The following is a 115,343-nucleotide window of genomic DNA, read 5'->3' on the forward strand; positions in this document are numbered from 1 at the left end:
CGATATTTCAGGGAACGCTCAAGCGGGGTTGGGCGGTCAAGTTGTGATTAATGCGGATGCCGTTTTTGGGACTCAATTCCGTACTCAACAAACCAATTCTAGCGATATTACAGCCACCTCAGAACTTGGTGCAGAATTTAGCGGAACGGTTGAATTAAACAACGAAATTGACCCCGCTCAAGGATTAGTAGAACTTCCTCAAACTGTTGTCGATCCGGCGGTATTAATTGCTCAAGATCCCTGTAAAAAAGGAGAAGAAAGCGAATTTGTGATTACAGGTCGGGGGGGATTACCGCCCAGTCCTCAGGAAAGTGTACGCAGTGAAGAAACTTTTGTTTCTCTAATAGAATTACCTCCAAAAGTTGAGTCTCGCCACAATAATTTACGCTCTCACAATCACTCAAATTATTCCCCAACCCCCAATCAACCCGTTTCTAGTTTAGATATTATTCCCGCTAGGGGATGGATTCGTAATCAAAAAGGAGAGGTCATTCTTGTTAGTTACGATCCCCATAAAATAGGGATTCAACGTCAGCAACACCGTTTAATTCAATGTCAGTTTTAAATCCTATTTTATCTCCTGATGAAATCGGGTAAAATCTAGGGTAAGCTACGTTTTCCCCCCGGACTTCATGCACTCGAAAGGAAAGAGTGCGATAGATGTACGCCAATTAACTGATTATATCTCCCTTAAAAATTGTTGGACAACCTCGCAGCAATTAAGGCAATTAGCCCGAGTAAACCTAGCGACCGACGAAAATAGTTAACGCCATCAAATAACTCCTGCCACGCCCAAGTAAACAAAGATCCAAAAGCGATCGCATTCAGACCCGTATGTAGATAGCCACTGGGAACAATGAATTGAAGTACAGTTGTGATAATTCCCACTATAATGGGCAAATTTGGGGGTTGGGCAATAACAATGTTGCCCTCGCTATCACGGAAAGTTTTATCGAATAAGTTATTGTCCATGAATCGTCCCATCAACTCTTTTTTCCACATCCAAGTCTACTTGGCTTTGTCGGGTTTTACCCTCCCTCTTTAGTCGTAACTGGGGGTTGAGGGGAAGGCGATGAATTTATTAATTGTCGATTATTCTAGCAATACTTACACCGGAAATGACGCGGGAATTACCAGTCAGGGTAATGATAGCCTTGCTATAGTTTTAAAACATCTTGATGATATTTTAGTAAAGTCATGCTATGACTGACACTAATATAGGTGATATTAAACGCTTGCAGTTCTTGATAGACTAACTCTTCATTCTTTAGATCTAAAGCGCTGGTTGCTTCGTCTAAAACTGCGTAATCAGGTTGATACAGAAATAAACGCGCAAAAGCCAAACGCTGTTGTTCTCCCGTAGATAATATTTTACTCCAATCTGCAATTTTATTCAATCCTTCCCATTCTTCTATTAAGTTTGAAAGATTGACTTTTTGCAAAAGATGATATAACTTTTCATCGGCAATTTCTCGTTCAGTTTGAGGATAAAGTAATTGATGACGCAAAGAACTTGAAAACACATAAGGACGTTGAGGTAAGAATAAAATATCTGAGCGTTTGGGTCTAAAAATAACTCCCGATCCGGATTTCCATAAACCAGAAATTGCTCGTAAAAGAGAACTTTTCCCCACTCCACTCGCTCCAATAATCAGCAGATTTTCGCCAGAAGAAACAGAAAAAGATAAATTTTTGATAATTGTTCTTTGATGATCGGGGGTTTGTAAAGTCAGGTTTTCACAAGCAATGCGATCGCTTTCAATAATTTCAATTGTTGTCTTCTCGAAGTTGAAAGTATTGGCTTTTATTATCGTTTGTTTTAATTGGTATAAACGGTTAATTGTCGCCCCTAAAACGCTGAGTTTATCCAGTTGAGCGATCATTAACGTTAAAGCAATTAAAATGGTTTTAAATGCAGTTCCTGCTTGGGTCACAACTCCAACTTCTAGTTCTCCAGAAACGATTTTAGGAGCTAAAATTAAACCCGGAACGATAAAGGTTAAATATTGATAGCTGTTTTGAAAAAGGTTCAGATAAAGTTGCCATTTAATTAATTTTTTAAAGTTGGTAAAAACCAGCTTAAATCGATTCAAAACTTGATTAAATTCTTGGTTTTGACCTTGATAAAAAGCAATCGATTCTGCTTGTTCTCGAATATGAATCAATCCGTAACGTAAGTCCGCTTCTCTTTGCAGTTGCTCAAGGTTTATCCCGACTAAAATTCTGCCAAAAAATAACGTTGCAAATAGAGTACCGATCAGCGAATAACTCACCAAGAAAGTCATCAAAAACTGCGAAATTGTCCAGAGTGTTCCTGTAAAGGCGATGAGTTGGAGAACAGAATCAAGTAAAATCGAGAAGAAAATTATTGACTGTTGAGTGAAGGTTTTAATATCTTCTGATATTCTTTGATCGGGATTATCAATCTCCGAATATTCGCTAATGTAATAAAATGTCGAGTTTTCCAGATAGGAATTAAGAAAGTAATGGGTTAGCCATCGTCGCCAATAAAGGCTTAATTTGGCTTGACAATATACTTTGAATGAACCGCAAAGGGTACCGATAACGATCACCCCGACAAAAATGAGCAGTGCTTGTTGAAAACGTTGGGTATCTTGGGCGACCAGCGCCGATGTAATTTCTCCTAAAAAAATGGCGACAGCAACCAACAAACCCGAGACAATTATCGATAAAATTATAATCACAACCAAAAGGAAGATAGCACCCCATTTTTCTGAGGATAACCAGTATAGATGAGCCACCGACCACAATTTTTTTAAGAGTTTTAAGTTGATTTTTTTCATATTTAATGTTAAAATTTAGAGCCGGAAGAATAATATTTATCGGAATCGATTAAACGCCAATTGAAGTTTTCTGATAGTTCTAACACTTGTTGATGATATTTTAAAAGGGTAGAACGATGACCGACACTGATTAAGTTGATAGTCGTTTTTTGCAAATATTGATAGAGTAATTCTTCGTTTTCTTCGTCTAATGCACTGGTGGCTTCATCTAAGATAGCAAATTGAGGTTTATGTAATAGTAACCTCGCAAAAGCTAGGCGTTGTTGTTCTCCGAGTGAAAGCACCTGTGACCATTTTATAACGGAGTCTAACCCGCCAAATTGATCGGAAATATTTGGTAAGTTAACCTGTTTGAGAACATCAAGTAATTGTTTATCGTTATAGTGAGTTTCTGAATGAGGATAGAGAAGTTGTTGACGCAAAGACCCTAAAATCATATAGGGACGTTGGGGAAGAAAAAACATTTGTTCTCGTTGGGGTCGGGTGATTTTTCCTTCTCCTGAAGTCCATAAACCAGCGATCGCACGCAATAAAGAACTTTTTCCGACTCCACTCGCTCCGGTAATTAATAAAGATTGGTTTGATTGAATAATTAGGGATAAGTTTTGAATTAAAATCTTTTGATGATCTGGAGTTTTTAAGATAATATTTTCGAGTTTAAACTGTTGACTTTCTTGGACTTGTATGGTTGTCTGTGTGGGAAGTTTATCGGAAGTATTGAGCGCTTGGTGTAAAATAAATAAACGGGTCGTTGAAGCGGCTAAAGCGCTTAATTGTTGTAATTCATTAATAATCAGACTGAGTGCAAACCAAATCCGACCAAATGCAGATTCAGACTGAGCAATTACCCCAATTTCTAATTGTCCTGATAAAATACTCGGCGCTAAAATAATCGCGGGTAAAATAAAAGTGATATATTGTAGGCTATTTTGAAATAAGCTGAGATTAAATTCCCATTTAATTAATCGACTAAAATTTTGATAAACTTGTAAGAATCGATCATGTAATCCTTGGGATGCTTGAGATTGACCTTGATACAGTGCGATCGCTTCAGCATGATCTTGAAGATGTACTAAACCATAGCGGAGTTCGGCTTCTTTTTGAAGTTGAACGTAATTAATTTTGGCTAAACTCCGAGCAAAAACAACGGTAGCAATTAACGTCCCGACCAAAGCATACAAAACTAAAAATAGAGTTAAAAAATGAGAGATTGACCACAACAAGCCGATAAAGAAAATCAGTTGTATGACCGCATTAAAGATTAAAACAAAAAAATAGAGTGATTGTTGAGTAAAAGCGCGAATATCTTCCGAAATTCGTTGGTCGGGGTTGTCAATTTCCGAGTTGCTATTCAGATGATAAAAGGCTTGATGGTCTAAATATCGTTCTAAAAAGTTGCGGGTCATCCAACGGCGCCAATGTAGGCTTAAATTGCTTTGAATGTAGTTGTTGAATGCGAGACTGGGAACGCCGATTAAAATTAAACCTAAAAACAGTAAGGTTGCTTGTAAAAATCGACTGTAATTTTGCTCCGCAAGACCCGATAAAATTTCCCCTCTTTGTAAGGTTTCTAAAACCAGAAAACCACTGCTTATAATAGATAAAAAAATGAGCAGTAACAGCCAAAGTCTGGCTTTTCTTTTCTCTCTAGAAAACCAATAGGGTTTGGCAATTAACCCGAATTGCTGCCAAAATTGAGTGTTGAACTGATAATTCATCTAAAAAGTAACTCGGTAATTAAAACTAAGGGTTCGACCCCGACCCGGACGACGGTTATCATTACTGGTTCCTCCTAAAACTTGCGACTCAACGGGGAAATAAAAGTTATCAAAAATATTTTCAACTCCGATATTCAGTGACCCGGGGCCAATTTTAATACTGCTAATAAAATCGACAACGGTATAACTCTCGACGGGAGAGGAATCGATATCATCATCAAAGGCTCTTTCGCGATCGCCAACCACGATTAATTGCAAGCGATTAAACCAACCTTGTATAAATTCACTTTCCACATAAGCCGTGACTTTTAAAGGTGAAATTTCTGTGCTGGTAATTGCCAAATAATTTCCGTCATCTTCCACATCAACTTCCCCTTCTTGCCAACTCACCGTTCCCCCCAAACTGAACCGATTAAAAGGTTGCCAATCAACGGTTGCTTCCACCCCATAAATGCGTCTGGGAGCGCGTACAGGTAAGAATAAACCATCACCCCGGTCAACAGAAACGACCCCAAATTGTGAATCATTATAAAAACCCGCGATTGAAAAATCAAACCTTGACCAAGTTCCTCGCACTCCGAGTTCATAATTGCTCACTTTCTGAGGTTGGAGTTGGTCAACGTCTTCAGAAATTGAAAATCCTTCTTCTGGAAAAGTCAGTAAGTCGCTAAATCGCTGCAAGGAAAATCCTTGAGAAAAGTTAACAAAAATATTAAATTGATCGGTGATTTTATAAACTGTACCCACGTTAAAAACAACGTTATTAAAGTTTAAATCGCCGCCTTCAACGTCCACCTCCTCAAAGCTGGTATAATCGGGAATACTCACGTCAAAACTTGAATAACGCGCACCGCCATTAATCACCCAATCATCGCCGAGTTCCCACTTAAATTGACCAAAAATCCCTAATTCTCCAATGGTGTATTCCGGGATAAATGTTCGCTCCTCAATTTTGCGAATCACTCGACCGCCACTTTCGTCAAACTCGTCTGCATCGATAATATCATAGGTATTACTGGGTCTATCGTGTTTATAATCTGCTCCCCAAAATAAACTTGCTCCGGTAAATAAAGGGGTATTAATTTGTAGACGTCCGCCCCAATTTTCTACATCAATTTGACTGACATAAACCTCTTGCAACAAGACCCGACCATCTTGAACCCCCTGGGATTCGGGTTTAGATGTGTAGTAAGCTTGAGCCTGAACTTGACTGCCAAAAAATAAGTTATCGTGGCTGTAAACAAGGTTCAATAAAGTATTGCGATTAAACGCCGGATTCGTACCAATAAAATCTTGATCGCCGACTTCTATCGCTCTGGCTTTGCTGGTTCCTGCTGGAAGATCGTTAACGCTTTGATCGAGAATTAAATTATTCTCTACTCGTTCATTATCGTAATAGTTAAAGGTAAAAGTCAGCCGCTGCTGTTCGGTGAAATATACTCCCAAACTGGCTAAAACGTTAAAGGCTTCGCTTAGGTCGAGGGGACGAAAATTAAAAATCGGATCTCCTTCGCCATCATAATAGGTTTCTGTTCGCTCCCGGGAAAAATTCACCCGAAAACCGACCTTTGGCGAAATGGCTCCCGATAGTGAATATTCCATCACATTTCCGTCACTATCTCCCTCAAAAAACGAATTATCCGCCCCGGAAAGATCGACTCCAAGCCTGATATTTGTAACTGGTTCTTCTGTGGGTTGTCGGGTAATAAAGTTAATGGTTCCGCCGGTTGCTTCCGAACCGTAAACGGCGTTTGGTCCGCGTATAACTTCTATCCGTTCAATCGCATCGGGGGAAATATTTAAAAACGAACCTCGAATTCCGTTAGAATCAATCGGTACACCATCAATTAAATAAGAAGGCGGACGTCCTCGCAAGGTTCCATTTTGGTTTCGCTGTAAATCGGGGGGCGAAAATCCGGGAACTTCCCGAGCGAGAATTTCTCTTAAATTAATCGATAAATTTCGTTGCTGTTCGATTTCTTCTCGTTCAATAATGGTAATAGATCGGGAAATATCATCGGGGTTTTCTTCGGTTCGGGTGGCGGTAACGGTAATTTGAATAACTTCTTCGGGAGTAACGCTTAAAACTAAACCCGCATCGCTCGGATTAACGTTGACAACCGGAATGGCATCTTGTCCAACAATAATCACTTGAACCCGATTGTTAGCGATTTGTTGGACTCGCACGGAAATAATTCCTGTAGCCGGATTTTCGGCTTGAAAATCTCCCCCACTGGGCAAAGCTAAAACGGCGTTTGAAACTTCGGTTGTTAAGGTATTTCCGTCAATAGAAGTTGAGGTTTGCAGTGGTGCTGGATTGGCTGTTTGTAAAACAATATCTACGCCTCCGGGTTTGGGATTTAAACTCACTCCGGTAATTTCTACAACTTCTGATTCGGCTTGGGTAACTTCAACACTTTCAGGGGGAGGGGGAGAGAATTCGGAAAACAAATATTTGGCTTCTGTTAAAGGTTCTTCTATCTCTTGCAGGGTTGAAATTTCTGAGATTTCTGGTTCATATAAACTAATTGTTACCGGGGAATTTTGTGTTGATGAGATGATAGGTTGTTCTGAGACTTGTTGAGGTTGGGATTGGCAGTCATTTGTTGTTTCCTCAGTTGAAACATCGCTTTCTTCTAGTAAACAAGTGGACTCAGCAATAGCAACGGGTGTGACTCCCATAGTCATCAAGATAGTCAAGACCAATGACAGGTAATTTTCATCGAATTTCATTAGAAAAACTTGAGGCTGCTAAGTCCACAAAACTAACGCTAACAATGGATTTGAAGAAAAAGTTTGGAGAGAAAATAGAGTTTTATTTGCTCGGAAAATTCTATATCTCCCAAGGAAAAGATTTAAAGTTTAGAACTGTACGGTAATGATACGACTGGATAAAGATTCGGGGGTTTGATTGACCACTGCGGCTAATACCTCGCCGCCGGCTGTTGAAATTTCTGTGTATCTTATCGTACCTGCGGCATTAAATAGAGAAGGGAGACTAAACACACCTTGTTCTGCTAAATCAGCCAAACCTAAATCAAAAGGTAACCTCTCTAAGGTGTCTTCAATATTAATACTTTCCTCACTAAAGGTCAGGTTTCCTGCGGTTAATCCTCCGGCTAATCCAATCGAATCTGTGTTGTCAAAATCCAGAATAAAATCTCCAAATTCATTGGATGCTCCCGCCCCTTCTGAACTCAAAACAAACACATCTGCACCTTCATTTCCGATTAAATAATCTTCCCCTTTATCACCAGAAAGGGTATCATTTCCGATGCCACCAACTAAAGCATCTTCCTCTTGACCTCCGAATAATAAATCATTGCCATCGCCGCCATCGAGGTTATCCAACCCTTTGTTCCCATACAGGGTGTCATTGGCTTGCTGTCCAAACAGTTCATCTTCCCCTTGGCCTCCAAACAGGGTGTCATTCCCCCCACTGCCGGATAGGGTGTCCCGGTCTTCATTTCCATTCATCAAGTCGTTACCCGTTGACCCCGTTACGCTGTCATTCCCTGCCAAAGCCACCAAACCTCCAGGCGAGTTGGCAAGCTGTCCGGGAAAGACGGTGAAAATATCGGGGCCTGTCGTCAGTTGGAAAACGTTGCTGGATGGATCAAAGCTACTGCTCATGGGTAAGAATTTTTCTCAATTAACAAAACAGGTTAGATTATAGCGGACTCGATTGGATTAGCCATAAAAAGGGATTTATGGTTGGTTGCGGCATGACTGGAGTAATGATTATCCTTGAGTATAGATAAGATTTAATCTTTTTAACAGAATTGACCGGGCGGGACTTTCTCCGAATCCTGAGCAACTATTCTCAAATGATCTGAAAAGCTAATTGCTGTTCAGTCTCATCTAGCAAGAGGAGTTTTGATCAACATAGGAGTCGGTCAGAATTGATGGAGAGTCGCTCTTAACCCAACAGTTCGGTTTCGGGTCAATGGCGATCGACCGTTAAAATTCAGTCCAAGCTTGAATTTGAGCCGCTTTTCGCCAGTCAGAGAAAACCCGGAACGGTTGACTTGACTCAGCAAGGATAGAGTTTAGCGATTCTTGCGGATCTTGTCAACTGCTAGTAAATCTTAAATTCTTATTGATAAGACTTTTCATCTATTGGAGATCGTGGTATAACGTTAGGCATCTGTTAGCAGTTTCATTGTCTACCTCAAAAACCGAATTCCATGCAAGTTAGTCGTTTTGTACAAGACGCAGGCATTGTGGCTTGGCCGTTGCTGGTGTTTTCAGTGGTGGCGATCGCCCTGGTGATCGAGCGGGGTTTTTTTTGGTTTCGCATTTGGCAGCGCCAGAGTCAAGTCGTGCGAGAAGCCCTCAAACTCTACAAGTCCTTTCCCCAACAGGCGATCGACCTTTTGCAACTCAATGCCGATCTTCCGATCGCGAGAATTTTTCTCGAAGCCCTCGAACTTGAAGATCCCAACCCCGAAGAATTTCGGATCGCGATCGAAAGTGCAGCCCAAGCCGAAATTCCCGTTTTGCGGCGCTTTAATACAGTATTTGACACCATTATTGCCGTTTCTCCGTTGTTAGGATTACTCGGAACCGTGTTAGGACTAATTACCGCCTTTTCTTCGCTGCGAATTGGCGATATTGGAGGCAGCAGCAGCACGGGCGTAACGGGAGGGATTAGCGAAGCTTTGGCATCTACAGTAATCGGGTTGGTCGTAGCTATTTTTACGGTATTATTTGCGAATACCTTTAGAGGCTTTTATAAACGACAAATTGCCCTGATTCAAGAATACGGAGGTCAACTCGAACTGTTGTATCGTCGCAAATATGAATATGATAAACTGCGAGATAATGCCCTGGTTCATAAAGCCTAATTTAGACAAATTAAAAATGTTGTCCGTCTGAATAATAAGCGAAATTATGATTAATCTCATCGATGAAGACCTAGATACTCCGGCAGAAATTAACATCGTGCCAATGATTGATGTCATTTTCTCAATTTTGGCATTTTTTATCATTTCCACCCTGTTTTTAACCCGTTCCGAAGGATTACCCGTTAACCTGCCGAAAGCCTCAACTTCTCAACAACAAAAAACCGAGCAAATCGCCATCACCATTGACAGCGAGGGAGAAGTTGCCCTCAATCGCGAAAGCATAGAAATAGAACAACTCGAAAATTCATTGCGACAACTCATCCCCAACAATGACAGTCGAATTGTAATTTTAAATGCCGATGAAGCGGTTAATCACGGAACCGTTGTAGAAGTCATGGATCAAATTCGGCGAGTCGAAGGGGCAAAACTCGCGATCGCCACCAAAAAACCCGATTCCGAATAAAATCCGGGTTAAAAATTACAAGTTCCTCTGAATCGTTTGGGAAATTTTTCAGTTATGAGTCTCTCAGAAACCTGCCTAGAACAGCGAGATAAAGACGAGCAAAAAGTCAAACTCTGGATCGTCGGAGGTCTAGTGGCATCGGCTGTAATTCACGGCGGAATTTTTGCTTTGGCGTTGAACGGTTTTCTGGATAGAGAAATTGAAATAGCTGAAGAAGATGCTATCGAATTTATCGTCATAGAAGAAGAGGTTATCGAAGAAGAAGAAATTGAACCCGAACCCGAAGAAATCGTTGAAGAACCCGAACCCATTCCCGAAGAAATTCCCGAAGAAATCGTTGAAGAACCCGAACCCATTCCCGAAGAAATTCCCGAAGAAATTGTTGAAGAATTCGCCCCGGTAGAACCTCCCCTCGAACAGGCGGAAACCGAATCGCTGCAACCCGCCCCGCCTGCGCCCCAGAGTCTTCCCGAACCCATTGCCGAACCCATTGCAGAACAACCGCCCCCCGAACCCGCACCCCTCGCACCGCCCGAACCGGAACCGATCGCCGAAGAACCGCCCCCCGAACCCGCACCCGCAGCGGAACCCGCCCCCGACCCTTTGGCGGCAACGTCCGAGGAACCTGTGAGCGAACCGGAACCCTTGCCGGAAGACTTGCCCCCCGAGCCGATGGCACCCCCCGAACCCCTGGCGGACTCGGCACCCCCGGAACCCCTGGCTTCGGCGGATATTGCCCCGGATGCCCCCATGACCAATCCTCTGGGTGAGTTAGAAGTGGAAACTGGGGCAGCCAACACCCCCGCAGAAACGCCAGACACCAATGATACTGCGGCTTTGGGGGCGGCGGGGGCCGAGCGTTCCCAACCGACTCAAGGCGCCGTCCCTCAGCCCGGAACCTCGGGTTCTCCCACCGGTTTGGAAGGCTCTTTTGCGGGGATTGGTAGCGGTGAAAGTCCCACAGGGGGGCAAACTCCCGGTATTGGAGATCAAGCCTTTGGGGGTTCCCCGTTAGATGGCCGAGGGGGTGAGGCTCCTGGACGCCCCGACGGGGTTGAGGGGGGAACCGGCAACGACACCGGAAATGAGACGGACACGGCTTATGCAGGCGGCGGACGTCTGAGTTGTGTCGATAACTGTCAACCCCGATATCCCAACAGTCTGCGAAATCAAGGTATTGAAGGGACGGTGATTGTCCGAGGTTTGGTAGGGACAGATGGCCGGGTCACTGAACCGGAGATTGTCCAGTCCAGTGGCAACAGCGATCTTGACGAAGCCGCTCTCCAAGCCGCTTCTCAGATGCGGTTTTTGCCTCCCGAAGTCGCAAGACCTTTTCAGCACCAAATTGACTATAAACTTAACTAAAAATTTGCAGTTTATCAAGTTTTTTTTAGCCATGTTTCATTTAATTTACTTATTAACAATTGCACTTTTAGTGGGGGTGTTTCCGGTTAATGCCGCAGAAATTACCACCCCGGATGGAACCCGTTGCGAAGGGGAAGTTAGCAATGGTAAATTAAACGGTAAAGGCGTCTGTGAATATCCCAATGGCGCGAAATATGAGGGGATGTTTGTAGATGGAAAACCCGAAGGGGAAGGGGTTTATACCTTTGCCGATGGGGGACGTTATCAAGGGGATTTTAAAGCGGGTGAATTTGACGGAAAAGGCGTCTGGGAATTTGCCAACGGCGATCGCTATGAAGGGGAAGTTGTAGCGGGTGATTTTCAAGGTCAAGGGGTGTTTATTTCTGCCAATGGTGCGCGTTATGAGGGGGGATTTAACGCCGGAACTCCGAGCGGACAAGGGGTTTATATTACTCCCAATGGCGATCGCTGTGAAGGGGAGGTAAAAGAGGGTCAGCTAAACGGTCAAGGGGTTTGTGAATATGGGACGGGAAACCGTTACGAAGGCGAGTTGGTTAACGGTCGCCGTCAGGGTGAGGGGGTTTATACTTTGGCGAATGGCGATCGCTATGAAGGCGGATTTAATAACGGACAATTTCAGGGAGAAGGCGTTTATATTTATGCGGATGGCGGACGCTATGAAGGCGGATTTAATAACGGACAATTTCACGGTCAGGGCGTGCGAGAATATTCTAATGGGAATCGCTATCAAGGAGAATTTAATAATGGAACACCTGAAGGTCAAGGGGTGTTAACTTTTGCCAATGGAAATCGTTATGAGGGGGAGTTTCAAGACGGTCAAATTAGCGGGGAAGGCGTGTATGTTTTTGCCAACGGCGATCGCTGCGAAGGAGAACTTCAAGCGGGCAATTTTAACGGTCAAGCTGTTTGTAAATATGCCGATGGCGATCAATATCAGGGCGAGTTTAAAGACGGGAAAAAACACGGTAAAGGAACCTATGTTTATGCAGACGGTACCCGTGTAGAGGGAACCTGGGAAAATGGCGAATTTCAGCCATAAGCAATAATTTTGTTGAGTTGATTTTTTAGGGTTTGATTAGATCTCGTCAAATGAATCAATTTTCCTTGCTTAAACAAAAAGACTGTGGTAGACTTACTTAAGAATTTTTCGCAAGAAGCGATCTGTAGGGGCGGGTTCCTCCAAAATTCATGTCTTCCCACAGACAACCTCTATAAACCCGCCCCCTCCCTGCCCAACCCCCCCTGTTTTGCGTTCTGTGTGCCGGCAAGCGAGGACGCTTGCACTACTGTAATTCATCCAATGGCATCGTGCTGTATGTAAACCTTTGACCGTTTCTTAATGACATTTAATTCTAGTTATGAAATCTATCGATGAATTTTTATCAGACCTGTATCGTTTGGATGTCAAACTGTGGGTCGAGGGTGCAGACCAAAAAAGCAATACAGACAAACGGTTGCGCTTCAGTGCGCCAGAAGAAGTATTAACCGATGATTTTATTGCGGAACTAAAGCAACGGAAAAGCGAAATTATCAGCTTTATTAGCGAAGTTCAGCAGTCCGTTCAAAGTCCGTTAGAAGCCATTCAACCCGTCTCGCGCCAGCAAGATTTACCCCTTTCTTTCGCCCAACAGCGACTTTGGTTTTTAGAACAACTTCAACCCGATACAGCAACATTTAATATTCCAACCGCAGTCCGTTTAAGCGGAGAATTAAATATTGGGGTATTTGAACAAACCCTCAATGAAATTATCCGAAGACATGAAATCTTACGCACCAACTTTATTTTAAAAGACGGTCAACCCGTTCAGGTGATTTCCGCCGATACTATTTTAAAATTAGAACAGCTTGACTTACAACACCCAGACAAAAGCGAACGGGAAGCCGAAGTCATTCGTTTAATGACTGAAGAATCACAAAAACCCTTTAATTTAGCCAAAGATTTATTATTAAGAGTTACTTTATTAAAACTGGATAAAGCCGAATTTGTGGTGTTCCTAACCCTACACCATATTATTTCTGATGGCTGGTCAATGGAAATTTTTATCCGCGAACTGGTTAGCATCTATACCGCATTTTGCGAGAAGAAACCCTCACCCTTACCCGAATTATCGATTCAATATGCAGACTTTGCAACTTGGCAACGTCAACGGTTACAGGGAGAATTTTTAGAGAAACAACTCTCCTATTGGAAACAACAATTACCGGGAACATTACCCGTTTTACAACTTCCTACCGATTTTCCTCGCAGCCGAATTCAAAGCTTTCGAGGAGCCAATCAAACCTTTACAATCTCCGATGATTTAACCCAGAAAATCAGAACCATCAGCCAAGCCGAAGGCGCGACACTATTTGTATTCTTATTGGCGGTATATAAAGTCTTACTTTATCGTTATACAGGTTTAGAAAATATTATCGTTGGTTCTCCCGTTGCGAATCGTAACCGCAAAGAAATAGAAGGATTAATCGGCTTTTTTGTCAATACCTTAGTCTTGCGAAGTTCATTAAAAGGAAACCCAACATTTCAAGAATTTTTGCAGCAGGTTAAAAAGAAAACCTGGGAAGCCTACGACCATCAAGACTTACCCTTTGAAAAACTGGTTGAACATCTCCACCCCGAACGAGATCTCAGTTATAATCCCTTATTTCAAGTTAAATTTAGACTCGAAAATGCTCCCCAAACCGATTTTAAATTACCCGGTTTAACCCTAAGCTCTCTCAAACAAACCAACCCAACAGCCAAGCTAGATTTAAGCCTAGATATCTACGAAACCCCATCGGGATTAGTTGGAGGGTTTGAATACAACCGAGATTTATTTAAACCCGAAACAATCTCGCGACTGGTTGAACATTTTCAAACCTTATTAGAAGAAATCGTTAACAACCCAGATAAACGCATTGGCGAGTTATCCCTTTTAACCTCAAAAGAACAGCATCAAATTTTAAAAACCTGGAACAAAACCCAGAAAAACTATACAGACAATTTGTGCTTTCATCATCTGTTTGAAGCACAAGTCGAGAAAACCCCCGATGCTGTTGCTTTAATTTTCCAAGACGAACAATTAACCTATCAAGAACTGAACCGACGCAGCAACCAACTCGCCCATTATTTAATCAAAAAAGGAGTTAAACCCGAAGTAAAAGTCGGGATTTGTGTTGAGCGTTCCTTTGAGATGATTATCGCCCTTTTGGGCGTATTTAAAGCGGGGGGCGCTTACCTTCCCCTCGACTCCAACTATCCACCCGAACGACTCGCTTTTATGGTGGAAGACTCGCAAATTTCAGTTTTATTAACTCAATCTAATTTATCTATTTCTAAAACCTCGGGTTCGGAAGTTATTTGTTTGGATAAAAACTGGAATTCAATCGCTCAAGAACCCGCAGAAAATCCCCAAATTAAAGTTACACCCGACAACCTCGCCTATCTAATTTATACTTCCGGTTCCACAGGGATTCCCAAAGGTGTTTTAATCCCTCACAACGGGTTAGTCAACCTCACAGAAGACAAAATTCGCGTCTGTAAAGTTCGTTCGGATAGCTGCGTTCTTCAGTTCTTTTCCTTTAGCTTTGATGCGTCCATTCCCGAAATTATCATGGCGTTAGCAAGCGGTGGAAAACTTTGTTTGGCGCCCGTAGAAACCTTACTCCCCGGATGGGATTTGTTAACACTTTTACGAGAAAAAAATATTACCCACATTACCATTACCCCCTCCGCATTAGCCGCCACCCCTTTGGAAAATTTACCCGCTTTAGAAATGGTGTTGGTGGGAGGGGAAGCGCCGGGAGTTGATTTGATTAATAATTGGTCAAAAAATCGCCGTTTTATTAACGCTTACGGACCAACAGAAGTAACGGTAAATGCGAGTATGGTTGAGTGTGGAAATGGCTATTCAAATCAACCCACAATTCTCCCGAGTACGAACAAACAGCTTTATGTTTTAGATGCTAATTTACAACCCGTTCCCATTGGGGTTTTAGGTGAACTTTATATCGCGGGTGTGGGTTTGGCGCGAGGCTATTTGAACCAACCCGAAAAAACAGCCCAGACGTTTATTCCCAACCCTTTTTATACTCCACTAGATAACAATAATTCTTCAAATCGTTTGTATAAAACGGGAGATTTAGCCTGTTATTTACCCGATGGGAGTATTAAGTTATTTGGACGGATAGACCATCAAGTTAAAATTCGAGGGTTTCGCATCGAACCCGGAGAGATAGAAGTTCTATTAAATCAGCATCCAAAAGTTAGAAACAGCGTGGTTATCGTTCAAGAAGAACCCGGAAAAGATAAAAGATTGGCGGCTTACTTTGTTTGTGAATCAGAAGTCAATTTAACCTCAAAAGAACTGCGAAATTTCCTCAAAGAAAAGTTGCCAGAATACATGATTCCGAGCAGTTTTGTTGAGTTGGAAACTATCCCCCTAACTCCCAACGGAAAAGTCGATCATCAAGCCCTATCTAAACTCAATCAAGAACCGTTTACCTCGGAAGAATTTGTTCCACCTCGCACCGCAACAGAAGAAATATTAGCTGATATTTTTGCAGAAGTTCTTGAAATTGAACGGGTCGGAATTTATGATGATTTCTTTGAGTTGGGAGGACATTCTTTGCTGGCGACCAAATTAATTGCTCAGTTATTACCTAAATTTCCGGTGAATATAACCGTTGTAGACTTGTTTGAGGCTCCCAACGTTGCGAGTTTGGCGGAACTTTTGCAGAAAAAACAAACCATATCTGAGTTACAAACCCCGATAAAAGTTGAAGATGAGCGAGAAGAAATCGAGTTTTAACCATGATGATATCAAAGCCAGTCTATCTCAAACCCAATGTGATTATAGAACCACTTTTTAATCAGTGGTACGCTTGGTCTTATCTCATTCCACCCGCAACAGCATCCCTGTATGCGGCTAATTCTCATCTAAAAATTCTAGAGTCATTTATTGCGGCGCCTCAAGTTCATTTGGATGCTTTAAAAAATCCCGCAATGCGAGGGGGACCCTTTATTAACTACGATGAAAGTCGGTTAGATGAAATTAAAACGTTACGGGAGAAAACCAAAGATAATTTAGGTTTACTGTTACAGTTAGAACGGGCGATTAAAGATTTAGAAAACCTGTTAAAAGAAGAAGCAACGGGTTATTCTTTAGAACCGCTTTATCAAAAAGTCCCCGAAGCTTTAAAGGGATATGTTGAGTTGGTTTATGATGTTCAAAATAACCCCTCAATTCGATTGATAGAAGGACTGTTATATAAAAGTCAATATTATAATTCTGCTTTGCAAACCGTCGCGCTATCTTTGGGAAATATCGATCAGCGTTCTTTTGTACTCAGTACCCCCCGTTTACCCGATGATAACACTCTACATTTAAACCTATCTTTTGCGGATAAACGACTCGATAAACTGGTTGAAATGAGAGAAAAGCCCCAAGCTGATCAAGAGATTTTGGAGTTGTTAGAAATTCAACCCAAAAATGAACCGTTATTCGCTTCTTTGTTAACAGAGAATCCTCCAAACATTCAACCCCAATATCGGGGAAATGATGTGAGAGTGCGTTACTTTGGTCATGCGTGTGTTTTAATTGAAACCAAAGATATTAGTATTTTATGTGATCCTCTTATTAGTTATCAATTTAGCGATCAATCTCTCGATGGAATAGCCCGTTACAGTTATGCAGATTTACCCCCAACAATTGACTACGCTTTAATCACTCACAATCATCAAGATCATGTGATGTTTGAAACCTTGTTACAGTTGCGATATAAAATTAAAAATGTTATCGTTCCGAAAAGTAATAAAGGTGTGTTAATCGATCCGTCTTTAAAGTTAATCTTACAACAAATTGGCTTTGCAAACGTTCGAGAAGTCGATGAATTAGAAGTGATAGACATTCCCCAAGGTGAGATAGTCAGTTTACCCGTTTTGGGCGAACATGGTGACTTAAATATTGCAGCTAAAACCGCTTATTTAATCCAGGTTAAAAATCGTTCTATTTTGTGCGCTGCGGATTCCAATAATATCGAACCACAACTGTATAAACATCTTTCAAATTTAGTCAAAAGGCTAGATATTTTGTTTGTGGGGATGGAATGCGAAGGCGCACCGTTTACTTGGGCTTACGGTTCGTTATTAACTCAATCTATCCCCCGAAAAATTGCCCAAACTCGCCGACTCGACGGTTCAGATAGTCACAAAGCCATCCAACTTATTAATCAGTTAAACCCTCAGCAGGTTTATATTTATGCGATGGGACAGGAACCCTGGCTGACTTTTATTACTTCGATTCAATATACCCCGGATTCTAAACCCATCTTAGAATCAAACCGAGTAATTGAATATTGCCAAAGTCAAAATATTATCGGTCAACGTTTGTTTGGTTGTCAAGAAATAATTTTAGAATCGAGTTCAGAAACAGCAATTAACGTTAACTTTTCCGTGAGTCACCCCGAACCAAAACTCAGTTTAAACCAACCCGAAAACTATCAGCCGATTTCCGAGTTTTTATCGCAACTCAATCAATTAGATATTAAAATTTTAACAGAAAATGATCGAATTCGCTGTAACGCGCCGAAAGGAGCGCTGACATCGGATATCAAAGCACAACTCAAAGAACGTAAACCCGAAATTATTCAGTATCTTAATTCTCAAAATCGGCATAAAATTACATTAGATTATCTCAAAGCAGAAGCGACATTAGATGAAAGCATTTTTCCTCAAACTCAACCCATTTCATCGACTCAACCCCACAACATTCTGTTAACGGGTGCAACAGGTTTTTTAGGAAGCTTTTTGCTCAACCAACTGTTGCTAAAAACCGAAGCAAAAATCTACTGTTTGGTTAGAGGCGAACAACCGGAAACCATAGAAAATAGACTGAAAAATGTTCTCAAGTCGGCTTCTCTCTGGGATGACTCATTTCAACCTAGAATTATCCCCATTCAAGGAGATTTATCAAAACCGCTTTTGGGTTTGTCTTCCGAAAAATTTCAGCAATTAGCAGATGAGATTGATGTAATTTATCATAACGGCGCTTGGGTACACCACGCCTCCCCCTATTCGCTTTTGAAGTCAACGAACGTTTTAGGAACTCAAGAAATACTGCGATTTGCTTGTCAATCTCACCCCAAACCCGTACATTTTATTTCAACGGTTAGCGTGTTTAACTTTAACGAATTTTCTCAAGTTAAAGTGATTCGCGAACAAGATGATTTAGAAAGCGGTGAAGTTCCCAACGGTGGCTATGCTCAAAGTAAATGGGTGGCGGAAAAATTAGTGAAAATTGCAGCACAGCGAGGACTTCCAACCTATATTTATCGAGTCGGACCAATTTCTGGAAGCAGCCAAACCGGTTTTTTCAATACCAACGATTTTCTCTATCGATTAATGTTAGGTTATATCGAACTGGGTAGCGCACCGCAAGGGGAAATGTTGCTCGATATAATTCCCGTTGACTATGTGAGTGAAGCCATTGTTCACCTCTCACAAAAACAGGAATTAGTCGGAGAAGCGTTTCATCTCATTCACCCCAAACCTGTTTCTTCAAATCTACTGTTTGAACAACTGGGTTTAATGGGTTATTCCATCCAAAGAATACCCTACGAACGGTGGTACAGCCAACTTTTAGAGATAGCGAAAGGTTCGCCCGGACACGCACTTTATCCGTTGGTTTCGCTGTTCTCATCAACGTCCTCTCAAAAAGCAAAGGAAAAATCAATGAATCTCAAATTTGACTGTCAAAATACAATCGAAGGTTTAGCGGAAACGTCTATTACTTGTCCGCCTATTGATGCTAACTTGCTAAAAACTTACATCTCCCAATTAATTCAAAAAGCCAATTTTCAACAAGCCTAAACAACAATCTACTCGGAGTGAAAATTAAAACAATGGTTTCTGATATGAATCTTCAAGAACGCTACAACGAATATGACAATTGGGCATGGTTATACAATACCACAATGGGGCCGGAATATTGTCAAAACCAACTTCAACCCCTAGAAAAAATGCTGCTTCCTCACCTGTCTGAAAATGCAGAAATTCTAGATTTGTGTTGCGGGACGGGACATTTAATGAAAAAATTGTGCGAGAGAGGTTATCAAATTACGGGGTTTGATGGCTCGGAAGAAATGTTAGAATATGCTCGTCAAAATGCTCCCCAAGCTCAAATTATTCTGGGTGACGCTCGCAGTTTTGAACTTCCAGAACGTTTTGATGCGGTTTTCTCAACCAGCGCTTCTCTGAACCATATATTAGAGTTAGAAGAACTGAAAAGCGTTTTTCAAAATGTTTACTCATCTCTCAAACAAAATGGTATATTCTTGTTTGATATCAACCATCAAGGACAAATGGAAAAATGGTGGAAAGGTCGCTTAGTTGAGGGTGAAATTGAAAACCATTTTGCTTGGGAAATTACGCCACATTATAATAAAGATGATAAACGGGGCTATTTTAAAGTAACAATTTATCAGGCTCCCACTCAGAAACGCTATTCAACCTTCGCTCTCATTCAAAAACAGTTTAAAACTTTACTGTATAAACTGGTAAGTTTAAGGAGATTAACCCGATTTAGACTAAAAATCCTCAATCAATTTTCATCCTGGGAAAAAGATTGGAAACGTTCAGAAATTATCTACAAAGTTAGAGGTCATTCGGCGACAGAAGTCAAACAAATATTAGAAGAAGTCGGCTTTACCGATGTTGAAGTGAGAACAATTGAAGGAAATTTACAACTTGATAACAATCATTCTGCTTACTTCATCGCCCGCAAAAACTAGAGATTTGTAAAATTGTAAAATTTATCCCCATTCATAAGCCATGCAACTTCAAACTAAAGACACCAACAATTTAGAACAATCCCATATCGACTCACTGATTCAAGATTATATTCAACGCACGCCAAAATCAAAAAAATATGCTCAAGATTATCGTTCGGTTCTCGCGGATAAAAGCTCTTTGGGATTGAGTTTTGAACCCCAACTCAAAGAAGCTTGCTACTCAATTGTCGCGGAACGTTCCCTCGGTTCTCGCCTTTGGGATATCGACGGAAACGAATATCTTGACATTTTAATGGGATTGGGAATTAACCTGTTTGGTCACAATCCCCCGTTTATAAAAGCCGCCATTCAAGAACAGCTAGAAAAAGGAATTCAAATCGGTTCGCAAGCAGAATTAGCGGGTGAAGTCGCCCAACTGGTGAGCGAATTAACCGGGATGGAACGGGTGACATTTAGCAACACCGGAACCGAAGCAATAATGACCGCAATTCGGATAGCGAGAACCGCAACAAAACGCAAAAAAATAGTTGTGTTTACCAACTCCTATCACGGTCATAATGACCAAACTATTGTGCGAGCAAAACTCACAGAATACGCTAAAAAAGCCGTTAGAAGAAAAATCGATCAAAAATCCCAATCCAACGGATTTTTAAAAGCGATTACCCGTCCGATTGAATTCGGATTAAAATCAACAATCGACCCCCAAGCCGTTCCCGCAGCCTTGGGAATTCCGGGGAGTTTGGCCAAAGATGTTTTAGTGCTGGAATATGGTAATCCTTACTCCTTAAATGTGATAAAATCTAATTCTAAAAACATTGCAGCCGTGTTGGTTGAACCCGTTCAAAGTCGCTGTCCAGAATTGCAGCCCAAAGACTTTATTCAACAGTTGAGAACTCTCACCGAAGAACGGGGAATCGCCCTAATTTTTGATGAAATGGTGACGGGATTTCGGATACATCCCGGCGGCGCCGGTGCCTGGTTTGGAGTGCAAGCGGATATCGCAACTTATAGTAAAATAGTCGGGGGCGGTTTACCGATGTCAATTCTGGCTGGAAACGCCAAATATCTTGATAAAATAGATGGCGGAATGTGGAACTTTGGGGATGATTCCGCTCCCGAAGAAAAGACAACGTTTTTCGCCGGAACCTTCTGCAAACATCCGCTTTCCTTAGCCGCAGCCAAAGCCGCACTTTTGCATTTAAAAACCCAAGGTTCAACTCTGCAAGAACAGCTAAACCAACGGACTTTAAAACTGGTTAATCGCTTGAATACGGCGATGAAATCTGAAAATATACCCGTTCATTTTACCCATTTTGGCTCTTTTTTTGCAATCGCAATGTCACAAAGTTCGATTTCTCCCTTGGCGATTAACTTGCTATCCTATCATCTGCTGACAAAAGGAATTCATCTGCGTCGGGGTGATAAAGGAGGTTTTTTATCAACCGCTCACACCGATGAGGATATTAACACCATTTTTCAGACCTTTAAACAGGGTTTAGTTGAACTCAAAGAAGCTGGTATTCTTCAAACTTAAAAACCCGGTTTCTGAATTGAATCTCAAACGGGATTTCTAATAACATCACAAGAAACTGGGTTGTTGTATACAATATTCAGGAGGAAACAAAACCCGAAAAACCCGGTTTCTGAATTGAATCTCAAACGGGATTTCTAATAACATCACAAGAAACTGGGTTGTTGTATACAATATTCAGGAGGAAACAAAACCCGAAAAACCCGGTTTCTGAATTGAATCTCAAACGGGATTTCTAATAACATCACAAGAAACCGGATTTTTGTATAGAATCTTTAGGAGGAAACAAAATGGCAACAATGGGAAAATATTGCAAAGCTTATCCGATTGAAAAATTGCGTCAATTTGGTCAGTGGACGGAAAACAAAGAAAACACCCGCAAAGAAACTAAAACCGTCGGGGGTGAAGAAATAGAAGTCAACCGAGAACTTACAGAAGATGACTTTTTGTATTTGCAAGAAAATTATGTTGTCACCGATGGAATATTCAAAGATGAAAACATCATTTTTGACAGCGTAACCCCCGAATGGAAAGAATTCTGTGATAAGGTTTTAAAATTTGAAGTTCCGGTTTATGAACCTGTAACCGTAACAGCAACACCCTCGGAAACCGAGAAAACAGAATCTTAGTTGTTTTACTCGTAGTTTTTGACCCGTAGTTTTTGACTCAAACCATCAAGGACAAATATGGACGAATTAGTACAACGATTATCGGAAGGAAAACATCCCGTAGAAGTCGGTTTAAGACCCGAAAAAACAGTAACAGCCTTTAAAGAAAGCATCGATAGAGGCTATGTCTACATCAAATTTACTCAAACCCGAGGCGGAACTGAACTCGGCGTTAGACTCGATGAAAAAGCTTGTAACTTTCAAACCGCAAACTTTGAACAAGCAACAGGAACCGCTCACATTGAAGGAGATTTAACGCTAAATTATGTTAAAGTTCGATGTATCGCCGATATCAACTTACCAACCCTAACAGGCGAAGGAAATCTCGAACCCGTCACCGAAGTAACCGTAGCCTAACTGAGTTTAATTGACTTCAATCACCCAAATTTAACAGAGGAATTCTAACCATGAACTCAGAAGAAGATACTACAATTTATCGAGTTGTTGTCAACGAAGAAGAACAATATTCAATTTGGCCAGACTATAGAGAAATCCCCTTTGGATGGCGAGATGTCGGAAAAAGTGGACCCAAACAAGAGTGTTTGGACTATATCAAAGAAGTCTGGACAGATATGCGCCCTCTCAGTTTGCGTCGAAAAATGGAGGAATCACAAACATCCTAAATTTCTTCAACCCGAAGAGAGGTTTATAGAAACCTCTTTTCTTGTCACTGAGAGGGGCGGGATATTTTTCAGCAAACTAATTAATATTGACGTTCTTTTGAATGTCTCTCCTCAAACATGAGTGAAACGAATCCCACCCCTCACCTTGATTTACTTTTACCTTGGGATTTACTCACAGAATACTCCTTAAACGAAGGCGAAAAAGTGAAAATTACCCAAGCGATAAATTATTTTCTAAGCGCACTGAAACAAACCTCTGTTGAAACCGCTTTGACTCTCACCGATGAAGCTTTAGAAACCTTAGAAGCTGTGGATAATTTTCCCGCAAAATTATCCACAACAAAAGCATCGCTAAAAACCTGGGAAGTCGAAGATTACGACCGCTATTTTCAGGTGAATCACGTTCAAACCGAACAACCCGCTTTCTGTCTGCTAAAAAGTGTTATTGTTGCGAGTCAACAATTTTTAATTCTGTGTTTGAACAGTCAAAATCAACCCGATTCCAACTTCCCCAAATTAGACTCAAATCAAATTGAACAGCAGAAACAAGGATTTATCAGTTACGCTCACCTATTAGCAAGACTTTTTGATGTTCAGCTAGAGGATAACCCATGACTCAACAAAATTCCTATCAAATTTGGAAAGGATTTCACTGGTCGTTTTTTGTGAATATCCAAGGTTTAATAATCTGCCTGAGTCGGTTTGAAAAACATCTCACTTCCGGCAATCTTTCCCAAGCACAAATCGAACTCAAAACCGCCACCGATTTAATGTTAGCATCCGGCGCCGCCATGTCTCTGGCGGGAAGTTTTAGTCGGGATGAATACGAAGAATATATCCGCCCAACCATGGCACCGCCTCACGTTAAATCTACGGATTTTAGCGGATTAATGTCTTGGGATCACGCTTGGTTAATGCAAATTTGGAAGCGTTTGCGCCCCCTTTTTCAACAGCTACCCACCCCATTACAACCCGAACATAAACGCTTTGTTCAAGCCTATTTTGAACTCGCAACCGCACACAAAGCCGTCTGTGAAAAGTTTGGCGGAGAAGAAACCGGAAGCTTGCGTTTCGATCGCGGAAATGCCCTCAAAACCCTTGATAAATTTGCCCTCAGCCGTTCCCAACAGCTTGATCCCGCCCATAAGACTCAAGGATGTCCCTTCCATCACCCCCAGTCTCCAGGCTGAAATCTCTCTCAAGATAGTTGAAATGTTATCTCAAATAAGTAGGTAAATTTTCACTTCCCCGCTCTGAATCGTAGAAAAGTTACAATTTCTCTAACGCTTGATTTTACGGGGTTTTTCCCTCCGTACACGGGTTAAATTTTCGGCTATCACCTTTACACAAGCTTTACATAATTCCCCCCCAACTTTACAAAACCCCCTAGACTTCCCCAAAAATTACCCCTTATGATGAACCCGTTCTTGAAATTAATTCTCAAAAAGCTAGGACTGTACAAACAGTTCAAGAACCGTTGTTTTACGATTAACTGAAATATCCAATGAGAAAACGCATCTACCCGAATTTTGTCTTAGCAACTGCGGGTGCTACCTTACTGAGTTTTGCTGCTTTTCTTGCTAAACCGACACAAGCCAGTTCTTTAGTTGGAGAATCCTTTCAAAATTTCTACTCCTCCGAAAGTCTCGGTTTCGTTCCCGGAGTTCCCTATCCTTACGGCGGCTTAACCTTCCTACCCGACGACCCAAATACAATATACATTACTGGAAACGCCGATTTTCCCGATGCCAAAGTTTACTCTATCGGCGTCACCCGCGACAGCAACAACCGCATTACCGGATTTTCTGGGGAAGCCAGCTTCGTTTCCGAGGCTGTAGGTCTTGGCGTTGACGAATTTCCGGGGGCAGATGGGGGCCTGGTCTTCGGCCCGGATAACGTCCTATTCTTCACCACCTTCGATAACACCCTCGGTCAGATTCTACCCGGTAGCACCACCCCAGATAAACTGGTTTCTCTGACTGACCTGGGGGTTGAACCCTCGACAGGGGCTTTAAACTTCGTTCCTGTAGGCTTTCCCGGTGAAGGCACCCTAAAAATTGGTTCCTATTCCGCCAGTACCCTCTACACCACCACCATTTCTCCCGATGGTACGGGAACCTTTGATATTGCAGCCCCAACCAGCAGCATCCACTTGGGAGGTGCAGAAGAAGCCTTCGTAGGGCCGGAAGCTTTTGTTTATGTTAACGACAACAATTCCGGATTTGACGTTCCCAGCCTTTTAATTAACCAATGGAATGATGAGGGTGTTGTTGCTTACGAAGTCGATGAAAATGGAGATCCCATCCTCGAAACTGGGCGACAATTCCTCGATTTTCCGAAGAAAAATGCTGGCCCACAAGGACTGGTTGTTGATCCCTTAACAGGTGATTTCCTCGTCACAACTTATGTTGAAGCCGAGTTGGGAACTCAAGTTTTATTAGTTCCCTCCCAACCCTCCGAACCGACTACCCCCGATAACGATCCCTTTGATTCTGCCACACCCATTGACCTGTCTGCGGGGTCGGGTTCCGCTTCCGGGGCTGTCAGTACGGGTAATGAGATTTATTCCTTTACTGCCGAGGCGGGAGATCTACTTTCTTTCGATGTTGATGTCACCGAAATACTTTCGGGAGTTGGCTACACGGACGATGATTCTGTGCTTTATCTCTACAACAGTTCCGGTCAAATTCTGGCGGTTGGCGAAGATAAAGTCGATAGCTACTCATCGAGAATTCTCAATTATTTAGTTCCCGAAAGTGGAACCTACTATGCTGCGGTTACAACCTTTGGCAACGAACCGATTGTTGAACTGGGTGATGTCAATACATTGCTTGGTTTTGAGGAAACCGGACTGAGTAACATTGTTTACGATTTCAGCGTCAGCAGCCAAATGTTACCCGAAACAGCCCGTCTATTTAATATTGCTTTGGCCGCCGATCCAACTAACCCCGTCGGTAATGTTTTAATTGATGGCAATACCGTCTTATCGGTTGACCTCAACGGCACTCGAAATACAGACTTAACCGGGCCTCTCACCATTAGCGTTAACCCCGATGATAATACCCTCACCTTCGATAACTTTGAGTTTATCCTACAATTTGCCGATCCCTTTGCTTCCACCGATCTTGACGAGATCCTTGATTCTTTAGAAACCTCCACCATTACTGCGGTGATTCCGCCCGATGAATTTGTTGAACAAATTCTGTTTACTGAAGGAACAGTTCCCGGCAAATCCATTCCCGAACCCGCATCCATTTTGGGTTTATTAGGCGTTGGACTTTGGGGGGCAAGTTCTCAACTCAAACGTAAATCTCGCTCTTAGTATTTCTGCTGTAAACTTAAAATCTGAACTTCTCTTGTTTTGGGTGAGATTTGAAATCATTTCTCATCCTATTTCTCATGTGTTTTTATCATAATTTTTTTTGATTTAAAAGCATAAATATTTTGATCTGCAAGCGCGATTAGTATTTCCAATCAAAATCTTTGCAAAAAATAAAATATTTTTGAAATTCCTTTTCAAATGGTTGTCAAGATGTTATAAAAAGCTTTAGGCTTTATTACTTGACACTAATTGTCAAAAGTTGAGGTTCAACCTCAATCCCGTTGGGGTTCCTCATTCCCTCTATTTTGGGCTAAGAACAGGGATATAAAAAACAGACTTGGGCATTTTTTCCCGATTCTGCCCACAAAAAACCCAGAACATCACTTCTGGGCAATCATCTCAAATTCTACTTTCGTAGAGGTCATATAATGGACAATTTTATTCGATTTTCCGGCGATCGCACAAGAGTAGCTCGCCGGGTAGAACAGGCTGAAATGCTGGTTGTTATTGATTCTGGAGTCACCGATGTTTCTGGGTTAATCGGCCAAGTCCAACCGAACGCAGAAGTATTACTGCTAGATTCCCATCTCGACGGCGTTGAGCAAATTACCGCAGCCTTAGAGCGTTCTCCCGCCATCAACAGCCTGCACATAGTCTCACACGGCGAACCGGGCTGTTTATTTTTAGGTCAAACCCAATTAAGTCTCAATACTCTCAGTCAATACCAAGAACAGCTTAAAAATTGGTCAAAATATCTACTTGGCAACTCCCTAGTTTTATACGGTTGTCAAGTCGCTCAAGGCATAGGACATCAATTCCTTAACATCTTGCATCAGGTTACAGGAGCTAATATTACCGCCTCAGAACAGCGAGTCGGAAATGCTAACTTAGGAGGAACTTGGAACCTAAACATCCGCATCGGAGAGTTGATCAGTTCAGTAGAGGAAAAATTAGCCTTTTTACCTTCTGTTAGCGAAACCTACGCGGGGGTATTCGTTCCCACAGTCGGTTTAACCGCAACTCCTGACACCCTTGTAGAAGAAGATGCAACGGTACTCACCCTCAACTTTGACCTGAGCGAACCCCCACCAGCCGAGGGAATTGACATCACCGTTACCAGTCCCATTGTCAATGCTATAGCGGAGTTGGATGTATTTGCAGCCAGTTTCAGCGGCGCCCGCATCGTTGGGGTGAGCGACGATACCAACGGTTTTACCCTTCGCATCAGCGAACAAACCGCAAGCATTACCCTACCCGTGTTTGATGACAGCGAGGATGAAGGTTCGGAGAGCTTTACCTACACCATCCAACCGGGAGAAGGTTATGAAATCGATTCCTCGGCGAGTTCAGCAACATTTGTCATTGAAGATAACGACGGAGTAACGCCCGAACCCGAACCCGAACCCGAACCCGAGCCGGAACCCGAGCCGGAACCCGAACCCGAACCCGAACCCGAACCCGAACCGGAGCCGGAACCCGAACCGGAAAATACAGCCCCAGTCGCCGATAATGATAGCTACAGCACAGGTTTTGAATCTCCCCTGTTCGTTGATGCAGATTTAGGCGTTCTCGATGGAGATACCGATGCAGACGGAGATGAGTTAACGGTCAGCTTGGAAAGTGCGCCCGAAAATGGCAGCGTAGAACTCGACGCCGACGGTTCCTTCAGCTACACGCCGGACGACGGGTTTAGCGGAGAAGACAGCTTCACCTACACCGCCAGCGATGGGGAAGACAGTTCCAATGTTGCCACCGTTACCGTGAGTGTGGATGCACCTCCCGAACCGGAACCAGAGCCGGAACCGGAACCGGAACCGCCAACCGAAGGCCCGGTTGTCTCCTTACAAACCCTGACCGGCACCTTTAACGGCGATCGCACAGAACTGCGCGATACCATCTTAACGCCCGAACTGGTAGAATCTTTGGGTGAGCAAGCCGGCGCCTCTTTATTGGTACTGAGCCTGCAAACCGAAGGCGACATTCCAGAAGAAGGCTTAGAAGTCACCATTAACAGCGATATCGCCTTAACGGACTACTTCAGCAACTTGGGACGTCCTCCCCTAACCGTTGGCGGCGAAATTTTAGAAGCCGTTTACGACCCCGAAACAGGAGTTGCTTCCGGTATCCGTCTGCGAGTTACCAGTCCCAGTGCATTGATCGCGCTTAACGTCCAAAACTTAGAAGAAGCCGAAACCGACGGCCCAGAAGATGCCACATTCTCCGTAGAAGCGGGAGACGGCTACAGCGTTAGTAGCGAGATGGGGTCTTCGACTGTTACCTTCTACGACAGCCTGGAAACCGCACCCGAACCGGAAACCTCACCCCAAGTTAGCTTAACCGTTAGCGAAACCGCATTAGTTGAGTCAGAAGGTAATACGACCACTCTCACCTTTAACGTTGACGGCGAAATTCCTGAAGATGGCGTTTTAGTTTACGTCAACAGCAACACAACGGGTGCCTTGGGAGAATTTGATGTTTTCAACGCCGAAATCTCAGGCGGTGCGGTACCCTTTCCCAACTTTGTGGCTAGCGGCTTCTACTTCAAGATTCTCGAAGACGGTGCGTCCATCACTTTACCCGCTTTCGACGAAACCACCAACCCGGAAATCACCGAAGGCGTTGTCGAGGGCGTTCAAGCGTTTAGCTTTGAAGTCGTAGAAGGTCCCGGTTATACTATCGATCCTGAAGCGAGTGGATTTGATCTGACCATCGCCGATAACCCCGACTCTTTGATTCAAGTTTCCTATTCTATCGAACCTGCAACACTGGTTGAATCAGAAAGCACCGTCGGCGTTCATACCTTTAGTTTAAGTTCACCTCCGCCAGAAGAAGGCGTTACCATTTCTGTTAGCGCTCCGATGTTGTCAGAATTTGACTTGGATAGCATCGAAGTCATGGGCGGAGAAATTGTTGGGGTTAACGATAGTTTAGACGGCTTCGAGTTCAAACTCACCTCACAAACCGCAACCATTAACCTACCCGTTGCAGAAGACGGCGAAAGCGAAGGGTTAGAAGAAGCCACCTTCACCGTTGAACCCGGAGAGGGTTATCAAGTCAACCCCGAAGCCGGTACCGCAACCTTTACTTTGGTTGATAGTGCCGATCAAGTTCCGGCGCCAACCGAAATCAGCGAACCCAACGATACTATCGAATTGGCGACTGAAATCGGTTTAAGTGCAGACAACCCGAAAATCACCTTCACTAGCAGTATCGACTACGAAAACGCCAACTTCTACGAAACCGAAGACGGCCGACTCTACATCGACTTTACCGAAGATGTAGACTTCTACAAAATTGATCTCGAAGCGGGTGATACAGTGCGGTTGGATACCGACGCTCAACAGTTCGATCCCGAAACTGTAGATACTGTGGTTCGGGTTTTTGATGCCGATGGCAATCAAGTCGCTCAGGTGGATGACGCCGCCGCACCAGAGGAAGCCTTTGCAGATGTTGGCTTTGATTCCTATCTGGAATTCACCCCCGAAACTGCTGGGACTTACTATTTCGGCATCAGCAGTTGGCCGAATGCTCCCTTCGACTATTATGAAGTCGGTGTGCAGAACCGTCCCTACGATCCGAATATCCCAGGGAGCGGTACGGGAGAAAGCTCTGGTGAATATACGGTAAATCTGACGTTAAACCAGCCGATTGTTCCAGAGGCAACAGAGATCCCATCCGGCACCGGAGAAGGGCCGACAGTCTCGTTGAGGGCAACGCCTGCAACTTACCGAGCAGATGAGCAGGAGCGGGATACTCTCGAAGCCAATGCACTGGTTCAGTATCTTGAACCCGATACTGGAGCATCCATATTGTCCCTAGCTTTAGAAGTCGAGGGTGAAATTCCAGAAGAAGGGATTGAAGTTTATCTCACCAGTGATGCCGACTTGGGGAGTATTTTCAACACAGGATCGCCCTTTTCTCAAGGCGGCGCTGAAGTCCTGGGGGGTGTATTTGACGAAGCAGGAACATTGGTCGGGTTGCGGACGAAACTCACCAGCAATTCTTCCTTGATTAACCTTACCGTTGATAGTCCAGAAACCGCCCCGACTGATGGCTCTGAAACGATTACCTTCAACGTTGAACCCAGTGCCGGTTATAACGTCGGTGCAGAGGGTAGTTTTTCAACCGTTATCTATGACACCCTAGCGGATGTTCCTGAACTTCCCACTGTCCCCACTGTGAGTATAGACATCAGTGAAACGGCTCTGGTGGAATCGGAGGGGAACCTGACAACAGTGACCTTCTCTTTAGACAGTCCTCCTCCCGAAGAAGGAGTTGTTATTGGTGTCGATAGCGGAATTCGGTCAGCATTGGGTGAATTTGATGTGTTCAATGCCGAGATTGTTGGCGGTGAATTCCCATCACCTAACTTCCAAGCTAGCGGTTTCTTCTTCCAGATGACGGAGCAAACGGCTACAATTACGCTGTCCGCCTATGATGAAACCACTAATCCCCAAATTTCCCCAGAGGACGCTCTAGAAGGCATTCAAGAATTCACGTTTACAATCCAGCCCGGGGTAGGTTATGCGATCGATCCTGATGCCAACGATATCACACTCACAATTGCGGACAACCCTGATTCAGTGGTTATCGATCCTGACGATGGAGATGATGATGATGGGGATGAAGGCGATGACAATCCAGAACAAGAACTCAATGATACGATCACAACGGCGATCGATACCGGATTGAGTCCCTCCAACCAGACATTCTCTTTCCAAGCCGCGATTGATTCCGAGTATGTCGTGGTGTCGGAAGATCCTGAAGTTTATCAGGCTGATATCATTGACCCCTCCGAAGATGTCGATATGTACAGCTTCGACCTGGTAGCGGGAGATACCATCAAGATTGATGTGGACTCCATTGAGTACGAACTCGAAGGCTTCGACGTCCCGCAACGGTTGGATTCTGTGCTGCGACTGTTTGACTCCGTTGGGAACGAGTTGGCTAACGCAAATAATGCTCCGGCACCCGATGAAATCTTCACTGCCAACCGCGATGCCTATCTCGAATTTACCGCATCCGAAACGGGTACTTACTTTGTGGGTGTCAGCCTGTTGGGTAATACCGTTTACGATCCGTTTGAAGCCGGTACCGGTAGCGGTCGGGTTCTACCTCAGTCTGGTATCAATATCGGCGAATACGACATCGCCTTTGACCTGGTACCGGGCGATGGTGGCGGTACACCCGTTGATATTGTTGGTACCGATGACGCTGATGAATTAGTCGGAACTGATATTAACGAATCAATTGACGCTTTGGCAGGTGATGACCTCGTTGCCGGCGGTTTGGGCGATGATACCGTCTTTGGTGGCGACGGCGATGATGTCCTGCGGGGCGATGCGAATAGTCGTTCTCCGGGCGGTTCCGTTGGCGGCGATGACGTGATCTCTGGCGGCGCCGGTAACGATCGCATTGGCGGTAAAGCGGGTAATGACCTCCTTAGCGGTGACGAAGGTGATGATGAAATCTTCGGCGATGACGGCGATGACACCATTATGGGCGTCACCGGTAACGATACGCTTACAGGCGATGACTTCTCGGGTGGAAGTGGTTCGGATCTGTTTGTCTTCGGAAATGGGGATGGAACCGATTTAATTACCGATTTTGACCCCACTGAAGACATGATCGGTTTGGTCGAAGGCGAACTGATGTTTGAAGAACTTTCGATTACCAATAGTGATCTGGGTGCGATGATTAGTGTGATGGCTTCTGGAGAAACGTTAGCCGTTCTTCAAGATGTTCATGCTGATGAATTAACCGAAGAATTGTTCATGGTAACGCCCGATGTTTCCTTCGGTTAATTAATCCCCTCAAAATACACCCTATCCGTTCGGACACCCCTGATCTAATCCCCCCTAGCCCCCCTTTGTCAGGGGGGAAAAATTGGGGGAAACAGGGGAAGGGTCGAGGTAAAACCTCAGAATTGTTCACGGTTACGCCCGATGTTTCTCTGGTTTAATTAACACCTCAAAATACACCCTATCCGTTCGGACACCCCTGATCTAATCCCCCCTAGCCCCCCTTTGTCAGGGGGGAAAAATTGGGGGAACAGGGGAAGAAAAAGAGGTAAAACCTTTCAAGTTGTACTAACCACCCTGCGCGTAATTCTACAGATTGCAGCTATCAATTTGTTAGATTTTTTTCCGGTCTAAAACTATTAATAGGTCTAAAAAATAACGACAGATTGGTTTATTTGATCCAGCAAAACATTGACTTAAATAATGACGACACTTTCATTAACAGCCAGTCCCACAACTTTAATTGAAGCGGAATCAACCGTATTAACGCTCAATTTTAACCTCGATGAAGCGCCTCCACCCGACGGTTTGCTGGTAACTCTCAGCAGCGATATGATTAATTCCCTCGGTGAATTTGATGTATTTGCAACTCAATTTTCAGGGGCGCAACTCGTTAGTGTCAGCGATGATACAGATGGTTTTACTTTACGACTGACCGAACAAAACGCAAGTATTAGTTTACCCGTATTTACGGATAACGAAGAAGAAGGTAGCGAAACCATTACTTTTACCGTCGAACCCAGCGAAGAATTTACCCTAGATTCCGATGCGAGTTCTGTTGAAATTACCCTCGAAGATACGGCAGATTCTACACCAACTCCGCCTCCGGTAACAAGTTTCTACGATGAAGCCGTCGATGGGGATATTTCTGGCGATCGCAATGCTCCCACTATGCTTGAATTAGAACAGGGCGTTAATTCTTTAACCGCAACTTCGGTGGCGGGTGATATCGAATACGTTACCCTAACCGTTCCGGAGGGGTTACAACTCGACTCGGTTGACGTTGCATCCTACGCTTCCGATACCGATGATATTGCCTTTGCTGCGGTACAAACGGGTAGTATTTTTACAGAACCCCCCACTCAAACCGATGTTGAAAATTTACTCGGTTATAGTCATTTTGGTGCTATTGATGTCGGTACGGATATTTTAGAGGATTTGGCAAACGGTCAGGGTGCAATTGGGTTTGATTCTCCTTTACCCAGTGGCGACTATACGTTCTGGCTGCAACAAACCGGAGATGCCTCAACCTACTCCCTTGACTTTAATGTATCACAAGCCGAAGATCCGGTTACTCCGGGCGAAAATCCAATGGTTTCGGTAAGCGCTTTGGGCGGTACGTTTAACGACTCCGAACTGATTTCTCCCAATATCGTAGAATCAGCAGGAGAAGCTGTTCCGATTCTCAGTTTGGCGGTTAGTGTTGACGGCGAGATTCCCGAAGATGGATTGATCGTTAATATTAATAGCAATTTGGATGATATTACCGAGTTTATTCAGGGGGCGAATTTCATCCCGCCGGTTTTTGGTCCCGGAGAAGTTTTGGGGGCAATTTACAATAGTGACGGAACTGCAACGGGCTTGCAATTGCGGTTGGATGGCCCCAATGCGGTGATGAATTTTGTCGGGGTTGGCTTTGAGGCGGAAGGTTCACAAAGCGTTAGTTTCTTTGTCGAAGATGGCGTTGGCTATGAGGCGGCATCGGGCGAGTCTATTGTTAAAGTTTATGATAGCCTTGACGAAGTTCCACAACTCACGAACCCGCCTTTATTGGCGATGGAGTTTGTTAGCAGTAGCGATACTCTAATAGAAGGTGGCAGTCCGGGTACTTTGAACTTTACCGTTGACGGTGAAATTCCCCCCGAAGGACTTGTGGTTTATGTCACTAGCGGTATTCTCGCCAAGTTGGGCGAGTTTAACCTGTTTGATGCGGTTGTGACTGGGGGCGGTTTCCCTTCGCCCGATGAGAATGCGGGAGGTTTCTATTTCAAAATTACCGAACCAACCGCCAGCATCGAACTTCAAGCGTTTGCGGATGATATTGTTGAGGGTTTGGAGTCGGTTACTTTTAGCCTTCAAGAGGTTCCGGGCTATGCGATCGCCGATAATGCTAGTATAGTTAACTTTGCGATCGCCGATGATGCGAATTCTCTGACTCAAGTTAGCTTGGAGGCGAGTCCTGAAGTCTTAATTGAGTCGGAAAATACTGTCTCGGTTCACACGTTTAGCCTGAGTTCTCCCCCACCCGCAGAAGGATTAACAGTTTCCGTAGATACTCCCAATTTAAACGAATTTGACCTCGATAGCATTGAGGTAGAGGGCGCTACAATTGCGGAAGTTCGGGATGATGGTTTTGACCTAACAATCACAGAACAAGCCGCTACGGTTAATTTAGCGGTGGCTGAGGATAACGAATCAGAAGGTTTGGAAACGGCTGTTTTTACCGTTGCAGAAGGGGAGGGTTATCAAGTTTCGCCGGAAGTCGCAGAGGCGAATTTTACGATTGTAGACACAACCGACCAGGCGCCTCCCGCACCGTTGGAAATCTCCGAACCCAATGATACAATTGCAGAAGCGATCGCCACGAATCTCAGCGCTGATAATAATACCGTTTCCCTAGATAGTGCCATTTCCTTTACCTTTGGGAATCGTTTGGTCGATCAAACCGAAGATGTGGATATGTATTCCTTTGAGTTGGAAGCGGGGGATACGGTTGTATTAGATATCGATGCGGAATTGTTGGGGTCTTCCCTCGACTCGGTGTTACGTTTGTTCGACGCAGAAGGAAACCAACTCGCCCAAAGTAACGATGATTTTGCACCCAATGAATTGGTTGGGGAGAGTCAGTCCGATTCTTATTTAGAATTTACCGCTGAGACGGAAGGAACTTATTATGTGGGGGTCAGCAGTTCCCCTAACGGTGAGTTTGACTTTGAGAATAATCCCTACGAACCCTTTGAGGGGGGTAGCGGAAGCGGAAGCAGTAGCGGAGAATATACCCTCAATCTGTTATTGAATCAAGAAATTCCCTCGGAACCGACCCAAGATGGTATTGAAAACCCCGGTTCAGTACCCGTAACCGATGATGGCGAAATCTATGACGATGACACTGAATTTAATGATACTATCGCCAACGCTAATCTGATCGAAGTTGGGGTTAATTCGACTGTTACCCTTGCTGGAGAAATCGGTACAACCCCTGAAACCCGCAACCTAATTGACCGTTCCGAAGATGTCGATATGTACGGCTTTGAGTTGGAAGCCGGTCAAACTTTAGTCCTCGATGTTGATGCGGGGGGTTCTGGCGATGCGGGGGTCGAAGGTTCGTTAATGGACTCTGTACTGCGGATTTTCGATAGCCAGGGGAATGAGGTTGCTGTTGTTGAAAATGCGGCGGCGCCCGATGAAATTTTCCAGGCGAATGGCGATACTTACCTCAAATAACACGGAAGCATGAAAGCCATCGTCTTTTAAGCGATGGATGAAATGCGACTCGACAGGTTTTAACCTGTCGTATCCTTTTCTTCTTTTAATTTTAGGCTATCAATCCAGTCTTCAATAAGTGCTGTTATCGTTTTGTCCTTCTCAGCAGCATATAAATAAAGTTTATTTCTTCTGCGCTCAGATAAACGAATTGTTAATGATTTAGTTTTCATACATATATTGTTAGTGCGTTGATGCTAGTATAACACCAGGAGGTAAAAATACAATGTATGGATGTCAGCAAAATCTAATTAGTCCAGACAACCCGTTAAAGGCTATCCTTGAGTTTATTTGTTCTGAGTCTCATAAACTGACTAACTGTGGAATCTATTATGCTCGTCAAATTCATTTCAAAACCCATAAAATTATTGGAAAATATGATTTAGAAAAAGAGTACAAAAACCACAAACATTATCAAGCTTTATACTCTCAGGCAGCACAGCAAATACTTAGAAGCGTTGCTGAGTCCTTTAAGTCATTTAAAGAGTTAAGCAAAAAATATATAAAAGGGGAGTTAACCGATAAACCTCGTCTCCCTAAATACAGAAAGAAAGGAGGTATGTGTCTTGTAACCTATCCTAAACAAGCCTTAAAACTGGTTGACAATCAAATTAGAATCCCTTTAGGGAAAACTGTTAAGAAATGGTTTGGACTTAGCAGCTTCTATCTACCAATGCCTTCCAATTTGAGATTTCAAGAAATTAAGGAATTGAGAATATTGCCAAGAAATCAGTGTTTTTACGTTGAGTTTGTTTATGAAAGTAAATCAGTCGAGATCAAGGTAAATTTCGATCATGTGCTAGGTTTAGATCCAGGATTGAACAATTGGCTAACAGGGGTTTCTAATCTTGGGACTAGCTTTATAGTTGATGGGAAACATCTTAAATCTGTTAACCGTTGGTACAACAAACAGGTAGCTACTCTCAAAGAAGGAAAACCTCAAGGATTTTGGTCAACCCAACTCGCTAAAATCACAGAAAAGCGCAACCGACAAATGAGAGATGCTGTTAACAAGGCAGCCAGACTTGTGGTTAGTCATTGCCTTGAACGTCAAATTGGAGTGATTGTTTTTGGATGGAACAAAGAACAAAAGAAAGAAAGCAATTTAGGCAAAAAGAACAATCAATCTTTTGTTTCAATTCCGACAGCCAAACTCAAAGAACGCATTAGACAATTGTGTGAACAGTACGGACTTAAGTTTATTGAAACAGAAGAAAGTTATACCTCAAAAGCTTCATTCTTAGACAATGATTTGCTACCTATATTTGGTGAAAAACCCAAAGAGTGGCAACCATCAGGAAAAAGAACAAAAAGAGGTTTGTATCGAACGGCTCAAAATCACTATATCAATAGCGATGCTAATGGGGCTGTTAACATTATTCGTAAAAAAGTAAGCACAACACTTAATTTTGATTTAAGTCGAGTGTCTAGGGGCGTTTTGACTCGTCCCCAGAAGTTAAAATTCTGGTCAGCTAAGAAGACGCGAAGCAACGTGGCTTTAGCCCGTTGTGTAGCATCCCCTTAGAATCCTCCGTCATTTATGCGGAGGAGAAGTCAAATCGAGTTTATCGCCCCCGAAACCGGTACTTACTACGCCGGAATTAGCAATTTGGGCAATAATTTCTATGACCCCAACGTTGCGGGAAGTGGTAGCGGTTGGACGTTTACCGGCGCCTTTGAACCGGGTCCCTATTTGCTGAATGCGACGTTGCTACCGGTTGATGGCTTTGTTGCTGATATTGTCGGTACCGATGACGCCGAAACTCTCGAAGGCGATGGGGAAAATAACAGCATTGATGCTTTGGGTGGTGATGACCTCGTTGCTGGCGGTTTGGGCGATGATACCGTGTTTGGCGGTTCGGGTGATGACGTCCTGCGGGGTGATGCTAATCGTCGGTCTGCGGGCGGTTCAAATGGCGGTGATGACGTGATTTCGGGCGGCGCCGGAAATGACCGCATTGGCGGTAAGGGCGGTAATGACCTCCTGAGTGGCGATAGCGGCGATGATGAAATCTTTGGCGATGACGGCGATGACACTATTATGGGCGTCACGGGTAACGATACGCTGACGGGGGATGATTTCTCCGGGGGTAGTGGTTCGGATGTGTTTGTCTTTGGTAATGGGGATGGTACGGATACGATTACCGATTTTGATGTTACCGAAGATTTAATTGGTTTGGTCGAAGGTGAATTAATGTTTGATGAACTTTCGATTACCGATAGCGATATGGGTGCGATGATTAGTGTTATCGAATCTGGGGAAACTTTGGCAATTCTTCAAGGTGTTAATTCATCGGAATTAACCTCAGATTTGTTCGTGTATACGCCCGATATTTCTCTCGTTTAATTAACATCCCTCAATAAAAGTCCCCCTTTTTAAGGGGGATTTAGGGGAATCGATTACGCAGGTTTTGGGGAAAGTTATGGCCGATCAGAAAGTCCCCCTTTTTAAGGGGGATTTAGGGGGATCGATTACGCAGGTTTTGGGGAAAGTTATGGCCGATCAGAAAGTCCCCCTTTTTAAGGGGGATTTAGGGGGATCGATTACGCAGGTTTTGGGGGAAGTTATGGAAAAAATCATCATTAGAATTGAGGAATAAAACCCAAGTGAAGTTTTCAAGTTTCAAAGTTCAAATTACCGCATCGATTGGTCTGGCGATCGCGATTTTAATCGGATTAACTGAAACGGTTAAATCGGCGTCGTTAGTTGAGGATATCAGTGAAAATCCTTTTTTGTTAGAAGTTGTGAATAGCAGTTCTTTTGAAAATACAGTTTCCGATCAATTGGACGAACAACTTAATCTAATTTTTGATGAAACAACCGATGATATTCCCGGCGCTTTTCTGGCAATTATTAGCCCCAGAGGAACTTGGTTAGGAACCAGCGGTTTTTCTAGTTTAGAAAATCAAACTCCGTTAACCAATGAAGATCGGTTTCAAATTGGGAGTATTACTAAAACTTTTGTGGCGACTGTGGTTTTACAGTTGGTTGAAGAAGGAACTTTAACTCTAGAAGATACTTTAGATGAATGGTTGTCTTCGGAAGTGTTAGAAAATATTCCCAATTCCGAACAGATTACCATTCGTCAATTGTTAAATCATACTAGCGGAATTGTTGATTATTCTCTGCCGTTGTTTTTTCAAGCCCAAAATAATCCGGGTGTATTTTTAAGAGAGTGGCAACCGGAAGAACTTCTAACTTTTATTGCCAACCAAAATGCCTATTTTTCGCCGGGAGAGTCTTGGGAATATTCCAATACCAATGTAATTTTATTGGGGTTAATTGTTGAAGCCGTCACCGGGTCTAATATTGCGGCTGAAATTCGTTCTCGGATTCTCGAACCTTTGGGGTTAAATAATACCTTTTTTGCCGAGGAAGAACCCATTCCCGGAGGATATGTTAATGCTTATTGGGATTTTGATGGAGATGGCAGTTTTAATAATGTTTCTCAGGCTAATTTATCTTGGGCTTGGGCGGCGGGTGCGATGGTTTCTAACCCGACGGATATGGCGAGATTTATTGCAGGTTTGCTGAGTGGAAAGCTTCTAGAAACTGAATCTTTAGCGGAAATGCTGACTGTAGTTGAAGCCACTAATTCTGAGAATTATGATGCTTATGGTTTGGGAATTGGGGCGTTAGAAAGTCCGCTCAGACAGTGGTACGGTCATCGAGGTTTGACATTAGCTCACCGTTCAAACTTGTTTTATTCCCCGACAGATGATATCATTTATATCGAATTGATTAATTCGCGAGATTTAGATAATATCAGTAATCCGGTTTTTCGGGCTTGGCGCCAGGCTCAAGAACCGATTGCATCGGTGCCAGAACCGGGAATGTTATCGGGGTTTGGGGTAGTTTTCTTGGGCGGATTTTTGATTCGGTTTAAAAGGTTTAAAGAAGGCGGTAGGCGGAAGGCAAAGGAGAAAAACTGACAAAACTATTTAAACATTGAAAACATGAAAAAACTCGATCATAATTTTTGGAAATGTTAGACGGACTCCAATCTTTGTGTGTTTGAAACAACCCGGTTTTTCGGCCCAACTTTAAGATTTACTTCAATTGCCAAGACAAACCGGGTTTATTGCTTTTATAGATTCGATCTAAGCATTGATGGAGTTGAATGTCAAGTTTCAATATTGCCTGGTTAATTGGGCCTGTTTCAACGGTCTTATTAGCCGTTCCTGTGTCAGTTTATTGGGTGCAAAATCGAGTTCAAGTGACACCTGAACTTATCGAAACTTTAACGGTTCCTGTGGAAGCCAAAGCAATTACCGTGAGAATTACAGCGAGCGGAGTTGTTCAACCCGTGCGGCGAGTTAATCTCAGTCCAAAAACACAAGGGCGCCTGGCTCAATTATACGTTGAACAGGGCGATCGCGTGGAAGTGGGTCAGCTAATTGCCCGCATGGAAAGCGGCGAAATAGAGGCGCAATTATTGCAAGCAAAAGCGAAATTAGTGAGAGCAAAAGCCAACTTAGAAAAGCTTAAAACCGGAAGTCGCCCCGAAGAAATTGCCGCAGCCCAAGCGAGATTAAATCAAACAAAAGCCCGTTTAGCCGAATTAAAAGCGGGAACTCGAACCGAAGAAATTGCCCAAGCCCGGGCGAAATTAAACGAAGCCGAAGCCCGTTTAGCCGATGCGAAATCGGGAAGTCTCGAAGAAGAAATTGCTCAAGCCAGAGCGAGAATAGAAGGCAATAAAGCCGAATTAGAACTTGCGAACGAACGGGTTAGTCGCTATGAAAATTTGGGCGAACAGGGCGCAATTTCTCAAGATGAACTCGAAGAATATCGACAAAATGAACGCCGACTCAACGCCGTTGTTGAGGAAGCCAAAAGACGTTTAGAACAGCTTCAACAAAGTCGAAAAACTCAAATAGAACAGTTAGAAGCAACCGTTGAGATGGAACGTCAAGCCCTCAGACAATTGCAAAATGGGGCGCGGCCCGAAGAAATTGCTCAAGTTGAAGCCGAAGTTGCCGAAGCCCAAAGTCAACTCAATGAATTATTAAATGGAACTCGACCCGAAGAAATTGCCGGCGCCGAAGCCGAAGTTTCCGAAGCAGAAGCCTCCGTACAATATTATCAAACACAGCTAAAAGATACGGAAGTTCGCGCACCTTTTGCGGGAATTATTGCCCAACGTTATGCGGTAGAAGGGGCGTTTGTTACCCCGGCAACTTCGGCGTCCGATGCGACTTCTGCGACTTCGACTTCTATTGTCGCATTGGCAAAAGATTTAGAAGTTTTAGCCAAAGTTCCCGAAGCGGATATTGCTCAAATTAAACCCAATCAAAAGGTCGAAATTGTTGCCGATGCTTACCCGGATCAAGTCTTTGAAGGACGGGTTCAACTCATCGCCCCGGAAGCGGTAAAAGAACAAGACGTTACCCTATTTCAAGCCAGAATAGAGATTATTTCAGGCAAAGAAAAGCTACAGTCCGGGATGAATGTTGATTTGAAATTTATCGGAGAAAAACTCAAAAATGCTCTCGTTGTTCCGACGGTGGCAATTGTCACCCATCAAGGAGAAACGGGGGTTTTAATGCCCGATGAAGAAAATAAACCCAAATTTCACCCGGTAACAATTGGTTCAACATTAGGGAATCAAATTCAAATTCTCAAAGGAGTATACACGGGCGATCGCGTATTTGTCGAACTCCCCGAAAATCAAACCCTAGAAGACATTATCAACTAAAAAAATACAACCTATTCCCTTAAACTTCTACAAATCAACCCATCCGTTTCCAAAACAATCAACCTAAAACACCCAAACTCAACCCATCCGTTTCCAAAACTATTAACCTAAAACACCCAAACTCAACTCATCCGTTAAAAAAGCAAAAACCCAAAAAACCCAACCCAAACCCATCCGTTTCCAAAACTATTAACCTAAAACACCCAAACTCAACTCATCCGTTACCAATGAACTTCCTAGAACACGTTAAAATGGCAGCCCAAACTTTACTCGCCCATAAAATGCGAAGCAGCTTAACAATGCTCGGAATTATTATCGGAAATGCTTCCGTTATTGGAATGATTGGAGTGGGAGAAGGCGCCCAAGAATTTGTCAGTCAACAGGTCAATTCTTTCGGGCCAAATGTGTTGTTTGTTCTCCCCGGAAGTCCAGAAGCCCAAAGTCGCCCCGTTTATCCGCCTCAAACATTAATATTAGAAGATGCGACAGCGATCGCCGAACAGGTTCCCTCTGTTCAAGAAGTGGCGCCTTCGATAACAGGAAGCGAACTGATGTCTTACCGGGGAAAAAATGCTTCTGCGGCGTTAGTTGGGGCGACTCCCGAGTATTTAACCGTTCGGGGTTTTGACGTGGCTCGGGGGCGATTTATCAGCGATTTAGACTTAAAACGAAATGAACAAGTTGTCGCTTTGGGTTCAGAAATTGCCGAACAATTATTTGGGAATGAAGACCCTTTAGGAAAGTCGGTGCGACTCAAAGATATTACGTTACAAGTCGTTGGGGTAATGCAGCCCAAAGGTTCGACAATGGGGAATAATCAAGATATGAATGCTTTTATTCCCGTGACAACAGTGGCTAATCGAATTGTGGGTCAAACCTCACCTTATGGAATTCAAGTAACTTTTATTTCGGTTTCTGTAGAAGATCAATCTAAAATGGATGCGGCTAAATTTCAGATCGAAAATTTACTGCGACTTAGACATAAAATTACCGACGAAGATGATTTTACGGTTCGCAGCCAAAAAGAGTTAATGGAAAGACTCGGTAAAATTACCAATGCACTGACGTTGTTACTGGCAGCAACCGCCGCGATTTCTTTATTTGTGGGCGGAATTGGAATTATGAATATTATGTTAGTTTCCGTTACTGAACGAACCCAAGAAATCGGGCTGCGAAAAGCCATTGGTGCTTCTCAACGGGATATTTTAATGCAGTTTATGATCGAAGCTATAATTTTATCTGCCGTGGGAGGATTGATCGGCACGACGGTGGGGGTGAGCGGTATATTTATCATCGGAATGTTAACGCCTTTAGAAGCAGGAATTTCACCTGTTGCGATAGGGTTAGCGGTGAGTGTTTCCGGTGGAATTGGGTTATTTTTTGGGGTATTTCCTGCAAAACAAGCGGCAAAACTTGACCCGATTGTTGCGTTGAGAAGTGCTTAAACGAGTCGCCAGGGGTGAATTATGCACTCTGCAAATATTAATCTTTCCTGTTTCAGATATCCTGTAACCCCAGAGTGCTGTTTGCCCTCTGAATTATGACTAATGGTTGGGTTTTACTATCGATCAACCCAACCTACCGGCTTTTACCTCTTGCTTAAGAAGAGTTTAAGATCATCGAATTAACGCCATCAAAATACTGGTTATCTCTTCGCTGATAAACTGAAGTAAAAGCGACTGATGAGAATGGATAAAGAAATGATCGCCCGCAATAGTTTTTAAGTAAAAATCTGCCCCTGTTTGGTCTTCCCAAGCCAGCATATCCGCTTGATTAACTTGTTGATCCGCCGAACCGTTAAAGGCTGTAATTCCACAATTAAGCGGGGGTTCATACTGATAGTTATAGGTTTCTAAAACGGCAAAATCTGCCCGCAAACAGGGCATCAATAAATCCATCAATTCTTTATTTTGTAAAATCGCTTCTGGGGTTCCATTGTAACGCCTTAACTGTTCTATAAACTCGGAGTTTGACAACTGATGAATGGGCGGATCTGGATCGGGAATTTGCGGCGCACGGCATCCCGAAACAAACAGATGTTGCGGAGTAAAACCATATTCTCGACGCAGTTGACGCGCCAACTCAAAACTCACCAATCCCCCCATACTATGACCAAAAAAAACAAAGGGTTTATCTAAGTAAGAATCAAGGGCTAAACTTAAGGCTTGAATGAGGGGTTTCATTTTTGTATATGCGGGTTCGCGCAAGCGTTTTCCTCGCCCCGGAAGTTCAACCGCACAGAGTTCAATACTCGAAGAAAAGTAATAAGACCAATTTCTAAAAATTAACGCTCCTCCTCCGGCATAATGGAAACAAAATAGGCGTAATTTTGCTTCGGGGTTCGGTTGCGGACAGGTTAACCAAGTATTAAAGTTTTGTGTTGTTGTCATTTTTAAATGAATTTAAAACTGTGGTATCGTAGGTGTAGCCGAGTTTTCTATAGTTTAAAACATCGGCCGGAGTAACGGTTTTTTCTCCCTGGAAATTTACCAGCAAAGACCCAATATTTCCCAGTCCATAATCTCCCGGTTTTGATAATCCTTCATCCCAAGGCCACATCGGATCATTTAGATTATGTCCGGAAGGCATTTTTGCACTCGGATAAAAGCTTTCGCCCGTATGTCCGTTATCTTGCCATTCTGCCCATAATCGATCTACATTAGCATGATTTAACCAAAAAATTGGGTCATAAGGTGAACTGGGAATGCTATCCATTGTACCGAGAATTTTAGTTTGATGGGGAACTCGATCTTTCGGGCGAATTTCATCCACTAAACTGCCGCCAATGATAGAATGTGCATAGGCGTGTAATGCCCAACCCGGAACATATTTTCCGGTTTTTAAAACTAACGCGCCTTCAATCATCGCATTGAACACTTCATAGTTATCAAAACTCATTAATTGTTCAACTTCTGCTTTGGAAATGGGGTATTTTTCACAGGGCGGCAAACCGACAAATCGAATCAGTTTCGACCCTAACGAAGTCATATTAATGGGGTCAAAATGAATGTTCTCATTCAGCGTCCAATCCGCAAAAGAACCCGAGGTAACGGGACCGCCTGTAAACGTACCAAAACCCGGAATTTCTACCGTTTCTCCCGTTCCATTGGGGCCGAGAAAATTCTCATCTAAAATAATCGTTAACGCTTGCGGATCGGTCCAGTCCCAATAGGGAATTGTCACACTCGGATCAATTTTTTGTAATTGTTGTTCAAATTCCCACAAAAATTGACGGTGCCAAGGCAGAAAAGCGGGTTGACTGTGGGCGGGGTTGCCTTTAGCAAAACCTTCCGCACCCAACTTTTTCCGAAACCCCATCGTTAAAACGTGTTGCAAAACAAATTGATCGTAAAGACTAATTTGACTGCCTTCTGGAAAGGTATTTTTTAGGGTTTTAAGCGCATTAACAAAGGCTGTTTTTTCCTCAGTCGTGAGGTTGACAACATTCTTACGAACCTGTATATTTTCGATGAAAACAGGTTGAGGATAAACAGAAGTCGCTAGGGCTGTATTTTCCGGCAAGGGAGGATGGTAATAGCTGGAGGTGAATTGTAATTTAGTCACCCCCACCACAATGGCGGCGACCATGAGGGCTATCACCCCTAATTTTATCCGACTTAATTTTATAGATGAAAAGCGTTTCAGCACAAGAGATTTTTAACTGTAGACTGTTATACTGTAGACTGTTAGACAGATTAATTCTCAAAAACAGAGATTTGAGGAAAGTTCAGCGAAATCCTGGTTTTTTTGCTGACCTGCCTGTATAATAGCACGGTAATGTTGAGAATCTATCTCAAGTAAGATGAACTGGAGTATCTTTTTAGCGGCGGCGGGGAGTGCCAGCGTCGAGTTTTTGGAAACTGCGGCTATTGCTTATGCGATCGCCCGTTCCGGCTATCGGCGCGAAGCCATTTGGGGAACGGTAGCCGGGTTGACGGTGGTGGCTGTGGCGGCGATCGCTCTTGGTAGTAGTTTGCAGTTGATCCCCTTGTATTTATTGCAAATTATTATCGGTAGTTTGCTCGTTTGGTTTGGTTGGGGATGGGTGAAAAAGTCCGTTTTGCGACAAGCCAAAGGAAAACGCGCCGGTTGGATGAGCGATGATCCTTTAGAAGCCGAAGGAATTTTGATTGAAACGGAACCCGAAAATTTTAGTCCGTTGAACTTTATGATCATGGCAAAAAGTGCCGCTTTAGAAGGGTTAGAAGTTGCCATTATTGTGACAACGTTAGGCTTGGCTTCTGCGGCTTGGAAAGAAGCGATCAGTGCTACTTTTTTAGCTTTGGTTTTCTCCATCGGTTTGGTGACATTACTCCATCAATATTTACTCAAACTTCCTGAAGTTTTAATTAAACTTGGAGCCGGAATTTTACTCATGGCGCTGGGTACGTTTTGGCTAGGAGAAGGATTAAACTTTGAATGGCCGTTTGAAGAATTTGCCATTTTAATTTTAGTTAGTCTTTATAGTTTGGCTGCAACCGTAGCGATTTACATTTTGAAAAAAAGTCAAACAATATCTGAGACTAAAGTCCCAGGCTAATAGGCGAAGTCGGTTAAAACCGACTAATTTTAGTCCTCTTCAGAGGACTTTAGATATTAGGCAGAGGTTTCAACCTCTGACGGACTGCAAACCCATTACAACTTAGAAAATTAAACATTTTTATGATTACAACAGAACTCGTAGAAAATCAAACCGAATGCACCTATTGTAATGTTTTTTCCAAAGCAAACGGGGTCGATCCAATTGGTACTGCACCGACGGTTGAACAGTGGTTAATTGTAGAAGTTCCTCAACCTTGGACAAGTAACCCCTGGAAAAATCATCCTTTGCTTGAGCCTGTGGTTGAATTGTTGAAACAATGGGAACAATTGAACCCTAAAATCATGCTCAGACCCCTGTTAGTTGTTCCCGATGAAGACTACTCTAAACCGGGTTTTGTGCGGGTTTTTCATTACTCTCGTTTGAACGTCTTATTTTCTCAGTTAGAAAAACTGGAATATCTCGTTCCAGAAGCCGAACTGAGTTCAGTAGTTAACGCACTTTTAATTCAACCCCAACAGTTAGAAAATTTTGCTGAATATCGCCAAAAAACTCAAGATATTCGAGAAGTTTTAGTCTGTACTCATACTGATGTCGATCGCGCTTGTGGTCGGTTTGGTTATCCGCTTTATCTCGAACTTCGTCAAAAATATGCTGTTTCTTCTAAAAACAAGCTTAGAATTTGGCAAACTAACCATTTTGGCGGTCATCAATTTGCCCCGACTTTAATTGATTTTCCTTCCGGTCGGTTTTGGGGTCATCTGGAGTCAGATATTCTCGATTTACTGATCAATCAAAACGGTAATTTAGTCGATTTAAAACCCTATTATCGGGGTTGGTCTGGATTGGGAAAATTTGAACAAATTGCCGAACGAGAAATCTGGAAAAAAGAAGGTTGGCACTGGTTACAGTATCAAAAATCGGGTCGGGTTATTCGCCAAGATCAAGGCGGAATTTTTATCTATATTTTGAAACAAATCCTTCGCTTAATTCCTCTACCTCAAGCTAAATTTTTGCGGAAACGACTCGAACAAAAAGCGACTTGGGTTGATGTGAGAATTGAATATAGTTCTCCCGATGATAAGGTTCAGGGTGCTTATGAAGCGAGAGTTCAAGTAAACGGAAAAGCTCTCGGTTTACTCAGATCCGGTGAACAGGTTAAACCCAAACCTATCGAACAGTATCAAGTTAGCCGTTTGGTGAAAGTGAACTAACTGGTTTTTCAACATTTTTTAACGTTTTTGACTGAAATCCCCAAAACCCAATGGTAAACAAACCCACCGAACTCATAACATATAAAAGTGCGATTCCTGCGCCTTTTTCTGTTCCAAATAGAGGACTAAAAAAGGGTGATAAAACCCCTCCCGGTTGCATTGCGGGTTCAAATACATAATCGGCTATTGGCCCCGCAATTAAATAAGCAATCGCCGAAACACTTTGGCGCATTAGCGATCGCATCGCTAAAATTCGCCCTTGAATATCGGGTGAAACTTGAGTTAACCAAATCGAAGTATCTGAACTTCCCATCAGTGGAAAATTCAGCGATGAACAAAATTGTGCGGGAATCCAAACAAAAGCAGTTTGACCCAAACCAAAAATAATTTTACTGATTCCCGCTCCCATCATCGCCGATAATACCCCATTAATTCGGCGTTTTGTACCCCCCCAAATACTAACAATTATGGCACCCGTAATCCCGCCAGCACCCGCCGCAGAAGCCGCAAATCCTAATATATTGCTATCTCCGCCACTACGCGCTAATATCATCGGTTCGTAAATCGCGGCGCCAATATCGTGAGCAAATCCAAATAGAGTCGTCACGGTTAATAACGTCAATAAACCCGATTTTGGCCAAACATAGGAAAATCCAAACGTGATTTGTTTCCAGATGCTTTGTTGAGATAAAGTTTGTTGAGATAGATTTTCAGAATTTGAAGATTCAGGTTGAGGAATAGGTGTGAGTAATAAAGTCGCGATCGCCACCCCAAAAGTTAAAATATCAATCACAAGAATTCCGACTAATCCGATTACAGGATAACAAATTCCTGCTAAAGCGGGAGCGAGAATACTTGAACCATAATTAAGAGCGGCTCCCATACTGGTAGCGCGAGTATAATGTTGGGGAGGAACCAGCAGAGAAATCGAGGCTTGATAAGCTAGAATTTGAATTTGATTAAAGGGAGTGTTAATGGCGATCGCAACATAGAGATGCCAAATTTGCAAGTTATTCGTTAAGGCTAAAATTAATAACACAACCGTTGATAAACCCGCAACAAAATCGGAAATTAAAATTAACACTTTGCGGTTTACCCGATCTACAATAATTCCAGAAAACAGCGTTAATACAAGGCTAGTAGCGATTCCAAAAAAGCCACCCAGAGATAACGTTGTCGCGGATTCACTCAATGACCACATCCAGATAACAGAACCAAAATAGGTCATTGTGCTACCAATTGCCGAAACCAACTGTCCAAACCAAAGAATAGTAAACGTTCGCATAAAATTAGTAGTTTTTTTTATTTGTAACTGGAGTTTTTCTTGTAAAAAGCATCCTATGATACAGAATATTACAGATTGAACTTGTTATTAACACGGGAGGTTTCCCTGAACGAAAAAACTCGGCTGATTCTTAATGATTAAGAGATAAAATGTTGAAGTTCCACTCTGAAACCGGGTTTTGAGGTAAATTCAGACACACAGACTTATAGGATACTTGACGTGAGAATTTCAAGTGTCCCAAAATTGGAATTTTATCGAGATCTTGACTTAATCGTTCTGAATCATGCTATTGTACAGTTGCTACTCATTCTCATCTAAACCCGATCTATTGTGACAGGTTTGATGCAATAAAGCAACGGAATTTTAAAAATGGCTATTACAATTGGTATCACGGCTGACCCATCAATTTTAATTGAAGACGAAGGAACCGCAACCACCATTACCTTTAACGTCGAGGGAGATATTCCCGAGGATGGAGTTGTCATCACTCTCGATAACGACACTCCCTTTGCTTTGGGTGACTTTAATATTTTGATACCTCCTCCCCAAGTTACTGGGGGTCAAATTATTAGAGGAAACGATGACAATAGCGGATTAGATTTTAGAATTCTTGACAACACAGCCACGATTATCTTACCTATTTTTGATGATGATGATCTCTCACCTGATGACCCTAATTTTAACCGTAATAATGATATTGGCGTTGAAGAAACAACCTTTTTCTTAGTTGAGAATGAGGCTTATAGTATCGATCCGAATGCGAGTCAAATTACTTTAACTTTAGCCGATACAGCAACTCAACTCAATACTCCTCCGGTTGCAAATAATGATAATTATACAACTCCCTTTGAAACGGTCTTAACGGTCGATCAAACTAACGGTATTCTCAGCAACGATAGTGATGAAAATGGAGATGAACTCAGTGCAAATTTAGTTAATGAACCGACCAACGGAAATTTAACTTTTAACCCGGATGGAACATTTAGTTATACACCCAATCCCGAATTTAGTGGAACCGATAGTTTTACCTATCAAGTTAACGATGGAACCGATAATTCTAATGTTGCAACTGTTAATTTAACCGTTGGAGAACCTCCCAATACTCCTCCGGTTGCAAATAATGATAATTATACAACTCCCTTTGAAACGGTCTTAACGGTCGATCAAACTAACGGTATTCTCAGCAACGATAGTGATGAAAATGGAGATGAACTCAGTGCAAATTTAGTTAATGAACCGACCAACGGAAATTTAACTTTTAACCCGGATGGAACATTTAGTTATACACCCAATTCAGATTTTAGTGGAACCGATAGTTTCACCTATCAAGTGAACGATGGAACCGATAATTCTAATGTTGCAACTGTTAATTTAACCGTTGAAGAAGCACCTAATATTCCCCCGAATATTCCCACCGTTAGCTTAACTGCAACTCCTGAAACGTTAATCGAAACTGAAGCAACAGAGTTAACTTTTAGTTTTGAACTTAGCGAACCGCCACCGGAAGAAGGTGTTACTGTGATTCTGGAGAGTAACACTCCTCAAGGGTTTACTCAGTTTGATTTGAATGAAGTTAACTTATCAGGAATTGGGAATCTTATTGATGTTTCACCGAATCAAGATTTTTCCAGTTTTGCGATTACTATTCTCGAACAAACTGCAAGTATTCGTTTACCTATTTTTCAAGATGAACTCGGCGAAGGAATTCAACCGATTAGTTTTAGTCTCGCTGAAAGCGAAGATTATAATTTAGAAGAAAATAGCACCCCAATTACTATTGATTTTGTTGATGATCCGAGTTTAATTGAGGATGATGATTCAGATGATGATTCATCAGAAGAACCTCCTAATACTCCCCCGGTTGCGAATAATGATAATTTTAGCACTCCCTTTGAAACGGTCTTAACGGTCGATCAAACTAACGGTATTCTCAGCAACGATAGTGATGAAAATGGAGATGAACTCAGTGCAAATTTAGTTAATGAACCTACAAACGGAAGTTTAACTTTTAACCCGGATGGAACATTTAGTTATACACCCAATTCAGATTTTAGTGTAACCGATAGTTTCACCTATCAAGTGAACGATGGAACCGATAATTCTAATGTTGCAACTGTTAATTTAACCGTTGAAGAAGCACCTAATATTCCCCCGAATATTCCCACCGTTAGCTTAACTGCAACTCCTGAAACGTTAATCGAAACTGAAGCAACAGAGTTAACTTTTAGTTTTGAACTTAGCGAACCGCCACCGGAAGAAGGTGTTACTGTGATTCTGGAGAGTAACACTCCTCAAGGGTTTACTCAGTTTGATTTGAATGAAGTTAACTTATCAGGAATTGGGAATCTTATTGATGTTTCACCGAATCAAGATTTTTCCAGTTTTGCGATTACTATTCTCGAACAAACTGCGAGTATTCGTTTACCTGTTTTTCAAGATGAACTCGGCGAAGGAATTCAACCGATTAGTTTTAGTCTAGCCGAAAGCGAAGATTATAATTTAGAAGAAAATAGCACCCCAATTACTATTGATTTTGTTGATGATCCGAGTTTAATTGAGGATGATGATTCCGATGACGGTTCAGACGATGATTCAGATGATTCAGATGACGGTTCAGATGACGGTTCAGATGATGATTCCGATGATTCCGATGATGATTCCGATGACGGTTCAGATGATGATTCCGATGATGATTCCGATGATGATCCATCAGAAGAACCAACAAACCAACCGCCTATTTTAACAACATCCATCCCCGATCAAACTGCAACACAACGAATAGGATTTAGTCTCAATCTCAATCAAAACTTTAGCGATCCTGAAAATGATTCCCTGACTTATTCGGTGACGGGTTTACCTGCTAATTTAGACTTTGATGCAAACACCGGATTAATCTTTGGAGTTCCCACACAACCCGGACAATTTAATGTTACGGTAACGGCTAGCGATCCGCAAGAAAATCAAATTCAAGATAACTTTGAACTTGTAATTTCACCGTTTGTTGTTCCCCAACTTCCTCCCATTCCTGAATCTCTTACTCCCGAACCGGAACCGGAACCGGAACCGGAACCGGAACCCATTATTGAAATTGAAATTGAACTTCCAACCCCGGAAATTGATTCAGCAATTGACTCGGAAATATTCGGAGATTCAGAAGACAATGAACTGATAGGAACTGAAGAAAACGACGCTATTTTTGGTAATCAAGGAAACGATAGTATTGTCGGTTTAGATGGGGATGATAATCTATTCGGAGGTCAAGATGATGATCAAATTATTGGCGGTGTTGGGAATGATGTAATTTTTGGAGAAAAAGGAAATGATTCTCTGTTTGGAGATGATCCTTCAAACGGAAATTCTCAACGCCAAGATTTTCTCATCGGAGATGAAGGAGATGATTTTATATTCGGAAATCAAGACGAAGATACACTCATTGGCGATGAGGGAAATGATACCCTTTATGGGGGTAAAGGGGATGATTTAATTTTTGGAAATGAAGGGGATGATTTTCTCTCGGGAGATGCGGGAAATGATACTTTAATTGGCGGGTTAGGACAGGATAAATTTATGCTTTCAACCGGTCAAGGAACCGATACAATTATCGGCTTTGAAGCGGGAACGGATAGCTTTGAACTCGCCGGAGAATTAACCCTCGACCAACTCCGAACCACCCAACAAAACGGTCTAACTCAAATTCGCTTGGCTGATACGGATGAAATTTTAGCGGTTCTGGATATTCCGGCGAATGAATTAGATATTTCTCCATTAGAAAGCAGCGAAAATCCCAATCCTGAAGATGATAACGATGAGGATGAACCGAACGAAGACAATAATAACGATGAGGATGAACCAAACGATGAAAACAACGATCAACCTTCTGAAAATCCATCTGATAATGGAAATCAACCCGATAATCCCGAACCGGAAGATGAGTTAATTCAAGTTAGTTTTAGTGCGGGTCCAAACACATTAATTGAGACGGAAGGAACTCGGTTAAACTTAGAATTTTCACTCGACCAACCCCCTCCTGAAGACGGACTGCGAGTATTTGTAGATAGCGATCTTTCCCAATCTTTAACTCAATTTGATCTCACCGAACTTTCTTATACGGGAGGTGAAAGTTTCCCCACCGGAGACTTTGATTTTACCGGATTTGCGTTTACCATTACCGCACAAACCGCAACCATTAGCATTCCCATTTTCGATGATAGTTCTCTCCCTCCAGAGCAAAGTCAAGAAGGCGCTGTTCCCGTTACTTATCGACTTCTAACCCGAAATGCAATAGATTCTCAAGACTTAGCGGAAGTGGAAGGAAGTCAGAGTATTGGCGAGTATCTCATCGATCCGAGTCTCAACTCTAGCACAATTATTTTCGCAGATAATCCTGAAAGCCTTGTCTAACAGCAGATGAAGCGTAGAATCTTTGAGAGTGCATAAAAGCTTTGGGTTCCTCCTATTGAAACTGTAGAGAAACAAAACAACTCCACAAGAATAGAGGAACTCAATCATGCTTTTTTCTCCTAAATCTATCGTGCTTTTTAGCGTAGTTAACACCATGTCACTCGGATTAATTTTGAGTGTGAGTTCAAGTTCAGGATTAGCTGAAATGGCTCAAAGGAGACAACTCCAACGGACTCCAGTTCAGTCAGAAATTCAGCCTAATACGAATTTGGGAATCTCTCCCGGTTTCAAGGGAAACTGGAAAGGAAAGCTACACGGGAAAGGGGATGATGTTCTCACAGTGGTTGAAATTGTGGTGTCTTCTAACTCCGGTTCCAACTATCAAGGAACTTGGAAACATCACGGTTCCAAATACAATCCTCAAAATGATACTTGGGAAGATGCGATCCTCCAACAAGGAACGTTAAAAGCCTCCAGACAAGGAAATGAAGTGACTCTAGAATTGAACGGATTTAATGGGAATAAACTGGTTTTAAATGGAACGTTAACCCCGAGTAAAATTTCCGGAGAAGTTGTTGGAAATTCCCATTTTGTCTTCTCTTTTGCCAAACAATAAAAGATTGGATAAATTTACCTCTTGATGACCTCTCCCCCAACCCCTCTCCTATAAGGCGAGGGGAGTATTTTTTTTGATTATTAAATGTCTAAAACGATTAATTACTCCTCCTTCCAAATAAAAAACTTTCTTCCTTTTCCCTCTCCTTTTAGGAGAGGGCTAGGGAGAGGTGGGAAGGGGGTTGGGGGGTTAGGTCGTAAAATTTCTGGTCGAGAACGAAACGGCCCAGGGGGATTCAGGGAGGTTGCTGGGAGTGGAGAGGGGAGAGTCATATCTGAAAAAATCTTAAAACTTGTTGAAAATTTATTTCAAACTGGGGAGCAAGTCAAGGCGGGAGAAAGTGAGATCGATCTGAGGGTAACAGCCCAACCGCTCAAACGCCTACAGCACCTAAGTTAGAAGCGTGATTATCATAAAATTTTGACCAAAGCCTTTTCAAAATCCTCCTCAAAATGATAAACTCAGTGCTATTGTTATCAAAACTCAATCTCAACTAGATTAAAAGGCAGTTTTAATCAACTGTTCTTTATAATTGATTTCGCTCCCTGTGTTGCCCAATGTAACAGGGTTGTATCAAATTTGTCGTCAAAATTTACGGAACCTAAATGTCATTCAAATTTTTGTAGAGGTCCTATTAAATATGAAAACCGAGTTTCTAAATGTGGGTGTTGGCAAAGCGTCTCCGAAGCCGACTCACCCGATCTCCATCTATCGAATATTATCTCAGACAGACTAGAACAATATAATTTATGATCTCGACTTGCAAATAATAAGAGTTTATGTCAATAATATTGGAAGTCTTGACTGGGTGGGTGCATCAAAGATTAAATCAACGGTCGCATTTAACCCAAATCCTGCAAGTCCGATCTGGAAGTTTGAGCTTGCACTTAGGATAAATTCTCAATAAAACCGCATTTTGGGTAAAATCACACAGAGAGATGATCGAGCTTTTAGAATCTACCATCACAAACCCCGCTCAAGCCACAACTTTAGTCGAACTGCTCAAGTACCGAGCCGCAAGTGAAGGCGATCGCATTGGTTACATCTTTCTCACCGATGGCGAAACCGAGGAAGTTCGTCTCAGCTACGCCGCTTTAGACCAACAAGCCAAAGCGATCGCGGCTCAACTTCAGGGGTTAAGGGGACAACGCGCCCTGCTACTTTACCCACCCAGTTTAGAGTATATTTGCGCTTTATTCGGATGTTTTTATGCCGGAGTTGTCGCGGTTCCGGCTTATCCCCCTCGGCGCAACTCCAACCTTTTGCGGCTACAAAGTATTATCGCAGATGCTCAAGCCAGCGTCATTCTAACCACCACCCCATTATTAGAAAATCTTCAAAAAGTTGCCACCAACTCCGTTATCGCCACAGACAATTTAACGCCCCATTTTTCATTAAAAACAGAATTAAAAATCACTCCTGAAACCCTCGCCTTTTTACAATATACCTCCGGTTCAACGGGCAACCCAAAAGGGGTAATGCTCACCCATCAAAACTTACTTCACAACTCAAGAATTATCCATCATTGCTTTGAACATACTCCCAATAGTCGCTGTGTAATTTGGTTGCCTCCTTACCATGACATGGGATTAATCGGGGGGATTTTGCAGCCTTTTTATGGTGGATTTCCTGTTATTTTAATGTCGCCCGTTCATTTCCTGCAAAAACCGATTCGTTGGTTACAAACCATTTCTCGTTATCAAGCAACAACGAGCGGTGCGCCCAATTTTGCCTATGAACTTTGTCTGCAAAAAATTAAACCGGAACAATTAAAAACCCTCGATATCAGCAGTTGGGATGTCGCCTTTGTGGGAGCCGAACCCATTCAAGCCAAAACCTTAGAAAACTTTGCTAAAACGTTTGCGAGTTGTGGCTTTCGTTCAGAAGCTTTTTATCCTTGCTATGGTTTAGCAGAGGCGACATTATTTGTTTCGGGTGGGAAAAAATCAAAACCTCCAATTGTGCAAACTGTTGATAGCAAAAAATTAGGTTATAATATTATTGTAGAATCTAAAAATTCTAGTAATACTCAAAAAATAATAAGTTGTGGTCAAGTGGAATTTGATTACAATCTAGCAATTGTTCAGCCTGAAAGTTTAACCCCTTGTTCCGAGGGAGAAATCGGCGAAATATGGCTCTCAGGGGCAAGTGTGACACAAGGCTATTGGCAAAAAACAGAACTGACTCAACAAACTTTTCAAGCCTATTTATCAACGGGAGAAGGGCCGTTTTTAAGAACGGGAGACTTAGGATTTATCAAAAATGGTGAACTGTTTGTGACCGGACGTTTAAAAGAAGTAATTATTATTCGAGGTCGCAATTATTACCCCCAAGATATCGAACAAACCGTTCAACAAAGTGATCCGGGTTTGCGCTTGGGTTGTGGTGCGGCTTTTGGAGTTGAAAAAGAAGGCGAAGAACGTTTAGTTATCGTTCAAGAAGTGGAACGAACCGCTTTAAAAACCCTTGAGGTTAATCATGTTATAGAAAAAATTAGACGGGCTGTTTCAGAACAACATCAACTGCAAGTTTATGAAGTTGTATTCCTCAAGCCCGGTGCAATTCCCAAAACCACCAGTGGAAAAATAAAACGTTATGCTTGTCGAACTGAATATTTAGAAAAAACTCTGACCGCTATTAACAAATATAATTTGAGCTTCAATCAATCGGACACAAAACAGAATATTTCAACAGAAAAAACCGATCAACTCATTCAATGGCTGCGTACTTATGCCAACGAACAAATTAACTCCCGTCTCATCGATGAACGGCGCTGTATTCCCCCTGATATTGTCCTCGATTTTGGCAACCAAGGACTGTTAGGAATGCAGGTTCCTTATGAATATGGCGGCTTGGGTTTAAACAACATTGAAACCCTAAGAATATTAGAACAACTCGGTGCCATTGACACCACTTTAGCCCTATTTGTCGGACTCAATAATATATTAGGAATTCGCCCAATTCTCAAATTTGGCAACAACACTTTAAAAGCCGAACTTCTCCCCAAACTGGCGACGGGTCGGGAACTCGCCGCTTTTGCCCTCACCGAACCCTGCGCCGGGTCAAATCCCCAAGCCATCGAGTCCACCGCCACCAACAATTCAGACGGTTGGTTACTCAACGGAAGCAAAATTTGGAGCGGTTCGGCGGCCTGGGCGGGCGCGATTAACGTCTTCGTCAAACACCCCGAAGCGGGCGGAATTAGCGGTTTTGTGGTCCGTCGAGGTACACCCGGACTGCGGCAAGGGCCGGAAGCGCTAACGATGGGAATGCGGGGGATGGTACAGAATGCTGTTTATCTCAACGACGTGTTAGTTGATAAAAACTCTCTATTAGGTGAGGCGGGTAAAGGGTTGAGTGTCGCCCAGGATGCCATGATGTACGGGCGTTTGGCAATTGCCGCCGCCAGTATTGGGGGAATGAAACGGTGCGCCCAGTTGATGTTACGCTACAGCCAAAGACGGGTAATTTCCACCGGAAGACTGATTAATAACCCGTTTATTTTAAGTCGTTTAAATCAATTAACGGCTGCAATTACAGCGATAGAAACTTTAGTTAATCGCATTGCAAAATTATTAGATCAAGGCTTATTTGTTCCCGTAGAAGCCTATACCGTTTGTAAAATAGCAGGGCCGGAATTTTATTGGCAAGCAGCCGATGATTTAGTACAAACTTTGGGGGGACGAGGATATATTGAAACGAATTTTGCACCTCAAATTTTACGAGATGCCCGAGTTTTACGAATTTTTGAAGGGCCGACAGAAACGTTGAATTTCTTCTTGGGTTCACGAGTTTTGAATAACAGCCAAGAATTGGAACAATTTATGAGTCAAACTCTGGGCGCACCGGAAGTTTATCAAAGATTGATTGAAGGGGCTGAAAAAATTCGCGATCGCACTTCGATTGAGTCATTTTCATCATTACAAACTCGACAATGGATTTCAATTAAAGTGGGAGAACTTGCGACATTGGCGATTTTATGGGCGACTTTGCAAGGGGGAAATAGTACATCTGAAGTCATGCAACGTTCTCTCAATTGGACTAAACTTAATTTTGAACAAAAGCTAACACAAGCAATTTCTTCAACCCCCGATGATGCGGTTGTCAGAAAAGCCGATGAAACTACAGATTTAATTTATAGTTATATTGAAACCATTGGAGATCTCGAACAAACCTTGGCAGGGGAAGATTTAGTAGTTGATGAATTTCTGCGAAAATCTAATGATAATGTAGCGTTGATAAAAGCAGAAAAAAATCAACAAACAGAAGCAATTACTCAGTCAGTTTACCCGAGAGACTATCAAGAAATTAGCTTAAAATATCTCTCCTATCTTAGCCATTCCAAATTAATTGAACGTTTACAAGATGAGTTGATAGAGTGGTTAAGTCAAAAGCTAAAAATACCCGCTCATCAAATCGATCCAACTCATGCCTTTGCCGATTATGGAATAGATTCAGTTATGGCGGTTGAATTGGCCCAAGATTTAGAAGAAAAATTAGGACTTTCTCAACCCTTAGAAGCGACAATTGCTTGGAACTTTCCAACCATTAAATCCCTCGCCCAATATCTAAGCAATTTAAAAGAAGAAAAACAGCAAGAAACAGAAAAACCCAAGGAAAAACAACAGCAAAAAGTAAAATCAACTCAAAATAATCTTGATTTACTTTCAGAAGTAGAAATGGCACAGTTACTCGCGGAAGAACTCGCAATGAAAAAGGGGAGGTCAGGACAATGAATCAAAATAATTCATCAACTGAATATCGACAACTTCTCAAAGATGCACTGTTAGAAATTCGCCATCTCCGCCAACAACTGGAAACTCAAACCGAAGCCATTGCAATTATTGGTTTGGGCTGTCGTTTCCCTGGAAAGGCAAACACTCCCGAAGCCTATTGGGAACTGTTAAAAAATGGTGTTGATGCGATTACAGAAATTCCGAAACAACGTTGGGATGTAGAAAAACACTACGATTCAAACCCCGATATTCCGGGTAAAATGTACACCCGTTATGGGGGATTTATCGATGCAGTTGATCAATTTGAACCGCAATTTTTTGGGATATCTCCGAGAGAAGCGATCAGTCTTGATCCCCAACAACGTTTACTGTTAGAAGTTAGTTATACCGCCCTCGAACACGCCGGACAATCCCCCGAAAATCTTCGGGGAAGTCAAACCGGAGTCTTTATTGGGATTAGTTTTGATGACTATTCTCGTCGTAATATTAATTCCGGTGATTTGACTCGAATTGATGCCTTTAGCAGTTTAGGAAATACCCGCAGTATCGCCGCCGGAAGGATTTCTTATGTTCTCGGTTTAAACGGTCCCACACTCCAGTTAGATACAACCTGTTCTTCTTCTTTATTGGCGGTTCATTTAGCCTGTCAAAGTCTGAGAAATAAAGAATGCAATTTAGCCCTGGCAGGGGGAGTCAATTTGATGTTATCTCCCGAAGCAACCATCGGTTTTTGTAAGTTAAAAGCCTTGGCTGCGGATGGTCGTTGTAAGACGTTTGATGCCAAAGCAGATGGTTATTCAAGAGGGGAAGGTGGCGGTATTGTTATTTTAAAAAGATTATCAGATGCGATTGAAAATCAAGACAATATATTAGCGATAATTCGCGGTTCTGCGGTCAACCATGATGGTCAAAGTAACGGTTTAACCGCCCCCAACGGTTCCGCCCAAGAAGCGGTTATTCGTCAGGCTTTAGCGAATGCAAAAGTTCAACCCGAAGATATTCAATATGTAGAAGTTCACGGTACCGGAACTTCATTAGGAGACCCCATAGAAGTCTTAGCCCTTGCTAAAATATTCGGAGAAAACCGTTCAAAAAATCAACCCCTTAACATCGGTTCAGTTAAAACCAATTTCGGACATTTAGAATCGGCAGCCGGAGTCGCCAGCTTAATCAAAGTCGTCTTAAGTTTACAGCATCAAAAGATTCCGCCCCATCTCCATTTTCAACAGCCTAATCCTTACATTCCTTGGGAAAAATTACCCGTTAAAGTTCCCCAAAAACTGACAGCTTGGGAAACGGAAACCGAACAACGACTTGCCGGAATTAGTTCCTTTGGGATGAGCGGAACAAACGTTCATTTAATTGTCGAAAATGCGCCCATAGTTTCTTCTGAACCCAACTCAATCGAACGTCCTTTTCATCTGTTAACATTATCTGCAAAAACCGAGAAGGCGTTGCAAGAGTTAGCCCAAAGTTATCATCACTTTTTAGCATCGAATTCTGATGTCTCTTTGGCGGATATTTGTTTTACTGCTAACACCGGACGTTCTCACTTTGACTCTCGTTTAGCTGTTGTCGCCCAAACGCCTCAGCAACTGAGTAAAACCCTAACTGATTTTGTTGCCAAAAAAGAGACACCCGAACTATTTTCCCAAAAAATTAAAAGTAAAAAACAGCCTAAAATTGCCTTTTTGTTCACGGGACAAGGTTCACAATATGAAGGCATGGCACTGCAACTGTATCAAACTCAGCCCACTTTCAGAAACGCCCTCAATCACTGCGCTGAAATCCTCCAAAACTATTTAGATATCCCGTTATTAGACCTGCTTTATTTGCCTAATTGTCAATCCTTAATTCATCAAACAATATACACTCAACCCGTCTTATTTGCTGTTGAATATGCCCTGTTTAAACTGTGGAAATCTTGGGGAATTCAACCGGATATTCTCATCGGTCATAGTTTAGGAGAATATGTCGCCGCTTGTGTTGCGGGAGTCTTCAGTTTAGAAGAGGGACTCCAACTCGTTGCCAGTCGCGCCCGTTTAATGCAGCAACTTCCGCAAAATGGCGAAATGGTTGTGGTTTTTGCCGACGAAGAAACGGTAAAAGCTTGTTTAGAATTACAGCCAACTCTTGTAGAAATAGCTGTTATTAACAGTCCCCAAAATACAGTGATTTCCGGTGAAACTGAAGCCGTTAACCAAGTAGTAGAATCTCTGAATCAACAAGGATACAAAACCCAAAAACTCCCGGTTTCCCATGCGTTTCATTCTCATCTGGTTGAACCGATGTTAGACGAGTTTAGGGAAGTCGCAGAAAAAATTAAGTATAATTTGCCGTCGATTGATATTGTTTCTAACGTTACGGGAACATTGGCAACCGAAGAAATAACAACCGCAGAATATTGGTGTCGTCATCTGCGTCATTCGGTGAAATTTGCTTCGGGAATAGAGACATTAAACCAGTTGGGAATAGATGTTTTTGTAGAAATCGGGCCGAAGCCAACATTGATTAGTTTAGGACAAAGTTCTTTGGGAAACAGCGATAAATTGTGGTTGGCAAGTCTGACGCCTAAACAAGAGAATTGGCAAACAATATTATCGAGTTTATCTCAGTTATATGTAGGCGGAGTTGAGGTGAATTGGATAAAGTTTGATCAAGATTATTCTCGTCAACGGGTGGCTTTACCGACCTATCCTTTCCAACGACAACGTTATTGGCAAGATATTCCTGAGATAAGGCTTTCTTTTAACTCTCAAAATCTTCATCCTTTACTGGGTCAAAAACTTAATCTGGCTAACTCACAAACCATTCATTTTCAAAGCAAGCTGAGTCAAAATTATCCTCATTTTCTTCAAGACCATCGAATATTTGAGTCGGCTATTTTACCCGCATCAGCTTATATAGAAATGGCGTTAGCTGCGGGAAAAGAAGTTAATCCTACAGGTAATTTAGGGTTAGAAAATGTGGTTTTGCACCAGGCTATGATTCTTCCTGAAAATGGAGAAAAAACAGTTCAACTGATTTTAAGTCTCCAGGAAAATCAAAGTTATCGGTTTGAAATTTTTAGCTTGGTAGAAAATTCACAAGTTTGGGTGAATCACGCTACTGGAAAGTTAGCTATTCAAACTGATGCAGTTCAGAATAGAAATCAATTAAATCTTAAAGCAGCAGAAAAAGGAACAATTCAAACCGTTGAAGCTGTTTATCAAAATTATCAAAATCGAGGGATAACCTATGGTGATTCTTTTAAAATTTTAGATGAAGTATACGGATTGGACTTGGAAGAAAACCAAGTTGTAGCGCAAATTAACCCCTCTGAAACTATTGTAGAAGAATTGAATCGTTATCAAGTTCATCCCATTCTACTCGATGCTTGTTTTCAGGCGGTTGGTGCGGCTTTTCCAGAGGAGCAGTTAGACACTTATTTACCTGTTAGTTTTCAGCAGTTTATTATTCATAAAAAATTTGATAAAAATATCTTTTGGACTCAAGTTAAACTGCATTCTACATCGAATCCTAAAGTTTATTCGGCTGATATTTTAATTGCCAATTCAGAAGGGGAAATTACTGCACAAATCAATCAGCTACAAATTCAAGCGGTCACTCTCGAAGCGATTTTAGGAAATTCCACTCCCAACCTACAAGATTGGTTGTATACAGTTGAATGGAAACCTCAACCCCTAAGTTCATCTGCAACTAATTTCGTAGTTCAGACTCAACAAATTTTTGATGAGATTGTCCCCGAGTTTAGGCAATTTTTAAGTCAACCGCAGTTTAAAAAATACGTTCAACTGTTACCTCAATTGGAAGATTTGAGCCTCAGCTATATTATCCAAGCGTTTAGACAGATGGGGTTTGAGTTTACAGCTAAACAGCCATTTTCATCTCAAGAATTAGCAGATAAATTAGGGATTACAAGCAAACAACAACGTCTATTTGAACGACTACTAGAAATCTTGTCAGAAGCCGGAATTCTGCAAAGAAAAAATCAAGCTTGGGAAGTCATTAAAGAATCGATTGAAATTGATTCTCCGATTCGGATTCAAACCCAACTTGGTCTAGACCCAGAAATAGAAGCGGAACTTTCCCTTTTAACCGCTTGTGGCTCTCATCTAGCAGAAGTTTTGCAAGGAAAATTAGACCCCATACAGTTACTCTTTCCGAGTGGAGATGTTAGCTTTTTAACTCAACTTTATCAAAACTCACCCGGAGCAAAAGTTATGAATACCTTGGTCGAAAAGGTTATTCAAAAAGCTCTAGAAAATCAACCTCAAACCCAAAAGCTAAAAATTCTCGAAATTGGTGCTGGTACTGGCGGAACAACAGCCTATCTATTACCCCATTTAAAAGCTGAAAATATTGAATATATCTTTACGGATGTTTCTCCATTATTCACCACGAAAGCAGAACAGAAGTTTAAGGACTGTTCCTGTGTTCGCTATCAACTTCTAGACGTTGATAAAGACCCCAATTTACAAGGATATCAATCCGAAAGTCATCAGATAATTATTGCGGCTAATGTATTACACGCCACCGCAGATTTACGCCAAACCTTAGCTCATGTTAAGCAATTGTTAGCACCGGGGGGAATGTTGGTTTTACTCGAAGGAACTCAACCTTTATCCTGGCTCGATATTATCTTTGGTTTAACAGAAGGATGGTGGAAATTTAGCGACAATTTCCGTCCCAATTATCCTCTAATTTCAGCCTCTCAGTGGAAAAACTTACTATCAGAAAATGGATTTGAACAAGTTGCAACACTTGAACCCTCACAAATTGATTCGGATAGTTTTTCTCAGCAAACTGTTATTGTTGCCCAAAAACAACGACATAAATCAGCAGAGAATAAAACTCAAAAACACTGGTTAATTTTTTCCGACAGCCAAGGCGTTGGTCAAAACTTGGCAGAGCGTTTACAAGAAATTGGAGAACATTCAACGCTCGTTTTTGCGGGTTTAAATTATCAACAGTTAACCCAAAATAAATTTCAGATAGACTCTAATAATCTTAGTCACTATCACCATCTAATCGAAACAGTGAAAAGCCAAAACTCCTCTTTAACAGGTGTTGTTAACTTGTGGAGTTTAGAGACTCCTAAAATCGAAAATTTGGGTTCTGAGGAATTAAAAATAGCTTCTCGGCTTGGATGGAATAGTACGTTCAATATAGTTCAGTCTTTAGTGAAAACTTTAGACTCAGAATTACCGAGTTTATGGCTAGTAACCAGTGGCTCAATTTCAACTGGAGAGAATGGAAGTTTATCGGGAATCGTTCAATCACCTGTTTGGGGAATTGGAAAAGTTATCGCTTTAGAACATCCCGAACTAAAATGTGCCAGAATTGATTTAGATGACAAAAATGATATTATACAAAAATCGGAAATATTGCTCAGTGAAATCCAAGAAACTAGCAAAACTGAAGATCAAATTACTTGGCGAAATGATACCCGTTTTGTGGCTAGATTGGCACGTTTAAGTCAATTTGAAAACTCGGAAAGTTTGCAGGTTCAAAACGAACCCTATCAACTGACCGTTACTCAACGGGGAACATTAGAAAATCTTCAACTTCTATCCTCACCTCGCCGCCAACCGAATGCCAAAGAAGTAGAAATTAAAGTCAAAGCAACTGGACTTAATTTCCGCGATATTCTGAACACTTTGGGACTTTATCCCGGAGATGCGGGTTTATTAGGATGCGAATGTGCCGGGGAAATTATTCGTATTGGTAATGAAGTCAAAGGTTTAAATATTGGAGATAAAGTCATAGCAATTGCGGCGGGTAGTTTTAGCCAATTTGTTACGGTTAACGCAGCAATAGTTGCTAAAATTCCTGACCGTTTAAGCTTTGAAGAAGCAGCCACAATTCCTGTTACCTTTCTAACCGCATATTACACCTTACATCATATCGCCAAAATTGCTAAAGGCGACCGGATTTTAATTCATGCAGCAGCAGGCGGTGTCGGTCAAGCGGCGGTGCAGTTAGCCCAACAAGCGGGTGCGGAAGTATTTGCAACCGCCAGCCCGAGTAAATGGAAATTTCTTCAATCGTTAGGTATTCAACACATTATGAATTCCCGAACTTTAGAATTTGCCGATGAAATTACGAAGCAAACTCAAGGTCAGGGTGTTGATATTGTTCTCAATTCTTTATCCGGTGAATTTATTGATAAAAGTTTTTCCGTACTTAAAGATAACGGACGCTTTATTGAAATCGGAAAGGCTGGTCTGAATACTAACCAAGTTGATGAAATTAAACCCAATGCTTCCTATTTTCAAATTGATTTAGTTGAACAGTGTCGCAGAGAACCCGATTTAATTCAATCGATGTTGCATCACTTAATTCAGCAGTTTAAAGACGGAAAACTTTGTCCGCTCCCCCGCCAAGTTTTTTCGATTCAAAAGTCAAAAGAGGCTTTTCGACAGATGCAACAAGCCAAACATATTGGTAAAATTGTTATCTCTAATTCATCGATTCGGGGTGATGGAACTTATCTGATTACTGGCGGTTTAGGCGGGTTAGGATTATTATTAGCAGATTGGTTAGTTAACAAAGGAGCCAAACATTTAGTTTTGGTCAGTCGTCGGTCAGTTAACTCAGAAATTAAACCCAAAATAACTCAGTTAGAAAAAGCAGGAGCCACAGTTATAACAGCTAAAGCCGATGTTTCTAACCCGAATCAACTCGCTGATATATTTCAAAAAATAGAACAAACTATGCCTCCTTTACGGGGTGTCTTTCATGCGGCTGGACTGTTAGATGATGGCGTATTAATGCAACTCAACCGCGAACGATTTGAACGGGTAATGGCTCCTAAAATTCAAGGGGCTTGGAATTTGCATCAGTTCACTCAAAATCAATCTCTTGACTTGTTTATTCTGTTTTCTTCAGCAACAGCATTATTGGGTTCGCCCGGACAAGCAAACCACGTCGCCGCCAACACATTTTTAGATGCTTTAGCACACTATCGTCAAAGTTTAGGATTACCCGGACTTAGTATTAATTGGGGGGCTTGGTCGGATATTGGAGCGGCCGCAAATAAAGCCGAAACCAACATCAGTTTAAGAGGAGTTGGGATGATTTATCCCACACAAGGATTAGAAATTTTAGAGCAATTAATTACGGAACCTAGCCCACAAGTTGGGGTCATTCCAATTGATTGGTCGCATTTTGTAAAAGCTAATAAAGTTTCGCCCTTTTTCGCAGAATTTAGTTCAACTTCAAGAACCGAAAAGTCCGAAAATTTATCGTCTTGGTTGCCCCAACTTCAACAAACACCTATCAAGAAACGTCGAGCAGTCTTAGAAAAGTTAATAATCGGTGAAATTTCCAAAGTTCTTGGCTTTAAACCCACAGAATTAGATGTAAGAACCGGATTTTTTGATTTGGGAATGGATTCTCTGACTTCTGTTGAATTAAAAAATAGATTGCAAACAGGTTTAGAATGTAGTTTACCTTCTACGGTTGCATTTGACTATCCGACAACAGAAGCTTTAATTAACTATCTAGAAAGTATTATTCCCATAGAGTTTAAGCGAGAACCGAAAAAAGTTCTAGACCCCATACCCAAAGAGTTAGAAATAGAACCAAATCAAGAACTATCAGAAGATGAAATTGCCAATAAACTCGATGAAAAATTAGCTAATATTGATCAATTTCTAAACTTATAGGAGGTAAAATAATGAATCAAATTTATTCCGAAAATACAGAGCAACAAACAGACAATCGCTCCCGACTAACCCGAGCATTGCAAGCAATAGAAAAAATGCAGTCTAAATTAACAGAAATGGAATCGGCACGTACAGAACCGATTGCCATTATTGGGTTAGGCTGTCGCTTTCCGGGTGCAAAAAATCCCGATGAATTTTGGACATTATTACAGCAAGGAAAAGATGCTATTTCCGAAGTTCCCCCCGACCGTTGGAATATTGAAAATTACTATGATTGCAACCCTGAAACCCCTGGAAAAATATCAACTCGTTATGGTGGATTTGTCCCAAATTTAGCTGAATTTGATGCTCAGTTTTTTGGAATTGCACCGAGAGAAGCTATTAGTTTAGACCCTCAACAGCGCTTACTTTTAGAAGTGAGTTGGGAAGCGTTAGAAAATGCTGGAATTATCCCCGAAAAACTAACAGAAAAACAAACAGGAGTCTTTATCGGAATTAGCAGTAACGATTATTCTCAACACTTACTCACCCGAGATATTAAAGAAATTGACGCCTATCTTGCGACGGGAAATTCTCACAGTACAGCCGCAGGTCGTCTTTCCTATTTGTTGGGTTTTACGGGGCCTAGTTTAGCTGTAGATACCGCTTGTTCATCTTCATTAGTGAGTATTCATTTAGCCTGCCAAAGCTTGCGAAACAAAGAATGTCATCTCGCTTTGGCTGGAGGTGTTAACCGCATAATTTCACCGGAATTTAGCATCAACTTTTCCAAGGCTAAAATGCTCGCTTCTGACGGTCGCTGTAAAACTTTTGATGCGGCAGCCGATGGTTTTGTGCGTTCTGAAGGCGGCGGAATTATTATTCTTAAACGTTTATCTGATGCGATTACTAATGGAGATAAAATATTAGCTGTAATTCGAGGTTCAGCAATTAATCAAGATGGTCGTAGCAGTGGGTTAACTGTTCCGAACGGCCCCTCTCAGCAAGCCGTAATTCATCAAGCCCTAGAAAATAGTAAAGTTAATCCCGCCCAAATTAACTATATTGAGGCACATGGAACAGGTACAAGCTTAGGTGATCCTATCGAAATTGGTGCGTTAGGGGCTGTTTTTCGCCACACCCATACCTCAGAAAAACCATTAATTCTTGGTTCAGTAAAAACCAATATTGGTCATCTCGAAGCGGGGGCTGGAATTGCCGGATTAATTAAAGTTGTGTTAGCATTAAAACATGAACAAATCCCACCTAATCTGCATTTTAAAACCCCTAATCCTCATATTAATTGGAATCAATTTCCTATCACTATTCCCACGCAATTGATGCCCTGGCGTTCAGGAGAAACACCTAGACTAGCAGGTATAAGTTCTTTTGGGTTTAGCGGAACAAATGCTCACATTATTGTAGAAGAAGCTCCGGCTATTAAATTAGCTAAAACTACCGAAAATCGCCCTTTACACCTGTTCACTCTTTCCGCTAAAACACCTGAAGCCCTCGAAGAATATATTCATAACTATGAGCAGTATTTAACTCATTGCCAAGCATCTATAGAAGATATTTGCTTTAGTGCAAATACGGGGCGATCGCACTTTCAATATCGGCTTTGTGCAACTGCAAATTCAGTTAACGAACTTCGTCAAAACTTAACAACTAAAAAATACGTTACTCAAGGAAAAATATCCTACAATAATCATAAAATAGCCTTTTTATTTACAGGGCAAGGTTCACAATATGAAGGCATGGCACTGCAACTGTATCAAACTCAGCCCACCTTCAGAAACGCCCTTAATTACTGCGCTGAAATCATCCAAAATTATTTAGATATCCCGTTATTAGACCTGCTTTATTTGCCTAATTGTCAATCCTTAATTCATCAAACAATATACACTCAACCCGTCTTATTTGCTGTTGAATATGCCCTGTTTAAACTGTGGAAATCTTGGGGAATTCAACCGGATATTCTCATCGGTCATAGTTTAGGAGAATATGTCGCCGCTTGTGTTGCGGGAGTCTTCAGTTTAGAAGAGGGACTCCAACTCGTTGCCAGTCGCGCCCGTTTAATGCAGCAACTTCCGCAAAATGGCGAAATGGTTGTGGTTTTTGCCGACGAAGAAACGGTAAAAGCTTGTTTAGAATTACAGCCAACTCTTGTAGAAATAGCTGTTATTAACAGTCCCCAAAATACAGTGATTTCCGGTGAAACTGAAGCCGTTAACCAAGTAGTAGAATCTCTCAATCAACAAGGATACAAAACCCAAAAACTCCCGGTTTCCCATGCGTTTCATTCTCATCTGGTTGAACCGATGTTAGACGAGTTTAGGGAAGTCGCAGAAAAAATTAAGTATAATTTGCCGTCGATTGATATTATTTCTAACGTTACGGGAACATTGGCAACCGAAGAAATAACAACCGCAGAATATTGGTGTCGTCATCTCCGTCATTCGGTGAAATTTGCTTCGGGAATAGAGACATTGAACCAGTTGGGAATAGATATTTTTGTAGAAATCGGGCCGAAGCCAACGTTAATTAGTTTAGGACAAATCAGTTTGGGAAACAGCGATAAATTGTGGTTGGCAAGTCTGACGCCTAAACAAGAGAATTGGCAAACAATATTATCGAGTTTATCTCAGTTATATGTAGCCGGAGTGGAGATTAATTGGTTGGGGTTTGATCAAGATTATTCTCGTCAACGGGTAGCTTTACCGACCTATCCTTTCCAACGACAACGTTATTGGTTTGAAACTCCTCATCAAAAGTCACCATCTAAGAATAATAGACGACAACCTAATGAACATCCGTTGTTAGGAAATAAACTCAATCTTGCTAAATCTGATGCGATTTTATTTGAAAGTCTAATGAGTTTAGAAGATTTAGAGTTTCTGAATCATCATCGTGTTTTTGATACTGTTATTTTACCTGCCGCAGGTTTTCTTGAAATTGTATTAGCGGCCGGCTCTAAACTGACTAAAAATGAAAATTTAGTCTTAGAAAACGTTAGTATAAAAGCACCCTTAACTCTGATTAAAAATGAAAATAAGATTTTACAGACTATTCTAATACCTGAATCTAATCAAGCATATACTTTTGAGATATTTAGTTCTGTAGAATCTGATTCTGAGGCTTCTTGGGTACTCCATGCGAGTGGAAAATTGACAACTGAAAGTTTCAGTGACTCTCGGGTTATTAATTCTCAAGATAAATTTGAACAACAAGTAAATGTAAAAAACTATTATCAGCAGTTGCAAGCGAACGGAATAGAATTTGGTGAAGACTTTCAAGCGATCCATAAATTATGGAGTAACGAGTCACAGTCTCTAGGAATTATTCAAATATCAGAAAAACTGATTGCCGAAAGTTTAAACTATAGATTTCATCCAGTATTGTTAGATGGATGCTTACAAACTTTAGGTGTAAATATAGGTATAACTGGCGGAAAAGAAAGTCATTTAAAAGCTTATTTACCCATAGGTTTAGAACGATTCGCCTTCTATAATAATCCTAGCTTTCAAGTCAAAAGTTTGGCTGAAATTAGACCAATTAAGTCTCATAATCAACAAATCTTAGTCGCCGATTTAAAGATTACTGATTTAGATGACAAACTCATTGCAACAATAGAAGGCTTACAACTTCAACCTGTCAGCCCTGAATTACTCTTTAAAAATCAATCTAACTCATTTCAGGATTGGCTTTATCAAATTGAATGGAAATCTCAAAACCATACAAATACAAAAAAATCGGCGGATTATCTGCTTAAACCTGAAGACATGAAAGAACGGTTGTCTTCCCAATGTACTCAATTAATTAATCAACCCGAGATAGTCAAATATCAGGAGTTATTACTCGAAATAGAGTCATTGAGTTCAGCTTATATTTTAAATGCTTTTCAGCAGATGGGTTTGACTTTTCAGACAAATCAACAGTTTTCAACTGAAGAATTATTCCAAAAATTAGGAATTGTCAGCCAACACAAAAGACTGTTTAATCGGTTGCTAGAAATCTTAGCAGAAGATCGGATATTAGTCGCCTCGGAAAACGAGAATTGGGGAGTGATTAATTTACCCAATCTAGTCCCAGTGGAAGTACAGCAAAATACATTATTAGAACGTTATCCAAACGCCAAAGCCGAGTTAACTTTATTGCATCAGTGCGGTTCACAATTGGCTGAAGTTTTACGCGGAAATTGCGATCCGACTCAGTTACTTTTTCCCCAGGGAGACTTAAGTTTAACGACTCAAATCTATCAAGATTCTCCCGGTGCAAAAGTAATGAATACAATCATACAAAAAGCCGTCTGTTCAGCTTTAGAAAATATTCTCCCCGAACAAAAGATAAGAATTCTTGAAATTGGTGCAGGAACAGGCGGAACAACTGCTTATTTACTTCCCTATCTGAATCAATCTCAAACCGAATATATTTATACTGATATTTCCCCCCTGTTTGTCAATAAAGCAAAACAGAAGTTTCAAAACTACGATTTTGTTAAGTATCAAGTTCTAGATATAGAAAAATCTCTAAAGGTACAGAACTTTGAAAGTAATCAATATGATATTGTTATTGCTGCTAACGTTCTACACGCAACCTCAAATTTACAGCAAGTTTTGGATAATATTAAACGTTTACTTATTCCCAAAGGATTGCTGATTTTGTTAGAAGGAACTCAACCTTTGCGTTGGTTTGACTTAACCTTTGGCTTGACAGAAGGATGGTGGAAATTTAACGATAAAAATCTCCGTCCAAACTATCCTTTAATTACTGCCTCTCAATGGCAAACACTGTTAATAGAAAATGGGTTTGAACAAGCGAAAAACTTAACAGAAAATTACAATAAACCCCTAGAACAAGCAGTGATTGCTGCTCAAGTTGATCGACTCAATAAGTCAGAATCAAAGCAATGGTTAATTTTTGCAGATCACCAAGGAATGGCTCAACAACTTACTCAACTTTTGACAGAGCAGGGAGAATCCTGTACTTTGGTGTTTGCAGGGCAAGAATACCAACAGCTAAATCAACAAAGCTATCAAGTCAATCCTAATAAAATAGATGATTTTAATCAACTTTTTGCAACCATAACAGCGAAAAATATAATCTGTCAAAAAGTTGTCTACCTCTGGAGTTTAGAGACTTTACCACCCGAAGCTTTGAGTTTAGAAGAATTGACAACAACCTCCAAAACAGGCTGGGAAAGCTTATTAAGCCTAACTCAATTACTGATTAAAAACTATTCTGAACCGCCATCTTTAGCAATTGTTACTAAAGGATCTGTTGCAACTGGAATAGAAACGAATTTGTCGGGAATAGCCTATTCTCCCCTATGGGGACTGGGGAAAGTCATTGGTTTAGAACATCCAGAACTGCACTGCATTCAAGTAGATTTAGACCCTGAAAACTCCCTTGAAACTCAAGTCAATAGCTTGTTAACTGAACTCAAACATCCCACAGCAGAAAATCAAGTATCATTTCGTCAAAATAATCGAAAAGTATCTCGATTAACTCGCTATAAAACTAACAGTTCAAATCGATTAAAGTTTCCCCAAAATCAATCCTTTAAACTGGGGATTTCCAAACGGGGAACGCCGGAAAATCTGATTTTACAGCCTACAACTCGCCGCAAACCCAAAGCACAAGAAGTTGAAATAGAAGTCAAAGTAACTGGATTGAACTTCATTGATGTTTTGGATGTATTAGGTGTACTTCCCTTTGAAAGAGATTGGTTTGGGGTAGAATGTGCAGGTGAAATTGTAGCAGTTGGAGAGGGTGTAGAACACGTCAAAATAGGCGATAATGTTATCGCTCTCGCGCCGGGAAGTTTTAGTCAATATGTAACTGTTAACGCTCAATTAGTGACTTTAAAACCCGCTCACTTAAGTTTTGAGGAAGCGGCTACAATTCCCGCCAATTTCATAACAGCTTATTATGCCTTACATCATCTTGCAAAAATTTCTAAAGGAGACAAAATTCTAATTCATTCTGCCGCAGGTGGAACCGGGATGGCGGCTGTAAAAATAGCCCAAGCTATGGGAGCAGAAGTGTTTGCAACTGCAAGTTTTAGTAAGTGGGAATTTTTAAAATCATTAGGTATAAAACATATTATGAACTCGCGAACGTTTGAATTTGCCGATGAAATTATGCGGCAAACTCAAAACCAGGGAGTTGATATTGTTTTCAATTCTTTGTCGGGAGAATTTATCTCAAAAAGTTTATCGATACTTAAAGAAAATGGACGTTTTATAGAAATTGGCAAGCGAGAAATTTGGAGTTTAACTCAAGTCAAAAACATCAAGCCAAATGTCTCTTATTACCTGGTTGATTTAATGACTACCGCCCAAGAAAATCCAAATTTAATTCAGTCGCTTTTATCAGAAATAGTGCGGAAGTTTACAACCCAAGAATTACAACCGCTACCCTACAAAGTGTTTAATATTCAAAACGCACCTGCTGCTTTTCGATATATGCAGCAAGCCAAACATATCGGTAAACTTATCATCACAAACTCAACTCAAGAAAATCGCAAAAATTTATCTGAGGGAACTTATCTAATTACAGGAGGTTTGGGAGGATTAGGACTGTTAGTTGCTCGTTGGCTGGTTGAAAAAGGAGCGAAAAATATAGTATTATTAAGTCGTCGTCATCCCAACTCAGAAACTCAACAAACTTTGGATGAGTTAGAAGCAATGGGAGCGAAAGTAGTTGTGATTGAAGTTGACGTTTATGATGGCAAAATTTTAACAAAAATATTTCAAACAATCCTAGAAAATTTACCCGTGTTACGGGGAGTTTTTCATGCGGCTGGAGTCTTAGAAGACAGTGTATTAATGCAACTAAACTCTGAAAAATTTGAGCGAGTAATGAAGCCTAAAATGCACGGTGCATGGAATTTACACCAGTTAACAAAAGACATCCCTCTCGACTATTTTGTACTCTTTTCTTCGGCTGCTTCGCTGTTAGGTTCACCCGGACAAGCGAATCACGTCGCAGCGAACACTTTTCTAGATATGCTTGCTCACTACCGCCAAATATTGGGCTTACCCGGACTCAGTATTAATTGGGGTGCCTGGTCTGAAGTCGGAGCGGCGGCTGAACGTCAAGTCACTCAGCAGATGAGCCTCAAGGGAGTAGGAACGATTTCTCCTCAGCAAGGGCTAGAAATTTTAGAGGAATTAATCGCTCAACCCGACCCACAAGTTGGGGTCATTCCGATAGATTGGTCGCGTTTTTTACAACAAGGATTGATTTCGCCTTTCTTCTCAGAAATTATCCCAACAGAAGCACAACTGCAACCAAAAAAAGACTCAAAAATTATCCAAAAACTGGCAACCCTTCCCGCTGATGAGCATGAATCTATTTTAATTTCTTACTTGCAAGCTGAAGTCGGTAAAGTGTTAGGACTGCAACCCTCTCAATTTCCCGATCCAAAGCAAGGCTTTTTTGATATGGGGATGGACTCTTTGATGATAATTGAACTCAGAAATCGTTTGGAGAATAGTTTGGGAAAATCTGTTCCTTCAACTGTTATTTTTGAATATCCAACCATCAAAGATTTAGCCGAATATATTAGAGCCGAAATCCTACCAACTAACCCCTTGATTAATTCAAATAAAAATGTTAGTCTAGTTACGCAAGAACGGCCAGAACTTACCGGAAATAATATAGAAAATTCTATTAATAAAGAACTTGAAAATTTAGAAAAATTATTAGGAGGTTAAACCCATGAATAATCTATCTTCATCCGAACGAATACTTGCCGCTCTTACAGAAGCTCGAACCAAGCTCGAAGCTGTAGAACAAGAGAAAAATGAACGGGTCGCTATTATTGGCATGGCGGGCCGTTTTCCTGGCGCTCAAACCGTTGAACAGTTTTGGGAAAATATAAAAAATGGGGTCAACTCTATACAATTTTTATCGGATGAAGAATTGGTTTCATCCGGTGTGAGTTTAGATGAAATTAATGCTCAAAACTATGTCAAAGCATATGCGAGTTTTGACAATATTGAATACTTTGATGCCGCCTTTTTTGGTTACTCTCCCCGAGAAGCAGAACTGATTGATCCTCAACAGAGAATTTTTCTAGAATGTGCCTGGGAAGCCTTAGAAAATGCAGGCTATGACCCCGAACGCTATTCGGGTAAAGTAGGGGTTTATGGGGGTTCGGCATTAAACAATTACATCATTAATCTTTACAGCAATACTGCTTTAAGAAAATCGGTAGACTCGGTGCAGTTTGTCGTCAGTAATGTTATGGGTTTAATGCCCACTAGAGTTTCTTATAAGTTAAACTTAAAAGGCCCGAGTTGTGGAATTCAAACCGGATGTTCGACCTCATTAGTGAGTGTTCATATCGCCTGTCAAAGCTTACTGAAACAAGAATGTGATATTGCCTTAGCAGGTGGAGTTACAGTTAATTCCGCTAGAAAGTCAGGTTATCTTTATAAAGAAGACGGAATTGCTTCTCCTGATGGTTATTGTCGCGCTTTTGATGCAAATGCGAAAGGAACAGTTTTCGGAAATGGAGTGGGTATTGTTGTCTTAAAACGGCTGAGTAAAGCCTTGGAAGATGGCGATCAAATTTATGCCGTTATTCGAGGTTCAGCCATTAATAATGATGGTTCTCAAAAAGTGGGTTTAACGGCTCCTAGTGTAACAGGTCAAGCGGAAGTTATTGCAACCGCAATTGCCAAAGCCGGTGTAGAACCTGAGACCATTAATTATATAGAAACGCATGGTACGGGAACAGCATTAGGCGATCCGATTGAAATTTCTGCTTTGACAAAAGTTTTTGGTAAAAGTAATAAGAAATATTGTGCAATAGGTTCAGTAAAAAGCAACATCGGACATTTAGATGCAGCCGCAGGAATTGTAGGATTAATTAAAGCGACATTAGCCCTCAAAAATCAGCAAATTCCCCCCAGTTTAAACTTTGAGAATCCCAACCCTCAAATTAACTTTGCTGACAGTGCATTTTATGTCAATACTCAACTGTCAAACTGGCAAAAAAATGGCAGCCCTCGCCGTGCTGGAGTCAGTTCTTTTGGTATGGGAGGAACGAATTCTCATATCATTCTTGAAGAAGCTCCTCAAGTTGAAATTTCTAGCAATTCTCGTCCTTGGAAATTGCTCTTACTCTCTGCAAAAACGCCATCAGCTTTAGAAACAGCAACAACTCAACTTGCAACCCATCTCAAACAGCATTCAAATTTAAACTTAGCAGATGTAGCTTACACTTTACAAACCGGAAGAAAACATCACGAATATCGCCGAATGTTAGTCTGTAAAGAGTTAAAAGATGCTGTTGAAACATTAGAAACCTCAGAAAATGAATCCCAAAAATTATTAACAAAATTCTATCAACATAGCCCCCAAACCATTGTGTTTATGTTCTCGGGGCAAGGAAGTCAATATATTAATATGGCGTTAGAACTCTATGAAAAAGAACCTCTTTTTAGGCAAGTAATTGATGAGTGTAGTGAACTTATCAAATCCCATTTAGAGCAAGATATAAGGGAACTAATCTATTCTAAACAGCATCCAGAAAAAAACTTAATTAATGAAACAACCTATGCACAACCCGCACTATTTATAATAGAATATGCTTTGGCTAAGTTGTGGATAAGTTGGGGCGTAAAACCTCAAGCAATGATTGGTCATAGTATTGGAGAATACGTTGCTGCAACTTGGGCGGGTGTGTTTTCTTTAGAAGATGCTTTAGCCTTAGTTGCAACCCGAGGAAAACTGATGCAAACCTGTCCGTCTGGGGCTATGCTTTCGGTTTCTTCAACACTGGAAAAAATACAATCTATCCTTCCCCAAGAATTAGTAATTGCAACGATTAATTCTCCCAATTTATGCGTTGTGTCCGGTTCAAACACTGGGATTAAAACATTCGAGAAAGTTTTGAATCAACAAAATATTACCTATCGTCATTTACATACATCTCATGCTTTTCATTCTCCTTTAATGGAACCAATTTTAGACGAATTTCAACAGATAGTTACCAAGATCAACCTAAATCCTCCTGCAATTCCCGTTCTCTCGAATGTAACAGGAACTTGGCTGACTGCAACTGAAGCAACTCAACCAGAATATTGGGTTCAACACTTAAGAAAAACGGTGCAGTTTTCTGAGGGAATTAAACAGGTATTGCAAAAGCCAAATCCTCTATTGTTGGAAGTTGGGCCTGGACGGACATTGACTATATTTGCCAAACAGCATCAACCTGATATAAATGCCTTAACTTCACTGCGTCATCCCCAAGATAAACAGTCAGATCATGCTCATATTTTAGAAACTTTAGGACAACTTTGGCTATCGGGAATAGAAGTTAATTGGTCGGCATTTTATGCGAATGAACGACGCCAGCGCGTACCCTTACCCACTTATCCTTTTGAACGACAATATTATTGGATAGAACCTCAAGCTGAAACTAATAATTCTCAAGAAAAACCTCAACAACCGCAGAAAAAGTCTAATTTAGCTGAATGGTTTTATGTTCCTTCTTGGAAACGCTCAACCCTACCTAAGCTTTCATCTAATACAGAACGTAAATGTTGGCTGATTTTTGTGGATGAAATGGGATTGGGTGAAAAAATTGTTCAACGCTTAACATCAGAAAATCAAGTCGTAGCTGAAGTCAGAATTGGAGAAAAATTTGTTCAGCTTACTGAGACTTTATTTGAGATCAATCCTGAAAACTTTGACGACTATCAACATTTAATAAGAGTCCTAAAACAAAACAACTTTGTTCCTAATGAGATACTTCATTTTTGGGGAAGCGAATCAGCATATCATTTGAGTTCGAGTTTAGAAATTGATTTTGAATCTTATCAAAATAAAGGTTTCTATAGCTTGCTCGCTTTAGTTCAAGCAATTACTCAACAAAACATTGATACCCCAGTAAAACTGACAACAGTTACGAATAATATTCACGATGTACTCGGTACAGAACCTCTCAATCCTGCTCAAGTAACACAACTCGGATTATGCAAAGTTATTCCGCAAGAATATCCCCATATTACCTGCAAAAACATTGATGTTGCTGTTCCCACAAATTCTGATTTATTCACAACAGTGATCGATCAAGTGATAGCGGAATTACAGCAAAATTCAACAGAGCCAGTCGTTGCTTATCGAGATCGATATCGATGGATACCAACATTTGAATCGGTGTTTGTACCAGAACCTTCTGCAAAAGAAACACGATTGATCAAAAATGGCGTATACTTAATTGCGGGAGATTTAGTAGAAGGATTAGGGTTAGTTTATGCACAGTATTTAACTCAAGAATTAGAAGCAAAACTGATTTTAGTCGGTCGTTCAACCTTGCCAGAAAAACATCAATGGGAACAGTGGTTAATCTCGCATGGTCAGCAAGATAATATCAGTCAATGTATTCGGAAACTGCAAGCCTTAGAAACATCGGGATCAGAATTTTTATTCTTCAGTGCTGACTTAGCAGATGAAACAAAAATGCAATCAATTGTCACTCAAGCCGATGAAAAATTTGGTCAAATTAATGGGGTAATTCATGCTGGAACAATGGGAGATAGATCAAGCTGTCCAATTCAAGATTTAGACCTCGAAAAATGTCATTATCAATTCCAAATGAAAGTACGAGGATTAATCACACTAGCCAAAATTTTTGAGGGAAGAAAACTTGATTTTTATCTGCTACAATCTTCTCTATCCTCCATCGTAGGAGGCGTTGGATTTGGCGCATATACAGCCGCAAACCTATTTATGGATGCCTTTGCTAGCCAACAAAATAAAACAGGTTCAACGCCCTGGATTAGTATCAACTGGGATGCCTGTCAATTTCAGGAAGAATCAAGCTCTCAGAAAACAGGTTCAGCATTAATTGATTTAGCAATAACACCCAATGAAGTTTGGCAAGTATCCCAGCGAGTTCTATCACAGGATATTATTTATCAAAGAGCAGTTTCACCGAGAGATTTACACGCTAGAATTGAGCAATCAATTCAACTCAAAACGTCGGAAAACTTAGAAACTTTACACTCAAATCAAACGGAACATTTATCCTCTAATCATGCTCGACCCCATCTTAAAACATCCTATACTGCACCTCGTAATGAGATTGAAAAAATAGTTGCAAATGCAATGGAAAATTTATTAGGGATAGAGAAAGTAGGAATTTATGATAACTTTTTTGAGTTGGGGGGGCATTCATTACTCGCAATTCAAATTATTTCTCGTTTGCGAGAAGAATTTCAAATAGATATCCCGATGCGAGAGTTTTTATTTGAATCACCCACTGTTGCGGGGATTGCTAAAATTATTGAGGAAAATAAATCAAAACAAACGGATGATCCGGAAATCAAAAAACTATTAGAGGAAATCGAAAATTTATCATTAGAGGAGGTAGAATCTATGCTATCAATTCAGGGTAACTTACAGGAAGATGATGATCAAACATAATTGCTCGCTCTGTAGCTAATAAAAACAACCAAGAAATAACAATTAATTTGGAGATGGACATGGATTTTAGTTTATTTTATTTTGATGGAGATGGATCGGTTGCACAACCTAATAAGTATCAGTTACTTATTGACAGTGCCAAATTTGCCGATCAAAATGGTTTTTCGGCGCTGTGGACGCCCGAGCGACATTTTCACGCTTTTGGCGGACTTTATCCGAATCCTTCCTTAACAAATGCCGCCCTTGCAATGGTCACAGAAAGAATTCAATTGCGAGCAGGTAGTGTTGTTGTACCCTTACATCATCCCGTGCGAATTGTAGAAGAATGGGGGGTTGTTGATAACCTTTCAAATGGTCGAGTAGGGATTGCTTTTGCCTCCGGTTGGACGATGGATGAATTCATTCTTTCTCGTGAAAATCATGCAAATCGCAAAGCGAATATGTGGCGAGGAATTAAAGCAATTCAGCAACTTTGGCAAGGGGAAGCTGTAGACTATCAAGATGCAAGTGGTAAAACAGTTCAGGTCAAAACTTTACCAAAACCAATTCAGCCAAAACTTCCAATTTGGATTACTTGTCAATCTCCAGAAACCTTTATAGAAGCGGGAAAAATGGGTGCTAATGTTCTCACCTCTTTACTCGGTGGAACTTTAGAAAGTATCGTTCCAAAAATAAAACTTTATCGAGAAGCTTTAGCCAAAAAAGGTCATAATCCCGAGGAAAAAAAAGTAACTTTAATGATTCATACTTTTTTAGGAGAAAGTTTAAACGAAGTCAAAGAACAAGTCAGGCAACCCTTTTGTGATTATCTCAAAACCCACTATGATTTGTTGGATAACTTAGCTAAAAGTATGGGGTTAAATGTTAGCCTCAAGACTTTCTCGGAAGATGATCTCGATAGCTTACTCTTATTTGGAGTAGAAGGGTTTATGAAAGGGCGTTCTCTGATCGGTACTCCAACCAGTTGTCTTCCTTTTCTTCAGCAAATAGAGCAAGCAGGTATCAATGAAATCGCCTGTTTAATTGACTTTGTTCCAAGTTATAAATCTGTCATGGAAAGCCTTATTTACTTGAAACAATTGCGAGAAAAATACCATGCAGTTCAATTGAGCCAAAAAACATTAGTTTAGAATCATCGCCGAACAACTCCCACACCTTCAATTTGAGCTATGACAAACAATAATCAAAGATTGGATGAATTAACAAAAAGAATTGCAAATCTTTCACCTGAGAAACGCCTGTTACTTGAGCAACAACTTAAAAACAGAAAGCAGCAATTCAATTCACTGACAATTCCAAAACGGAAAACAGAAGATAACCTGCCCTTGTCATTTGCACAGCAAAGGCTTTGGTTTATCCATCAGTTAGAACCAGAAACTACAGCATATAATATTCCAGTTGCTTGGCATCTTAACGGGCATCTCAATATTGCTATTCTTGTACAAACCCTCAATGAAATTGTTCGCCGCCATGAAAGCTTAAGAACTACTTTTAACAGGATCGAGAATAATCAACCTCAGCAAACAATTTTATCTCATTTTACTCTAGATATTCCGATCATTGATTTGCAAAATTTATCGGAAAACAACCGTGATAGTGAAGTAAAACGGCTTGCAAAACAAGAAGCAAAAAGACCTTTTAATCTCGATCAAGAGCAATTAATTAGAGTAACGTTATTAAAACTCAGTGAAACTCAATTTATCTTGCTTTTGAGCTTACATCATATTATTGCAGATGGATGGTCAAGAGGAGTTTTACTGAAGGAATTTTCTGCAATTTACAAAGCCTTCTCTGAACAAAAACCCTCACCATTACCAGAACTAAACATTCAATATGTAGACTTTGCAATTTGGCAACAGCAATGGCTAGCAGGAGAAGAATTAAAAACACAGTTAACTTACTGGAAACAGCAACTTAAAAATTTAACAACCCTAAATTTGCCCACAGATTATCCTCGACCTGTAACTCAGAGTTTTCGAGGAAAAACTCAGTCATTAACACTTTCTAAAGAACTAACCACAGCTTTAAAAGTGCTGAGTCGTCAGCAAGGGGTTACTTTATTTATGACCTTACTTGCAGCTTTTAAAATATTATTACATCGATATAGTAACCAAGATGATATTGTTATTGGTTCTCCTATTGCCAATCGAAATAGGCAGGAAACAGAAAGCCTAATTGGTTTTTTTGTTAATACTCTAGTTTTACGAACTGACTTATCAGGAAATCCTACCTTTGAAGATGTTTTAAAGCGAGTTCGAGAGGTAACTTCTGGAGCATATAAACATCAAGATTTACCTTTTTCAAAGTTAGTAGAAGAACTTCAACCGGAACGTCATCTCAGTCATAATCCTTTGTTTCAGGTGATGTTTCAGTTTCAAAATGAGGCTTATCAGTTTCAAAATTCATCCAGCCCTGAATTACAATTACCCAACTTACAAATCAGTCAATTTTGGATCGACCCGGAATCAACTAAGTTTGATCTCACTTGGCATTTAATTGAGCGAGAATCAGAAATTTTAGTCGTTCTAGAATATAGTACCGACCTATTTAAACAAGATACAATTGCACGAATGCTCGGGCATTTTCAGATGCTCTTATCAGAAATTATTGCCAACCCACAGGTCAAACTTTCTAATTTATCAATTCTAACTCTTACTGAACAACATCAATTGTTAACAGAGTGGAATAAAACTCAAGCTAATTATATTAATAACTGTGTTCATCATCTATTTGAAAATCAAGTTCAACAAGAATCCGATGCGGTTGCTATTCGTTTTAATTATGATGAAAATTTTAAAAATGAAACAATTATAACTTATAAAGAACTTAATATAAAAGCGAATAAACTTGCACATTATCTTCAAAAAAAAGGAGTTAAGCCCGAAGTTTTAGTCGGAATATGTATCCCACGTTCACCCGAGTTACTGGTTGCGATTTTGGCAGTTCTCAAAGCGGGTGGTGCCTATGTTCCACTCGATCTTAACTATCCTTCAGAGCGGTTAGGCTTTATGCTCTCTGATGCACAAGTTGCTATGGTATTAACCACTGAAAAGTTAAATTCAGAGATAGCAAAGCACATCCCATCGACTCCCCTTTTAAATCTTAGAGAAAACTGGAATATTATTGATTGTGAAATTGATTCTAATCCTAAAAAGTCAGGAACCATACACAATTTAGCCTATGTTATTTACACCTCGGGTTCAACAGGAAAACCCAAAGGAACTCTGTTAACCCATCAAGGGCTTATTAATTATTTAAACTGGGCAATTCAAGAATATAATTTGGTTAATGGAGAGGGTTCTCCCCTACATTCTTCAATCGGATTTGATGCCACAATAACCAGTTTATTCTGTCCTTTATTAGTTGGAAAAACTATATTTATTTTATCAGAAAATCAAGAAATTGAAGCTTTGAGTGCAGCTTTAAGTTCCGAGACTCAATTCAGCTTGGTTAAAGTCACTCCGGCTCATCTAGGGATATTAAGCCAACTTCTGTCGCAGCAATCAAAACTTAGTCAAATAAACTCTTTAATTATCGGTGGAGATGCTTTGTTAGCTGAGAATCTTTCTTTCTGGCGTAAAAACACTCCAAAAACGAGATTAATTAATGAATATGGGCCGACAGAAACAGTGGTTGGATGTTGTGTTTATGAAGTTCCAACCCCGGCTTCTCTTTCGGGTGCAGTTTCCATTGGTCGTCCGATTGCAAACACTCAAATTCATATCTTAGATCGATATTTACAACCTGTTCCAATTGGTGTTCCCGGCGAACTCTATATAGGAGGTTTAGGTGTAGCTAGAGGTTACTTAAATCGAGCAGATTTAACAGCAGAAAAATTTATTCCTAATCCTTTTAATAGAAATAAAATTCAAGACCGTCTGTATAAAACTGGAGATTTAGCACGATATCTGACCGATGGTAATATAGAATATTTAGGACGACTCGATAACCAGATAAAAATTAGAGGATTTCGCATCGAATTGGGCGAGATAGAAGCAGTATTAACTCAACATCCAGAAGTTCAAGAAGCAAGAGTTACAGTTCAAGAAAATTCTGCTAATCAGCGCCTAGTTGCTTACACCATACTTCAGTCTGAAATTCGCGATTCTGGCTTAGAAATACAAAATAAACTGCATCATTTTCTCAAAAATAAACTTCCCCATTATATGATTCCAAATGCTTTTATTGTCCTATCTGCGTTTCCGCTAACTCCAAATGGTAAAGTAGACCTTAAAGCCTTACCTAAAGTAGAGGAAGTGATAAAAACATCTTCTTCTGTGGCTCCGAGTACCCCTAACGAGAAAATCTTAACGGAAATTTGGAGAGATGTTTTAGGAAAAGAAAACATTGGAATTTATGATAACTTCTTTGAATTGGGAGGCGATTCTATTCAAAGCATTTCAATTATATCTAAAGCAACTCAAGCCGGCTTAAAACTAACACCTAGACAGATATTTCAGTATCAAACAATTGCTGAATTAGGGGCTATTGCAACCTCAAGTAAATCTCTAAAAACTGAACAGGGTTTGGCAACAGGTTTCGTTACTTTGACACCCATTCAGCATTGGTTTTTTGAACAAAAACTTTTACATCTGCATCACTATAACCAGTCTGTTGTTTTGGAAGTTTCACCGGATATCAACTTTCAATATATTGAACAATCTATTCAGCAACTTCTCGTACAGCATGATAGTTTACGATTGAGATTTAAACAGGAGAATACAGGTTACAAACAGTTTTATTCATCTCCTGAAGAAACTATTCCGGTCAGCTACATTGATTTATCAGGATTAACAGAAAATCAAAAAATAAAAGCCTATAAAACCGCTTCAGAGCGTTTACAAAAAAGTTTAAATATTTCGTCTAAGCTTGTTCAAGCTGCTTTGTTTAAACTTGGAAATAATCAACTTGATCGTTTGCTTTTCATAATTCATCACCTTGCTGTTGATGGAGTATCTTGGCGAATTATTCTTGAAGATTTTGCACTAGCTTATAAACAACTGAGCCACCAAGAACAAATCCAACTCCCCGCTAAAACAAGCTCTTATCAAGATTGGTCAACTGGCTTGATTTCTTATGGTGAATCGGAAAAAGTTACCTCGGAATTGAACTACTGGTTAGCTCAGTCCCAGAAATCAATTAATTCAATACCTGTTGATTTTCCTATAGAAAATTCAGCCAATACAGTCGGTTCAACTGCTAAAGTGAGCGTAAGTTTAGATATCAATCAAACTCAGCTAATTTTAGAAGAAATCCCGAAAATACTCAAGACAAAAATTAATGATATATTGTTAACAGCCATCGTTCAAAGCTTTGCTCAGTGGACGGGTTTCCGCTCGCTTTTAATTGACTTAGAAGGACACGGAAGAGAAGAACAATTATTTGAAAACATCAATATATCACGCACAGTGGGTTGGTTTAGCAGCATTTTTCCAGTTGTGCTAGAGTTAGGAACAATTCACAATATAGGAGAGGCTATTAAGTCTATTAAAGAACAACTTAATCATATTCCTAATCAGGGTATGAATTATGGAATTATGCGATATCTCAGCCCAGATAAAACTGTGCGTTATCAATTGAAAGCAACTCCTCAAGCTTCTGTTATTTTTAACTATCTTGGTCAAATTAATCCTGTAAAAGCGGAATTGTTTACATTGGATATATCAGAGTCAAGTCAGTTCAACCGTTCTCCCGATCAAATTCGCCGTTATCTGTTAGAAATTAATGGGTTTGTGAGTCAAAATAAACTGCAACTAAATTGGACATATAGTCAAAATATTCATAAACGAAAAACTATTGAATATTGGGCTAATCATTTTATTACTGCAATAAAAGCTTTAATTACTTATGCTTCCACTCCAGAAGCCGAGGCTTATACACCATCAGACTTTTCCTCCGCGCGTATCAATCAAAAACAACTTGATAAATTGCTAACAAAACTCAAAAAAACCAATTAACTAACATTTAAGCAAATTAACCTGTAGTTTATTCAAAATGAATTTCTATGTCTAAACAAGATATCGTTGATATATACGAACTTTCTCCCATGCAACAGGGAATGCTCTTTCACACCCTGTATAATCCCAGTTCGGGTGTATATTTTGAGCAGCGGAGTTGTTTAATTTCTGGAGAACTAAATACACAAGCATTTAAGCAAGCTTGGCAACAGGTTATAACTCGATATCCCGTGTTGCGTACAGCTTTCTATTGGGAAGAATTAGAGAAGCCATTGCAAGTCGTTTATTCACAAGTTAACTTACTTTTTATTGAAGAAGACTGGCAAAATTTAACGCCAAACGAACAAGAGAATAAATTACAATCTTTTTTAATTTCAGAGCGAGAAACAGGTTTTCAACTGGATCAAGCTCCCTTAATGCGTTGTGCCTTATTCAAACTACAAGAAAGCACTTATCAATTTGTTTGGAGTCATCATCATCTGCTAATGGATGGTTGGTGTAATGGTCTGATCATCAAAGAAGTTTTAGCACTTTATGAAGCGTTTAAGCAAGGTCAAACCTTATCGCTTATACCCTCACGTCCTTACCGAGAATATATTAGTTGGCTGCAAGATCAAGATCTTTCAAAAGCAGAAATATTTTGGCATGAAAATCTTAAGGGCTTTACAACTCAAACACAACTAACAGTAGAATATTATCAAAATAAGGAAGATGTTCATGTTCAAGAATATTTCCAATTTTCAACTCTAGAAACAGTTAATATACAGTCATTTTGTCAGCAACATCACTTGACTCTAAATACCGTTATTCAAGGGGCTTGGGCTTTACTCCTCAGTCGTTACAGTGGAGAATATGACGTTGTATTTGGTGCAACAGTCTCAGGTCGTCCGCCCACTTTACCGGGAGTAGAATCTATTGTTGGGTTGTTTATTAATACTCTGCCTGTACGGGTAAAAGTTTCTGCCAAAATGCAATTAATTTCCTGGTTGCAAACTCTACAAACTCAACAAATAGAACGAGAGCAATATGCTTATAGTTGTTTAATAGATATTCAAAAATGGAGTGAAGTTCCTACAGGAACATCGCTATTTGAAAGCTTGCTAGTCTTTGAAAATTATCCCATTTCTCTTGATACAGTATTAAATCAATCAAACAGCAGCTTAAAAATAAGTCAAGCTTGGGGTTTTGAAAAGACAAATTATCCTCTAGCGTTGTTTGTTTTACCCAATTCTGAACTATTATTAAGGATAGATTACAACAAAAGTTGTTTTCTTCCTGAAAAAATTCAACAGATTTGGATAAACTTTAAAACATTGCTGTTAGAGTTTATTAGTAATCCTCAAGCGCGACTGTTTGAGTTATCCTTATTATCACCGACTGAACAGCATCAACTTCTGATTGAATGGAATAAAACAGAAACAGAACTTTATCATCAAGCCTGTATTCATCAATTATTTGAAGCACAAGTTAAACAAACGCCTGATGCTGTTGCAGTTGCTGACGAACATCAACAATTAACCTATCAAACCCTCAATTACAAAGCGAATGAGCTTGCACATTACTTACATAAACAGGGGATAAAATCTGAACAATTAATTGGGATTTGTTTAGACCGTTCTTGTGAGATGCTCATCGCACTTCTAGCGGTTATGAAAGTGGGTGCTGCCTATGTTCCTCTCGATCCTGCCTATCCTAAAGAACGTCTAATTTTCATAATAGAAAATGCTAAAATTTCATTATTAATAACTCAATCTAACCTTTTCAATCTTAACGCCCAAACAGATAAAGTTATTTATTTAGATGAGCAATGGGAAGCGATAGCACAACAGAATTCCGAAAATATTGACTCTCAAATTTTACCTCAAAATTTAGCCTATGTGATTTATACTTCCGGTTCTACAGGTCAGCCTAAAGGTGTGGAAATTTGCCATGAAAGCTTAACAAACTTCTTAATAGCAATGCGTCAAAAACCGGGTTTATTACCCAAAGATATTATATTTTCAGTAACAACACTTTCGTTTGATATTGCAGCATTAGAATTATATTTACCTATAATAGTAGGCGCTCGTTTAATAATTATCAGTCGTGAAATTGCTACAGATGGTGTTGCATTGCGTGAAAAATTAAACATCTTAAACCCGACACTAATGCAAGCCACACCTGCAACTTGGCGAATGTTAATAGCTGCTGGATGGACCGGAAGCAAAAATATCAAAATTCTTTGCGGAGGTGAAGCACTCGATCATCATCTTGCCCAACAACTTTTACAAAATTCTGAACAAGTTTGGAACCTTTATGGGCCGACAGAAACAACAATTTGGTCAGCTATTTATCAGTTAGATTTAAGTTGTATTTATCCCGAAAAATCTACTTATGTTTCAATTGGTCGTCCCCTGGCTAATACTCAATTTTATGTCTTAGATTCTCACCTACAACCTGTTCCAATTGGTGTTCAAGGTGAACTTTATATTTCAGGTTTAGGTGTGGCTAGGGGTTACTTAAACCGTCCTCAATTAACATCAGAAAAATTTATTCCCAATCCTTTTAGTAAAAATAAAACTCAAGAACGCCTCTATAAAACAGGGGATTTAGTGCGATATTTACCCGATGGAAATCTTCAATACTTAGGACGGTCAGACGATCAAGTTAAAATTCGAGGTTTTCGGATTGAACTGGGTGAAATTGAAGCGGCATTAAATGAGTATCCAAAAATAAAAAAAGCGGTAGCTATCGTTAACTCTGATGAAGCTGGCGAACAGCGTTTAGTTGTTTACTTTATTTGTGAAAATATAACTCAACAGTCACCAAAACAAGAATATATTAATAATCAAGCATTGCGTCTTTTTCTTGAGGAAAAATTACCGAAATACATGATACCTTCCGCATTTGTAGAGTTAGAAGCCTTTCCTTTAACTCCCAATGGAAAAATAGATCGTCGTGCTTTAGCAGCGATTGAGTATCAACTTCCTACCACAAATAACAGAATTCAACCTCAAACACCAGTTGAAGAAATTTTAGTCGGAATTTGGGAAAGTATTTTAAACTTACAGGGAATTGGAATTAATGAAAACTTTTTTGAATTGGGCGGACATTCGCTATTAGCAACTCGTGTAGTTTCGCAGATTAGACAAATCTTTAAAATCGAATTTCCTTTGCGTTATTTATTCGATTTTCCTACAAGTTCTGAACTTGCTCAACAAGTAGAGATTTTAACGCAGAATCATTTAAAACTGCCCATTTCACCCATTCAGCCAATATCTCGTTCTACCGATTTACCTCTCTCTTTCGCCCAACAACGACAATGGTTTTTATCACAGTTTGAGCCGAACAATCCTTTTTATAATATTCCTGTAGCTGTTCGTTTACAGGGAACTTTAAACATTACAATTCTCAAGCAAACTTTTTCAGAAGTGATTCATCGCCATGAAGTCTTAAGAACGGCTTTTCACACTATCGATGGAAAACCCCAACTAGCAATTTCAGAAACTTGTGAATTAGAGTTACCGATTATTGATTTAAGTCAGTTGCCTGAAACTAAGAAACAAGCAACAATTGAGCAATTTTTATTTGCAGAAACCCAACAACACTTTAATCTGGGTTCTAGTCCTTTATTTCGTATTAAGTTACTGCGCCTGAAGGAACAAGAACATATATTAATCCTGGCTTTTCATCATATTATTTCTGATGGTTGGTCGATGGGTGTATTGTTACATGAACTCTCAACATTGTATCAAGCTTTTCTAAATCAAGAACCTTCTCCTTTAGAAGAATTACCCATTCAATATGTTGACTTTGCCAGTTGGCAGCGACAATGGTTAAAAGGTGAACTTTTAGAAAATCAGCTTTCTTATTGGCGACAACAATTGCAGGATGCACCTACACTTTCACAGCTACCGACCGATCGCATTCGTCCAGCCATTCAAACTGTTCAAGGTGCCAGTTACACTTTTAATATATCTCGGCAATTATTAGAAGGTTTAAAAATCCTCAGTCAGCAGTCAGGAAGTACCCTGTTTATAACGTTACTTACTGCATTTTATACATTAATTCATCGCTATACAGGCAATGAAGATATTCTTATCGGCTCTCCAATTGCCAATCGCAACAGAGCCGAAATTGAAAAATTAATTGGCTTTTTTGTAAATACATTAGCTCTGCGAGTAGATTTATCAGGAAACCCAACCTTTGAGGAATTATTGCAACGAGTTCGTCAAGTCTCGTTAGAAGCCTATGCACACCAAGATTTACCTTTTGAACAGCTACTAGAAGAATTAAAAATTTCTCGTTCTTTAAGTTACACACCTTTATTTCAAATCATGTTTGTGCTGCAAAATGCTCCTCTGAAAGAAGTAAAATTTTCTGACTTAAGTTGGAGTCCTATTGAGATTCCCCGCCAAACAGCCAAGTTTGATTTAACTCTGTCATTAACAGAAACAGATGATTATATCGTCGGAACTTTTGAATACAATACAGATTTATTTGAACAAAATACGATTCGCATACTCGCAGAGCATTTTCAAAATTTATTAGAAGCTATTATCGTCAATCCCGAACATAAAATTTCTGAATTAACCTTTTTAAATCAAGATGAAAAACAGCAAATTTTAGTTGAATGGAATCAAACTACAACTAATTATCCGCGAGAAGCTACTATTCATAAACTGTTTGAACAACAGGTAGAACAATATCCTGATGCGATCGCTCTGACCTACGCCGATCAACAACTCACTTATCGAGAACTTAATATTAAAGCCAATCAAATCGCACACTATCTGCGAAAAATAGGCACGAAAACCGATACATTAATCGGAATTTGCATGGAACGCTCAATAGAGACGTTTGTGAGTATTTTAGGGATTTTAAAAGCGGGAGCGGCCTATGTTTTTCTAGAAAAAAACTATCCTCAAGAACGCCTAGAATTTATCTTAGAAGATACTCAAGTTTCAGCAATAATTACTGACCTAAACAGCACTCATTTTGAAGCTTTAAATATTCTTATTTTAAATCTAGATACAGATTGGCAAATTCTGAGCCAAGAAAACTCAAACAATCCCATTCATCAAGTAACAGCAGAAAACTTAGCTTATGTTATGTATACTTCCGGTTCCACAGGAAAGCCAAAAGGGGTATGTGTTCCTCATCGAGGTGTAGTTAGACTTGTTAAAGAAAATAATTATGTGAACTTTAATACTGAAGAAATTTTTCTTCAAGCTGCACCTCTTCCTTTTGATGCTTCCACTTTTGAAATTTGGGGAGCTTTACTCAATGGTGGACGCATCGTTATATTACCCAATCATCAGCCTTCTTTAAATGAACTCGGAGAAATTATTAAACAATATAATATAACTATACTCTGGCTAACAGCAGGGTTATTTCATCTCATGGTTGATGAACAGCTTCAAAGTTTTAAAAATGTTCGTAAACTCTTAGCGGGGGGTGATGTTTTATCGGTAATTCATGTTAATAAACTCTTAAAAACATTCCCTGATTGTAAACTTATTAATGGGTATGGCCCGACAGAAAGCACAACATTTTCCTGCTGTTACTCCATGACAAATATTGCTCAAATTAGTCAGTCTGTACCCATTGGTTATCCCATTTATAATACTCAAATTTATGTACTAGATCGCTATCTTCATCCAGTACCTACAGGAGTTCCTGGTGAACTCTACATCGGAGGTGATGGTCTGGCTAGAGGTTATCTAAACCGACCAGATTTAACTGCCGAAAAATTTATTCCCAATCCTTTTAATCCTCAAAGCACATCCCATCGTTTGTACAAAACTGGGGATTTAGTGCGATATAAAAAGGATGGAACGCTTGAATATTTAGGTCGTTTGGATAATCAAGTTAAAGTTAGAGGTTTTCGGATAGAATTAGGAGAAATAGAAGCCGTATTAAATCAACATTCAGCAGTTAAAGATGTAGCTGTAATTACAGATAATCAACGAGGAAACAAACGTCTTATTGCTTATGTAGTTCTCAATGAAAACTCCGAAGCCATTCAAAATCAATCTTTAAACATCCTCTCTCAACTTCGAGCTTTTATCACCGAAAAGTTACCGGACTATATGATTCCTGCTCTTTTTGTACCCATAGAATCACTTCCCCTAACTTCTAATGGAAAAGTAGACTATCGAGCTTTATCCCAACGAGAACTTCTTCAGTTGGAACCTCAATCAGAATTTGTAAATCCTCAAACTGAAATTGAAATGAAGCTGGCTGAGATTTGGTCAGAAATTATTCAAGTTGAGCGGATAGGAATTCACGATAATTTCTTTGAGATAGGAGGAGATTCTATTTTGGCAATTCAGATTATTAGTAAAGCCAGTAACGCAGGAATTAAGCTTACACCTAAACATATTTTTCAATATCAAACAATAGCTGAATTAGCTTCAACGGCTACTTTAGAGAAAGCTAGGAATAGCGAACAAGGATTGATAACAGGTTCAGTTCCTCTAACTCCAATTCAACATTGGTTTTTTGAAAATTATAAGCAAGATGTTTCTCACTTTAATCAGGCGATTTTTCTTGAATTTAAACAAAGTCTTGATATGGCTATTCTAGAAAAAACAATTCAGCAGTTATTAATTCACCATGATGCACTGCGTCTTCAGTTTGAGCAAACAGAATTAGGCTGGAAACAAACAATAGCTTACCCCAACTCCAAGATACCGTTAACCTACTTTGATTTATCTAATCTCCCAGAACCCGAACAAAACCAAGCTCTTGAATTCACCGTCAATGAAGTTCATAAAAGTCTGAACCTGTTAACTGGAAGCTTGGTTAGAGTTGCGCTGTTAAATTTAGGATGTGATCGGGGTTATCGCCTGCTGTTTGTTATTCATCATTTAGCTGTCGATGGTTTATCCTGGCGAATTTTATTAGAAGATTTTCAAACAATTTATGAACAAATTAAAAATGCTCAAGAAATTCATCTGTCTTTAAAAACTACATCCATAAAGCAATGGTCTAACGCTATACAAGAGTATCCAAACTCAGAGTTAATTCAGCAAGAGCAAAATTATTGGTTAACTGTTCTAACTCAAGAGACTGATTCATTACCTATAGATTACTGCCGGGGAGAAAATACGGTTCAAGCATCAGAAACAGTTACAATCTCTCTCAGCTTGGAACAAACACAAGCCTTGCTTAAAGATGTTCCCTCGGCTTATAATACTCATATTAATGATATTTTGCTAACGGCATTGACAAAAACGATATCAAGCTGGACAGGTCAAAATTACCTTTTAGTTGATTTAGAATATCATGGTAGAGAATCTCTGCTAAATGATCTCAACCTTTCTCGAACAGTCGGATGGTTTACATCTATTTTCCCGATGCTATTCAAATTAAATACAATAGATTTAGGAGAATCAATAAAAACAATTAAAGAACAACTTCGTCAAGTTCCTAACTCGGGAATGGGCTATGGAATTTTACGCTATCTGGCTGCTTCAGAATCAAAAATTCCCAATTCTAAAGCTGAAATCTGTTTTAACTATCTGGGACAATTTGATCAAATGTTATCATCTTCTATGATGGGTGTAGCCTCGGAATCAAGCGGTCAAGCTCGTAGTTGCAAACAAACCAGAACTTATTTGTTAGAAATTAATGGATTAATAATTCAAGGACAACTAAAATTTTACTGGACATATAGCAAAAACTTTCATCATCGCACGACGATAGAAAACTTAGCAATGCAGTTTAAAGAAGCTTTAAATCAGCTTATTGATCACTGCTGTTCCCCCGAAGCGGGAGGTTATACACCCTCAGATTTTTCATTGGCTGAACTCGATCAAAATCAACTTAATCAAGTTCTAGACCAAATAGAATTTTAAACCTTAACTATTTCCAGAAAATCTTAACAAACTCACTTACAGCCAAACGAAAATGAATCAAAAAAATATAGAAGATATTTACCCACTTTCTCCAATGCAGCAAGGAATGCTGTTTCATAGTTTGTTAGCTCCCGAATCAGGAGCCTACATTGTACAGTCTTGTTATGAAATCCAAGGCAATTTAAATCGCACTGCTTTTGAACAAGCTTGGCAACAAGTTATTAATAGATATTCTATTTTAAGAACAGCTTTTGTTTGGGAAAATTTAGAGAAACCCCTACAAGTTGTTGGTCGAGAAGTCAAGGCTTTAACTCTTTATCAGGATTGGCGTCACCTCGCACCAGAAGAACAACAAACCCAACTTAATTTTTTACTGAAAACTCAACGAAAGCAAGGCTTTAACCTGGCAAAACCCCCTTTAATGTCTTTTAATTTAATTCAACTTCAAAATGATATTTATCAATTTGTTTGGATGTACCATCACCTGTTATTAGATGGTTGGTCTGTTCCTTTAATTGTTAAAGAATTTATTACCCTTTATGAAACTATTATTCAAGGTCAAAATTTACCTCTAGAAAAGCCTCGTCCCTATCGAGATTATATTGCTTGGTTACAACAGCAAGACCTATCGAATGCTCATAAATTTTGGAGTAAAATACTTCAGGGTTTAACAACACCAACAACAATTAGTCGTCAAACTGACCGCTTTAATAGTCAAAACAATAACTATCAAGAACAGGGGCTTCAGCTTTCGGAAGAAGTTACGGCAAAACTTAAATTATTCGCCAAACAACATCAAGTTACTATTAACAGTTTAATACAAGCAGCCTGGGCATTAATTCTTAGTTTTTATAGCGGAGAAAATGATGTCATATTTGGAGCAACTTATTCGGGTCGTCCTACCAACTTAATGAACGCTGAACAGATAGTCGGAGTATTTATTAATACCCTTCCGGTGCGAATTTATATAGATGGAAAAGAAACTTTGTTGCAATGGATTAAACAACTTCAATATCAACAAATAGAAGCGCAGCAATATCAATATATCCCTTTAGTAGAAATCCATCGTTTGAGTGAGATTCCCAGAAATTTACCCTTATTTGAGAGTCTTGTTATTTTTGAAAACTACCCCGTTGATGCGGCTCTCAAACAATCCATAAAAAATCTCAAGATTAAAAATGTTTCGGCTCAAGAACAAACCAATTATCCTCTAACACTTTACGCAGTCAGTGATTCTCAGCTTTCACTAAAACTTGTCTATGATTCTGAACACTTTAACTCAGTAACAATCACTCAAATTTTAGAGAATTTTAAAACCTTACTCTTAACCATAATTACAAATCCGCAGCAAAAGCTTTATCAACTTTCACCTTTATCTCAATCTGAGCAACACAAACTGCTAGTAGATTGGAATCAAACTCAAACAACATTTGAAAAACTTGCCTGTATCCATCAACTTTTTGAAACCCAAGCCCAACAAACACCGGATGCTATTGCTATTGTTGACTCACACCAACAACTCAGCTATAAGCAACTTAATAATACAGCAAATCAACTTGCTCACTACCTACAAAAACAGGGCGTTAAACCCGAACAAACAATCGGCATTTGTTTAGAGCGTTCCTGTGAAATGGTCATTGCTTTATTAGCCGTTTTAAAACTTGGAGCCACATATATTCCCCTTGACCCTGCTTATCCTAAAGACCGTCTTAATTTTATTATAGATAACGCTCAAATCTCATTGATTATTACTCAAACTTCGCTGAACTCTCTCGGATTATCCGTTGAAAATATTATCAATCTAGACGAACAGTGGTCAATTATTGCTCAAGAAAAAACTGATAACTTTGATAACAACATTACACTGGAAACTCTTGCCTACATTATTTACACTTCTGGTTCTACAGGTCAACCGAAAGGCGTACAAATTTCTCATCACGCCTTGACTAACTTTCTGTTTGCTATTAATCAACACCTCGATTTAACAGCATCAGACATTTTATTATCTGTTACCAGCCTGTCTTTTGATATCGCCGCCTTAGAACTTTATTTACCTTTAATTCTCGGCGCGCCTGTAGTGATTGCCAGCCAAAAAACAACCGCAGACAGCCAACAACTTCAACATCAAATCAGTCAATTAAACATCACAATTATGCAAGCCACGCCCGCCACCTGGCAAATGTTAATCCTTGGCGGATGGTCAGGAAAACACCACCTAAAAATTCTCAGTGGAGGAGAAGCATTAGACCCGAAATTAGCCAAACAACTTGATCAAAATTCTCAACAACTTTTTAACGTTTATGGCCCGACTGAAACAACAATTTGGTCATCAGTTTATCAAGCGACAAACTCAGAAGACTTAGAGAATAAATCAACAGTTTTAATTGGTCGCCCCCTTGGTAACACCGAGTTTTATATTCTCGATAAAAACTTACAGCCCGTTCCGATAGGAGTACCCGGAGAGTTATATATTGGAGGAGCCGGAGTTGCCAGAGGGTACTTAAATCGAGCCGACTTAACCGCAGAACGTTTTTTACCTAATCCTTTTAAAAATACTTCTGAACGCCTGTATAAAACGGGAGATTTAGTGCGATATCTGAACGATGGAAATGTTGAGTATTTAGGGCGGTTAGACTCTCAGGTTAAACTGCGAGGATTTAGAATAGAATTAGGAGAAATCGAAGCAATATTAAAACAACATCCGCAAGTTCAACAAGCGGTCGTAGTAGTCAATTCACAAAACCAAGAAAAGCGTCTGATCGCTTATATTGTCTTTTCAGAAAAATCGGAGTTAACTGTAACAAAACTACGAAAATTTTTAGAAGATAAGTTGCCAAGTTATATGATACCTTCTGCTTTTATAATGTTAGATGCTTTGCCTCTCACTCCCAATGATAAAATTAATAGACAAGGGCTTCCAATACCCGAACAAATTCGTCCACAGTTAGAAGCAACTTATGTGATGCCAAAGACTGAAATTGAAAAAACAATTGCTCAAATTTGGCAAAAAGTTCTTAATCTAGAAAAGATTGGCATTCACGATAACTTTTTTGATTTGGGGGGACATTCTTTATTAATGGTGAGGGTTCACAGCCAATTGAGAACAGCATTTTCATCTGATATTCCATTAGTAGAAATGTTTAGATATCCGACTATTCATGCTTTGGCTGATTATTTTAATCACTCCCGATTAGAATCAAGTCATCAGCCAGAGGATAGAACAGAACAGCTTACAGTTGGTAAGAAAAGGTTATCTCAACTCCGTCAACGAAAAGCTTTTCGAGATAATAAAAATCAAAATAATTAAAATTAAATTTTACCATCCTCTGTTTGAAAAATTAATCTTGATCAAAAATGGAAAACTTAAAAATGGCTACTCAATATAACGGTTTAGAAATTGCAATCATTGGAATGGCTGGTCGCTTTCCAGAAGCTCAGAATTTAGAACAATTTTGGGACAACTTGAAAAATGGTGTTGAGTCTATTCATTTCTATCAAGACAAAGAACTTCTAGAACTTGGAGTAGATGAGGATCAGATTAATCATCCTCAATATATTAAAGCCGGTGGAAAATTAGACGGAATAGACTTATTTGATGCTGAATTTTTTGGGTTTAATCCTAAAGAAGCAGAACTTCTCGATCCTCAACATCGTTTGTTCTTAGAATGTGCTTGGGAAGCTCTAGAAAATGCGGGTTATGACTCCGAAAAATACTCGGGGACGATAGGTGTTTACGGGGGAGCGGGAATGAATGGTTATCTATTCAATCTTTATACGAACCCAAAAATCAGAAATTCAGTCAGCAACTACCAACTTTTTTTGGCGAGTGATAAAGATTTTTTGACAACAAGAGTATCCTATAAATTGAATCTTTCAGGGCCAAGTATTGATATTCAAACAGCCTGTTCAACTTCATTGGTTGCCGTTCATTTGGCTTGTCAAAGCTTATTAAGTGGAGATTGTGATATCGCCTTAGCGGGAGGGGTTGCAATTTCTAAACAAGTTGGTTATTTCTATCAAGAAGAAGGCATTTATTCCCCTGACGGACATTGCCGAACATTTGATGATCAAGCTCAAGGAACCGTCGGGGGAAATGGTGTCGGAATTGTTGTATTAAAACGATTAGAAGATGCCATCAATGCCGGCGATTCAATTCAGGCAATTATTAAAGGATCGGCGATTAATAATGATGGTGCATTTAAAGTCAGTTATACCGCTCCTAGAATTGATACTCAAGCACAAGTTATTCGAGCGGCTCAAATCATCGCTGAAGTCGAGCCAGAAACGATTAGCTATATCGAAGCGCATGGAACAGGAACCGCTTTGGGCGATCCTATAGAAATTTCTGCATTAACTCAAGCTTTTCGTGCGGGTACTGAGAAGAAAAATTTTTGTGCGATCGCCTCTGTAAAACCTAATGTTGGACACTTAGATGCTGCGGCAGGAGTTGCAGGTTTAATCAAAACAATTCTCGCTCTAAAACATCAACAAATTCCCCCTTTAGTTCACTTTGAAAAACCGAATGAACAAATTAATTTTGAGGACAGTCCCTTTTATGTAAACACGAGTTTATCAAACTGGAAAACGAACAATATTCCGCGACGGGCGGGCGTTAGTTCTTTTGGAATTGGCGGAACAAATGCTCATGTGATCTTAGAAGAAGCCCCTACAGTTCAACCGTCTAGTCCTTCTCGTCCCTGGCAATTGCTACTACTTTCAGCAAAGACAAATACAGCTTTACAAACGGCTACGAACAATTTAGTCACTTATTTAAAGCAACATTCAGATTTAAACCTAGCTGATATAGCCTATACGTTAAAAATCGGACGCCGTGCATTTAATTATCGTCGGATGATGGTTTTTCAAACCCTTGAAGAAGGCATAAAAACCCTAGAATCTTTAGAACCAGATCAAGTTTTTACGCACTTTCAAGAACCGAGTCATCATTCAGTAATCTTCATGTTTCCAGGGCAAGGAACCCAGTATGTAAATATGGGTTTGGAACTCTATCAAACAGAGCCTATTTTTAGAGAAATTGTTGACTATTGCAGTGAAACTCTTAAACCTCATCTCAATTTAGATTTACGGGATATTCTTTATCCAAAACAATCTCAAAGTGATGAGACTATTAAGGAAACTCTCTATGCTCAACCCGCTCTTTTTGTCGTTGAATATGCTCTGGCGAAACTGTGGATGGCTTGGGGAATTTATCCCGAAGCAATGATTGGCCATAGCGTTGGGGAATATGTAGCCGCTTGTTTGGCGGGTATTTTTTCCTTAGAAGATGCACTTTTTCTGATTGCAAATCGAGCAAAATTGATGCAGCAACAGCCTCCCGGTGCAATGATTTCTGTTGCGTTATCGATAGAAGATGTGCAACCATTGCTAAGTTCAGAAATTGCAATTGCGGCAAGTAATGCACCTAAATTATCTGTATTATCGGGTTCAATAGCAGCCATTGAACGCTTACAAAAACAGCTAGAAAAACAGGGGATTCTACATAAAAGACTGCACACTTCCCATGCTTTTCACTCTCCAATGATGGACTCTGTACAAACTGAATTTCTAGAAATTATCGAAAAAATTTCGTTAAATAATCCTCAAATTCCTTTCATTTCAAATCTTACCGGAACTTGGATAACTGCTGAACAGGCAACCGATCCGAACTATTGGGCTAAACATCTGCGTCAAACTGTTTTGTTTTCATCAGGAATTGCAGAGTTAATTCAAGATAAAAGTCGCATTTTTTTAGAAGTAGGGCCGGGACGAACTTTAAGTTCTCTGACGAAACAGCAATCAGATTTCAAGGAACAGCTTGTGCTATCCTCTATTCGTCATCCTCAACAAAATCAATCTGATACAGCTTTTTTACTCACAACTTTAGGCAAGCTTTGGTTAGCCGGAGTTAATATTAATTGGTCGGGATTTTATACCGATGAAAATCGTCAACGCTTACCCTTGCCAACCTATCCTTTTGAACGCAAAAAATACTGGGTTGAACCTTCATCAGAACCTCAACAACAACCCAATAAAAAACGAAATTTAGCAGACTGGTTTTATGTTCCAACTTGGGAAAGAATGCTATCACCTAATTCTGTTGATTTGAATCGTTTAAGTCAACTCAAAAAAAGTTGGTTAATTTTTATAGATTCTCTCGAAATTGGGACAGAAATTGCTCAAAAGTTAATTAATGCAGGTCAGGAGGTTGTGACGGTCAGTAGAGGAGAAACCTTTGACGAAGTGGGTTATCGAACTTTTGAAATTAACCCTCAAGAAAAACAGGATTACCAAGCTTTAATTGAAGATTTAAACCTGCGAGAGTTTCATCCCGATTATATTGTTCATCTTTGGGGAATAGAAGACGATAAACCCTCGTCCAATTCAAGCTTGAATACAGATCGAAATCAAGAATTTTACAGTTTACTGTTTTTAACCCAAGCGATTAATCCTGGAAAAATTGATAATACTATACAAGTTTTTGTCGTTACCAATCCCATCTATAATGTCATGGGTTCAGAACAAGTTAATCCTGAAAAAGCAACCGTTTTAGGGCTATGCTTGGGAATTGGGCAAGAATATTCTCAACTGTCTTGTCGTCATCTTGATGTTATGCTTCCGACTGCAAAAGAAAATTATCAAAAACTTAGTGATTGCCTACTTGCAGAATTTTTAGATGAACCTACAGAATTAACTGTTGCTTACCGGGATTATTATCGTTGGAAGCGAACATTTAAACCCATTCGCATTGATGCAAATGAAGAAAAAAATATACAACTACGACAAGGCGGAGTCTACTTAATTGTTGGCGATTTTGATTCGGGAATAGGTCGGATTTTAGCTAAACATTTAGCTAAAAATCTGCAAGCAAAACTAATTTTAGTAAGTTCTGGAGAAATCTCCGATTCTTCAGATTATCTCACTTTTAAAGCAGAGATTACCAATGAAGATGCAATGCAAGCCATTATAGAAAAAATAGATGAACAGTTTGGCGAACTTCATGGTGTCATTTATTCAACCCCTATGAGTAATGAATACTCTATCGATTTACTCCAACAACTGAAGCCCGAAAAATGCGAGTATGGTTTTCAAGAACAAGTTAAAGGATTGTTGGTTTTAGAAAAAGTGTTGCGTCATAAACAGCCAGACTTTTATCTCCTTCAATCTTCGCTTTCATCAATTATTGGTGGAATAGGTTTAGCGGCTTATTCTGCTGCAAATCAAGTGATTGATGCGTTCGCTAATTATAAAAACAATCAAAATTTAGCGAACAAAATACCAACTTTATGGTATTCTGTAAATTGGGATGCAATTGCCTATCAAAATCAGCAACAAACGGTCACAGGATTAGCTGGAAATTTAGCAGAATTTACCTTAAAACCCGATGAAGTTTGTCAAGTTTGTCAGCGCATTTTATCATTAAAATCGCCGACTCAAGTCATTGTTTCTAAGGGAGATTTAGACACTCGGATTAATCAGTGGGTCAAGCTGAAACCTCTGTCAGAGAAAGTTGACAATTCGCCAACGATGTCCCAATCATCGGCTTCAGGACATTCTCGCCCCAACTTATCTCAAGAATATGTTGCACCCCGTGATGAAATTGAACAAGCTATTGCTATAATTTTGCAAGAAGTTCTGGGCATCGAGGAGGTTGGAGTTAATGACAACTTCTTTGATCTTGGGGGACACTCTCTCCTGGCGATTCAGGCGATTTCCCGTCTGCGAGAGACATTCCAGGTTGAGTTACCTTTGCGGAATTTGTTGTTTGAAACGCCGACGGTAGCGGGGATTGCAACAGTAATCGCTCAAAATCAACCTCAACCGGATGAATTGCAAGAGATGGCCGAATTATTGGCAGAGGTCAAACGCCTCTCTCCTGACGAAGTTCAACAGCACTTAGATACAGACGAGTAATTTTAAAATTCCGGACTAATGAAGAATCAATCTCAAGAATTTTTAAAGGAAATTGCTAATCTTTCTCCAGAGCAACGAAAGCTGTTTGAGCGACGACTGCAACAGAGAGGGTTAAAGCGTCCTCAAGTGCAGACTATTCCTCGGAGACAGACCTCTGACGCCTTACCCTTGTCTTTTGCTCAACAGCGTCTCTGGTTCATTCAACAGCTTGACCCGAGTAATAGTTCATACAATGTCCCCAGTGCTTTACGTTTGCGGGGGCGCCTAAATGTGCCGATATTAGAACGAACTCTTAATGAAATTGTCCGGCGACATGAGACGCTGCGAACAACTTTTACAACCAACGCCGACAAACAACCCATTCAAATTGTTTCACCCTTTCAACCCTTTTCGTTACCCGTTTTTGACCTGAATCAACTAACAGAAAATGGGGCAGAAATTGAACGTATTGTTACCGAATTTACTCAACATCCTTTTGACTTGAATCATCCCTTATTACGATTAATATTATTGCAGTTGGATGAAACAGATTTTATTCTGCTGATGGCTACCCATCATATTATTTCTGATCGGTGGTCGATAGGGGTTTTTCTGCGAGAAATGGGTATTTTGTATAAAGCTTTTGTTGAAAATAAAAATTCTCCACTAGCAGAATTACCAATTCAATATGCAGACTGGGCGATTTGGCAACGTCAAAGACTTCAGGGTGAACTTTTAGAGACTCAAGTTAATTATTGGAAGCAGCAACTAGGGGATGAATTACCCGTTTTAGAACTTCCTCTCGATTACCCACGACCTGCAATTTCAACAGATAAAGGGGAGCATTATCCGATTGCTCTCTCTAAAACTTTGTCTGATTCATTGAAGGCATTAGCAGCAAAAGAAGGCATTACATTATTTACATTATTATTAACAAGTTTTAAAGTTTTACTCCACCGTTATACTCAGCAAAATGATATCATTATTGGGACGGATATAGCAAATCGTGACCGTTCAGAAATTGAGGGTTTAATTGGATTATTGGTTAATACCTTAGTCTTGCGAACAAATCTGGCTGGAAATCCTTCTTTTCGAGAGTTATTACAGCGAGTTCGAGAAGTAACTTTAGGGGCTTATGCTCATCAAGATTTACCGTTTGAAAAGTTGGTTGAAGTGTTGAACCCCGAACGCAATCTCAGCCAGATGATGCCCCTTTTTCAGGTAAAGTTTGACCTGCAACTCGCCCACGTAAAACCTTTAGAATTATCCGGGTTAATATTAGAACGTTTACCTTTAGAAAGTAAGACCGTTAAATATGAACTTCGCTTCAACCTTCAGGATACCGAACAGGGTATAAGAGGACAAGTTGAATACAATACAGATTTATTTAAAGAAGCTACAATTGCTCGTTTAGTTGAGCATTTTCAAACCCTACTTTCAAGTATTGTAGCGAACCCAGAAGAACGTTTATCAGGGTTATCACTTCTTTCAGAAACCGAACAACAAACCCTTTTAGTTGGATTTAATAATACTCAACATGACTTAAAAGATAGCAGATGTATTCATCAGTTATTTGAAGAACAAGTTCAAACAGAACCGGATGCAGTCGCGTTAATTTTTAATCGGGATATTCTCACCTATAAAATACTCAATGAACGGGCGAATCTGCTTGCTCATTACCTTCAAAAAGTAGGAGTAAAACCAGAAGATAAAGTCGGAATTTGTGTCAATCGTTCTGTTGAGATGGTTGTCGCAATTTTAGCAACTCTAAAAGCGGGTGCTGCTTATGTTCCTCTCGATCCCGCTTATCCTGTAGAACGTCTATCTTTTATTGTAGAAGATGCACAAATTTCGGCGTTAATTAGTCAATCCGAAATTTTAATAGAAGCCGGAGAAACTCACTCAAGAATTAATCTTGATACGGACTGGAATAAAATTACCCAAGAAAGTTCAGAAAATCCCACCTCTAAAGTAACAGAAAATAACTTAGCTTATGTCATTTATACTTCCGGTTCAACAGGTCAACCCAAAGGCGTAGCAATAGAACATCGGAGTACAATACAGTTAATTCATTGGGCGAAACAAGTTTTTAGTCCAGAAAGTCTTGCAGGTGTTTTTGCCTCAACTTCCATCTGTTTTGATCTATCCGTATTTGAATTATTTTTTCCGCTTAGTTGGGGAGGAAAAATAATTTTAGCTGAAAATGCTTTAGATTTACCCAATTTACCTGCTGCCGATCAAATAACATTAATTAATACAGTCCCCAGTGCGATCGCTCATCTCCTTCAAATTAAGGGAATTCCGTCATCAGTTTGTACGGTGAATTTAGCCGGAGAAGCCTTACAAAATCGCCTGGTTCAACAGCTAGAAGAACAGAAAACAATTCAGCAAATTTATAACCTTTACGGCCCTTCCGAAGACACAACTTATTCAACTTATGCTTTGGTAAAAAGTAGTTCTAAATTATCCGTTCCCATTGGTCAACCGATCAATAATACTCAAGCCTATGTTTTAGATCAATATTTACAAGCTGTTCCCATTGGAGTTAAGGGGGAATTGTATTTGGGAGGTGACGGACTGGCCAGAGGCTATTTAAATCGACCCGAATTAACAGCCGAAAAGTTTATCTCAAATCCCTATAAAATTTCTCAAGAACATACGGGAAATAGGCTGTATAAAACTGGTGATTTAGTTCGCCATCAAGCGGATGGAACGTTAGAATTTTTAGGACGTATTGATCATCAAGTTAAAATCAGAGGTTATCGAATTGAAATCGGAGAAATTGAAGCCGTTTTAAGTCAATATCCTGCTTTGCATGAATGTGTAGTAACGGTGCGAGAAGATGAACAGAATAATAAACGTTTGGTGGCTTATGTTGTCTTTTTATCCGAAGATAAACAATCAAATGTGAATCACCTCCGACGCTTTTTAGAACAAAAGTTACCCAGTTACATGATACCCGGTACTTTTGTAAAATTGGAAGCTTTACCCCGTCTTCCCAATGGAAAAATCAACCGCAAATCTCTGCCCGTTCCCGATACATTTAGACCAGAATTAACAGTTGAATATATTGAACCGAAAACTGAATTAGAAAGAACCATCGCTAAAATTTGGCAAAAAGAACTTAAGGTTCAGTCAGTTGGAGTTAACGATAACTTTTTTGAATTGGGCGGACATTCTCTATTAGGTATTAAAATTATTGCCGAAATCAGCGAAGAAATTGGCGTACAAATTCCCTTGCGTTCTTTATTTGAAAAACCCACAATATTTGGATTAGCTGAACAGATTCAAACCCAAAATAAAGCCCTATCTGTTTCACCTTTACCTCAAATTATTCCTAACCCAGAAGACCGTCATCAACCCTTCCCGCTCACCGATATTCAGCAAGCGTATTTGATGGGTCGCAGCGAAGCCTTTGAGTTAGGAAATATTGCAACACATGGCTATCGTGAAATCGAAACAATGGGCTTAAAAGTTGAACAAGTTGAACAAGCATTACAGCGCTTAATTGAACATCACGATATGCTGCGGGTTATTATTAAAACCGATGGACAGCAGCAAATATTAGCTGAAGTTCCGCCCTACAAAATTAAAACAATAGACTTGCAGGGAGAAAGTCCCGAGCGTATTACCGCAACATTAGAAGAAATGCGCGATCGTCTCTCTCACCAAATTTTACTCACAGATCGCTGGCCGTTATTTGAAATTCAAGCCGCTTTATTGGAAGACGATAAAACTAGATTTTTTGTGAGTTTTGATGTCTTAATTGGGGATGCTTGGAGTTTGCAAATCATCGGACGTGAACTCGGAAAACTCATTCAAAATCCCGATATTTTATTATCACATTTATCCCTCTCTTTCCGAGATTATGTCTTAGCTGAAAATGCTTGGCGGGATTCCGAACTTTATCATCGTTCTCGCAACTATTGGCAAAGCCGTCTTGTTAACTTACCTCCCGCTCCCGAACTTCCCCTTCAGCACAATTTAGCCAGTATAAAAAACCCTCGGTTTGTACGCCGCAGCGGACAATTAGAACCTCAAACTTGGCAACGTCTCAAACAAAAAGCGACTCAAATTAGTATCACTCATTCTGGAGTTTTACTCGCAGCTTTTGCAGAAATTTTAACAACTTGGAGTAAAAGTTCAAAATTTACTCTCAATTTAACTCTCTTTAATCGCCTGCCCGTTCATCCAGAAGTTAATGAAATTATCGGGGATTTTACCTCATCTTTATTGTTAGAAATAGATAACCAACAACAGAATAATTTTATAACTCGTGCTAAAAACGTTCAAGCACAACTTTGGGAAGATTTAGATCATCGTTATGTTAGCGGCGTTCAGGTTTTGCGAGATTTAGCTCGGATTCAAGGGCGAGTTTCGGGTGCATTAATGCCCGTTGTATTTACCAGCACCTTAACTCAAAATACCCCGGAAATGTCTCGGAGAAACTGGCAAACAGAAGTCGTTTATAGCCTGAGTCAAACCTCTCAAGTTTACTTCGATCATCAAGTCTCTGAAATTGGCGGCGCTTTGGTATTTAATTGGGATACAATTGACGAACTTTTCCCAAGCGGATTATTAGATGAAATGTTTGCAGCTTACTCCAAATTTTTAGAGCGTTTAGCCAATGAAGATGAACTTTGGAACACCATAAATCGGCAAGTTTTACCGCCAGCACAACTGCAAACAATTACAGCAATTAATGCAACTGACATTGATTTTACAATTTCAAATGAACTCCTGCACAATTTGTTTTTTGAGCAAGTATCTGTCTATTCAGAAAATATCGCTGTTGTTAGTGGAGAACGGACATTAACCTATAAAGAATTAAGTCATCTTGCTCTTAATTTTGCAAAGCAACTTCAGAAACTCGGCGTTTCTTCCAATCAATTAGTTGCGATTGTTATGGAAAAAGGTTGGGAACAAGTTGTCGCTGCTTTGGGTATTTTAGCCGCAGGTGCAGCTTATGTTCCTATCGATCCTCAACTGCCAAAAGAGCGACAATTACACCTATTACAAGAAACTGAAGTTAAACAAATTCTCACACAATCTTGGCTGAATCATCAATTAGAAATTCCAGAAAATATCACGCGAATTTGTGTAGATAACCTTGAACTTTCTTGTGAAGAAACCGAACACTTGGCTTTAAACACTCATAATAGTCCCCAAGATTTAGCCTATGTGATTTATACCTCTGGTTCTACGGGATTACCGAAAGGAGTCACAATCGATCATCAAGGCGCAGTTAACACAATTATTGATATTAATCAGCGTTTTAATATCACCTCAGATGACCGAATTTTAGCTCTATCTGCCCTGAACTTTGACTTATCAGTGTATGATATTTTTGGGACGTTAGCAGCCGGAGGAACGATTGTTATCCCTAATGCTGAGGCGACTAAAGATCCGGCTCATTGGGTAGAATTAATTGAACAGCAAGAAATTACAGTTTGGAATTCTGTTCCCGCATTGATGCAAATGCTGTTAGAACATTTAAACTCTCGCTCCGAAGTGAAAAATTCCTTACGTTTGGTCTTACTCAGTGGAGATTGGCTACCCTTAGATTTACCCAACCGCATCAAAAATACACTGAATAAAAATACTAAAATTATTAGCTTAGGAGGTGCAACAGAAGCGTCAATTTGGTCGATTCTTTATCCGATTGAAACGGTTAATCCTCATTGGAAAAGTATTCCCTATGGTCGTCCAATGGCGAACCAACGTTTTTATGTTTTGAATGAAGCTTTAGAGCCTTGTCCGATGTGGGTGACAGGACAGCTTTATATTGGTGGAATTGGACTCGCTAAAGGATATTGGCGAAATCCTGAAAAGACAAATAAAAGTTTTATTATTCATCCTAAAACTCAAGAAAGATTATACAAAACGGGAGACTTAGGGCGATATTTGCCCGATGGAAATATAGAATTTTTAGGTCGGGAAGACTTTCAAGTTAAAATTAATGGATACCGAATAGAACTCGGTGAAATTGAATCCACTTTAAAACAACATTCAGCCATTCAAGAAGCAATCGTCACAGCTATAGGGGAAACACGAGAAAATCAACAATTAGTTGCTTATATTGTTCCAAAAGAACCCCAAAATGTCTCCGGTATTGATCGGATTGAATTCAAGTTACAACAACCGGGACTACGCATCACAGAAGCTAAACAACCCAGCATCGAGTTACCCAAACCCGAACTCAGTGAAGAATTTACTGAGGCTTATTTACAACGTCAGAGTTATCGAAAATTCATAGATAAACCGATATCTTTACAAGAATTTAGTCAGTTGATAAGCTGTTTGATGCAAATAAAATTAGAAAACTCGCCCCTACCTAAATATCGATATGCTTCGGCCGGAAGTCTTTATCCCGTACAAACCTATTGTTATATAAAACCGAATTATATTGCAGAAATCACACCCGGAATTTATTACTATAATCCGGCAGAACATCGTTTAATTCTAATTCAAGAAAATGCTAATATTGATAGCAAAATATATGGGGTCAATCAATCCATATTTGAACAATCTGCTTTTGCTATATTTTTAATGGGTAACTTAAATGCAATTCATCCAATTTATGGTGAAAAAGCAAAAGATTTTTGTTTATTAGAAGCGGGTTATATTAGCCAACTTTTAATGGAAACTGCGCCCAAGCACGAAATCGGTCTTTGTCCGATTGGTACTTTAGAATTTGAACCCATACAAGAATGGTTTAACCTCGAACCCAATCAAATATTATTACATAGCTTTGTAGGCGGTCGCATTGATACGGCTTGGACAAAACAGTGGTTATCTCCAGAAACTCCTCAAAAATCCGAATCGATTCTAGAAAAATTACGTCAGTTTTTACGCGAGAAGTTACCCGAATATATGATTCCTCAAAACTATATAATCTTGGAGGAACTTCCCCTAACACCCAATGGAAAGATAGACCGTAAAAATTTACCAAAACCTGATAGTTTTACTGGGCGAAATCAAGTAGAATATGTAGAACCTAAAACTGAATTACAGACAGAAATAGCAGCAATTTGGCAAAAAGCTCTCAACTTAGAAAAAGTAGGCATTCAAGACAACTTCTTTAATTTAGGGGGAAATTCTCTATTAGCCACTCAGGTTATTTCTCAAATGCGTCAAGCTTTTAAAGTAGACATTTCAATTCGTCGCTTTTTTGAAACGCCAACTATTGCTGATTTGGAACTAGAGATAAAACAAAATAACAATCAAGTTACTGAAAATGAACCCATTAAAATTGAGCGGGTGAACCGTAATGATTCCCCAGAAAATCTAGATAATATCGACCAAATTTCAGAACAAGAACTTGATGATTTACTCACTCAAATGTTAGCGGAGGAAAACCAATGAACCCAACACCATCTAACCTTTCCAAACTTTCGCCCGAACAAAAGCGAGAACTGCTCAAAAAACTGATGCAAAAAAAGGCTAACAAGCCTCAATTTTTTCCGCTTTCATTTGCTCAACAGCGACTTTGGTTTCTAGATAAACTACAGCCCGGAAATTCAGTTTATAATCTTCCTGCTGCTTTGCATTTGCAGGGTTCACTCAATATTGATGCTTTAGAAAAAAGTATTAATGAAATCATCAAACGCCATGAAATATTGCGAACAAGCTTTACAGAAATTGAAGGTGAGATGGTTCAGAGTGTTTATCCAGTTTTGAATCTCAATATTCCCGTGATTAATTTTCAGGAACTTTCTCAAACTCAACGTGATATTGAAGTTAAAAAGCAGATTCTAAAAGAAGCATCACAGCCCTTTAATTTAACTCAAATTCCTTTATTACGAGCCAAATTATTAAAGCTTTCAACCGATGAATATATACTGCTATTTACCCTGCATCATATTATTTCTGATTACTGGTCAATGCGGGTACTAATTCAAGAACTAGCCGCCATTTATCAAGCTTTTTATCAAGGTCAAAATTTACCTTTACCCGAACTCAATATTCAATATGTAGACTATGCTGTTTGGCAGAAAAAATGGTTGGAAAGTGAAGCTCGTTCGGAGCAACTTAATTACTGGAAAAAACAATTAGGAAATAATCCCCCAATTCTTCAGTTGCCGACAGATTATCCGCGTCCTGCGGTGCAAACATTTAGAGGAGAAAGTCAATATTTTTCCCTGTCTTCTCAACTTTCTGAATCTCTGAAAGCTCTTGGTCGTCAGGAAGATGTAACCTTATTTATGTTATTATTGGCGGCTTTGAAAACGTTACTTTATCGCTACACTCAACAAGAAGATATTGTAGTGGGTTCGACGGTTGCTAATCGTAATCGCCCCGAAATTGAAAACCTAATTGGCTTATTTGTTAATAACTTAGTTTTTAGAACAAATCTATCTGGAAATCCAAGCTTTAGGGATTTTATCAAACAGGTGCGTGAAGTCACTCTAGGGGCTTATGCTCACCAAGATTTGCCGTTTGAATATTTAGTAGAGGAATTGCAGCCAGAACGGAATTTAAGCCACAATCCTCTATTTCAGGTGATGTTTATTCTTCACAATACTCCGACAAAAACTGTTAAAATCCCCAATTTAACTTTTAATTATATTAATCCCGAAAATAAAACGGCTCGATTTGATTTGAGCTTGGATATGTATGAACATCCATCGGGACTGACCGGAGTATTTGAATACAATACAGATTTATTCAAAGCTGAAACGATTGGCAATCTAATTACTCATTTCAAAAACTTATTAGAACAGATTGTAACTCATTCTCACCTGAAAATATCCGAACTTTCATTTATAGCGGAAACCGAAAAACATCAACTATTGGTCGAATGGAATAAAACTCAAACAACATTTGAAAAACTCGCCTGTATTCATCAACTTTTTGAAACCCAAGCCGAACAAACACCGGATGCTATTGCTGTTGTTGACTCAGACCAACAACTCAGCTATCAGCAACTTAATAAAACAGCAAATAAACTCGCTCACCACCTACAAAAACAGGGCGTTCAACCCGAACAAACTATCGGCATTTGTTTAGAGCGTTCCTGCGAAATGGTTATCGCTTTATTAGCCGTTTTAAAAGTCGGAGCCACATATATTCCTCTTGACCCCGCCTATCCTCAAGACCGTCTTAGTTTTATTATAGACAACGCTCAAATATCACTCATCATCACTCAAAAATCTCTCAATAATCTTCAATTACCCTGTAAAAATATTATCAATCTAGACGAACAGTGGTCAATCATTACTCAACAAAAAACAGATAACCTTTATAATAACATCACCATCAAAAATCTCGCCTACATTATTTACACTTCTGGTTCTACAGGTCAACCGAAAGGCGTACAAATTTCTCATCACGCCTTGACTAACTTTCTGTTTGCTATTAATAAAAACCTCGATTTAACACCATCAGACGTTTTATTATCTGTTACCAGCCTGTCTTTTGATATCGCCGCCTTAGAACTTTATTTATCTTTAATTATTGGTGCGCGTGTAGTGATTGCCAGCCAAAAAACAACCACAGACAGCCAACAACTTCAACATCAAATTAAGCAATTAAACATCACAATTATGCAAGCCACGCCCGCCACCTGGCAAATGTTAATTTTGGGCGGATGGTCAGGAAAACCCAACCTAAAAATTCTTAGTGGAGGAGAAGCATTAGACCCGAAATTAGCCCAACAACTTTATCAAAATTATCAACAACTTTTTAATGTTTACGGGCCGACTGAAACAACAATTTGGTCATCCGTTTATGAAGTTAAAAACACAGAAGACTTAGAGAAAAAATCAACAGTTTTAATTGGTCGCCCCCTTGCTAATACCGAGTTTTATATTCTCGATAAAAACCTACAACCCCTTCCGATAGGAGTACCCGGAGAGTTATATATTGGAGGAGTTGGAGTTGCCAGAGGCTACTTAAACCGAGCCGACTTAACCGCAGAACGTTTTTTACCCAATCCTTTTAAAAATACTTCTGAACGCCTGTATAAAACCGGAGATTTAGCGCGATATCTGAGCGATGGAAATGTTGAGTATTTAGGACGGTTAGATTATCAAGTTAAACTGCGGGGTTTTAGAATAGAATTGGGAGAAATAGAAGCGATATTAAAACAACATCCGCAAGTTGAACAGGCTGTAGTTTTGGCTTCATTAACGACCGAAAATCAAGGTTTAGTAGCTTATCTTGTTCCTAAATCAAAAAACGATATAAATTTATCAAATATTCGACAGTTTTTAGCCGAAAAGTTACCCGGCTACATGATACCTTCTGCTTTTATGGTGTTAGATACTTTTCCTCTAACTCCCAATGGTAAGATTGATAGACGTGCGCTTCCAAATGTTTCAGAACAAGTCACAAACTTATCAGATACTCACGAAATACCCCGAACACCTACGGAGGAAATCTTAGCGGTAATCTGGGAAAATATTTTAAATTCAAAGCAGATTGGCATAAAAGATAACTTTTTTGAATTGGGGGGACATTCGTTATTAGCCACTCGCGTTATCTCTCAAATTCGCGAAGTTTTTAATGTTGATTTACCGCTACGTCGTTTATTTGAAACCCCAACAATAGCGGGATTAGCAGAAGCAATTTTTACGGCTCAAAAAACCAATTCAAAGCATACAATTAAACCGCTTCAGCCCATTGTTAGAGAAGGAAATTTACCTTTATCTTTCGCTCAACAACGACAATGGTTCCTTGCTCAACTCGAACCCGATAGTCCTTTTTATAATATTCCCGGAGCAGTCAGAATCGAAGGAAAACTGAATATGGGGATACTTGAACAAAGTATTAACGCAGTCATTCATCGTCACGAAGTCCTAAGAACAAGTTTTCTAACGGTTGAAGGAAAACCCCAAATCGTAATTTCACCTTCACTTCAGTTAAATCTACCGATTATCGACATTAGTGAGGTTCCAAACTCACAGGTATATGGTTATATTAAACAATTAATTAAGCGAGAATCACGGCATCCTTTTGAACTCAATACTAGCCCTTTATTAAGAGTTAAAATTATCAAAATTGCTGAAACAGACCACATTATTTTGATGACGTTGCATCATATTATTTCCGATGAACAGTCAGTAATTATTCTAATACGGGAAGTTGCTAAACTGTACGAAACTTTCTCGCACGCTCAACCCTCGCCTCTTGCACCTTTACCCATCCAATATGTAGATTTTGCAGCTTGGCAACGACAATATTTAGAAGGAGAATTATTAGAGAATCAATTGGGTTACTGGCGACAACAGCTAAAGGGAATACCGACAGTTTTAGAATTACCAACTGATTACACACGTCCGGCGGTTCAAAGCTTCCGAGGCGCCACAACAACTTTTAAACTTTCTCCCGAACAATCTCAAGCGATTAAAACTTTAAGTCAGCAGTTTGGTTGTACATTGTTTATGACCTTGTTGGCGGTATTTAAAACGTTATTGTATCGCTATACCGGAAGCGAAAATATTGTGATAGGCTCTCCAATTGCCAATCGAAACTCAACAGAAATTGAAAGCTTAATTGGATTTTTTGCTAACACCTTAGCACTGCGAACACATCTAACCGAAGACCTCACCTTTGAACAGTTATTACAGCAGGTTAGAGAAGTGGCTTTGGGGGCTTATGCTCATCAAGATTTACCCTTTGAACAGTTAGTAGAAGCACTCCAACCGCAGCGAGATTTGAGCTATACGCCTCTATTTCAAGTGATGTTTGTCTGGCAAAATGCCGCAATACAGCCGATTAAATTATCGGGTTTGAATTGGCATTTAGTCGAGAGTGAAAACAATACAGCCAAGTTTGACCTGACATTATATATGGCTGAAACCGTTGAAGGATTAGTCGGAAAATTTGAGTATAATACCGATTTATTTAAAGCAGAAACCATTCAACGTTTAACAGAACATTTTCAAACCTTACTTTCAGGAATTATCGCCGAACCCAAACAAAAGTTATCTCATTTACCGCTTCTTCCAGAAGCTGAACAGCAAAAATTACTACAGGAATGGAATCAGACCGGCTTAGAAGTTCAACCCGTTTGTTTACATCAGTTATTTGAAACCCAAGTTGAGAAAACACCCCATGCAACCGCTTTAATTTTTGAGAATCAACGTTTAACTTATCAAGAGTTAAATAATCGAGCCAATCAACTGGCACATTATCTACAAAAATTAGGAGTTAAACCCGAAGTAAAAGTTGGTATTTGTGTTAAACGTTCGGTTGAAATGGTTGTCGCTATTTTAGCCATTCTCAAAGCAGGTGGCGCTTATGTTCCCCTCGACCCAACCTATCCAAAAGAACGGTTAGCTTTCATGTTGGAAGATGCTAAAATTGCCGTTTTAATTGCTCAAAATACCGAATTTTTAGATTTTAGTTCTTCTCTCAAAGCCATTGTTAATTTAGATAGAGATGGGGAAAAAATATCTTTAGAAAATCAAACAAATCCGTTCAATCAAGTTATTCCCGAAAACTTGGCTTATGTTATCTATACATCCGGTTCTACAGGTCAACCGAAGGGAGTTGCAATTGCTCATTACAGTTCTGTGACATTTATACAATGGGCGAAAACTGTCTTTACCAAAGAACAACTTTCAGGCGTTTTTGCTTCAACTTCTATTTGTTTTGACCTATCAGTATTTGAGTTATTTTTACCGCTCAGTGTTGGAGGAAAAATTATTTTGGGTGAAAACGCTTTACAGTTGCCAACCTTACCTCATTCGGAAGAAGTTACTCTGATTAATACAGTCCCTTCTGCCGCTACAGAACTGCTTAGAATCAACGGTATTCCTAACAGTGTAACCACCGTAAATTTAGCAGGTGAAGCACTATCTAACACCTTAGTTCAGCAACTTTATCAACAGCAGATTCAGCAGGTTTTTAACCTTTATGGCCCTTCCGAAGATACAACCTATTCAACCTTTGTATTAACTCAACCGGGAAGCAATCAAATTCCCTCTATTGGTCGTCCAATTGCTAATACCCAAGTTTATATTTTAGACCGTTCTCTGCAACCTGTTCCCGTCGGTGTTCCCGGTGAATTATATATCGGAGGGTCGGGTTTGGCGAGAGGATATCTCAACCGTCCTGAACTGACAGCAGAAAAATTTATTCCCAACCCATTGGTTGAAAAAAATAAAGCAAACCAGAATAATCGTCTTTATAAAACAGGAGATTTAGTTAAATATTTACCCGATGGAAATATTGAATACTTAGGTCGGTTAGATAACCAAGTGAAAATTCGGGGATTCCGCATTGAACTTGGAGAAGTTGAGGCGAGTTTGGTTGAACATTCCCGTGTTTCTCAAGCCGTTGTTAGTGCTTGGGAAGACGAGGCTAAAAATAAGCGTTTAATTGCTTACATTATTCCCAAGTCTAAAGATGAAAAATTAGCATCTGAACTGCAAAATGAATTGCGTCGCTTCCTCAAAGATAGGCTACCCGATTATATGATTCCTTCGGTGTTTATGGTGTTAGAAAGTTTCCCGTTAACACCCAACGGAAAAATTGACCGCAAAGCATTGCCAACACCCGAAAATCAGCCGATTAAACAACAGTTAGACTCTGCTCAACCTCAAACAGAAAAAGAAAAGCAACTCGCTAAAATTTGGAGTCAGATTCTCAGAATTGACCAAATTAGTATTAATGATAACTTCTTTGAATTGGGGGGTGATTCTATCCTCGCGATTCAAGTTGTTGCTCAGGCGAATCAAGCGGGTTTAAACATAACACCGAAGTCTATTTTTCAATATCAAACTCTCGCGGATTTGGCTGCTATAGCCGAAGAAAGAACAGCAATAAAAGCCGAACAAGGAATTATTACAGGTTCTCTCCCGCTTACCCCCATCCAACACTGGTTTTTTGAGCAAAATTTCATCGATGCTCATCATTGGAATCAGTCGATTTTACTGGAGGTTCAGTCTGAAATTAACTGGAATCAGTTAGAAATAGCGTTTCAAACCTTACTCGCACATCACGATGCTTTACGCATATATTTTGAGCAAACAAAACTCGGTTGGCGACAGTTTAATTCTGACAACAATTTAGACTTTCAGATTCTCAAAATCGACCTATCCGAACAACCAACACAACACCAAAAACAAGCGATTTTCAAAACTGCAACTCAGCTTCAAAGTAGCTTTAACCTCTCTCAGCCTCCTTTGGTTAAAGTTGCATGGTTTGATTTAGGTCGCAGTCAAAACAGTCGATTGTTAATTGTAATTCATCACTTAATTATTGATGGGATTTCCTGGCGAATTTTATTGGAGGATATTCAAAATATTCTCCAAACAAGTTCCCAAAACCAAACGTTTCGACTTCCCGCAAAAACCACTTCCTTTAAACAGTGGTCAGAGTCTCTACAAGACTACGCTAACTCAGCAGAACTTCAAACCGAACTTGAATATTGGCAGAATATCTCTAACTCTGAAATTGCCAAAATTCCGGTTGACTTTCCAACTGGAAATAACACAATGGCTGAAGCTCAAACCATTTCAATAACAATGAGTTCCGAAGAAACTCACGCTCTTATTTATCAAGTTCCAACGGTTTATCAAACCCAAATCAACGATATTTTACTAACGGCTTTAGTTCAAACGTTTTCTCAGCGGACGGGACAACGCCAACTGTTAATAGAACTCGAAGGACACGGACGAGAGGAACTTTTTAATACGGTTGACTTGTCCCGAACAGTGGGCTGGTTTACCACATTGTTTCCGGTATTATTAAATTTGGGAAATAGCGATAATTACGACAATAATATTAAGTCAATCAAGGAACAACTCCGTCAAATCCCCAACCGAGGAATAGGTTATGGTTTGTTGCGATACCTGAGTAGTTCTGGTCATCTCATTAAAAATAAAAATGCAGAAATTCGCTTTAACTACTTGGGACAAGTTGACCAAATCTTTCCCTCCAATTCCCTATTCTATCCCGCCAGCGAACCCACTGGAATTGCTCGCAGTCCTCGAAATCATCGAAACTGTTTAATAGAAATTGATGGTATCGTTTCTCGGGATAAAATGCGGTTCAATTGGACGTATAGCCAAGCCATTCATCGTTCTACAACCATTGAAAATCTAGCTGAAAACTTCTTAAATAGTTTGCGAACATTAATCGAACACTGTCTATCCTCAAAAACAGGAGGTTACACGCCTTCAGATTTCCCGCAAATGGATTTTAGTCAAGATGAACTCGATGACCTTTTAACTGATTTATAAACTTCGATTGACCAATCTTTTAATCCTATTTAGCAACCCAATTTAACATGAATCAAAATAAAAACATCGAAGACATTTATCCCCTTTCCCCGATGCAACAGGGTATTTTATTTCATACTCTGCTTTCTCCCGACTCTGGCGAATATATTCCTCAAGTTTGTCTGACCCTAACCGGCTTATTAAATATTGAACAGTTTAAACAAGCTTGGGAATATGTTATCGCCAGACATCAAAGCCTACGAGCGTCTTTTCATTGGGAACGTCGAGAACAACCTTTTCAAGTTATTTATCGACAGGTAAACTTACCTTGGCAACAACAAGATTGGCGAAATTTATCACCCAATGAACAGCAATACTTATTAAAAAACCTCCTAAAAAGTGATAGCCAACAAACCTTTAATCTGAAAAAACCTCCTCTCATTCGACTGAATTTAATTCAACTGACCGACCAAACTTATAAACTGATTT

General features: G+C 40.2%; 47 protein-coding genes (2 of these 47 only partly in view). 38 read left to right on the forward strand and 9 right to left on the reverse strand.

Going from position 1 to position 115,343, the window contains the following annotated elements; all coding sequences use genetic code 11:
- Positions 1 to 565, forward strand: partial view of a filamentous hemagglutinin N-terminal domain-containing protein gene (locus ACL6C3_RS18140; RefSeq protein WP_413160435.1) — the 3' end only. The gene continues 2,447 nt to the left of window position 1, outside the view; the window shows 565 of its 3,012 coding nt (coding positions 2,448-3,012); its start codon lies beyond the left edge, outside the window; it ends in the stop codon at positions 563 to 565.
- A 125-nt stretch (positions 566 to 690) separates the two neighbouring features.
- On the opposite strand, the gene ACL6C3_RS18145 is transcribed toward ACL6C3_RS18140, so the two are convergent.
- From ACL6C3_RS18145 to ACL6C3_RS18165, 5 genes are all read right to left on the reverse strand, one after another.
- Entirely contained in the window at positions 691 to 984 is a 294-nt protein-coding gene (locus ACL6C3_RS18145; RefSeq protein WP_413160436.1) for a hypothetical protein, read from the reverse strand.
- Positions 985 to 1,157: 173 nt separating this feature from the next.
- Positions 1,158 to 2,804, reverse strand: coding sequence for an ABC transporter ATP-binding protein/permease (locus ACL6C3_RS18150; RefSeq protein WP_413160437.1), 1,647 nt, complete (start codon positions 2,802 to 2,804; stop codon positions 1,158 to 1,160).
- Between the two features lie 8 nt (positions 2,805 to 2,812).
- A complete protein-coding gene (locus tag ACL6C3_RS18155; RefSeq protein ID WP_413160438.1) occupies positions 2,813 to 4,522 on the reverse strand; it encodes an ABC transporter ATP-binding protein/permease in 1,710 nt (569 codons plus the stop codon).
- Entirely contained in the window at positions 4,523 to 7,210 is a 2,688-nt protein-coding gene (locus tag ACL6C3_RS18160) for a TonB-dependent receptor domain-containing protein (protein ID WP_413160439.1), read from the reverse strand.
- Between the two features lie 174 nt (positions 7,211 to 7,384).
- Positions 7,385 to 8,155: a calcium-binding protein gene (locus ACL6C3_RS18165; protein WP_413160440.1), complete on the reverse strand. Its 771-nt coding sequence runs from the start codon at positions 8,153 to 8,155 to the stop codon at positions 7,385 to 7,387.
- Between the two features lie 554 nt (positions 8,156 to 8,709).
- On the opposite strand from ACL6C3_RS18165, the gene ACL6C3_RS18170 reads away from it, so the two are divergent.
- The 16 genes from ACL6C3_RS18170 to ACL6C3_RS18245 all read left to right on the forward strand — a co-directional run bounded on the left by ACL6C3_RS18170 (position 8,710) and on the right by ACL6C3_RS18245 (position 35,373).
- Positions 8,710 to 9,369, forward strand: coding sequence for a MotA/TolQ/ExbB proton channel family protein (locus tag ACL6C3_RS18170; protein ID WP_413160441.1), 660 nt, complete (start codon positions 8,710 to 8,712; stop codon positions 9,367 to 9,369).
- A 46-nt stretch (positions 9,370 to 9,415) separates the two neighbouring features.
- Positions 9,416 to 9,832 carry an ExbD/TolR family protein gene (locus tag ACL6C3_RS18175; protein WP_413160442.1) on the forward strand — a complete coding sequence of 139 codons (417 nt, stop codon included), beginning with the start codon at positions 9,416 to 9,418 and terminating at the stop codon, positions 9,830 to 9,832.
- 54 nt (positions 9,833 to 9,886) lie between these two features.
- Positions 9,887 to 11,197, forward strand: a complete 1,311-nt coding sequence (locus ACL6C3_RS18180) for an energy transducer TonB (RefSeq protein WP_413160443.1) — start codon at positions 9,887 to 9,889, stop codon at positions 11,195 to 11,197.
- A 31-nt stretch (positions 11,198 to 11,228) separates the two neighbouring features.
- Positions 11,229 to 12,257, forward strand: a complete 1,029-nt coding sequence (locus ACL6C3_RS18185; RefSeq protein WP_413160444.1) for a hypothetical protein — start codon at positions 11,229 to 11,231, stop codon at positions 12,255 to 12,257.
- Between the two features lie 319 nt (positions 12,258 to 12,576).
- Complete coding sequence (locus ACL6C3_RS18190; RefSeq protein ID WP_413160445.1) at positions 12,577 to 16,005, forward strand: amino acid adenylation domain-containing protein; 3,429 nt, start codon at positions 12,577 to 12,579, stop codon at positions 16,003 to 16,005.
- 2 nt (positions 16,006 to 16,007) lie between these two features.
- Positions 16,008 to 19,064: a thioester reductase domain-containing protein gene (locus ACL6C3_RS18195; RefSeq protein ID WP_413160446.1), complete on the forward strand. Its 3,057-nt coding sequence runs from the start codon at positions 16,008 to 16,010 to the stop codon at positions 19,062 to 19,064.
- 32 nt (positions 19,065 to 19,096) lie between these two features.
- On the forward strand, positions 19,097 to 19,984 hold the full coding sequence (locus ACL6C3_RS18200) for a class I SAM-dependent methyltransferase (protein WP_413160447.1): 888 nt from the start codon (positions 19,097 to 19,099) through the stop codon (positions 19,982 to 19,984).
- Between the two features lie 40 nt (positions 19,985 to 20,024).
- Positions 20,025 to 21,518, forward strand: coding sequence for an aminotransferase class III-fold pyridoxal phosphate-dependent enzyme (locus tag ACL6C3_RS18205; protein WP_413160448.1), 1,494 nt, complete (start codon positions 20,025 to 20,027; stop codon positions 21,516 to 21,518).
- A gap of 287 nt (positions 21,519 to 21,805) precedes the next feature.
- Positions 21,806 to 22,144 carry a hypothetical protein gene (locus ACL6C3_RS18210; RefSeq protein WP_413160449.1) on the forward strand — a complete coding sequence of 113 codons (339 nt, stop codon included), beginning with the start codon at positions 21,806 to 21,808 and terminating at the stop codon, positions 22,142 to 22,144.
- Positions 22,145 to 22,201: 57 nt separating this feature from the next.
- Positions 22,202 to 22,540, forward strand: coding sequence for a hypothetical protein (locus tag ACL6C3_RS18215; RefSeq protein ID WP_413160450.1), 339 nt, complete (start codon positions 22,202 to 22,204; stop codon positions 22,538 to 22,540).
- A 50-nt stretch (positions 22,541 to 22,590) separates the two neighbouring features.
- Positions 22,591 to 22,806, forward strand: a complete 216-nt coding sequence (locus tag ACL6C3_RS18220; protein WP_413160451.1) for an MbtH family protein — start codon at positions 22,591 to 22,593, stop codon at positions 22,804 to 22,806.
- Between the two features lie 117 nt (positions 22,807 to 22,923).
- Positions 22,924 to 23,421 (forward strand): hypothetical protein, encoded by a 498-nt coding sequence (locus ACL6C3_RS18225; RefSeq protein WP_413160452.1) that lies wholly within the window; start codon positions 22,924 to 22,926, stop codon positions 23,419 to 23,421.
- Positions 23,418 to 23,996, forward strand: a complete 579-nt coding sequence (locus tag ACL6C3_RS18230) for a hypothetical protein (protein WP_413160453.1) — start codon at positions 23,418 to 23,420, stop codon at positions 23,994 to 23,996. The genes ACL6C3_RS18225 and ACL6C3_RS18230 overlap by 4 nt, the downstream gene beginning before the upstream one ends.
- Positions 23,997 to 24,310: 314 nt before the next feature.
- On the forward strand, positions 24,311 to 26,128 hold the full coding sequence (locus tag ACL6C3_RS18235; protein ID WP_413160454.1) for a PEP-CTERM sorting domain-containing protein: 1,818 nt from the start codon (positions 24,311 to 24,313) through the stop codon (positions 26,126 to 26,128).
- A 428-nt stretch (positions 26,129 to 26,556) separates the two neighbouring features.
- Positions 26,557 to 31,932 carry a DUF4347 domain-containing protein gene (locus ACL6C3_RS18240; RefSeq protein ID WP_413160455.1) on the forward strand — a complete coding sequence of 1,792 codons (5,376 nt, stop codon included), beginning with the start codon at positions 26,557 to 26,559 and terminating at the stop codon, positions 31,930 to 31,932.
- Positions 31,933 to 32,352: 420 nt separating this feature from the next.
- Positions 32,353 to 35,373 (forward strand): PPC domain-containing protein, encoded by a 3,021-nt coding sequence (locus ACL6C3_RS18245; protein ID WP_413160456.1) that lies wholly within the window; start codon positions 32,353 to 32,355, stop codon positions 35,371 to 35,373.
- Between the two features lie 59 nt (positions 35,374 to 35,432).
- On the opposite strand, the gene ACL6C3_RS18250 is transcribed toward ACL6C3_RS18245, so the two are convergent.
- On the reverse strand, positions 35,433 to 35,585 hold the full coding sequence (locus tag ACL6C3_RS18250) for a hypothetical protein (protein ID WP_413160457.1): 153 nt from the start codon (positions 35,583 to 35,585) through the stop codon (positions 35,433 to 35,435).
- 53 nt (positions 35,586 to 35,638) lie between these two features.
- On the opposite strand from ACL6C3_RS18250, the gene ACL6C3_RS18255 reads away from it, so the two are divergent.
- From ACL6C3_RS18255 to ACL6C3_RS18275, 5 genes are all read left to right on the forward strand, one after another.
- Positions 35,639 to 36,937: an RNA-guided endonuclease InsQ/TnpB family protein gene (locus ACL6C3_RS18255; protein ID WP_413160458.1), complete on the forward strand. Its 1,299-nt coding sequence runs from the start codon at positions 35,639 to 35,641 to the stop codon at positions 36,935 to 36,937.
- 15 nt (positions 36,938 to 36,952) lie between these two features.
- Positions 36,953 to 37,759 (forward strand): calcium-binding protein, encoded by an 807-nt coding sequence (locus tag ACL6C3_RS18260; RefSeq protein ID WP_413160459.1) that lies wholly within the window; start codon positions 36,953 to 36,955, stop codon positions 37,757 to 37,759.
- Between the two features lie 260 nt (positions 37,760 to 38,019).
- Positions 38,020 to 39,345 carry a serine hydrolase domain-containing protein gene (locus ACL6C3_RS18265; protein ID WP_413160460.1) on the forward strand — a complete coding sequence of 442 codons (1,326 nt, stop codon included), beginning with the start codon at positions 38,020 to 38,022 and terminating at the stop codon, positions 39,343 to 39,345.
- A 188-nt stretch (positions 39,346 to 39,533) separates the two neighbouring features.
- Complete coding sequence (locus ACL6C3_RS18270; protein ID WP_413160461.1) at positions 39,534 to 41,111, forward strand: efflux RND transporter periplasmic adaptor subunit; 1,578 nt, start codon at positions 39,534 to 39,536, stop codon at positions 41,109 to 41,111.
- A gap of 227 nt (positions 41,112 to 41,338) precedes the next feature.
- Positions 41,339 to 42,556 (forward strand): ABC transporter permease, encoded by a 1,218-nt coding sequence (locus ACL6C3_RS18275; protein ID WP_413160462.1) that lies wholly within the window; start codon positions 41,339 to 41,341, stop codon positions 42,554 to 42,556.
- Positions 42,557 to 42,727: 171 nt separating this feature from the next.
- Here ACL6C3_RS18275 and ACL6C3_RS18280 read toward each other — a convergent pair whose 3' ends face one another.
- The gene (locus tag ACL6C3_RS18280) at positions 42,728 to 43,501 is read right to left on the reverse strand and encodes a thioesterase II family protein (RefSeq protein WP_413160463.1); all 774 of its coding nucleotides are present in this window, start codon (positions 43,499 to 43,501) and stop codon (positions 42,728 to 42,730) included.
- Positions 43,479 to 44,711 (reverse strand): tyrosinase family protein, encoded by a 1,233-nt coding sequence (locus ACL6C3_RS18285; protein WP_413160464.1) that lies wholly within the window; start codon positions 44,709 to 44,711, stop codon positions 43,479 to 43,481. Before ACL6C3_RS18285 ends, ACL6C3_RS18280 begins: the two co-directional genes overlap by 23 nt.
- Before the next feature lie 202 nt (positions 44,712 to 44,913).
- On the opposite strand from ACL6C3_RS18285, the gene ACL6C3_RS18290 reads away from it, so the two are divergent.
- Positions 44,914 to 45,651, forward strand: coding sequence for a COG4280 domain-containing protein (locus ACL6C3_RS18290; RefSeq protein ID WP_413160465.1), 738 nt, complete (start codon positions 44,914 to 44,916; stop codon positions 45,649 to 45,651).
- Between the two features lie 122 nt (positions 45,652 to 45,773).
- On the forward strand, positions 45,774 to 46,865 hold the full coding sequence (locus ACL6C3_RS18295) for a sucrase ferredoxin (RefSeq protein ID WP_413160466.1): 1,092 nt from the start codon (positions 45,774 to 45,776) through the stop codon (positions 46,863 to 46,865).
- Here ACL6C3_RS18295 and ACL6C3_RS18300 read toward each other — a convergent pair.
- On the reverse strand, positions 46,840 to 48,150 hold the full coding sequence (locus tag ACL6C3_RS18300; protein WP_413160467.1) for an MFS transporter: 1,311 nt from the start codon (positions 48,148 to 48,150) through the stop codon (positions 46,840 to 46,842). The two genes, ACL6C3_RS18295 and ACL6C3_RS18300, sit on opposite strands and share 26 nt — an antisense overlap.
- A gap of 369 nt (positions 48,151 to 48,519) precedes the next feature.
- Between ACL6C3_RS18300 and ACL6C3_RS18305 the strand changes: the two genes are divergently transcribed.
- The 14 genes from ACL6C3_RS18305 to ACL6C3_RS18370 all read left to right on the forward strand — a co-directional run.
- Positions 48,520 to 52,551: a tandem-95 repeat protein gene (locus tag ACL6C3_RS18305; RefSeq protein ID WP_413160468.1), complete on the forward strand. Its 4,032-nt coding sequence runs from the start codon at positions 48,520 to 48,522 to the stop codon at positions 52,549 to 52,551.
- Between the two features lie 106 nt (positions 52,552 to 52,657).
- Entirely contained in the window at positions 52,658 to 53,167 is a 510-nt protein-coding gene (locus ACL6C3_RS18310) for a hypothetical protein (RefSeq protein ID WP_413160469.1), read from the forward strand.
- 938 nt (positions 53,168 to 54,105) lie between these two features.
- Entirely contained in the window at positions 54,106 to 57,903 is a 3,798-nt protein-coding gene (locus ACL6C3_RS18315) for an AMP-binding protein (RefSeq protein ID WP_413160470.1), read from the forward strand.
- Entirely contained in the window at positions 57,900 to 65,573 is a 7,674-nt protein-coding gene (locus ACL6C3_RS18320) for an SDR family NAD(P)-dependent oxidoreductase (RefSeq protein ID WP_413160471.1), read from the forward strand. Before ACL6C3_RS18315 ends, ACL6C3_RS18320 begins: the two co-directional genes overlap by 4 nt.
- An 11-nt stretch (positions 65,574 to 65,584) precedes the next feature.
- Positions 65,585 to 73,273: an SDR family NAD(P)-dependent oxidoreductase gene (locus tag ACL6C3_RS18325; RefSeq protein WP_413160472.1), complete on the forward strand. Its 7,689-nt coding sequence runs from the start codon at positions 65,585 to 65,587 to the stop codon at positions 73,271 to 73,273.
- A 4-nt stretch (positions 73,274 to 73,277) separates the two neighbouring features.
- Complete coding sequence (locus ACL6C3_RS18330) at positions 73,278 to 77,996, forward strand: SDR family NAD(P)-dependent oxidoreductase (protein WP_413160473.1); 4,719 nt, start codon at positions 73,278 to 73,280, stop codon at positions 77,994 to 77,996.
- A gap of 59 nt (positions 77,997 to 78,055) precedes the next feature.
- Complete coding sequence (locus tag ACL6C3_RS18335; RefSeq protein ID WP_413160474.1) at positions 78,056 to 79,126, forward strand: LLM class flavin-dependent oxidoreductase; 1,071 nt, start codon at positions 78,056 to 78,058, stop codon at positions 79,124 to 79,126.
- Positions 79,127 to 79,165: 39 nt separating this feature from the next.
- Positions 79,166 to 83,953 carry an amino acid adenylation domain-containing protein gene (locus ACL6C3_RS18340; protein WP_413160475.1) on the forward strand — a complete coding sequence of 1,596 codons (4,788 nt, stop codon included), beginning with the start codon at positions 79,166 to 79,168 and terminating at the stop codon, positions 83,951 to 83,953.
- Between the two features lie 47 nt (positions 83,954 to 84,000).
- Positions 84,001 to 91,794 carry an amino acid adenylation domain-containing protein gene (locus ACL6C3_RS18345; RefSeq protein ID WP_413160476.1) on the forward strand — a complete coding sequence of 2,598 codons (7,794 nt, stop codon included), beginning with the start codon at positions 84,001 to 84,003 and terminating at the stop codon, positions 91,792 to 91,794.
- Between the two features lie 52 nt (positions 91,795 to 91,846).
- On the forward strand, positions 91,847 to 95,101 hold the full coding sequence (locus ACL6C3_RS18350) for a non-ribosomal peptide synthetase (RefSeq protein WP_413160477.1): 3,255 nt from the start codon (positions 91,847 to 91,849) through the stop codon (positions 95,099 to 95,101).
- A 62-nt stretch (positions 95,102 to 95,163) separates the two neighbouring features.
- Positions 95,164 to 99,705, forward strand: a complete 4,542-nt coding sequence (locus ACL6C3_RS18355) for a beta-ketoacyl synthase N-terminal-like domain-containing protein (RefSeq protein ID WP_413160478.1) — start codon at positions 95,164 to 95,166, stop codon at positions 99,703 to 99,705.
- An 18-nt stretch (positions 99,706 to 99,723) separates the two neighbouring features.
- Positions 99,724 to 107,049: an amino acid adenylation domain-containing protein gene (locus tag ACL6C3_RS18360; protein ID WP_413160479.1), complete on the forward strand. Its 7,326-nt coding sequence runs from the start codon at positions 99,724 to 99,726 to the stop codon at positions 107,047 to 107,049.
- Entirely contained in the window at positions 107,046 to 114,875 is a 7,830-nt protein-coding gene (locus ACL6C3_RS18365; RefSeq protein ID WP_413160480.1) for an amino acid adenylation domain-containing protein, read from the forward strand. Before ACL6C3_RS18360 ends, ACL6C3_RS18365 begins: the two co-directional genes overlap by 4 nt.
- 47 nt (positions 114,876 to 114,922) lie before the next feature.
- Positions 114,923 to 115,343, forward strand: partial view of an amino acid adenylation domain-containing protein gene (locus tag ACL6C3_RS18370; RefSeq protein ID WP_413160481.1) — the start only. The gene runs 2,813 nt beyond the window's last position; 421 of the gene's 3,234 nt are visible here — the first part of the coding sequence; the start codon lies at positions 114,923 to 114,925; its stop codon lies off the right edge, out of view.

Source organism: Capilliphycus salinus ALCB114379 (genome assembly GCF_047276495.1).
Taxonomy (GTDB): Bacteria; Cyanobacteriota; Cyanobacteriia; order Cyanobacteriales; family Microcoleaceae; genus Capilliphycus; species Capilliphycus salinus.

Excerpts from the sequence above, each read along its gene's own strand:
- ACL6C3_RS18245 (WP_413160456.1), top strand. The coding sequence starts at position 32,353 with ATGACGACACTTTCATTAACAGCCAGTCCCACAACTTTAATTGAAGCG.
- ACL6C3_RS18270 (WP_413160461.1), top strand. The coding sequence starts at position 39,534 with ATGTCAAGTTTCAATATTGCCTGGTTAATTGGGCCTGTTTCAACGGTC.
- ACL6C3_RS18220 (WP_413160451.1), top strand. The coding sequence starts at position 22,591 with ATGAACTCAGAAGAAGATACTACAATTTATCGAGTTGTTGTCAACGAA.
- ACL6C3_RS18215 (WP_413160450.1), top strand. The coding sequence starts at position 22,202 with ATGGACGAATTAGTACAACGATTATCGGAAGGAAAACATCCCGTAGAA.
- ACL6C3_RS18335 (WP_413160474.1), top strand. The coding sequence starts at position 78,056 with ATGGATTTTAGTTTATTTTATTTTGATGGAGATGGATCGGTTGCACAA.
- ACL6C3_RS18350 (WP_413160477.1), top strand. The coding sequence starts at position 91,847 with ATGAATCAAAAAAATATAGAAGATATTTACCCACTTTCTCCAATGCAG.
- ACL6C3_RS18365 (WP_413160480.1), top strand. The coding sequence starts at position 107,046 with ATGAACCCAACACCATCTAACCTTTCCAAACTTTCGCCCGAACAAAAG.
- ACL6C3_RS18235 (WP_413160454.1), top strand. The coding sequence starts at position 24,311 with ATGAGAAAACGCATCTACCCGAATTTTGTCTTAGCAACTGCGGGTGCT.
- ACL6C3_RS18360 (WP_413160479.1), top strand. The coding sequence starts at position 99,724 with ATGAAGAATCAATCTCAAGAATTTTTAAAGGAAATTGCTAATCTTTCT.
- ACL6C3_RS18280 (WP_413160463.1), bottom strand. The coding sequence starts at position 43,501 with ATGACAACAACACAAAACTTTAATACTTGGTTAACCTGTCCGCAACCG.
- ACL6C3_RS18160 (WP_413160439.1), bottom strand. The coding sequence starts at position 7,210 with ATGACTATGGGAGTCACACCCGTTGCTATTGCTGAGTCCACTTGTTTA.
- ACL6C3_RS18185 (WP_413160444.1), top strand. The coding sequence starts at position 11,229 with ATGTTTCATTTAATTTACTTATTAACAATTGCACTTTTAGTGGGGGTG.
- ACL6C3_RS18240 (WP_413160455.1), top strand. The coding sequence starts at position 26,557 with ATGGACAATTTTATTCGATTTTCCGGCGATCGCACAAGAGTAGCTCGC.
- ACL6C3_RS18255 (WP_413160458.1), top strand. The coding sequence starts at position 35,639 with ATGTATGGATGTCAGCAAAATCTAATTAGTCCAGACAACCCGTTAAAG.
- ACL6C3_RS18250 (WP_413160457.1), bottom strand. The coding sequence starts at position 35,585 with ATGAAAACTAAATCATTAACAATTCGTTTATCTGAGCGCAGAAGAAAT.
- ACL6C3_RS18275 (WP_413160462.1), top strand. The coding sequence starts at position 41,339 with ATGAACTTCCTAGAACACGTTAAAATGGCAGCCCAAACTTTACTCGCC.
- ACL6C3_RS18145 (WP_413160436.1), bottom strand. The coding sequence starts at position 984 with ATGGGACGATTCATGGACAATAACTTATTCGATAAAACTTTCCGTGAT.
- ACL6C3_RS18205 (WP_413160448.1), top strand. The coding sequence starts at position 20,025 with ATGCAACTTCAAACTAAAGACACCAACAATTTAGAACAATCCCATATC.
- ACL6C3_RS18325 (WP_413160472.1), top strand. The coding sequence starts at position 65,585 with ATGAATCAAATTTATTCCGAAAATACAGAGCAACAAACAGACAATCGC.
- ACL6C3_RS18305 (WP_413160468.1), top strand. The coding sequence starts at position 48,520 with ATGGCTATTACAATTGGTATCACGGCTGACCCATCAATTTTAATTGAA.
- ACL6C3_RS18260 (WP_413160459.1), top strand. The coding sequence starts at position 36,953 with ATGCGGAGGAGAAGTCAAATCGAGTTTATCGCCCCCGAAACCGGTACT.
- ACL6C3_RS18330 (WP_413160473.1), top strand. The coding sequence starts at position 73,278 with ATGAATAATCTATCTTCATCCGAACGAATACTTGCCGCTCTTACAGAA.
- ACL6C3_RS18340 (WP_413160475.1), top strand. The coding sequence starts at position 79,166 with ATGACAAACAATAATCAAAGATTGGATGAATTAACAAAAAGAATTGCA.
- ACL6C3_RS18200 (WP_413160447.1), top strand. The coding sequence starts at position 19,097 with ATGGTTTCTGATATGAATCTTCAAGAACGCTACAACGAATATGACAAT.
- ACL6C3_RS18310 (WP_413160469.1), top strand. The coding sequence starts at position 52,658 with ATGCTTTTTTCTCCTAAATCTATCGTGCTTTTTAGCGTAGTTAACACC.
- ACL6C3_RS18165 (WP_413160440.1), bottom strand. The coding sequence starts at position 8,155 with ATGAGCAGTAGCTTTGATCCATCCAGCAACGTTTTCCAACTGACGACA.
- ACL6C3_RS18170 (WP_413160441.1), top strand. The coding sequence starts at position 8,710 with ATGCAAGTTAGTCGTTTTGTACAAGACGCAGGCATTGTGGCTTGGCCG.
- ACL6C3_RS18210 (WP_413160449.1), top strand. The coding sequence starts at position 21,806 with ATGGCAACAATGGGAAAATATTGCAAAGCTTATCCGATTGAAAAATTG.
- ACL6C3_RS18180 (WP_413160443.1), top strand. The coding sequence starts at position 9,887 with ATGAGTCTCTCAGAAACCTGCCTAGAACAGCGAGATAAAGACGAGCAA.
- ACL6C3_RS18175 (WP_413160442.1), top strand. The coding sequence starts at position 9,416 with ATGATTAATCTCATCGATGAAGACCTAGATACTCCGGCAGAAATTAAC.
- ACL6C3_RS18345 (WP_413160476.1), top strand. The coding sequence starts at position 84,001 with ATGTCTAAACAAGATATCGTTGATATATACGAACTTTCTCCCATGCAA.
- ACL6C3_RS18230 (WP_413160453.1), top strand. The coding sequence starts at position 23,418 with ATGACTCAACAAAATTCCTATCAAATTTGGAAAGGATTTCACTGGTCG.
- ACL6C3_RS18195 (WP_413160446.1), top strand. The coding sequence starts at position 16,008 with ATGATGATATCAAAGCCAGTCTATCTCAAACCCAATGTGATTATAGAA.
- ACL6C3_RS18225 (WP_413160452.1), top strand. The coding sequence starts at position 22,924 with ATGAGTGAAACGAATCCCACCCCTCACCTTGATTTACTTTTACCTTGG.
- ACL6C3_RS18295 (WP_413160466.1), top strand. The coding sequence starts at position 45,774 with ATGATTACAACAGAACTCGTAGAAAATCAAACCGAATGCACCTATTGT.
- ACL6C3_RS18155 (WP_413160438.1), bottom strand. The coding sequence starts at position 4,522 with ATGAATTATCAGTTCAACACTCAATTTTGGCAGCAATTCGGGTTAATT.
- ACL6C3_RS18300 (WP_413160467.1), bottom strand. The coding sequence starts at position 48,150 with ATGCGAACGTTTACTATTCTTTGGTTTGGACAGTTGGTTTCGGCAATT.
- ACL6C3_RS18150 (WP_413160437.1), bottom strand. The coding sequence starts at position 2,804 with ATGAAAAAAATCAACTTAAAACTCTTAAAAAAATTGTGGTCGGTGGCT.
- ACL6C3_RS18290 (WP_413160465.1), top strand. The coding sequence starts at position 44,914 with ATGAACTGGAGTATCTTTTTAGCGGCGGCGGGGAGTGCCAGCGTCGAG.
- ACL6C3_RS18355 (WP_413160478.1), top strand. The coding sequence starts at position 95,164 with ATGGCTACTCAATATAACGGTTTAGAAATTGCAATCATTGGAATGGCT.
- ACL6C3_RS18190 (WP_413160445.1), top strand. The coding sequence starts at position 12,577 with ATGAAATCTATCGATGAATTTTTATCAGACCTGTATCGTTTGGATGTC.
- ACL6C3_RS18320 (WP_413160471.1), top strand. The coding sequence starts at position 57,900 with ATGAATCAAAATAATTCATCAACTGAATATCGACAACTTCTCAAAGAT.
- ACL6C3_RS18315 (WP_413160470.1), top strand. The coding sequence starts at position 54,106 with ATGATCGAGCTTTTAGAATCTACCATCACAAACCCCGCTCAAGCCACA.